105 protein-coding genes, 6 rRNA genes and 3 pseudogenes (2 of these 114 cut by a window edge) are annotated in these 115,343 nt (G+C 48.1%); 72 read left to right on the forward strand and 42 right to left on the reverse strand.

Features of this window, described 5'->3' with window-relative positions; all coding sequences use genetic code 11:
- The 7 genes and pseudogenes from CWC22_RS01490 to CWC22_RS01520 all read left to right on the forward strand — a co-directional run.
- Positions 1-1,034, forward strand: a 23S ribosomal RNA gene (locus tag CWC22_RS01490); it begins 1,846 nt to the left of the window's first position.
- Between the two features lie 116 nt (positions 1,035-1,150).
- Positions 1,151-1,265 (forward strand): 5S ribosomal RNA (gene rrf / locus CWC22_RS01495).
- Between the two features lie 435 nt (positions 1,266-1,700).
- The gene (gene lexA / locus CWC22_RS01500; protein WP_125564615.1) at positions 1,701-2,309 is read left to right on the forward strand and encodes a transcriptional repressor LexA; all 609 of its coding nucleotides are present in this window, start codon (positions 1,701-1,703) and stop codon (positions 2,307-2,309) included.
- 331 nt (positions 2,310-2,640) lie between these two features.
- Positions 2,641-3,753 carry a cytochrome c oxidase subunit II gene (gene coxB, locus CWC22_RS01505; RefSeq protein ID WP_228553517.1) on the forward strand — a complete coding sequence of 371 codons (1,113 nt, stop codon included), beginning with the start codon at positions 2,641-2,643 and terminating at the stop codon, positions 3,751-3,753.
- Complete coding sequence (ctaD, locus tag CWC22_RS01510) at positions 3,750-5,342, forward strand: cytochrome c oxidase subunit I (RefSeq protein WP_049865969.1); 1,593 nt, start codon at positions 3,750-3,752, stop codon at positions 5,340-5,342. The genes coxB and ctaD overlap by 4 nt, the downstream gene beginning before the upstream one ends.
- Positions 5,339-5,866 (forward strand): annotated as a pseudogene (locus CWC22_RS01515) (cytochrome c oxidase assembly protein); the annotation flags it as partial. The gene ctaD and the pseudogene CWC22_RS01515, both read left to right, overlap by 4 nt.
- 115 nt (positions 5,867-5,981) lie before the next feature.
- The gene (locus CWC22_RS01520; protein ID WP_138539566.1) at positions 5,982-6,845 is read left to right on the forward strand and encodes a cytochrome c oxidase subunit 3; all 864 of its coding nucleotides are present in this window, start codon (positions 5,982-5,984) and stop codon (positions 6,843-6,845) included.
- Here the strand turns inward: CWC22_RS01520 and CWC22_RS01525 are convergent.
- On the reverse strand, positions 6,840-7,052 hold the full coding sequence (locus tag CWC22_RS01525; RefSeq protein ID WP_138539565.1) for a DUF2909 domain-containing protein: 213 nt from the start codon (positions 7,050-7,052) through the stop codon (positions 6,840-6,842). The two genes, CWC22_RS01520 and CWC22_RS01525, sit on opposite strands and share 6 nt — an antisense overlap.
- 62 nt (positions 7,053-7,114) lie before the next feature.
- Between CWC22_RS01525 and CWC22_RS01530 the strand changes: the two genes are divergently transcribed.
- The 5 genes from CWC22_RS01530 to CWC22_RS01550 are packed head-to-tail and all read left to right on the forward strand — an operon-like array spanning position 7,115 to position 10,779.
- On the forward strand, positions 7,115-7,789 hold the full coding sequence (locus CWC22_RS01530; RefSeq protein ID WP_171045144.1) for an SURF1 family protein: 675 nt from the start codon (positions 7,115-7,117) through the stop codon (positions 7,787-7,789).
- On the forward strand, positions 7,782-8,279 hold the full coding sequence (locus tag CWC22_RS01535; protein WP_138539563.1) for a transmembrane cytochrome oxidase associated protein: 498 nt from the start codon (positions 7,782-7,784) through the stop codon (positions 8,277-8,279). The genes CWC22_RS01530 and CWC22_RS01535 overlap by 8 nt, the downstream gene beginning before the upstream one ends.
- On the forward strand, positions 8,276-9,268 hold the full coding sequence (locus CWC22_RS01540) for a COX15/CtaA family protein (protein WP_125564598.1): 993 nt from the start codon (positions 8,276-8,278) through the stop codon (positions 9,266-9,268). Before CWC22_RS01535 ends, CWC22_RS01540 begins: the two co-directional genes overlap by 4 nt.
- Positions 9,269-9,271: 3 nt before the next feature.
- Entirely contained in the window at positions 9,272-10,177 is a 906-nt protein-coding gene (cyoE, locus tag CWC22_RS01545) for a heme o synthase (protein ID WP_138539562.1), read from the forward strand.
- Positions 10,174-10,779, forward strand: coding sequence for an SCO family protein (locus CWC22_RS01550; RefSeq protein WP_138539561.1), 606 nt, complete (start codon positions 10,174-10,176; stop codon positions 10,777-10,779). Before cyoE ends, CWC22_RS01550 begins: the two co-directional genes overlap by 4 nt.
- 134 nt (positions 10,780-10,913) lie before the next feature.
- Here CWC22_RS01550 and CWC22_RS01555 read toward each other — a convergent pair whose 3' ends face one another.
- Positions 10,914-11,231 (reverse strand): hypothetical protein, encoded by a 318-nt coding sequence (locus CWC22_RS01555; protein ID WP_138539560.1) that lies wholly within the window; start codon positions 11,229-11,231, stop codon positions 10,914-10,916.
- Positions 11,232-11,559: 328 nt separating this feature from the next.
- Here CWC22_RS01555 and CWC22_RS01560 point away from each other — a divergent pair, with 328 nt between their 5' ends.
- From CWC22_RS01560 to CWC22_RS01595, 8 genes are all read left to right on the forward strand, one after another.
- On the forward strand, positions 11,560-11,832 hold the full coding sequence (locus CWC22_RS01560; RefSeq protein ID WP_138539559.1) for an STAS domain-containing protein: 273 nt from the start codon (positions 11,560-11,562) through the stop codon (positions 11,830-11,832).
- Positions 11,833-11,841: 9 nt separating this feature from the next.
- On the forward strand, positions 11,842-12,204 hold the full coding sequence (locus CWC22_RS01565) for a response regulator (protein ID WP_010387164.1): 363 nt from the start codon (positions 11,842-11,844) through the stop codon (positions 12,202-12,204).
- Positions 12,205-12,222: 18 nt separating this feature from the next.
- Positions 12,223-14,334, forward strand: a complete 2,112-nt coding sequence (locus CWC22_RS01570; RefSeq protein ID WP_138539558.1) for a chemotaxis protein CheA — start codon at positions 12,223-12,225, stop codon at positions 14,332-14,334.
- Complete coding sequence (locus tag CWC22_RS01575) at positions 14,331-14,846, forward strand: chemotaxis protein CheW (protein WP_138539557.1); 516 nt, start codon at positions 14,331-14,333, stop codon at positions 14,844-14,846. Before CWC22_RS01570 ends, CWC22_RS01575 begins: the two co-directional genes overlap by 4 nt.
- Before the next feature lies 1 nt (position 14,847).
- The gene (locus CWC22_RS01580) at positions 14,848-17,538 is read left to right on the forward strand and encodes a methyl-accepting chemotaxis protein (protein WP_138539556.1); all 2,691 of its coding nucleotides are present in this window, start codon (positions 14,848-14,850) and stop codon (positions 17,536-17,538) included.
- Positions 17,539-17,698: 160 nt separating this feature from the next.
- Positions 17,699-18,520, forward strand: a complete 822-nt coding sequence (locus CWC22_RS01585) for a CheR family methyltransferase (protein ID WP_138539555.1) — start codon at positions 17,699-17,701, stop codon at positions 18,518-18,520.
- Positions 18,517-19,131, forward strand: coding sequence for a chemoreceptor glutamine deamidase CheD (gene cheD, locus CWC22_RS01590; RefSeq protein ID WP_125564582.1), 615 nt, complete (start codon positions 18,517-18,519; stop codon positions 19,129-19,131). Before CWC22_RS01585 ends, cheD begins: the two co-directional genes overlap by 4 nt.
- 9 nt (positions 19,132-19,140) lie before the next feature.
- Entirely contained in the window at positions 19,141-20,172 is a 1,032-nt protein-coding gene (locus CWC22_RS01595; protein WP_138539554.1) for a protein-glutamate methylesterase/protein-glutamine glutaminase, read from the forward strand.
- Here the strand turns inward: CWC22_RS01595 and CWC22_RS01600 are convergent.
- Entirely contained in the window at positions 20,159-21,196 is a 1,038-nt protein-coding gene (locus CWC22_RS01600) for a polysaccharide deacetylase family protein (RefSeq protein ID WP_138539553.1), read from the reverse strand. The two genes, CWC22_RS01595 and CWC22_RS01600, sit on opposite strands and share 14 nt — an antisense overlap.
- A gap of 39 nt (positions 21,197-21,235) precedes the next feature.
- Here CWC22_RS01600 and CWC22_RS01605 point away from each other — a divergent pair, with 39 nt between their 5' ends.
- Positions 21,236-22,504, forward strand: coding sequence for an MATE family efflux transporter (locus CWC22_RS01605; protein WP_230090643.1), 1,269 nt, complete (start codon positions 21,236-21,238; stop codon positions 22,502-22,504).
- A 45-nt stretch (positions 22,505-22,549) separates the two neighbouring features.
- Here CWC22_RS01605 and CWC22_RS01610 read toward each other — a convergent pair whose 3' ends face one another.
- Together CWC22_RS01610 and nfuA are read right to left on the reverse strand one after the other, a co-directional pair.
- Positions 22,550-22,828 (reverse strand): hypothetical protein, encoded by a 279-nt coding sequence (locus CWC22_RS01610; RefSeq protein WP_138539552.1) that lies wholly within the window; start codon positions 22,826-22,828, stop codon positions 22,550-22,552.
- Between the two features lie 6 nt (positions 22,829-22,834).
- On the reverse strand, positions 22,835-23,410 hold the full coding sequence (gene nfuA / locus CWC22_RS01615) for a Fe-S biogenesis protein NfuA (protein WP_138539551.1): 576 nt from the start codon (positions 23,408-23,410) through the stop codon (positions 22,835-22,837).
- Between the two features lie 155 nt (positions 23,411-23,565).
- Between nfuA and CWC22_RS01620 the strand changes: the two genes are divergently transcribed.
- Positions 23,566-26,097 carry a M14 metallopeptidase family protein gene (locus tag CWC22_RS01620; protein WP_138539550.1) on the forward strand — a complete coding sequence of 844 codons (2,532 nt, stop codon included), beginning with the start codon at positions 23,566-23,568 and terminating at the stop codon, positions 26,095-26,097.
- On the opposite strand, the gene CWC22_RS01625 is transcribed toward CWC22_RS01620, so the two are convergent.
- On the reverse strand, positions 26,094-26,768 hold the full coding sequence (locus CWC22_RS01625; RefSeq protein ID WP_171045143.1) for a ComF family protein: 675 nt from the start codon (positions 26,766-26,768) through the stop codon (positions 26,094-26,096). The genes CWC22_RS01620 and CWC22_RS01625 overlap by 4 nt on opposite strands.
- 57 nt (positions 26,769-26,825) lie before the next feature.
- Between CWC22_RS01625 and bioH the strand changes: the two genes are divergently transcribed.
- The 3 genes from bioH (at position 26,826) to CWC22_RS01640 (ending at position 28,880) form a co-directional block, all read left to right on the forward strand.
- Positions 26,826-27,563, forward strand: a complete 738-nt coding sequence (gene bioH, locus CWC22_RS01630; protein WP_125564569.1) for a pimeloyl-ACP methyl ester esterase BioH — start codon at positions 26,826-26,828, stop codon at positions 27,561-27,563.
- 103 nt (positions 27,564-27,666) lie between these two features.
- Positions 27,667-27,975: a hypothetical protein gene (locus CWC22_RS01635; protein ID WP_138539548.1), complete on the forward strand. Its 309-nt coding sequence runs from the start codon at positions 27,667-27,669 to the stop codon at positions 27,973-27,975.
- Positions 27,975-28,880 carry a putative metalloprotease CJM1_0395 family protein gene (locus CWC22_RS01640; RefSeq protein WP_125564567.1) on the forward strand — a complete coding sequence of 302 codons (906 nt, stop codon included), beginning with the start codon at positions 27,975-27,977 and terminating at the stop codon, positions 28,878-28,880. The genes CWC22_RS01635 and CWC22_RS01640 overlap by 1 nt, the downstream gene beginning before the upstream one ends.
- 80 nt (positions 28,881-28,960) lie before the next feature.
- On the opposite strand, the gene CWC22_RS01645 is transcribed toward CWC22_RS01640, so the two are convergent.
- Both CWC22_RS01645 and greB read right to left on the reverse strand, forming a co-directional pair.
- Positions 28,961-31,297, reverse strand: coding sequence for a Tex family protein (locus tag CWC22_RS01645; protein ID WP_138539547.1), 2,337 nt, complete (start codon positions 31,295-31,297; stop codon positions 28,961-28,963).
- Positions 31,298-31,382: 85 nt separating this feature from the next.
- Positions 31,383-31,856, reverse strand: a complete 474-nt coding sequence (greB, locus tag CWC22_RS01650) for a transcription elongation factor GreB (protein WP_125564563.1) — start codon at positions 31,854-31,856, stop codon at positions 31,383-31,385.
- 220 nt (positions 31,857-32,076) lie between these two features.
- On the opposite strand from greB, the gene ompR reads away from it, so the two are divergent.
- The 3 genes from ompR to CWC22_RS01665 are packed head-to-tail and all read left to right on the forward strand — an operon-like array spanning position 32,077 to position 34,843.
- Positions 32,077-32,796 (forward strand): two-component system response regulator OmpR, encoded by a 720-nt coding sequence (gene ompR / locus CWC22_RS01655; protein WP_010387140.1) that lies wholly within the window; start codon positions 32,077-32,079, stop codon positions 32,794-32,796.
- Positions 32,797-34,146 carry a two-component system sensor histidine kinase EnvZ gene (gene envZ, locus CWC22_RS01660; RefSeq protein WP_125564561.1) on the forward strand — a complete coding sequence of 450 codons (1,350 nt, stop codon included), beginning with the start codon at positions 32,797-32,799 and terminating at the stop codon, positions 34,144-34,146.
- Positions 34,139-34,843: a hypothetical protein gene (locus tag CWC22_RS01665; RefSeq protein WP_230090611.1), complete on the forward strand. Its 705-nt coding sequence runs from the start codon at positions 34,139-34,141 to the stop codon at positions 34,841-34,843. Before envZ ends, CWC22_RS01665 begins: the two co-directional genes overlap by 8 nt.
- Positions 34,844-35,167: 324 nt before the next feature.
- Here CWC22_RS01665 and CWC22_RS01670 read toward each other — a convergent pair whose 3' ends face one another.
- From CWC22_RS01670 to hslR, 3 genes are all read right to left on the reverse strand, one after another.
- Positions 35,168-36,706, reverse strand: coding sequence for a phosphoenolpyruvate carboxykinase (locus CWC22_RS01670; RefSeq protein ID WP_125721725.1), 1,539 nt, complete (start codon positions 36,704-36,706; stop codon positions 35,168-35,170).
- A gap of 259 nt (positions 36,707-36,965) precedes the next feature.
- A complete protein-coding gene (hslO, locus tag CWC22_RS01675) occupies positions 36,966-37,811 on the reverse strand; it encodes an Hsp33 family molecular chaperone HslO (protein WP_125564557.1) in 846 nt (281 codons plus the stop codon).
- An 11-nt stretch (positions 37,812-37,822) separates the two neighbouring features.
- Entirely contained in the window at positions 37,823-38,233 is a 411-nt protein-coding gene (gene hslR, locus CWC22_RS01680) for a ribosome-associated heat shock protein Hsp15 (protein WP_125564555.1), read from the reverse strand.
- 241 nt (positions 38,234-38,474) lie between these two features.
- On the opposite strand from hslR, the gene gspC reads away from it, so the two are divergent.
- The 13 genes from gspC (at position 38,475) to CWC22_RS01745 (ending at position 50,470) form a co-directional block, all read left to right on the forward strand.
- Positions 38,475-39,365 (forward strand): type II secretion system protein GspC, encoded by an 891-nt coding sequence (gene gspC, locus CWC22_RS01685; RefSeq protein ID WP_138539546.1) that lies wholly within the window; start codon positions 38,475-38,477, stop codon positions 39,363-39,365.
- 28 nt (positions 39,366-39,393) lie between these two features.
- Positions 39,394-41,454, forward strand: coding sequence for a type II secretion system secretin GspD (gene gspD, locus CWC22_RS01690; RefSeq protein WP_138539545.1), 2,061 nt, complete (start codon positions 39,394-39,396; stop codon positions 41,452-41,454).
- 58 nt (positions 41,455-41,512) lie between these two features.
- Positions 41,513-43,000 carry a type II secretion system ATPase GspE gene (gspE, locus tag CWC22_RS01695; protein WP_171045146.1) on the forward strand — a complete coding sequence of 496 codons (1,488 nt, stop codon included), beginning with the start codon at positions 41,513-41,515 and terminating at the stop codon, positions 42,998-43,000.
- Positions 43,000-44,226 carry a type II secretion system inner membrane protein GspF gene (gspF, locus tag CWC22_RS01700; RefSeq protein WP_125564547.1) on the forward strand — a complete coding sequence of 409 codons (1,227 nt, stop codon included), beginning with the start codon at positions 43,000-43,002 and terminating at the stop codon, positions 44,224-44,226. The genes gspE and gspF overlap by 1 nt, the downstream gene beginning before the upstream one ends.
- A gap of 72 nt (positions 44,227-44,298) precedes the next feature.
- On the forward strand, positions 44,299-44,724 hold the full coding sequence (gene gspG / locus CWC22_RS01705) for a type II secretion system major pseudopilin GspG (protein ID WP_125564545.1): 426 nt from the start codon (positions 44,299-44,301) through the stop codon (positions 44,722-44,724).
- Positions 44,725-44,729: 5 nt separating this feature from the next.
- The gene (locus CWC22_RS01710) at positions 44,730-45,350 is read left to right on the forward strand and encodes a prepilin-type N-terminal cleavage/methylation domain-containing protein (protein WP_138539543.1); all 621 of its coding nucleotides are present in this window, start codon (positions 44,730-44,732) and stop codon (positions 45,348-45,350) included.
- Positions 45,350-45,745, forward strand: coding sequence for a type II secretion system minor pseudopilin GspI (gene gspI, locus CWC22_RS01715; protein ID WP_125564541.1), 396 nt, complete (start codon positions 45,350-45,352; stop codon positions 45,743-45,745). Before CWC22_RS01710 ends, gspI begins: the two co-directional genes overlap by 1 nt.
- On the forward strand, positions 45,745-46,470 hold the full coding sequence (gspJ, locus tag CWC22_RS01720) for a type II secretion system minor pseudopilin GspJ (RefSeq protein WP_138539542.1): 726 nt from the start codon (positions 45,745-45,747) through the stop codon (positions 46,468-46,470). Before gspI ends, gspJ begins: the two co-directional genes overlap by 1 nt.
- On the forward strand, positions 46,451-47,449 hold the full coding sequence (gene gspK, locus CWC22_RS01725; RefSeq protein ID WP_125564617.1) for a type II secretion system minor pseudopilin GspK: 999 nt from the start codon (positions 46,451-46,453) through the stop codon (positions 47,447-47,449). The genes gspJ and gspK overlap by 20 nt, the downstream gene beginning before the upstream one ends.
- The gene (gene gspL / locus CWC22_RS01730) at positions 47,449-48,657 is read left to right on the forward strand and encodes a type II secretion system protein GspL (RefSeq protein WP_138539541.1); all 1,209 of its coding nucleotides are present in this window, start codon (positions 47,449-47,451) and stop codon (positions 48,655-48,657) included. Before gspK ends, gspL begins: the two co-directional genes overlap by 1 nt.
- A complete protein-coding gene (gene gspM, locus CWC22_RS01735; RefSeq protein ID WP_125564536.1) occupies positions 48,654-49,130 on the forward strand; it encodes a type II secretion system protein GspM in 477 nt (158 codons plus the stop codon). The genes gspL and gspM overlap by 4 nt, the downstream gene beginning before the upstream one ends.
- Before the next feature lie 2 nt (positions 49,131-49,132).
- Complete coding sequence (locus CWC22_RS01740) at positions 49,133-49,891, forward strand: type II secretion system protein N (RefSeq protein ID WP_138539540.1); 759 nt, start codon at positions 49,133-49,135, stop codon at positions 49,889-49,891.
- A 3-nt stretch (positions 49,892-49,894) separates the two neighbouring features.
- The gene (locus CWC22_RS01745) at positions 49,895-50,470 is read left to right on the forward strand and encodes a UPF0149 family protein (protein ID WP_125564532.1); all 576 of its coding nucleotides are present in this window, start codon (positions 49,895-49,897) and stop codon (positions 50,468-50,470) included.
- 5 nt (positions 50,471-50,475) lie between these two features.
- Here the strand turns inward: CWC22_RS01745 and CWC22_RS01750 are convergent, their stop codons facing one another.
- Together CWC22_RS01750 and CWC22_RS01755 are read right to left on the reverse strand one after the other, a co-directional pair.
- Positions 50,476-50,679, reverse strand: a complete 204-nt coding sequence (locus CWC22_RS01750) for a hypothetical protein (RefSeq protein ID WP_125564530.1) — start codon at positions 50,677-50,679, stop codon at positions 50,476-50,478.
- Complete coding sequence (locus tag CWC22_RS01755; protein WP_138539539.1) at positions 50,679-51,035, reverse strand: hypothetical protein; 357 nt, start codon at positions 51,033-51,035, stop codon at positions 50,679-50,681. Before CWC22_RS01755 ends, CWC22_RS01750 begins: the two co-directional genes overlap by 1 nt.
- Before the next feature lie 233 nt (positions 51,036-51,268).
- Between CWC22_RS01755 and ccoG the strand changes: the two genes are divergently transcribed.
- The 4 genes from ccoG (at position 51,269) to CWC22_RS01775 (ending at position 55,078) form a co-directional block, all read left to right on the forward strand.
- Entirely contained in the window at positions 51,269-52,696 is a 1,428-nt protein-coding gene (gene ccoG / locus CWC22_RS01760) for a cytochrome c oxidase accessory protein CcoG (RefSeq protein ID WP_138539538.1), read from the forward strand.
- A 116-nt stretch (positions 52,697-52,812) separates the two neighbouring features.
- Complete coding sequence (locus CWC22_RS01765; protein ID WP_138539537.1) at positions 52,813-53,787, forward strand: serine/threonine protein kinase; 975 nt, start codon at positions 52,813-52,815, stop codon at positions 53,785-53,787.
- A 19-nt stretch (positions 53,788-53,806) separates the two neighbouring features.
- Positions 53,807-54,430 carry a thiol:disulfide interchange protein DsbA/DsbL gene (locus tag CWC22_RS01770; RefSeq protein WP_010387105.1) on the forward strand — a complete coding sequence of 208 codons (624 nt, stop codon included), beginning with the start codon at positions 53,807-53,809 and terminating at the stop codon, positions 54,428-54,430.
- Positions 54,431-54,442: 12 nt separating this feature from the next.
- Positions 54,443-55,078: a thiol:disulfide interchange protein DsbA/DsbL gene (locus tag CWC22_RS01775; RefSeq protein ID WP_125564523.1), complete on the forward strand. Its 636-nt coding sequence runs from the start codon at positions 54,443-54,445 to the stop codon at positions 55,076-55,078.
- 59 nt (positions 55,079-55,137) lie between these two features.
- Here CWC22_RS01775 and trmA read toward each other — a convergent pair whose 3' ends face one another.
- Positions 55,138-56,235, reverse strand: coding sequence for a tRNA (uridine(54)-C5)-methyltransferase TrmA (gene trmA, locus CWC22_RS01780; RefSeq protein WP_010387103.1), 1,098 nt, complete (start codon positions 56,233-56,235; stop codon positions 55,138-55,140).
- A 159-nt stretch (positions 56,236-56,394) separates the two neighbouring features.
- On the opposite strand from trmA, the gene CWC22_RS01785 reads away from it, so the two are divergent.
- Together CWC22_RS01785 and murI are read left to right on the forward strand one after the other, a co-directional pair.
- A complete protein-coding gene (locus tag CWC22_RS01785) occupies positions 56,395-57,507 on the forward strand; it encodes a DUF5610 domain-containing protein (protein WP_138539536.1) in 1,113 nt (370 codons plus the stop codon).
- 97 nt (positions 57,508-57,604) lie between these two features.
- The gene (gene murI, locus CWC22_RS01790) at positions 57,605-58,405 is read left to right on the forward strand and encodes a glutamate racemase (RefSeq protein ID WP_138539535.1); all 801 of its coding nucleotides are present in this window, start codon (positions 57,605-57,607) and stop codon (positions 58,403-58,405) included.
- Positions 58,406-58,545: 140 nt separating this feature from the next.
- On the opposite strand, the pseudogene CWC22_RS24390 reads toward murI, so the two are convergent.
- The 3 genes and pseudogenes from CWC22_RS24390 to CWC22_RS01800 form a co-directional block, all read right to left on the reverse strand.
- Positions 58,546-58,629 (reverse strand): annotated as a pseudogene (locus tag CWC22_RS24390) (RNA-binding protein); the annotation flags it as partial.
- A gap of 131 nt (positions 58,630-58,760) precedes the next feature.
- Positions 58,761-58,874: pseudogene (locus CWC22_RS01795) on the reverse strand (RNA-binding protein); the annotation flags it as partial.
- A 132-nt stretch (positions 58,875-59,006) separates the two neighbouring features.
- Entirely contained in the window at positions 59,007-59,483 is a 477-nt protein-coding gene (locus CWC22_RS01800) for an RNA recognition motif domain-containing protein (protein ID WP_138539534.1), read from the reverse strand.
- A 607-nt stretch (positions 59,484-60,090) separates the two neighbouring features.
- Between CWC22_RS01800 and CWC22_RS01805 the strand changes: the two genes are divergently transcribed.
- The 6 genes from CWC22_RS01805 (at position 60,091) to CWC22_RS01830 (ending at position 67,796) form a co-directional block, all read left to right on the forward strand.
- Positions 60,091-61,623: ribosomal RNA gene (locus tag CWC22_RS01805) — 16S ribosomal RNA — on the forward strand.
- A 271-nt stretch (positions 61,624-61,894) separates the two neighbouring features.
- A 23S ribosomal RNA gene (locus CWC22_RS01810) occupies positions 61,895-64,774 on the forward strand.
- Positions 64,775-64,890: 116 nt separating this feature from the next.
- Positions 64,891-65,005 (forward strand): 5S ribosomal RNA (rrf, locus tag CWC22_RS01815).
- Between the two features lie 43 nt (positions 65,006-65,048).
- Positions 65,049-65,163 (forward strand): 5S ribosomal RNA (gene rrf, locus CWC22_RS01820).
- Together the 16S, 23S and 5S rRNA genes form the textbook arrangement of a ribosomal RNA operon.
- A 483-nt stretch (positions 65,164-65,646) precedes the next feature.
- Positions 65,647-66,261: a trimeric intracellular cation channel family protein gene (locus CWC22_RS01825; RefSeq protein WP_138538365.1), complete on the forward strand. Its 615-nt coding sequence runs from the start codon at positions 65,647-65,649 to the stop codon at positions 66,259-66,261.
- A gap of 14 nt (positions 66,262-66,275) precedes the next feature.
- Positions 66,276-67,796 carry a YifB family Mg chelatase-like AAA ATPase gene (locus CWC22_RS01830; RefSeq protein ID WP_138538364.1) on the forward strand — a complete coding sequence of 507 codons (1,521 nt, stop codon included), beginning with the start codon at positions 66,276-66,278 and terminating at the stop codon, positions 67,794-67,796.
- A gap of 8 nt (positions 67,797-67,804) precedes the next feature.
- Here the strand turns inward: CWC22_RS01830 and CWC22_RS01835 are convergent, their stop codons facing one another.
- From CWC22_RS01835 to CWC22_RS01845, 3 genes are all read right to left on the reverse strand, one after another.
- Positions 67,805-68,509 carry a response regulator transcription factor gene (locus CWC22_RS01835; protein WP_010386686.1) on the reverse strand — a complete coding sequence of 235 codons (705 nt, stop codon included), beginning with the start codon at positions 68,507-68,509 and terminating at the stop codon, positions 67,805-67,807.
- Between the two features lie 210 nt (positions 68,510-68,719).
- Positions 68,720-71,173, reverse strand: a complete 2,454-nt coding sequence (locus CWC22_RS01840; RefSeq protein ID WP_138538363.1) for an alpha/beta hydrolase family protein — start codon at positions 71,171-71,173, stop codon at positions 68,720-68,722.
- Positions 71,174-71,262: 89 nt separating this feature from the next.
- Positions 71,263-72,471, reverse strand: coding sequence for an EAL domain-containing protein (locus CWC22_RS01845; RefSeq protein ID WP_138538362.1), 1,209 nt, complete (start codon positions 72,469-72,471; stop codon positions 71,263-71,265).
- Between the two features lie 186 nt (positions 72,472-72,657).
- On the opposite strand from CWC22_RS01845, the gene CWC22_RS01850 reads away from it, so the two are divergent.
- A complete protein-coding gene (locus CWC22_RS01850; protein WP_138538361.1) occupies positions 72,658-73,671 on the forward strand; it encodes a site-2 protease family protein in 1,014 nt (337 codons plus the stop codon).
- A gap of 40 nt (positions 73,672-73,711) precedes the next feature.
- Here CWC22_RS01850 and CWC22_RS01855 read toward each other — a convergent pair whose 3' ends face one another.
- Positions 73,712-75,025 (reverse strand): short-chain fatty acid transporter, encoded by a 1,314-nt coding sequence (locus CWC22_RS01855; RefSeq protein WP_125558597.1) that lies wholly within the window; start codon positions 75,023-75,025, stop codon positions 73,712-73,714.
- A 239-nt stretch (positions 75,026-75,264) separates the two neighbouring features.
- Here CWC22_RS01855 and CWC22_RS01860 point away from each other — a divergent pair, with 239 nt between their 5' ends.
- Positions 75,265-75,489 (forward strand): hypothetical protein, encoded by a 225-nt coding sequence (locus CWC22_RS01860; RefSeq protein ID WP_010386680.1) that lies wholly within the window; start codon positions 75,265-75,267, stop codon positions 75,487-75,489.
- On the opposite strand, the gene CWC22_RS01865 is transcribed toward CWC22_RS01860, so the two are convergent.
- Positions 75,481-76,386, reverse strand: coding sequence for an AEC family transporter (locus tag CWC22_RS01865; protein WP_138538360.1), 906 nt, complete (start codon positions 76,384-76,386; stop codon positions 75,481-75,483). The two genes, CWC22_RS01860 and CWC22_RS01865, sit on opposite strands and share 9 nt — an antisense overlap.
- Before the next feature lie 35 nt (positions 76,387-76,421).
- Between CWC22_RS01865 and CWC22_RS01870 the strand changes: the two genes are divergently transcribed.
- On the forward strand, positions 76,422-76,895 hold the full coding sequence (locus CWC22_RS01870) for a YacL family protein (protein ID WP_230090612.1): 474 nt from the start codon (positions 76,422-76,424) through the stop codon (positions 76,893-76,895).
- Here CWC22_RS01870 and CWC22_RS01875 read toward each other — a convergent pair.
- On the reverse strand, positions 76,892-77,608 hold the full coding sequence (locus tag CWC22_RS01875) for a 2OG-Fe(II) oxygenase (protein ID WP_125558593.1): 717 nt from the start codon (positions 77,606-77,608) through the stop codon (positions 76,892-76,894). The genes CWC22_RS01870 and CWC22_RS01875 overlap by 4 nt on opposite strands.
- Positions 77,609-77,637: 29 nt before the next feature.
- Between CWC22_RS01875 and CWC22_RS01880 the strand changes: the two genes are divergently transcribed.
- Positions 77,638-78,027: an acyl-CoA thioesterase gene (locus tag CWC22_RS01880; RefSeq protein WP_138538359.1), complete on the forward strand. Its 390-nt coding sequence runs from the start codon at positions 77,638-77,640 to the stop codon at positions 78,025-78,027.
- Positions 78,028-78,048: 21 nt separating this feature from the next.
- On the opposite strand, the gene CWC22_RS01885 is transcribed toward CWC22_RS01880, so the two are convergent.
- A complete protein-coding gene (locus tag CWC22_RS01885) occupies positions 78,049-79,119 on the reverse strand; it encodes a hypothetical protein (RefSeq protein ID WP_138538358.1) in 1,071 nt (356 codons plus the stop codon).
- Positions 79,120-79,183: 64 nt separating this feature from the next.
- Positions 79,184-82,003 (reverse strand): excinuclease ABC subunit UvrA, encoded by a 2,820-nt coding sequence (uvrA, locus tag CWC22_RS01890; protein WP_138538357.1) that lies wholly within the window; start codon positions 82,001-82,003, stop codon positions 79,184-79,186.
- Positions 82,004-82,127: 124 nt separating this feature from the next.
- Here uvrA and CWC22_RS01895 point away from each other — a divergent pair, with 124 nt between their 5' ends.
- From CWC22_RS01895 to ssb, 3 genes are all read left to right on the forward strand, one after another.
- The gene (locus tag CWC22_RS01895) at positions 82,128-82,880 is read left to right on the forward strand and encodes a substrate-binding periplasmic protein (RefSeq protein ID WP_125558583.1); all 753 of its coding nucleotides are present in this window, start codon (positions 82,128-82,130) and stop codon (positions 82,878-82,880) included.
- A 97-nt stretch (positions 82,881-82,977) separates the two neighbouring features.
- Entirely contained in the window at positions 82,978-84,345 is a 1,368-nt protein-coding gene (locus CWC22_RS01900) for an MFS transporter (protein WP_125558581.1), read from the forward strand.
- Between the two features lie 27 nt (positions 84,346-84,372).
- Positions 84,373-85,080, forward strand: coding sequence for a single-stranded DNA-binding protein (gene ssb, locus CWC22_RS01905; RefSeq protein WP_138538356.1), 708 nt, complete (start codon positions 84,373-84,375; stop codon positions 85,078-85,080).
- Between the two features lie 101 nt (positions 85,081-85,181).
- On the opposite strand, the gene CWC22_RS01910 is transcribed toward ssb, so the two are convergent.
- The 3 genes from CWC22_RS01910 to CWC22_RS01920 are packed head-to-tail and all read right to left on the reverse strand — an operon-like array spanning position 85,182 to position 87,524.
- A complete protein-coding gene (locus CWC22_RS01910; RefSeq protein WP_138538355.1) occupies positions 85,182-86,420 on the reverse strand; it encodes a serine hydrolase domain-containing protein in 1,239 nt (412 codons plus the stop codon).
- A 22-nt stretch (positions 86,421-86,442) separates the two neighbouring features.
- Positions 86,443-87,177, reverse strand: a complete 735-nt coding sequence (locus tag CWC22_RS01915; RefSeq protein ID WP_125558575.1) for a hypothetical protein — start codon at positions 87,175-87,177, stop codon at positions 86,443-86,445.
- A 2-nt stretch (positions 87,178-87,179) separates the two neighbouring features.
- Positions 87,180-87,524 (reverse strand): PadR family transcriptional regulator, encoded by a 345-nt coding sequence (locus CWC22_RS01920; protein ID WP_138538354.1) that lies wholly within the window; start codon positions 87,522-87,524, stop codon positions 87,180-87,182.
- Positions 87,525-87,861: 337 nt separating this feature from the next.
- On the opposite strand from CWC22_RS01920, the gene CWC22_RS01925 reads away from it, so the two are divergent.
- A complete protein-coding gene (locus CWC22_RS01925; RefSeq protein WP_138538353.1) occupies positions 87,862-89,499 on the forward strand; it encodes an EAL domain-containing protein in 1,638 nt (545 codons plus the stop codon).
- A 22-nt stretch (positions 89,500-89,521) separates the two neighbouring features.
- Here the strand turns inward: CWC22_RS01925 and CWC22_RS01930 are convergent, their stop codons facing one another.
- Positions 89,522-90,424: a 1-aminocyclopropane-1-carboxylate deaminase/D-cysteine desulfhydrase gene (locus CWC22_RS01930; RefSeq protein ID WP_138538352.1), complete on the reverse strand. Its 903-nt coding sequence runs from the start codon at positions 90,422-90,424 to the stop codon at positions 89,522-89,524.
- 211 nt (positions 90,425-90,635) lie between these two features.
- Here CWC22_RS01930 and CWC22_RS01935 point away from each other — a divergent pair, with 211 nt between their 5' ends.
- The 9 genes from CWC22_RS01935 (at position 90,636) to tldD (ending at position 103,488) form a co-directional block, all read left to right on the forward strand.
- The gene (locus CWC22_RS01935; RefSeq protein WP_138538351.1) at positions 90,636-92,666 is read left to right on the forward strand and encodes an SUMF1/EgtB/PvdO family nonheme iron enzyme; all 2,031 of its coding nucleotides are present in this window, start codon (positions 90,636-90,638) and stop codon (positions 92,664-92,666) included.
- A gap of 140 nt (positions 92,667-92,806) precedes the next feature.
- Entirely contained in the window at positions 92,807-93,850 is a 1,044-nt protein-coding gene (locus CWC22_RS01940) for a rod shape-determining protein (RefSeq protein WP_010386656.1), read from the forward strand.
- Positions 93,850-94,689, forward strand: a complete 840-nt coding sequence (mreC, locus tag CWC22_RS01945) for a rod shape-determining protein MreC (protein ID WP_010386655.1) — start codon at positions 93,850-93,852, stop codon at positions 94,687-94,689. The genes CWC22_RS01940 and mreC overlap by 1 nt, the downstream gene beginning before the upstream one ends.
- Positions 94,686-95,162 carry a rod shape-determining protein MreD gene (mreD, locus tag CWC22_RS01950; RefSeq protein ID WP_125558565.1) on the forward strand — a complete coding sequence of 159 codons (477 nt, stop codon included), beginning with the start codon at positions 94,686-94,688 and terminating at the stop codon, positions 95,160-95,162. The genes mreC and mreD overlap by 4 nt, the downstream gene beginning before the upstream one ends.
- On the forward strand, positions 95,162-95,740 hold the full coding sequence (locus CWC22_RS01955) for a Maf family protein (RefSeq protein WP_125558563.1): 579 nt from the start codon (positions 95,162-95,164) through the stop codon (positions 95,738-95,740). Before mreD ends, CWC22_RS01955 begins: the two co-directional genes overlap by 1 nt.
- On the forward strand, positions 95,733-97,205 hold the full coding sequence (gene rng, locus CWC22_RS01960; protein WP_010386650.1) for a ribonuclease G: 1,473 nt from the start codon (positions 95,733-95,735) through the stop codon (positions 97,203-97,205). The genes CWC22_RS01955 and rng overlap by 8 nt, the downstream gene beginning before the upstream one ends.
- 46 nt (positions 97,206-97,251) lie before the next feature.
- Entirely contained in the window at positions 97,252-101,220 is a 3,969-nt protein-coding gene (locus CWC22_RS01965) for a YhdP family protein (protein WP_171045067.1), read from the forward strand.
- Positions 101,217-102,041 (forward strand): carbon-nitrogen hydrolase family protein, encoded by an 825-nt coding sequence (locus CWC22_RS01970; RefSeq protein WP_138538349.1) that lies wholly within the window; start codon positions 101,217-101,219, stop codon positions 102,039-102,041. Before CWC22_RS01965 ends, CWC22_RS01970 begins: the two co-directional genes overlap by 4 nt.
- Complete coding sequence (tldD, locus tag CWC22_RS01975) at positions 102,034-103,488, forward strand: metalloprotease TldD (protein ID WP_138538348.1); 1,455 nt, start codon at positions 102,034-102,036, stop codon at positions 103,486-103,488. Before CWC22_RS01970 ends, tldD begins: the two co-directional genes overlap by 8 nt.
- A 61-nt stretch (positions 103,489-103,549) precedes the next feature.
- On the opposite strand, the gene yjgA is transcribed toward tldD, so the two are convergent.
- A complete protein-coding gene (gene yjgA / locus CWC22_RS01980; protein WP_138538347.1) occupies positions 103,550-104,071 on the reverse strand; it encodes a ribosome biogenesis factor YjgA in 522 nt (173 codons plus the stop codon).
- A gap of 181 nt (positions 104,072-104,252) precedes the next feature.
- Here yjgA and pmbA point away from each other — a divergent pair, with 181 nt between their 5' ends.
- A complete protein-coding gene (gene pmbA / locus CWC22_RS01985; RefSeq protein ID WP_138538346.1) occupies positions 104,253-105,599 on the forward strand; it encodes a metalloprotease PmbA in 1,347 nt (448 codons plus the stop codon).
- 25 nt (positions 105,600-105,624) lie between these two features.
- Here the strand turns inward: pmbA and mgtE are convergent, their stop codons facing one another.
- The 12 genes from mgtE to CWC22_RS02045 all read right to left on the reverse strand — a co-directional run bounded on the left by mgtE (position 105,625) and on the right by CWC22_RS02045 (position 114,913).
- On the reverse strand, positions 105,625-106,983 hold the full coding sequence (mgtE, locus tag CWC22_RS01990) for a magnesium transporter (protein WP_010386636.1): 1,359 nt from the start codon (positions 106,981-106,983) through the stop codon (positions 105,625-105,627).
- 178 nt (positions 106,984-107,161) lie between these two features.
- Positions 107,162-107,440 carry an HPr family phosphocarrier protein gene (locus CWC22_RS01995; protein ID WP_125558551.1) on the reverse strand — a complete coding sequence of 93 codons (279 nt, stop codon included), beginning with the start codon at positions 107,438-107,440 and terminating at the stop codon, positions 107,162-107,164.
- Entirely contained in the window at positions 107,437-108,282 is an 846-nt protein-coding gene (rapZ, locus tag CWC22_RS02000) for an RNase adapter RapZ (protein WP_138538345.1), read from the reverse strand. Before rapZ ends, CWC22_RS01995 begins: the two co-directional genes overlap by 4 nt.
- A gap of 12 nt (positions 108,283-108,294) precedes the next feature.
- Entirely contained in the window at positions 108,295-108,750 is a 456-nt protein-coding gene (locus CWC22_RS02005) for a PTS sugar transporter subunit IIA (RefSeq protein ID WP_125558547.1), read from the reverse strand.
- Positions 108,751-108,752: 2 nt separating this feature from the next.
- The gene (hpf, locus tag CWC22_RS02010) at positions 108,753-109,040 is read right to left on the reverse strand and encodes a ribosome hibernation promoting factor (protein WP_010386630.1); all 288 of its coding nucleotides are present in this window, start codon (positions 109,038-109,040) and stop codon (positions 108,753-108,755) included.
- A gap of 25 nt (positions 109,041-109,065) precedes the next feature.
- Positions 109,066-110,574 carry an RNA polymerase factor sigma-54 gene (locus tag CWC22_RS02015; protein ID WP_125558545.1) on the reverse strand — a complete coding sequence of 503 codons (1,509 nt, stop codon included), beginning with the start codon at positions 110,572-110,574 and terminating at the stop codon, positions 109,066-109,068.
- Positions 110,575-110,618: 44 nt separating this feature from the next.
- The gene (gene lptB / locus CWC22_RS02020; RefSeq protein ID WP_010386628.1) at positions 110,619-111,344 is read right to left on the reverse strand and encodes an LPS export ABC transporter ATP-binding protein; all 726 of its coding nucleotides are present in this window, start codon (positions 111,342-111,344) and stop codon (positions 110,619-110,621) included.
- Positions 111,341-111,880: a lipopolysaccharide transport periplasmic protein LptA gene (gene lptA, locus CWC22_RS02025; RefSeq protein WP_125558543.1), complete on the reverse strand. Its 540-nt coding sequence runs from the start codon at positions 111,878-111,880 to the stop codon at positions 111,341-111,343. Before lptA ends, lptB begins: the two co-directional genes overlap by 4 nt.
- Positions 111,870-112,424, reverse strand: coding sequence for an LPS export ABC transporter periplasmic protein LptC (lptC, locus tag CWC22_RS02030; RefSeq protein WP_125558541.1), 555 nt, complete (start codon positions 112,422-112,424; stop codon positions 111,870-111,872). Before lptC ends, lptA begins: the two co-directional genes overlap by 11 nt.
- A complete protein-coding gene (kdsC, locus tag CWC22_RS02035; RefSeq protein WP_125558539.1) occupies positions 112,421-112,972 on the reverse strand; it encodes a 3-deoxy-manno-octulosonate-8-phosphatase KdsC in 552 nt (183 codons plus the stop codon). The genes lptC and kdsC overlap by 4 nt, the downstream gene beginning before the upstream one ends.
- The gene (locus CWC22_RS02040) at positions 112,973-113,944 is read right to left on the reverse strand and encodes a KpsF/GutQ family sugar-phosphate isomerase (RefSeq protein WP_138538344.1); all 972 of its coding nucleotides are present in this window, start codon (positions 113,942-113,944) and stop codon (positions 112,973-112,975) included.
- A gap of 9 nt (positions 113,945-113,953) precedes the next feature.
- Complete coding sequence (locus CWC22_RS02045) at positions 113,954-114,913, reverse strand: calcium/sodium antiporter (protein ID WP_138538343.1); 960 nt, start codon at positions 114,911-114,913, stop codon at positions 113,954-113,956.
- Between the two features lie 229 nt (positions 114,914-115,142).
- On the opposite strand from CWC22_RS02045, the gene CWC22_RS02050 reads away from it, so the two are divergent.
- Positions 115,143-115,343, forward strand: the start of a protein-coding gene (locus tag CWC22_RS02050) for an ATP-binding cassette domain-containing protein (protein WP_081694300.1). 606 nt of this gene lie beyond the right edge of the window; only the first 201 of its 807 coding nucleotides appear in the window; it begins with the start codon at positions 115,143-115,145; its stop codon lies beyond the right edge, outside the window.

Here is a 115,343-nt window from a genome sequence, read left to right on the forward strand (position 1 = left end):
AGGCGAAGCTCTTGATCGAAGCCCCGGTAAACGGCGGCCGTAACTATAACGGTCCTAAGGTAGCGAAATTCCTTGTCGGGTAAGTTCCGACCTGCACGAATGGTGTAACCATGGCCACGCTGTCTCCACCCGAGACTCAGTGAAATTGAAATCGCAGTGAAGATGCTGTGTACCCGCGGCTAGACGGAAAGACCCCGTGAACCTTTACTACAGCTTGGCACTGAACATTGACCCTACATGTGTAGGATAGGTGGGAGGCTTTGAAGCGCAGTCGCTAGATTGCGTGGAGCCGTCCTTGAAATACCACCCTTGTAGTGTTGATGTTCTAACTTAGGCCCCTAATCGGGGTTGAGGACAGTGCCTGGTGGGTAGTTTGACTGGGGCGGTCTCCTCCCAAAGAGTAACGGAGGAGCACGAAGGTTGGCTAAGTACGGTCGGACATCGTACGGTTAGTGTAATGGTAGAAGCCAGCTTAACTGCGAGACAGACACGTCGAGCAGGTACGAAAGTAGGTCATAGTGATCCGGTGGTTCTGAATGGAAGGGCCATCGCTCAACGGATAAAAGGTACTCCGGGGATAACAGGCTGATACCGCCCAAGAGTTCATATCGACGGCGGTGTTTGGCACCTCGATGTCGGCTCATCACATCCTGGGGCTGAAGTCGGTCCCAAGGGTATGGCTGTTCGCCATTTAAAGTGGTACGCGAGCTGGGTTTAGAACGTCGTGAGACAGTTCGGTCCCTATCTGCCGTGGGCGTTTGAGAATTGAGAGGGGCTGCTCCTAGTACGAGAGGACCGGAGTGGACGAACCGCTGGTGTTCGGGTTGTCATGCCAATGGCATTGCCCGGTAGCTACGTTCGGAATCGATAACCGCTGAAAGCATCTAAGCGGGAAGCGAGCCTCGAGATGAGTTCTCACTTTGACTTTAAGTCAACTGAAGGGCCGTTGAAGACTACAACGTTGATAGGCGAGATGTGGAAGTGGTGTGAGCCATTGAGCTAACTCGTACTAATTACCCGTGAGGCTTAACCATACAACGCCAAAGTGGTTTTGTTCGTTAGAAGTTAAGAAATAAAGTAGACGATAAGAATTTAATACGCTTTTCCAGATTTTAGTGAGATGTTGATAAACATCTTGCACACAGAATTTCCTGGTGAACATAGCATTTTGGAACCACCTGACCCCATGCCGAACTCAGTAGTGAAACGAAATAGCGCCGATGATAGTGTGGGGTTTCCCATGTGAAAGTAGGACATCGCCAGGGCCTAATAAAAGAAACCCGTTGCAGCAATGCAGCGGGTTTTTTGCTTTGTGCGATTTAAAAAGCTGTAAATAGAGTAGCATCGCCTATTCATCCATGAAGCTGGTATCTAGCAGTCTTTGGGGGCACTTCCCTGTGGAGGGCTCCTTTTTGCGCTGTGAATAGGTCTGCATTCTCTACAATAGCTCATTTCACCTTGCGCAAAGTAAATGTACTCGCGTTGCTCGCTGTCATTGTACTTTGCACTTGATTGTCGCGTCGATCGGTAAGTACTGTTTCATATAGATGTTAGTCACTTTATGCGTGGAGCCTCAAGATATAGTGAGCTATCAGGGTAGGCAATAGAATGCGAGTTTAAGGTTCACGCAGAATAACCGTTGCGAAAAAATGATAACTGTATATACTCACAGTAAATGCACTGTATGGAAAACCAGTTATATGCGACCACTCACCAAACGACAAGAACAAGTTTTTGAACTCATAAAAGTCTTCATCAAAGATACCGGCATGCCTCCGACTCGGGCAGAGATTGCTGAGTCGCTTGGGTTTCGGAGTGCGAATGCTGCAGAAGAGCACTTAAAAGCGTTAGCGAAAAAGGGTGTTATAGAAATGGTACCAGGTGCAAGCAGGGGTATTCGGCTAGTAGAAAATGAACCTGAACAACTAGGGTTACCCTTAGTTGGTCGAGTTGCTGCTGGAGAGCCTATTCTTGCTCAGGAGCATATTGAGAGTCACTGTTCAGTAGACCCAGCAATGTTCCACCCCGCGGCCGATTATTTGTTGCGCGTTAATGGCATGAGTATGAAAAACATCGGCATTATGGATGGAGACCTACTTGCAGTGCACCGCACTCAGGTTGTGAATAATGGCCAGGTTGTGGTTGCACGTGTAGAAGAAGACGTCACGGTTAAGCGCTTCGAAAAGTTAGGGAAGAAAGTCTATCTACATGCTGAAAACGAGGACTTCTCGCCCATTGAAGTTGATTTAGAACAACAGAGCTTTTCGGTAGAAGGCCTGGCGGTCGGTGTTATCCGAGGTGATATTTAATTAATTCCCGTGCGCAGCCTGGTTTGCCTTTTCCGGGCTGTTTTTACTTCTTGTATACACTTTTAAGTGACCATATCAATTGCGTTTGTGTATAAGTGACTCCTAACAAACAGCTATTTTTCAATTATTTCCCTGCCTGAAAAACAAAATCTACACGAGACAAAAACTTGCTAAACGGTCAAATTTTGACTAGTTGTTAAATGGTCGTGCAGTACTCATGGGATAACCCAAGTGAAATGACAGTCATCCGATAATAAGAACCGTTGCTTCTCACGCTCGAAGCAATTGAGGGAGACGTCTAATGAAAATAGCCAAACTCATCACGATTGCGATGTGTTTATGTGTCAGTATGCTCACGCTCGCAAGCGACTACAACATGCGTACAGGCGTAACTGACATCAGTAATCAGGTTTATCAGTTACACATGACCATCTTCTGGATCTGTTGTGTAATAGGGCTGATTGTCTTTTCGGTCATGTTTTGGGCACTGATCCATCATCGGCGTTCTAAAGGCGCGGAGCCCGCGCAGTTTCATGAAAGCACTAAAGTTGAAATCCTCTGGACTGCTATCCCATTTTTAATTTTGGTTGCTATGGCTGTGCCTGCGACAAAAACACTGATCGCAATGGAAGACACTGATAAGGCAGATCTGACGATTAAAGTTACCGGATCGCAGTGGAAGTGGCATTACGAATATTTGGGTCATGATGTCGATTTTTATTCCTTAATGTCTACGCCAAGAGCTCAGATAGACAATATGGAAAGCAAGACTGAAAACTATCTGTTGGAGGTCGATAAGCCGCTGGTGATCCCGACGGGTAAGAAAGTGAGGTTTTTACTGACTTCTGATGATGTGATCCATTCCTGGTGGGTACCTGACTTTGCGGTAAAAAAAGATGCTAATCCAGGGTTCATTAACGAAGCTTGGACAAATGTCAATGAGCCCGGCACCTATCGAGGTCAATGTGCAGAGCTGTGCGGCAAAGATCATGGTTTTATGCCAGTTGTCGTCGAAGCCAAGCCCGAGGCGGAATTTCAGGCATGGCTTGCCAACGAGAAAGCGCAAAGAGAGCTTGCCGCGCAGCAAGAGGCCGCGCTTTTGGACCAAACACTCAGCAAAGATGAGTTAATGGCGACGGGAGAGCGTGTTTACATGGCCTACTGTGCAGCATGTCATCAACCCACAGGGCTCGGTCTGCAAGGGGTGTTTCCTGCCTTAAAGGGGAGCGCTATGGTCACCGGCGATCTGCAAGCACACATTGAAATTATTATGGACGGACGCCCTGGCACTGCGATGCAGGCTTTTGCGAAGCAGTTGTCATTAAAGGAAGTGGCCGGAGTTATCACTTATAAAAGAAATAGCTGGGGAAATGATACCGGGGAAGTTATTCAACCTAGCCAAATACAAGCTTACCTTGACGGCAAACAGGAGGAAGCCAAATGACTTCGAGTACACAGCAGGCTGCTCATGAACAAGAGCATGAACATCATGGCCCGGCAACTGGTATCAAGCGTTGGCTTTTTACGACAAATCATAAAGACATAGGATCTTTGTATTTGTTGTTTTCTTTGTTGATGTTCCTGATTGGCGGCGGTATGGCAATGGTTATTCGGGCAGAATTATTCCAGCCAGGCCTTCAGCTCGTTGACCCACACTTTTTTAATCAAATGACCACAGTGCATGGGTTGATTATGGTATTTGGTGCTGTGATGCCTGCCTTTACAGGCCTGGCAAACTGGATGGTACCTATGATGATCGGTGCGCCTGATATGGCACTGCCACGGATGAATAACTGGAGCTTTTGGATTCTGCCTTTCGCTTTTCTCATATTGCTTGCCTCATTGTTTATGGAAGGTGGTGGTCCGGCCTTTGGCTGGACCTTCTATGCACCGCTCTCCACAACTTATAGTAACGACAATACAGCATTATTTGTGTTCGCAGTGCATATCATGGGGGTCAGCTCCATTATGGGCGCTATCAATGTGATCGTGACGATAGTGAACATGCGTGCGCCCGGTATGACATGGATGAAGCTTCCATTGTTTGTGTGGACTTGGTTAATTACGGCATTTTTATTAATTGCTGTGATGCCCGTGTTAGCGGGTGCCGTTACCATGGTTTTAACAGACAAGTATTTTGGCACAAGTTTCTTCGATGCTGCAGGCGGAGGTGACCCTGTGATGTTCCAGCATATTTTCTGGTTTTTTGGTCACCCGGAAGTATACATTATGATTTTGCCGGCTTTTGGCGTGATCTCTACCATAGTGCCTACGTTCTCAAGAAAGAAGCTTTTTGGATATGCTTCTATGGTATATGCGACTTCCTCCATCGCACTGTTATCCTTCATCGTGTGGGCACACCATATGTTTACTACAGGTATGCCATTGGCCGGTGAGCTTTTCTTTATGTATGCGACCATGCTGATCTCTGTGCCGACGGGTGTGAAGGTGTTCAACTGGGTGGCCACAATGTGGCGAGGTTCTATCAGTTTTGAAGTCCCAATGCTGTTTGCTATCGCCTTTATTGTGTTGTTTACACTCGGTGGCTTTTCCGGTTTGATGTTGGCCATCACCCCTGCTGATTTCCAATATCACGACACTTATTTTGTGGTCGCACATTTTCACTACGTCTTGGTTACGGGGGCCGTCTTCTCTATCATGGCGGCTGCCTACTATTGGCTACCTAAGTGGACTGGTTACATGTATAGCGAGACATTGGCCAAGTGGCATTTTTGGTTGTCTCTGGTTAGTGTGAATATCCTATTTTTTCCAATGCATTTTGTGGGGCTTGCGGGAATGCCACGACGTATCCCGGATTATGCGCTGCAGTTTGCAGACTTCAATGCTCTGATCAGTATCGGTGGCTTTGCATTTGGCTTATCGCAGTTACTATTTGTGGCTGTGGTATTTAAATGCATCGCAGGTGGTCAGCGAGCGCCTGCTAAAGTATGGGATGGTGCTGAAGGGTTAGAGTGGGATGTTGCCTCACCAGCTCCTTATCATACTTTCAGTACTCCACCTGAGGTGAAGTGATGCATACCCCGTTACTGAAAAAACTCGTGTTATTGGTCTTTGGTATGTTTGCATTCGCATTTGCACTTGTACCACTGTACGACGTGTTTTGTGACATAACAGGCTTGAATGGCAAAGTTGATTTGACTGCAGCTGAGGCTAGTGAAAAGCAAGATTTGGCGCGGCAAGTCGATGTGAGTTTCACAACCCACACACAAGGGCAGGCACCGTTCAAAGTAAAAGCTGCGACGTATCAGGTGACGGTGACACCCGGTACATTAACAGAAGTGAGCTTTACGGCAGAAAACCTGAGTGGAGATGCTCGGGTTATGCAGGCCATTCCATCTGTATCGCCTGGGATGGCGGCTAAATATTTACATAAGCTCGCTTGCTTTTGCTTTGATCAGCAAAGTATGCAGGCGCGTCAGAAAATGTCATTTACGCTGCGCTTTTATGTAGACACAGAACTGCCAATTGACATCGCTGAGCTGACACTTGCCTATACGTTATATGACATTACAGATAGAGCGGCGACGGTTCAAAGTACGCTGTTGCACTCAGAAACAGAGCGATTCGGTGAGCTCAGGCGTGGCACAGCCGGGGACTATTATGTTCGCAGCATACAAGCCACGGTGTATCAACAAATACGAGGATTAAGTCATGGCTAGTGGTTATGAAAAATACTATGTACCAGAGCAAAGTCCGTGGCCCATAGTTGGGGCTGTTGCTATGTTTGGTGTAGCCGTAGGAGGTGGGTTAACGGTGATGAAGAGTCCCGGTGGCCAATTTATTTTGTATGCGGGAATCGGTTTACTGCTGTTTATGTTGGCAGGGTGGTTTCGACATGTTATTCGGGAGTCTCAGGGAGGGCTTTATTCGGAGCAAATGGATCGCTCATTTAGACAGGGAATGGCTTGGTTTATTTTTTCTGAAGTGATGTTTTTTGCCGCGTTTTTTGGTGCCTTGCTTTATGCTCGCGTGTTTGCGGTTCCCTGGCTTGGCGGGGCTAGTAATAATGCCATGACGCATGAGTTATTGTGGCCTAGCTTCGAAGCAGTGTGGCCGTTACTTAACACCCCGGGGGGAGACACAACGCAAGCCATGGGTTGGCAAGGTCTCCCTTTGATAAACACCGTTATCTTGTTGATTTCTTCAGTGACACTTCATTTTGCGCACACTGCGATTGAGCAAGGGCAGAGAAACAAAGTGAAGGTGTTCCTGGGATTAACCATTTTGTTGGGTTTTGCATTTTTGGTCTTGCAGGTAGAAGAGTATGTTTATGCCTACCAGGATTTAGGGTTGACTCTGGAATCAGGTATCTACGGTAATACATTCTTTATGCTCACTGGCTTTCACGGTATGCATGTGACGCTTGGCGCGATTATCCTGACGGTTGTTTGGTTACGAGTAATGAAAGGTCACTTTAGCGAACATAACCATTTTGCATTTCAGGCTGGTGCCTGGTATTGGCATTTTGTCGATGTGGTTTGGTTGTGCCTGTTTGTATTTGTTTATGTGCTATAAGCCCGGGGCTGGATTGAATTGGAGCCAGCCCAACCCTTTTGCAATGAGAATAAGTAATAACACACTCGCTGAAAAAAATACTCTTTTACCCAGTAATCGGGACATTGACTCACCAGAGTGAGTGCCTTTGAGCATAATGAACAAAGCTCGAAACAAGTTGTAGATGATGCTGAAAAGCAAAACAATAATAATGAATTTGAGTAGCATAGCATATGACGCAGATAAGTATAAGTAGATCAAAGGTTAGCGCATATTGCACAGTTTTGGCAGTGAGCCTTGTGGTATGTACATGCCTGGCCCTTTCTGTTTGGCAGTGGCAACGAGCTGCCCTAAAGGCACATTTGCTCGAAAAACGGCAAAGTGGTCCGGTTATCGCCGATTTCAATGCGAGCACCGATCTGCAAAATCAACGGGCATTGGAAGGGCAGCAGTTTCGGCTACATGGTCATTTTGATGATTCGCGCTATTGGTTACTCGATAATCAGATAGTCAACGGGACGCCCGGTTATGATGTGATTAGCCTGTTTCGTCCTGTCTATAGCGAAGAATGGTTGGTTGTGAACCTTGGCTTTATTCCCGCGACACACAGCCGGACTGTGTTACCCCAGGTAGCGCTTCCCAGCTCGTTACAAACCGTGAATGTGGAATTCAAAATAGGCAAGTGGGCTGGCTTCACGTTAGCTACCCAACCAGACTTGAACGCGGCGCAGCCTGAGCTGATCCAATATCTTGACCATGCCTATTTTGTGGCACAAACACAACGTCCTGTTGCCGCGTCCTTAGCTTATGCGTCAGACCCAATCACAAACGATATTCAGCCTCACTATGAAGCCGTTGTGATGGGGCCTGATAAGCACCGGGCTTATGCATTGCAATGGTTTTTGCTAGCTGTGGCAGCAATGGTCGTCCCCTACTTAGCTTACAAAAGGAAAAATGATGAATAAGGTGCCTGGATTATTTTTAGCGTGTTGCATTTTACCTTTGATTGTCGCGTGGGGCGTACTTTGGTCTGGGTGGCAACCAGACAGTACAACTAACAAGGGGAGCTTTTTAACGCAGGAGGTTGTACTGAATGTGCCTGATCAGCAGCACAAGTCATGGTTCATTGCGTTAAATCAGCCTGACAGTTGTACTGAGTTATGTCTGGGTCAGCTGGCCTTAATGGAACAGCTTACCGTGGCATTGGGCAAGCACCGTCAGCAAGTCGGTTTGCTCCTATTGGGTCAAGGGCAAAGTGACAAGGCCAGCGTGTTACCTGAGGTACCGTCTTTATCACCGGGGGCATTCTATTTGGTCGATAAACATGGCTTGGTGGTGCTTGAGTATTTACCACAGCGAGACCAAACCGCAAACCGAGTATTGCTCAAAGGGTTATTGAAGGATTTAAAAAAGCTGCTGTCTTATGAGCGAAGTAGTTCAGGAGGTAAGTCATGACACAAAGTTTTAGAAAATTGGTGCTCATGTCGGCACTGCTAGCAGCGCTGGTTGTGTCCTTGGGTGCTTATACCAGACTAAGCAATGCAGGTTTGGGGTGCCCGGACTGGCCAGGGTGCTATGGGTTTTTGACGGTGCCGAATGAAGCGCATGAGTTGGTGTCAGCGCAACAGCAATTTCCCGGCAGCGAAGTACACCAAGAGAAAGCCTGGATCGAGATGATCCACAGATATTTTGCCGGCAGCTTAGGTTTGGTTGTTGCTGCAATTTTCTTTATGGCATTGCGCCAACCTAACTGCGGCACAAGTATCAAAGGGTTGTCTGCATTACTGGCTGTGCTAATCGTGTTTCAGGCGCTGCTGGGCATGTGGACCGTGACGATGAACTTACAACCTCTGATAGTGATGGGCCATCTGTTGGGTGGGTTCACCATATTGAGTTTATTAACTTTGCTTTGGCTCAAAGCCAGTCAGTCGGCTACTGTCGCCATTCCTCATGTTGCAGGCCTAAAAGTGATGACGCTGGTTGTGCTCATGGTCTTGATTGTACAAATTGCATTAGGTGGGTGGCTTGCCGCGAATTACGCTGCACCACACTGTCGTGGATTGCCATTGTGTGAGAATGGGGAGTTGTTCTCACTGAGCAGTTTATTTCAGTTACCTCAGTCTTCTGCCAGCTATGAATTTGGTGTTTTACCGTTTGAAACTCGCCTGTCTATTCACTTGGTTCATCGGCTTTGGGCTATGGTGACACTGTTCGCCATATTGATACTGTGCTGGCGTTTGTATGTGCGAATTCCTGACGCACGTGTACGACCCGTCATTTTGCTTCCGGCAATGCTAGTGCTTTGCCAGGTGTTATTAGGCGGCGCGATAGTGCACTGGCAGTTCCCATTATTGCTGACGCTGTTTCACAATGTCATGGCTGCGCTGCTATTACTGAGCATGGTGCGAGTGTGCTATCTGCTGTTTTATCAATCTAGGGGGTAAGTTATGGCCATTAGTGTGCAGCAACTCGGATCTGTAATCCCTGATTTTTACGCGGGCATTAAGCCTTATTTGGCGATCACCAAAGCTAAGGTGGTCATGATGCTGGTGCTTACTGCCTGGGTGGGTGTTGCGCTGGCCCCGGATGTAGGGCGAAGCATAGGTCATCAACTGATGAGCTTAGTGTCAATCGGGCTAATTTCTGCCTCGGCTGCGGCAATTAATCATGTTGTTGACCGTAATCGGGATCGAAAAATGGCGCGGACACGCCATCGTCCCCTGGCTATGCAGCAACTCTCTGTGTCAAAAGCACTCATTTTTGCCGTTAGCCTGGCTGCTGCCGGAACCCTTGGCCTATTGTTGTTCAGTAATTGGTTGTGTACGGTTTTGACGCTACTAGCTTTGCTTGGCTATGCCGTTGTTTACACTATGTTCCTTAAGCACATGACACCACAAAATATTGTTATTGGCGGATTGGCAGGCGCTTTACCTCCTCTGCTTGGGTGGGTCAGTGAAACGGGCGCTTTGGCAGCGGAGCCCTGGCTGCTCGTTATGATTATTTTCGCCTGGACGCCGCCGCATTTCTGGGCTTTGGCGATAGCCCGAGAAGCGGACTATGCCAGGGCTGGGATCCCGATGCTGCCTGTCACACACGGGATCAAGTTCACCAAATTGTGTATGGTCGTGTATACCTTGTTATTGGCAGTAACATGCGTTCTGCCCTATTTGATAGGTATGGTTGGGCATGCATATCTGGTTGCTGCAAGCATTCTTAATGGACTATTTATTTACCTGATTGTGCGACTGTATATGAATCATACAGTGCAACAAGCGATGGGGGTTTTTCGTTTTTCTATCTGGTATTTATTGTTACTCTTTGTCTCTCTATTTGTCGACAGAGCATTGGTATGAAACTCATTTTTCCTCTTTTTATAATATTCGTGCTACTTACTGGATGTCAGCCTGCTCCCCAAGTATCTGAGTTCGCTGTACATTATGAACAACCTCGTACGCTCAAGCCTTTTGCTTTGGAAGACCAAGATGGGGCGCAAGTTACGACTGAGCAGTTAAAAGGGCAATGGAGTTTGTTGTTTTTGGGGTACACTCATTGCCCCGATATATGCCCAATGACCTTGGCAAAACTCACTAATATTGCCGCGCAGTTAAAGTCCCACCAGGCTGTCAACGTGTGGTTTGTAGCGGTAGACCCGCAGCGGGACACGCAAGCAAAGCGAAAACAATATATTGATTACTTCAACCCGGATTTTGTCGCAGCGTCTGCGCCTCATAAAGTATTGTTTCCTTTTGTACGCGACATTGGCTTGATCTACGCGATCAACAACAGTGATCAACCCGAGTATTATGTTGATCATAGTGCTTCGATTGCATTGGTTAACCCACAGGCACAATTGGAAGCCATATTTAAACCGGAGTTTAAGGCCGGGGAGGTACCTGTTATCAATGAAGCCCAATTGATAGCGGACTTTAAGGTGATCGTGCCCAAAAGCGAGTAGGTGGTGAGGTCGGGATAGGTTCGGATTTATGCCAGGGCAATGAAATTACTGAAGTCATAGGCAGGCTTAAGGTGGGAAAAGGCCATACAAAATGGCAATCGTCAGCCCGCTCATAGCCTTTCCTTATAACTCTGTTATTGTGGGTCCTGGATGGACAATATCGTAATTTCGTTGGTAGCGAGTGTGTAGCGAACCCAGACATTTGTTTGCGACAGCTTGGCTGCTAACGCCATTGAAAATCTGGCATCTGCTTTAGGCTCGCCTGCTTGGCCTAAAATTACAAAATGTCCGATTCCACTTACTTTGATTCTAATTTGGCCCGAGTCATTAATGTAAACTCTCTCGACCAGGTTGTTATAATGGTCAGCATAACGGCTGTCATTTGTAGCACTGCTAGCATTACTATTTAGAAATAGTAAGAAAGCGCCTAATGCAAAAATAAGCTTTTTCAAGTGGTCCCTCAATAGTTTTTTCAATAGCTGAAATCTGTTTTGTATTCTAATTAGAAACATTACATTGAGTCAATTCCTTAACTTCAAAGTAAGTCAGGTATTGTAGTTGAATGAACAGGTAGCAGTCAGTATAAGATGCCTACTTCCCCTCTGGTAACGTTCAGCCAAGCTTTAGCGTTAGTTAGTCGCTTTGCTGGTGAGTTCGCCGATTTCTAAAGTCACTGAATCTAATAATCAATTACTTCTTTTCTGTTATAAATGTGGTAATTTCACAGTCACGGTCTAATCTATTCATATCAATAAGATTTGCAAGGAATGTGCAAGGCACATGATTAAACTTCCCCCGGAGCTGGCCATAAACCAGGTTGAAGAATTACATCAACAGTTGCTGCTCGAGCTTGATGCTGGCCATGCTATTTCATTAGACATTAGTGAAATCCAGCGTGCCGATACCGCATCGATCCAATTGTTGTGCGCGTTGCAAAAGTATTTACTGGATATTGGGCAACATATTTCCTGGGTGGGTGAAAGTGCAGCATTATCTTCATCTGTTGAAAAATTAGGGTTAACCGAACTTTTATCTATCAGTAGTACGAATTAAGAGGTCATTATGAAAAAGATTTTAGCTGTGGATGATTCTGCTTCGATGCGTCAAATGGTTGGCTTTACACTAAAAAAAGCGGGTTTTGATGTTGTAGAGGCAAAGGATGGCAGTGAAGCACTCAATCTGGCTAAGCAGCAAGGGTTTGATGCCGTGATCTCGGACGTGAATATGCCTGTTATGGATGGCATTACCTTGATTCGAGAGCTGAGAAGTTTACCTGATTATAAATTTACACCGCTTTTGATGCTCACAACAGAATCTGGTCTGGATAAGAAAAGTGAAGGTAAAGCTGCAGGCGCAACGGGCTGGATTGTTAAACCATTTAACCCGGAACAATTACTGGCTGTGCTGAAAAAAGTCATCCGTTAATCCCCGCGAGGTGCTGCCATGAGTATCGATTTAAGTCAGTTTTTCGATGTTTTTTTTGAAGAAAGCTTTGAAGGGCTCGATGCGATGGAGTCTGAGCTGCTTAACCTCGAGCCAGGCAAAGAAGATCAGGAAACCATAAATACGATTTTCCGGGCTGCACATTCGATTAAAGGAGGCAGTGGCACTTTTGGTTTTACGGCGGTTTCTGATTTCACTCACGTATTAGAAACCTTGCTCGACCAGATCCGCAATGGGCAACGGCAGCTCGTTGCTGAGCATGTCAATTTGTTGCTCAAAGCAGTCGATTGCTTACGCGCTATGCTAACGGCACTGCAAGCCCAAGAAGAACCAGAGCGACAAGAAGCCAATGAATTAAAACAACGCTTCGAAGCGATTTTAAATGGCGAAAACAGCACCGATGCCCCGGAGCAGGCGATCAGCGAACCTGAAGAGCAAGCCGACCTCCCCATCACTTTTCAGATCGATTTTAAGCCACTGCCGTATTTATTCAAAACCGGTAATGAGCCGCTCTATATGATTGCGGAGCTGTCAGAGCTTGGGGAGCTTGAAACCCAGGCATTGCACGATGAAGTGCCCAAATTAAAGCAGCTCAATGCCGAAGATTGCTACCTTTATTGGCGGTTTTTCCTGACCACAACGCGTGGTGAAAGTGCTATCAGAGAGATTTTCGAGTGGGTCGAAGATGACGCGGAAATCACCATAGTGCAATGTGGAGGCTTGTTTGAGGAGCCAGTTGAGCAAGTCGAGCCATCTGATACCCCGCAGAGTGTTCCGGCGGAAGCTGAGGTACCGGTACAGACCCCTGCGTCTTCTAAAACGGTTCAGGAAAATAAGAAAGAGACTGTGCCCGCCAAAGATGCTCGAAAAAATACAGATCCTAGTACAACCTCCATCCGGGTTGGTATAGATAAAGTGGATTCGCTAATAAACATGGTAGGTGAGCTGGTTATTACACAGGCTATGTTGAGCCAGATTGGCGAGCAGGAAATTACTGAATCTAGCATTGCCGCACTCCAGGAAGGTTTGGCACAGCTGGCACATAACACGCGTGATTTGCAGGAAAACGTGATGCGTATCCGCATGCTGCCCATCAGTTTTGTTTTTAGCCGATTTCCCAGGCTGGTACGGGATATCTCTCAAAAACTCAATAAACAAGTTGAGCTCAAGTTGATTGGGGAGCAAACCGAGCTTGATAAAACCGTTATGGAAAAGCTGTCTGATCCTATGGTGCATTTAGTGCGCAACTCCCTGGATCATGGCCTGGAGACACCCGAGGAACGCATCGCCCAGGGCAAGGACCCCGTTGGTACTGTTACTCTAAATGCGTTTCACCAGGGGGGGAATATCGTCATCGAGATTATGGATGACGGAAAAGGGCTGGATACCGAGAAAATTCGCAACAAAGCCATTCAGAATGGGCTTATTCAGGAGCAGGATGAGCTTACCGTTGATGAGATTAATGAACTGATTTTTATGCCGGGGTTTTCAACTGCTGACAATGTCAGTGAAATATCTGGTCGCGGTGTCGGGATGGATGTCGTGCGTAAGAATATTCAGGCATTAAATGGCTCTGTCGAGGTCAGTTCGGAAGCGGGAGTGGGATCGACTTTTACGATTCGCTTGCCACTGACACTGGCGATTTTGGATGGTCAGCTAGTTCAGGTCGCTGATCATACTTATATCATTCCTCTGATCTCTATCGTTGAATCGCTGCAAATTGATATTGCTAAAGTCAGTAATGTCGGTAAAGGTTTGCAGGTTCTGCGTTTGCGTGATGAGTATATTCCGATCCTGAGACTGTATGACATTTTTAATCATAAGGGTGCACGAGAAGAACTGGATAAGACCTTGCTGGTGGTGGTTGAAAACGACAATTACAAAGTCGGCATTTTGGTAGATGACCTGCTGGCGCAACAGCAGGTCGTGATCAAAAGCTTGGAAGCCAATTATCAACGTGTTGATGGCATATCAGGTGCCACTATTTTAGGCGATGGTACTGTGTCTTTGATCATCGACATCAGCGGGTTAATAAAACTGAGCGGCTTGAGGCGGCCAGGGTCCTCTGAGCTGCTCGTGGACCTAAAAGCGGATGAGGGTATCCCTGCATGACAGAACGCATAAATTTAAATCAGCAGTTGGTATTGGATACCGAGACGGACGAAAAGCAGTTTCTGACTTTTATGATGGATGAAGAAGAGTATGGGATTGATATTTTAGCGGTCCAGGAAATTCGTGGCTGGGAGCCCGTAACGGTGATCCCCAATTCCCCACCATTTGTGAAAGGGGCGATGAACCTGCGCGGCACGATTGTACCAATCATCGACCTGAGGCAGCGATTTGGTATTACTCACATCGGCTATGGTCCACTCACTGTGGTGATAGTGGTATCAGTGACACTGAAAGAGCAAACCAAGTTGATGGGCATTGTTGTGGATGCGGTGTCCGATGTGTACAGCATTTCTGAGGAAAAGGCGAAGGATGTCCCTGACTTTCAGGACTCTGACAATGCCCAATTTGTTCATGGGTTGGTTAATGTTGGGGAAAAAATGGTGGTGTTATTAAATTTGAAAAAGGTGCTCGATTTACACGACAAGAGTTGTGCTAAGAGCAACGGGGGCTGAGATGAGTAGTAGTCAGAGTATCCAAAGTAGTTTAAACAATAAAATCATAATTGCGGGTGTGATACTGGTTATCAGCATCGTACTGGGCATTCAGCTTGGAGCATCGGGCTCTGAACACATGCAGCTGATGGCTGTGGCGCTGCCTTTATTCGGGGTGGTTGTCGCGCTGGGTTACCTCAAAATGGCTCTGTCAGCGGTGAGTGCCCAACTGGGTTGTGTATATCGTGTGTTGCCACATGTGACTGTGGCAGATCAGGAACAATTACAAAGCCTGGACCTGACGGATTTTCCTGAGCTATTTCAAGCGCTAAAAGCTGCGCATGATGAGGATGATCAAACGGACCTGACGCAAAGTCTGATGCTGGCTTTGAAAGGCTGTCAGGCAAATATCATGGTGGCAGATGTTGATCTAAATATTGTGTATCTGAACGACTCGGTTAAATCAATGTTGAGGGCCAATGAGCAGCAATTACAGCTTGATTTGCCAGGCTTTAGTGTTGCTGGCTTGATAGGCACAAACATTGATGTCTTTCACAAAAATCCAAGCCATCAGCGTAACATTTTGGCCAATTTGCGCGAAACATATCAGACTAGAATCGCTGTTGCCGGGCTGACTTTTGATTTGATAGCGACGCCGGTATTTGATGAAGGGCATCGCATCGCAACCTTGGTGGAATGGAAAGATCAAACAGAGTGGCTTGCCGCAGAAGAAAAGCACAAGAACTTGGCAGAGAAAAATGCACGTATTTCTCGCGCGCTGGATGTGTGCCAGGCGAATGTCATGTTGGCAGATGAGAGCCTGAACATTGTGTATGTGAATGAGTCTGTATTGACTATGCTCAGGCGCAATCAGGCACAGCTGCGTACCGCACTGCCGAACTTTGATGTTGATACCCTGGTTGGTACCAATATTGATGTATTCCACGAAAACCCTCAACACCAGAGGGGCTTATTGAATACACTTTCGAATGTGTACAACACGGATATTAAGGTAGCTGGTTTTAATTTTGGCCTGATCGCAACACCTGTGTTTGATCAGACCGGGAACCGGATTGGTACTGTCGTTGAGTGGGAAGACAAAACAGAGCGTTTGGCTGCTGAGCAACACGCTAAACAGACTGCTGGTGAAAACCTCCGCGTGCGTCGCGCTCTGGATAACGTGCAAACCAATACGATGATTGCGGACTCAGACAATACGATTGTGTATATGAATCAGGCGGTACTCGAGATGATGAGAAACGCTGAGTCAGATATTCGTAAAGATTTACCTAACTTCGATAGCAGTCAACTGATTGGTCAGAACATAGACGTATTCCATCGCAACCCAGCCCATCAAAGACGCTTGCTGGAAACCTTGTCTCAACCTTACAAGACCGAAATAAAAGTCGGAGGGCGCACCTTTGGTCTGGTTGCTAACCCAATCGTGACTGACACAGGCGAACGAGCTGGTACTGTGGTTGAATGGGAAGACAGAACCGGTGAGGTAGCAATTGAGCAGGAAGTTAACACGGTCGTCGAGTCTGCTCGCTCTGGTAATTTGTCTGTGCGGTTGGAAGAAGGTGATAAGCAGGGTTTTTACTTGCGCTTGACTCAAGGGTTAAATGGTTTGTTGGAGAGTGTAGACAGTGCAGTGGCAGACACCGGGAATATGCTTGATGCACTTGCCCGGGGAGATCTGACACAACGCATTGAGGCTGATTATCAAGGGGCGTTTGACAAGCTAAAACAGGATGCGAACAGCACCGCGGATAAACTGACTAATGTATTAGAGCGGATCAGCACCTCAGCATCCCTAGTCGCCAGTGGTGCTGAGGAAATATCGCAAGGTAATGCCGATCTGAGTCAGCGTACGGAAGAACAGGCGTCTTCACTGGAGGAAACTGCTTCGAGCATGGAGCAAATGACCAGTACAGTTCGACAGAATGCAGATAATGCCAAAGTTGCCAATGAATTGGCTGAAGATACCAGTGAGAAAGCAACCCGAGGCGGGGAAGTGGTAAATCGCGCAGTAGAAAGCATGTCAGCTATCAACGATGCCAGTAAGAAGATAGCGGATATCATTAGCGTGATTGATGAAATCGCCTTTCAAACTAACTTGCTGGCATTGAACGCAGCGGTAGAAGCTGCACGTGCAGGAGAGCAGGGGCGTGGTTTTGCAGTAGTCGCGGGCGAAGTACGTAATTTGGCGCAGCGTTCGGCCGGAGCGGCAAAAGAAATCAAAGATTTGATCCGTGACAGTGTGAGTAAAGTTGAGGATGGTACTTTATTAGTTAATGAGTCTGGTGAAACGCTCAAAGAAATTGTGGCGGCGGTGCGACGTGTTACCAATATGATTTCAGATATTGCAGATGCATCGGTAGAGCAAAGCTCTGGGATTGAGCAGGTGAATAAAGCTGTCACACAGATGGACGAAATGACGCAGCAAAATGCGGCGTTGGTAGAACAAGCATCCGCAGCAGGTGAGTCAATGGCCGAGCAGGCCAATGATATGCGTAATATGCTGAACTTCTTTAAGGTCGCAGAGGCGCCGGCCAGCCGAGAGGCCATTGCAGAAAAACCAACTGTCACGAATGGTCAGGCGCGTACGTCCGCGATTGGTTTATCGGCGCCGGAAAGTCGCAGTACGCGACAGCCCCTGGAGACAGCAGCTAATCGCTTTGCGGACGACTCTGAGGAGTGGGAAGAGTTTTAACAGTTCTGGTTTGTTTGTACCCTGGTTGAGCTGTACGCCATCTTTGGTGTCGGCTCAGCCTTAGTGACACACCTGACTCACCGGGATTACCACATAATGAATGCATAAGACGGCGCAGATAACACGTAGTCGGGATCGCAGCGCATAGGTGAGGAGGGATATGAAAGAGTTTTTGATGACGGATGAGGATTTCAGCAGTATCTCTCAGCGTGTATATGAGACTTGCGGCATCGTGCTTGGACCCCATAAACGCGATATGGTTTACTCACGGCTTGCCCGCAGAGTGAGGGCTAACGGTCTCACGTCTTTTGCCGAATATCTGGCTCTGTTAAATGAAGAGCCAAATACCGAGTTTAGCCATTTTATTAATGCGATTACGACTAATCTCACGTCATTTTTTCGCGAATCACATCATTTTGACTTTTTACACCAACAAGTGATCCCAGAACTGAAGATCAAACATAGAACAGATAAACGCATACGAATTTGGTCTGCTGGCTGCTCCACTGGTGAGGAGGCGTACAGTATTGCGATGACCATCGCGAATGCCTTTCCAGCAGACTGGGACGTGAAAGTATTAGCTACTGATTTGGACTCAAACGTATTGCACAAAGGCCAAGAGGGTGTTTATAACAGCGCGTCGGTCACAGGTCTCGACAGTGAGCACCTGAAAAAATGGTTTATGTGTAGTTCGGATGGCACCCAGTACAAAGCAAAAGATGTATTACGGTCCAGGGTGTTTTTTAAACGCCTTAATTTGCTTGAACCCTGGCCTATGAAAGGTCCTTTTGATGTTATTTTTTGTCGTAATGTACTGATTTATTTTGATAAAGAAACCAAAGATAGATTGTTTGATAATTATCATCAGCTATTGGCAGAGCAAGGTTATCTGTTTATTGGTCATTCAGAGACAATGGGGAAAGAGCATTTGGGCTTTAAAAACCTGGGGAAAACTATGTACCAAAAGGTAGCGCAGATATGAATCAGTTTCAGCCCGTACTGCATGGTTTTGAGCACGTAAAGCGGTTTTGGGACTCAGGTCGTGGCGCTGTGGTAGCAAAAGTGCTCCCAGGGGAGTTTTATGTGTCAAAAAGTGACGAGCTAATCTCTACCGTTCTGGGCTCCTGCATTGCGGCCTGTATTTATGATGAGCAGCAGGGCGTAGGAGGGATGAATCACTTTATGCTGCCTGGTGTGAAGGGTGCTTCAGCGATTCATGCCGATGATCTGAATTGCCGCTATGGCAACTGGGCAATGGAATATCTGATTAATGAAGTGATTAAAAATGGCGCCCGACGGGAGCATCTGAAGATAAAGCTGTTTGGCGGAGGGAAAATCATCAGTTCTATGACCGACATCGGCGTTGGTAATATTCGATTTGCCGAAGCGTATGTTGAGGAAGAGCAGCTTACTCTGGTATCCCACGATGTAGGTGGGCCCTGGCCGCGCAAGGTGGTGTTTCATCCACAAACGGGTAAAGCTCAGGTGAAGAAGTTGCGTCAGATGCACAACGACACTATTGAAAAACGTGAGGTTAAGTACCTTCATGATATTGAAGAGCAAGGTAAACAAACAGACATTGAGCTGTTCTAGAGAGTTTGCATGATTAAGGTATTGATAGTTGATGATTCCCCTTCACTCAGAGCGATTCTGACTGAGGTGCTGGAGTTGGCTCCTGATATTAGGGTCGTGGGGGCAGCAGAGGACCCCTATGAAGCGCGCGAGATGATTAAAAAGCTCAATCCAGATGTGCTGACGCTGGATATTGAAATGCCAAAAATGAATGGGCTGAGCTTTCTAAAAAATTTGATGCGCTTACGTCCTATGTCTGTGGTCATGCTATCTACCCTAACGCAACAAGGCTCTCCCGCCACGTTAGAAGCGCTAGAGCTGGGGGCAATTGACTTCATTGCCAAGCCAACCACAAATGTGGCCGCTAAATTAAATGCCTATGCTGAGACCCTGCATCAGAAAATCCGTATCGCCCGTCAGGCCAATCTTTACGCTTTTCGCGCTGACAAAGGCGAAAAACAGGCGCCAATTTCACAGAATACCCAGTTTAAAAACAGCGCGGTGCTGGCTCTGGGCGCGTCTACCGGTGGCACAGAAGCGCTGCGTGAGGTCTTGGTTCGTTTGCCTAAACACTGCCCACCGGTGGTAATTGCGCAGCATATTCCACCAGTATTCAGTACTTCATTTGCACTGCGTATGGACCGTTGTTGTGATGTGCATGTCAAAGAAGCAGAAGAGGGTGACGTGCTTGTGCCAGGGCATGTGTTTATCGCACCAGGAGACATGCACCTTAAAGTGGTGCAAAAAGGCGGACGACTGCAATGTCACCTGAGTCAGAGCGAGAAAGTTAACCGACACCGCCCTTCGGTAGATGTGCTGTTTGATTCCTTGCTGCCCTGGGCTAAACAAATCAGCGCCGGGCTACTGACTGGTATGGGCAGTGATGGGGCAGCAGCCTTGCTGCGCCTCAGAGAAGCTGGCGCAAAAACACTGGCTCAGGATGAGGCCACTTCGGTGGTTTGGGGTATGCCCCGGGCCGCCGTTGAGATGGCAGCGGCCGAGCGGGTTGTGCCCCTGTCTAAAGTGACGATGGAGTTACTTAATGCGGTTAAGCGCGCGTAATCACCCAGGGCTGAGAGTACCAGTAAAATTGACCACTGAATTGTTTTGATGGAGCTGTGCAGTTGTATCGAGAACGCCCTGTAGGTAAGCCCTCAGGTGTTGTAATTGTCACGGTTTTCTCTCCCTCCCAGGTGAGCTCCGCTCTGCCTACGCCTGATACAAAGCAGGCAAATTGATTCTGATAAAAATCCATTTCTTTGAAGGTCAAAGTAATCGATGGGGTCGGGTCATCCGTTACCGAGTCCTGGTATTGGGCTTGTGCCAGTGAAAAGGGCAATGAGTGAAGTTTGGTTTTCAACGTCTTCAGGTTGGCATAGATGCCGGACGCGGGAAAGCGGGGTAAGCGCGTGAAGTCTGAATCGGGCCCCACGGCGCCGGAATGCTGACCAATACCTACTAAGCCGAGCTCAGCGACTAACTCCTGTAGCGGGCGATCAAATTCGCCGTAGGGGTAAGCGATATAAGGAAAGTCATGGCCCGTCTCTGCTTTGATTCGAGCTTGTGACCAAACTAAATCCTGACGGATCCGGCTGTGCCACTGAGCCTGCGTTTCTCCAGCTTGCTTGTGATGCAAATAGTCGTGCTGAGCACTGTGATTCGCAATGATTGCGCCGCGTTTTGCCAGCTGGCGTAGTTGTTCCCAGCTCATCACGTACCCTTTCTTTTCATCAATGAGCTTAGGGTTTACAAAAATAGTGTAAGGATAACCAAACTGCTCAAGTAGTGGCGCTGCGGCTTCCATGTTATTCAGATAGCCATCGTCAAAGGTGATTGCGACGGTTTTTGGTGGCAGAGCTTTGCCAGCTTGCAAGTGCTCAATGAGCTTATCTAATGCAATGACTTTGAATTGTTCTGTTTTGAGGAAGTTCAGGTGCGCAAGAAAGGTGGCTTCGCTGACACTGGTCACGGCCGGCAGTTTTTCACTGACATGATGATACTGTAGAATGACCGCGGCCAGGCCTGCCCGGGTGTTGAACAAAACGAGTATAAGAACTAAAACATGAAACCACTTAATCGCGCGCATACTTCTCACCATATTCAATTGCTTGCTATTGCTGCTCCGATGATTTTATCAAATATCTCAGTGCCCCTGTTAGGATTAGTTGATACGGCGGTCATAGGTCACTTGAGCGAAGCTTATTATCTTGCCGGGATAGCCTTGGGATCCGGGAGCATTGCCTTGTTGTTCTGGCTCGCCAGTTTCCTGCGCATGAGCACCACCGGTGAAATCGCCCAGGCAAATGGTCAGCAAGACAGTGTTCGGGCGTTACAATCGCTGTCGGCCAGCATGAGTTTTGCGGTGTTGTTTGCTCTGTTACTGATAGTGTGCACACCCTGGTTGTTAGAGCTGATCGCAGTATTGTCCGGGGCTACGCCCGAGGTATTTGAACAAGCGAGTGTCTATTTTTCTATTCGTATCTTTAGCGCACCGGCGGCCATGCTGAATCTGGTGATGCTTGGATTTATGCTGGGGATGCAATACGGACGTGGGCCTTTTTATGTCGTGCTGTTTACTAATTGTGTCAACATAGTGCTTGATGTCTTGTTTGTGGTGGTGCTGGATTTCGCTGTTGCAGGCGCGGCCTGGGCATCGGTGATCGCCGATTATTCAGCACTGCTGTTGTCTTGCTATCTGCTGCGTGGCGTACTAAATCGCGCAGGTTGGCAGTGGCAGCTTAAAGTCCCCCACAAAGAAGAAATACAGCGATTATTACACCTTAATCGCGATATCTTTATTCGCTCACTCATGCTGCAGCTGTGTTTTAGCTTTATGACGTTTTATGGTGCGAGGCTGGGTGAGGACATTTTGGCAGCCAATGCGGTGCTATTGAACTTCCTGATGCTGGTGAGTTTTGCAATGGACGGCATTGCTTATGCGGTGGAAGCAAAAGTTGGGCAGGCCAAAGGGGCGCGTGATGTGTCGATGCTCAGGCGGTGGGTGCAAATAAGTTGTTTTTGGGCTGGGTGTTTTGCGCTTATTTATAGTGGGGTATTTGTTTTATTTGGCCAGGCAGTAATAGGGTTACTAACCGATATTCCAGCTGTGATAGACACCGCACTGGTGTATTTACCCTGGCTGGTGGTCCTGCCTTTGATTGCAACAAGCTGCTTTTTGTTTGATGGGGTATTCGTTGGCCTGACTCGGGCCAGGGAGATGCGCAACAGTATGTTGTTGTCTGCTCTGTTAGGGTTCTTTGTGCCTTTTTGGCTGGCGCAGCAGTGGGGGAACCATGGGTTATGGTTTGCCATGAGTTGCTTTATGGGTTTAAGAGGGCTGACGCTGGTCATTAAGTATCGACAGCTGAGTGTCAGGCAACAGCTGCTGGAATAAGGAATAGTATGGGATATTGTCACCGACGTGCGCGCCGTGTATGGCCTATTTTAAATCCTCAAAGGCTTTTTTGGCAGTCGCTTTGGCTGAGTCACGTGCTGACAGCACCTGAGAAAAACGGTTAGCGAAAATCCCCAGGTAACCATATCCTGCGACACCTAGCGCAATAGCAAGAATGATCAGGCCGGGCAGCTGAAGCCAGGCTTGATAGACATAGCCCAGTGCAATGAGCACCACACTGAGTGCAAACAGAGCGAGTCCGTAGAGAAAAAATCGCAAGCTTCGCTTAGGGTGAGACCCTAAGCGATAGATAATACGGCGCATACGCAATTAATAGTATGAGTGATCGCCTCGTGAGTGTTCCGTAATATCACGTACACCAGTGATTGCTTCGAACTTTGCGATCATTTCTTTCTCGATGCCCTCTTTCAGTGTGACATCAATCATAGAGCAGCCGTTACAGCCACCACCGAATTGTAATACTGCAACGCCTTCAGCTGTAATTTCTACCAGGCTGACCTGACCTCCATGGTTGGCCAGTTGCGGATTCACTTCAGTCACCAGCATGTGCTCAACTTGCTCTTCCAAAGAGGCATTCGAGCTGAGCTTTTTGGCTTTCGCATTTGGCGCCTTTAGGGTCAGCTGGCTGCCCATTTTGTCGGTGACAAAGTCAATTTCAGCCTCTTCCAGGAAAGGGGCACTTTCGGCGTCGACGACGGCATCAAAGCCATTAAAAGGAAGGCGAATATCGTTGTCTTCAACAGCATCGGCAGGGCAGTAAGATACACCGCACTCAGCTTGAGCAGTACCTGGGTTGACGACGAATACGCGAATGTTAGTGCCATCGGCTTGATCGGCCAATAGTTTGGCAAAATGTGACTGAGCTGTCTCTGAAATTGTGATCATAATCTACGCTATACTTGACTAAATTACTCGGTTAATCCCTATGATACTCCCCTCATCTTGTTGTAGCTAGTGTTGGGCGTAAAAATTTGCAGCAACTTAAGTCGCATTGATAGCGTACTGGCTGGTCAAAAATTGCCGGAATAAATGGAGTCTTTATGTATCGCCTGTTAGTTGTGCTGTGTTTGCTGAGTTTGCAGCTAAGTGCCAAGCCATTGAATTTTTATTTTGATGACACAAGCCAGTTTGATCCTGCAATTCCAAAACCGCATGAGGTGCTCGGTTACGAAGTGGGTGAGTGGCATGTTCGTCCAGAGCAATTGGTGCAGTACTTACATACACTGGCACAAGCCAGCCCCAGAGTTGAAATAACCACCATTGGCTACAGCCATGAACGCAGGCCGCTCATCCTGCTGACGATCACAGAGGCTGCGCGACTGAAGAATATCGAAGCTGCGAAGCGCGCGCACATCGCTGCACTTGCGCAGCCTAAGCAACGCACAGAGGCGCCAGCGGTTGCCTGGCTGGGTTACAGTGTACATGGTAATGAACCATCCGGGAGTAATACCGCCATGTTGGTGGCTTATTATCTGGCTGCTGCACAGGGCGAAAAGATCGAAGCTTTGTTGCGCGACACCGTGATCCTGCTCGATCCGTCTTTGAACCCTGATGGACTAGCGCGTTTTGCTAACTGGGCAAACAGCCATCGGGGCCAGGTATTATCAAGTGATCCCCAACACCGAGAACATGTTGAACGATGGCCTTCTGGCAGAACCAATCATTACTGGTTTGATTTAAACCGGGACTGGCTATTGTTACAGCATCCGGAATCTCGCGCCCGAATTGCGGCATTTCATGACTGGAAACCCAATGTGCTGGCCGATTTTCACGAGATGGGTCCTAATTCGAGCTATTTTTTCCAGCCAGGGATCCCGTCACGTACGCACCCTTTGACGCCCGAGCGCAACCAGAGTTTAACGGCGGCCATTGGCCAGTTTCATGCCGATGCGCTGGACCAGTCTGGCCAACTATATTTTACTCAGGAGAGTTTTGACGATTTTTACTATGGCAAAGGCTCAACGTACCCGGATATTAATGGCGCAGTGGGGATATTGTTCGAGCAGGCAAGCAGCCGTGGTCATGCACAAGAAACCATTAATGGCTTGTTAACCTTTCCACACACCATCAAAAATCAGCTCATTACTTCACTCTCTACGTTACGGGGCACAGCCGCTAACCGTCAGGCTTTACTCGACTATCAGCAGCACTTTTATCAAAGCGCGCAAAAAGAAGCCAAGCAGCAAGATTTTCTTGGGTATGTGGTATCAGCAGGACAGGACCCATATCGATTCAGCCAGTTTTCCGAGCTGCTTAGCCAGCATCAGGTACAAGTGCAGCAGCTGGAAAAGGCATTGAAAATTAAAGATCAACAATTTAAGGCCGGCGATCTGTATATTCCTCTGGCACAGCTGCAAGTCCGTTTGGTCAAGGCTATGTTCAGTGAACAAACCCAGTTTAAAGACAATACCTTTTATGATGTTTCAGGGTGGACGTTACCTTATGCCTATGATCTGGATTTTGCCAAGGTAACCAGTAGCTGGGGATTGAAAGTCACTGAATCAAAAGTACAAAACGATGGTATCGTCGCAGAGACGCCCCTGACAGAGGCATATGCCTACGCTTTCTCCTGGCAGCATTATCTGGCACCTAAGTTACTTAACCAGCTGCTGACAGAGGGCCTGGAGGCACGAGTGGCACTGCAACCCTTTACTGCTAAGCTGACTCAGAGCGAACAGCAGTTTGATGCTGGTACTGTAGTGATCCCGGCGGGGTTGCAAAATCAGGAGAACTGGCGGCGTATCCTGTCAGAGCAAGCCAGTGCGCTCGGTATTGAGGTCATGGCGATTCGCTCAGGCCTGACGCCGCAGGGCATTGATTTAGGCTCGCGACGGATGATGCCACTGCATAAACCCGAAGTGTTGTTGGTTGGTGGGCTAGGCACCAGTCAGTACGAAGTCGGTGAGCTTTGGTATCACCTTGACAGGCATGTCGGAATTGCCCCCAGTGTGATAGAAATAGACCGCCTTGGACGCGCAGACTTAAGTCGTTATAGCCATATTGTGCTGGCGGATGGCCGTTACTCAGCAATGAGCAAGAAAGCGCAGGCCGCGATTATCAGTTGGGTCCACAAAGGTGGGGTGATCTGGGGTCATAAGCGCGGCGCACAATGGTTGATTGAGCATCAGTTGCTGAATGCTGAGATCATCAGCAACAAAGATTTGCGAGCGTCTTTTGATACTCAGGGGATGCGTTTTAAAGACAAAGAGCAACTGGCCGCACAGCAAAGGATCGCAGGGGCTATTTTTGGCACGCAGCTGGATCTTTCACATCCACTGGCATTTGGATTTGAGAATAGTACCTTACCTGTTTTTAAAAACAGTGCCTGGGTGCTTCAGGCCAGTGAAGAACCGTTTTTGGATGTGGCCGTGTATCAGCAACAGCCTCTACTGGCAGGCTATGCTGATGAACGAAATGTATCGCAGATCGCGCAGTCGGCGGCATTGGTGGCTGATACTTATGGCCAGGGCGTGGCTGTCGCAATGACGGATAACCCGGTATTTCGCGGATTCTGGTATGGCAGCAGTCGGCTGTTTAGTAATGCGTTATTTTTCTCGCAGGCGATTCATTAATAAGGTGTGAGGCAAGTAGCACAAGCCCAGATCTGAGCGGCGCCAGCGCGTCGGCAGAGCTGGGCAGCGGCATTCATGGTGGCCCCTGTGGTGATCACATCATCAACCAGTAAAATTCGCTGACCTGCTAGGGTTCCCTCTAGTCTAAAAGCCTGAGTCTGGTTTTTTAAGCGGGCCCCACGCGTTAATGACTGTTGGCTACGTGTCATACGTTTCGATAAGACGGGCAGGGTGGTAAGCTGGGCTTCGAGCACGCGGCCCCAGGTTTGCATTACCTGATTAAAGCCGCGATTGATCAATCTGTGTCTGGGTAAGGGAATGAGAATAGCCGCATCCACATCGATTATTTGTTCGGCACAGTAGCGCTGCCATTGATGGCTAATGACCTGACGTAATAAGTAAGCAGCATGACTTCGATGACGTAGCTTGAGTTCACATAACCAGCGTTTTAGCATGCCCTTATACCAGCCACAGGCAATCAGGCCATCGCAGCAGGGCAAATTAAACTGCGTCTGAATATCTGCACGCAATAGTAGGTTGCCCTGGTCCGGGGAAAACAGTGGCAGTGCACTCAGACAGGGAGCACATATCCCTTGAGTGTCAACTGTGCTGTGGCAACAGGGGCAGTAGCAGGGAAACAGCGTGTGTGTGAGTGCGCGGGCTAATGACATTGCTTTCCATCCTTGAATCGCTATCATAGCCACAAGTTTGGTTGAGGAAGTGAATGAATGCAAAGCGAGATTGTCTTATTGCACGGTTGGGGTATGAATAAACAGGTATGGCAACTGAGCATTGAGCAGCTTCAGCAAGTACAGCCTTTACCCGTGCGGGCGATAAATTTAGCGGGGTTTGGCGGAGCGGCATTTCCTGAACACTGCAAATCTCTCGACGACCTTGCAGATGAGATTGCGACAGAGCTTGTCGATGATTCGGTGTTGATTGGCTGGTCGCTGGGCGGGCTAGTGGCGCTTAATCTGGCGCATCGATATCCCGCTAAGGTAGCCAAAGTGGTGATGGTCGCTTCCAATCCATGCTTTGTAGAGCAGCCAGACTGGCCGGGGATCAAGCCTAAAGTGCTGGCAGGGTTTAAGCAGGCGCTGGCCGACGATAGCGCTAAAACCATAGAACGTTTTTTGGCTATTCAGGCGATGGGTAGTGAGCATGCCCGTGATGATATTAAACAATTACGCCAGTTATTGGCGCAATTGCCAGCGCCACATCCAGAGGCATTAAGTTTGGGTCTTGATGCGTTGAACCGGTGTGACTACCGCGCTTATTTTCGTGAGCTTACGCAGCCAGTGTTTGGCCTCTTCGGCCGACTCGATGCGCTGGTGCCCGGTGATGTGATTGAACGTATGAGTGCGCTCAATCCACATTTCAAGGCGTTTGTTTTACCCAAAGCATCGCATGCCCCATTTATCTCGCATAAAGATGAGTTTGTTACTCATTTAAAATCAATTCTTTAGTTTCCCACAATGAAAAAAGCGGCAATTTTTTGCCGCCCAGACTTTATTTCGTTTATAAATTGAGCAATAATTAGGTTGAGATTTTCTAACTGTGGGGCGATATATGGCAGTCAGTGACATCCTAAATGCAGGTGTTCAGGGGTTTGAGCTTGCCCGCCAAAGTGCCGAGCAGGCAGCAGCCGACATCAACAAGGCGACACTGGACCAGCAAAACGAGCAACAGGTCGCACAGCAACGACAACTTCAGGGCGCATCCAGCAATGAAGGCGTGACTGCACCTGTGGGTCAACCACCAAGGTTGGACGAGGCGGTCGTAGACCTCAAAGTGGCAGAATTTAATGCCAAAGCAAATGCGCAGACGATCCGCACAGCTGACGAAGTCCTGGGTACCTTAATTGATATTAAAGCGTAATGAACATAGTAACGCCACCCCCGGCGATGAACTTAAACACGGCGAACGTCTATACTGAGACGGCGCAACGTGACAATCAGCTCCGCGAGGTTATTCCAAAGCCCGCGCCGGTCTCCCCTGCGTTTACTGAAAACAAACCCCTCTCAGACGGTGACAAACAAAAACCTTTGTCTGCGGATGATTCCGGCTTGTATGACAGCACTGGTCAGCTTAAAGATGGCAAAACCATTGAGGAGCGTGAGGAAGGCGGACAAAGCAGTCAGGGGGAACAACAGGATCAACAAGACTCGCAAGAACTGAGTGACCGCGAACAGGCAGAGCTGGAAGCTGAGCAGGCACAGATTCAGGAACTGAAAGACAGAGATCGCGAAGTACGTCTGCATGAAGAAGCGCACGCCAGAGTAGGGGGGCAGTACGCAGGATCACCAACTTACGATTATCAGCGGGGGCCGGACGGCAATAATTATGCGGTTGGTGGTCAGGTGATGATAGACGTGGCACCCACAGGGGATCCACGCGAAACCATAGATAAAATGCAAACAGTGCGTGCTGCCGCATTGGCACCGGCAGAACCGTCGGGTGCTGACAGAGCCATCGCAGCAGATGCGACAGCCAAAATAGCTCAGGCTCAGGCGGATCTTGCCAAGCAATCTATTAGTGGCGATGAAGATGAGGACGACAGCAGCAATCGTGTTGTGGGTTATCAAACCCGTCGTCTTAACGAAGATGAGATCAGTGAGCAACAACCTGAGTCTGCCCGGTTAGAAGAAGAAGTGGACCCATTTGCTGTGGCATTGCCTATCGAGCGGGATCCGGAAATTGCTTCACGCGCACTGAGAATTGAAGGATTTTATGGAGACGTAGCCAGGCCCAAAGGAGCGTCGCAGTTATCCGTGGTGATTTAACCTCTCGAATCGATAAAACTACTTTGTGTTAAACGACAGAGGCCCGCAATTGCGGGCCTCTGTCGTTGTGGTATCAGCCGTTACTTTTTCAGCTTTGCAAAGGCCTCTGCAAAGGCATTGCCCATAGCTGCGTTGCTGTTGTCACGTCGATTATCACGGCGAGGCTCTTTACGTTGTGCCGGTCGCTGAGACTTGCCGCCAGGTTTTTGCGAAGCAGGTTTACTCTGCTTCTGCCCGGTACTTGCTGGGATCTCATCGTTTAGTCGCATGGTAAAACTGATCCGTTTACGGGCAACGTCCACTTCGATGACTTTTACTTTAACAATGTCACCAGCCTTAACCACTTCACGTGGATCGGAAATGAACTTGTCCGTGAGTGCAGAAATATGCACCAGACCATCCTGATGTACGCCAACATCGACAAAGGCACCGAAGTTCGCAACGTTTGAGACGACACCCTCAAGGGTCATGCCGACTTTCAGGTCAGCAATGGTCTCGACGCCCGCTTTAAATTGGGCCGTTTTAAACTCGGGACGCGGGTCTCGGCCCGGTTTGTCCAGCTCACCCAGAATATCCGTGATGGTCGGTACGCCAAACTTATCGTCGACATACTCGGCAGGATCCAGTTTACTCAGCACATCGCTGTTGCCGATCAGTGCAGTGACATCAAGTGCCTTGCTGCCACAGATCTTTTTCACAACCGGGTAAGCTTCCGGGTGAACCGCTGAGGCATCCAGCGGATCGTCACCATTAGCAATACGCAAGAATCCAGCGGCCTGCTCAAAGGCCTTAGGGCCCAGGCGCTCAACTTGTTTTAGCTGTTTGCGGCTGCTGAATGAGCCATTGCTATCACGGAACTTAACGATGTTGGTGGCCAGGGTTTTATTTAGGCCAGACACGCGTGTCAATAAAGGTACAGACGCGGTGTTAACATCGACACCCACTGAGTTTACACAGTCTTCCACCACAGTCGTCAGTGTCTGACCCAGCTGGCTTTGTGACACATCGTGCTGATATTGGCCTACACCAATGGATTTCGGCTCGATTTTAACCAGCTCAGCCAGCGGATCTTGCAGTCGGCGGGCAATGGAGACGGCACCACGCAATGATACGTCGAGATCCGGGAACTCGTTGGCGGCAAACTCAGAAGCGGAGTAGACCGAGGCACCGGCTTCACTGACCATCACTTTGGTCAGTTTTAGCTCACTGGCTGCTTTGAGCAGTTCAGCTGCCAGTTTATCGGTTTCGCGAGACGCCGTACCATTACCGATCGCAATCAGTTCAACCTTGTGCTGACGACATTGCTGTTCCAGCGTGCGCAGTGACTTATCCCAATGATTTTGCGGTGCATGAGGGTAAATGGTGGTGGTTGCCAGTAACTTACCGGTCTTATCGACAATGGCGACCTTACAGCCAGTTCTCAATCCCGGGTCGATCCCCATGGTCACGCGTGGGCCTGCCGGGGCAGCCATCAGCAGATCTTTGAGGTTTTTGGCAAAGACATCTATGGCGCCTTGCTCGGCAAATTCTCGAGTAGCACCCAACATTTCGTTTTCAAGATGGGTGGCGAGTTTGATTTTCCACGCCCACTGTACCACGGTCATTAGCCAATTGCTGGCCGCTCGCCCCGAGACCTCCAGACCATAATGGTCTGCTATCATTTGCGCACAATACTGCTGTGGGTCTTCCGCTTGAGGCTCTGGGTTGATAGATAGCTGCAAAATGCCTTCATTGCGGGCTCTGAGCATTGCCAGGGCACGGTGAGAAGGGACGCTGGCGAGCTTTTCGTCGTGCTCAAAATAATCGCGGTACTTACTACCTGCATCTTCCTGCCCTGGCACAACACGGCTTTCTAGATAACCATGCTGTTTCAGCTGATTTCTGAATTTACTGAGGAGTTTGGCATCCTCGGCAAAGCGCTCCATCAGAATAAACTTGGCGCCATCCAGTGCGGCTTTGCTATCTGCAATGCCGTGATCGGCATTGATATAGGTTTCGGCAGCTTGTTCTGGTGTCTGATCTGGATCGCGGAACAGCAGGTCGGCCAGCGGCTCAAGCCCGGCTTCTATGGCTATTTGGCCTTTGGTGCGACGTTTGGGTTTGTAGGGGAGGTATAAATCTTCCAGTTCGGTTTTACTCTGCACCTGGTTTAGCTCTGAGGCTAATTGGTCAGTGAGCTTGCCCTGCTCATCAATGGTTTTGATGATAAAAGCCCGGCGTTCTTCCAGCTCCCGCAGATAACCGAGGCGTTGTTCGAGCAATCGTAGCTGAGTATCGTCCAGACCGCCTGTGACTTCTTTACGGTAACGGGCAATAAACGGAACAGTCGCACCTTCATCGAGGAGTGCGGTGGCAGCATCCACTTGCTGTTGTGATGCGTTTAGCTCAGCAGCTAAACGGGCTGAGATATTGCTCATGCAAAATCCTTATATAGTTCAATTGGCTAGGCCTCTTTCTCGGCCTGCGTTTGCGGTCATCATATCATATCTGAAACGGAAGTGTTCAGGCCGTGTAGTCGATCTTATTGACATACCAAAGCATTTCACCTTGCGGGGTTTTTACACTGTATTCTTCGTCGACGGCTTTCCCGAGTAACGCGCGCGCCATGGGGGAATCGATGGAGATATAATCATTCCGTTCATAGATTTCATCGGGCCCGACGATGCGAAAGCGTTTTACTTCGCCGTCATCATTTTCAATTTCGACCCAGGCACCAAAATAGACTTTGCCCTGCTGTTGTGGAGAATACTCAACAATTTTTAAGTCGGGCATGCGTTTACGCAAGTAGCGTACTCGGCGATCTATTTGTCGTAACAGGCGCTTGTTAAAAGTATAGTCGGCGTTTTCTGAGCGATCGCCCAAACTTGCTGCCCAGTTAACGATTTTGGTCACTTCCGGGCGTTTTTCAAACCACAGATGATCGTGTTCCTGCTGTAGCTTGCGATAGCCTTCAGGTGTAATTAGGTTGGTTTTCATTTTGTTGCTTACTTTGGCAGAACAACTACATGTGTCTAGTGTAATTCGGATCCGGTCCGATACCAATCTTACCTGCTTCACCTGGGGCCTGGTAAGGTAAAGCCACATCAGGCGACACTTGTAACGTTCGGTAACAATCTTATTCATTGTTAATGGTGTCTAAGCGTTTTAATTTCAATTATATTTAGGGTCAACTAAAGAAAAAATAAGAAGAATGCCAATGGGGAATGAAACCACCAAAGTGTTAGTCGTTGACGATGATATGCGTTTGCGCAGCCTGCTGGAGCGATATCTGGTCGAGCAGGGGTTTATCGTTCGTAGTGCTGCCAATTCTGAGCAAATGGACAGATTGCTGGAGCGTGAAAACTTTCATCTGATGGTATTGGATTTGATGTTACCTGGTGAAGATGGTTTGTCTATCTGTCGTCGTCTCAGGCAAAAAGAAAACGAAATACCCATTGTGATGTTAACGGCCAAAGGGGATGAAGTTGACCGGATCATCGGATTAGAGCTGGGCGCGGATGATTACCTGCCTAAACCATTTAATCCGCGTGAGTTGCTTGCCCGTATCAAAGCCGTGCTGCGCCGTCGTGCCAAAGAAGTCCCTGGGGCTCCGGCAGTGGAAGAAAATGAAGTCGAATTTGGCGCCTTTAAGCTCAACCTGGCAACCCGGGAAATGCAAAAAGATGATCAAACCATTGCGCTGACCAGCGGTGAATTTGCGGTATTGAAGGCGTTGGTGAGTCACCCCAGAGAGCCATTGAGCCGTGACAAACTAATGAATCTGGCCCGCGGCAGGGATTACAGCGCACTGGAGCGCAGTATTGATGTGCAGGTCTCTCGGTTGCGCAGAATGATAGAAGAGGATGCCTCTAATCCACGCTATATCCAGACCGTTTGGGGTCTGGGTTATGTTTTTGTGCCAGATGGCGAAAAGTAAATGAGTATCCTGCCACGCAGCGCGTTTGGACAAACGGTGTTTTTTGTCGGTGCGCTGCTACTGATCAACCAGATCGTCTCCTACATCACAGTCACGCTGTACGTGTTCAAGCCTACTTTTGAGCAGGTCAACCTGATGCTTGCCAAGCAGGTTAAAACCGTTTTTATTGACTGGGAAGAAGGGGTTGAGATTGACTCCGCTTTATCGAAAAAGTTTTTTGAGATCACGGGCATTGAAGTGATGAGCCAGCGTGAGGCCTATCGCAATGGCCTCGGAGAGGCAAAAGAATACACTTTGTTGTCGCGTAGTATGTCTGAGCAGCTCAATGGCTCCGCGCGGGTAAGGATCAGTCAGGGCGATCCTGTGGTCTACTGGGTAGAAGCGCCCCAGGCACCGGGTTATTGGGTTCGGGTACCACTCACCGGGTTCTCTGAGACTAAAATGGAGTTTTTGGTGTTTTATCTCTCCAGTATCGGCTTTTTAAGCGTACTGGGCGGTTGGCTGTTTGCGAGACACCTGAATCGGCCTCTCAAGGCTTTGCAGATTGCAGCCAGCCGGGTTGGGGTGGGGGACTTTTCTACTCGTCTGGTTGAGCATGGCTCTACGGAGGTCATCGAAGTGACCAGAGCTTTTAATAAAATGTCCAAGGGGATCGCTGAGCTGGAGAACGATCGGCGTCTATTGATGGCTGGGGTATCTCACGATTTAAGGACACCTTTGACCCGGATCCGACTGGCAACAGAAATGATGTCGGACGAAGAAGCCTACCTGAAAGACGGCATTATTGATGATATTGAAGATATGAATGCCATTATCGATCAGTTTATTGAGTACCTCAGGCACCATAACAGTGGAGAAATGGTGCTGGACGATGTCAATGCTGTCGTTGAGGAAGTAGTGCATGCTGAGCAACAGCATCAGCGCGAAATTGTATTGACGACAGCGGCAAATGTTCCCGCGGTGATGATGAACCATGTGGCGCTAAAACGGGTGGTTACGAACATGATAGAGAATGCTATCCGTTATTCAGACGACCAGATTGAGGTTGTGACAGAGTTTAGTGCTCGCCACAAGGCGGTGTTTATTAAAGTTAAAGACAGAGGGCCAGGGATCCCTGAAGAGGAGCTGGAAACGTTATTTGAACCCTTTAAACAGGGTGATCTGGCGCGTGGCAGTGAGGGCAGTGGGCTGGGCCTTGCGATCATCAAACGTATCGTTTCTACCCATGGCGGTAAAGTACGTTTACGTAACCGCGAGAAAGGGGGGTTGAGCGCGGAGGTGATGTTGCCAGTTGCGAAAAAATTTACTCCCCTGACAGCCGCACCTGAGCCGTCAAAGCCCAGTGAATAAGCGCGACTTATCGTACGAGGCTGGTTGCCTGAGCTCAGCAGACAGAGCTCAGCTGTTGTCTATTATTGGCTTGTGCTTTGAGGGGATCGACCCTGAAGCATATTTTGCTTATTACTTTGAGCAAAGCGGGCCCACGCACCGCCGGCTGAGACTTTATTATTCGGATTCAGCAGAGCTCATTGGTTATTGTTTGCTGACCTTTGACGATAGCCATAAGGCATTGAGTGTTATCGGGGCGTCGGCCGGTTTTTTACCGCAGTTCCGGGGTAAGAATAATACCTTTACATTCTCTATTTTCGAAGTGACCAAGGCTTATCTGCGCCGGCCCTGGCGCACTTTGTTATACGCAGATACTATGCTCAGTCCGGCCATGTTCCGGGCGATGGCGAAGAACATTGCCACTGTATATCCAACAGCGACAGGATCTCCGGTTGAGTCCCGGCTTTATGGAGAGTTAAACCCGACTGGATTAGTATCTGAGGTGAATGGTTTGCCGTGTCTTAAAGTGGTGGGGCGAAAAACGCGTTATTCGGCGCTGGAAGTAGCCCAGTTTAAAGCCAGCAAGAAACCCGAAATTGCCCATTACTGCGCGCTGAATCCCAATTTCGATAAGGGGGTGGCGTTGCTCACGGTGATCCCGGTCACACTGGGTCAGTTGCTTTCAACAGCCTGGAAACAGCTCAAGCACTCCCGCTAAATTTATACCAATTTCACTTAGTACCTGCTCTATTTGAAGGTGCAAATATGACGCTAACGGTGTTAAAACCTTCTCATTTAGAACCTTTACCTATGGTATAAATTCGCAAATTTTCGCCTCGTCTATATGGACCTAGATGCCTCTGCGATAGCAGAACGCGGGAGCGGTGTTATCGACCCTGTTTTCTCGCCTCAAAATAGAACACTTAGTTAAGCAAATTGGTATTACTCTAAGCGGCAGCGTGCCAGAGAAGGGTGACTATTGGGCATAAAAAAACGCCCAACGAGGGGCGCTTTTGATAAAGGAATCTGATCCTAAATTAGCTTAGCCGCGAGGACCTGCTGATTTGATGGCTTCAGAGACATCGTATTTTGCGAAGTTCGCTTCGAAGTCCGCAGCCAGCTTAGATGCATACTCAGCATATTTTGCTTTGTCTTCCCAAGTGTTGATTGGGTTAAGCAGTTTGCTGTCTACGCCTGGTACAGCAACTGGTACGTCCAGGTTTAGGGCGTCAATGTGTTGTGTTTCTACGCCTTCCAGGGTGTCGTTAACGATTGCGTCAATCACAGCACGTGTGGTTGGGATATCGAAACGTTTACCAATACCGTAAGGGCCGCCAGTCCAGCCAGTGTTAACCAGATAAACTTTTGAGTTGAACTCACGTACACGCTTCATAAGAAGTTCTGCGTAAACGCCAGCCGGACGCGGGAAGAAAGGTGCGCCGAAACAAGTAGAGAAAGTTGACTCGATGTCTGAAGTAGAGCCAATTTCTGTAGAGCCCACTTTTGCAGTGTAACCGCTCAGGAAGTGATAAGCCGCAGCCTCTTCTGACAGAATAGACACAGGTGGTAGTACACCGCTCACGTCACAAGTCAGGAAAACCACTGCGCGAGGTTCGCCAGCACGGTTTTCTACTTTACGCTTTTCAACGTGCTCAAGCGGGTAAGCTGCACGGGTGTTTTGCGTCAGGCTAGTGTCATTGAAATCAGGTACGCGTGCTTCGTCCAGTACCACATTTTCAAGGATGGTGCCGAACTTGATTGCGTTCCAGATGACCGGCTCGTTCTTTTGCGACAGGTCGATACATTTAGCGTAACAACCGCCTTCGATGTTGAATACACTGCCAGGTGCCCAGCCGTGCTCATCGTCACCGATCAGGAAGCGTTTAGGATCTGCCGACAGGGTTGTTTTACCTGTGCCAGACAAACCAAAGAATAAGGTAGTGTCGCCTGCTTCGCCTACGTTTGCACTACAGTGCATTGGCAGTACGCCCTTCGCTGGTAACAGGAAGTTTTGTACTGAGAACATAGACTTTTTCATTTCACCGGCATAATGCATACCTGCGATAAGCACTTTGCGCTCTGCAAAGTTGATAATCACTGTACCGTCACTGTTCGTGCCATCACGCTCTGGATCGCAAACGAAAGAAGGTACATTCATTACCTGCCATTGGGGTAAATCAGCTGCATTGTATTTTTCAGGCTCGATAAACATGTTTTTGGCAAAAATGTGGTGCCAAGCTGTTTCTGTTGTTACAACAACGGGTAAATAGTGCTCAGGATCTGAACCCACTTCAAGGTGAGAGACAAAGTGGTCGTTGCTGTTCACGTGTGCTTCTACACGGGCCCACAGCGCGTTGAATTTGTCAGCATCGAATGGGCGGTTAACGTTACCCCATTGGATGTCGTTTTCTGTGCTTGGCTCTTTAACGATAAAACGGTCGTTAGGTGAACGCCCTGTGCGGCGGCCTGTTTTTGCTACAAAAGCTCCATTTGCGGCCAAAGTCCCTTCACCACGGCGGATGGCGTGTTCGACAAGTTCAGCTGCAGTTAAATCGACAAAACGAGTAGCGCTTGAAGTCATGTTTATACCTAAATGTGAGAATTGAACGGGATAGCTCTGGAGAAGTTTCACCAAAAGCTGAAATTATAGTAACAGATGAAATTCAGATATTCGAGCCCTGAAACCGGGTAAAACGCCATAAATTTGTCAAAAAAATCGAATAATTTCAATGATACCGGTGTCATAAAATATGACCTTTAAATGACACCGGTATCAATTTTAAGCGACAAAAAAGCCGCCAAAATGGCGGCTTGTCTTCAATGTGATTAAAATATCCCAGCTAATTAAAAATAGCCTTGATATCTTGTTCTTCAAATCGGTAATTTTTTAGGCAGTAGTGACAGCTGATATTGATCTCACCTTGCTTCTGAATATCCTCCAGCAGCGCCTCTTGGCCGATGTTGGCTAATGCACTGATGGTTTTGTCACGGCTGCAACCGCAAACAAAATTAATCTCCTGGGGTTCGAACAGCTGTGGGTTATCTTCATGATATAAGCGTGTCAGGACTGTTTGTGCGTCCAGCGTAAGCAATTCCTCATCTTTAATAGTATTGCTCAGTGCTTCTAGATGCGCAAAATCCTCTTCCGACTTAGTTTTGTCAACAGGCAGTACCTGTAAAAACAATCCGGCCGCTTTGGCACGCTCACCGTTTACATCGGTGGCAAACCACAAGCGGGTCTTGAGTTGTTCAGACTGGATAAAATAATCTTCCAGACAAGCCGCCAGAGTCTCACCGCCTAGCGGAACGACCCCTTGATAGCGCTCACCCTTATTGGGTGTAATGGTGATCACCATATAGCCTTTACCCATCAAATCCTGAATACTGCTACCTGTGATCTCACCTTGTAGACGGGCAATACCGCGCATATTCTGCTTGTGATCGCCATTGATAGCTGCGTACTTAACTGGGCCATCCCCCTGCAACTGTACAGTGATGTCGCCTTCAAATTTTAAAGTAGCAGTCAGCAGGCTGGACGCAAGCAGCAGTTCACCCAATAAAGTTTGTACTTCCTTCGGGTAGTCATGACCACTGATAATGTCATTAAAGGTCTGTTCAATTTGTACGAGTTCACCACGTACATCGAGTTGATCGAAAATATATCGATGAAGTAAATCTTGTTGCATCAATTCGGATCCTAGCTAGATTTCAGTTTGAGCAGTTCGCGACGCTGCTTTTTATCTGGTTTATGCTCAGGGCGCGGTGCAAAAAAGCTATTGTTTTTGCGCGCAATGGCATTTTGTGCCCGTTTTTCAAGGCTGGCAGCTGACTCTTCGTAGAGGGTCTGGGCAATGGGCGCACTCTGACGCTTTTCCATAATGTGCAGCACGGTGACTTCCTTTTCATCGAAACCCTGTGCCAGTTTGATCACAGCACCAACCTCAACCATTCGGCTGGGTTTACAGCGTTGGCCATTGTAGTGTACCTTGCCACCCTGGATCATCTCGCGGGCAATGGTACGGGTTTTATAAAAGCGTGCCGCCCAGAGCCACTTGTCCAGGCGTACTTTCACTTCGCTTAGGTTGTTTTCTTGATTGACTTTTGTCACAATTCGTTAACTAATGCCCAAAGCTAATTTAATCGGTGAAATTTAACACATTTGATGAGGCAAAAAAAGCATCTGAACACGCTCTGATGTGGTTACATCTCAGCCACAGGCACTGTTAATGCTGTGTTCAGTTAGGTATTCTAAGTTGTACCTATTTACTTTAAAGTTTCATATACGCGTGCTTGTTGAATCGAATTCGAGGCGGTACACTGAGGCGCTCAACAGAATAAGAATATGACATATGGAATTACAGCTACAACAGTTGCAAAAATTACTACATAACTTACCCCATGCGAAACTTAGCCGCCTGGTGGTGTATTTGGCTGTTGTGTATATCGCATTTCTTTTTGCTAAGTTATTTTGGCTGCTTTGGCCAGTACCGCAGACACAGCCTTTACCTACTCAGTCTCAAGTTTATGCGCAGAATTCGGCCGCGGTTAGCAGTCGCTCTATTCTCGGTCACAACATATTTGGCAAGGCCAATGAAAAACCTGTGGTTGAAGCGCCTAAGCCGGTGATATCTGATGCCCCCGAAACGCAGCTAAATGTGCGCCTAACTGGTATTGTAGCAGTTAGCCAGAATGATGCTGCCGGGCTGGCGATTATTGAGTCCCAGGGGCGCCAGGAAACCTACGTGGTCCAGGATGCCGTTAAGGGTACCCGCGCCAAACTGGCTCAAGTTCTGCCTGATAGGGTGATCCTGGATGTGAGTGGCCGGTTTGAAACTTTGATGTTGGATGGCATTGAGTTCAGCCGCCAGGTTGCTTCACCGGTACAGCCGCGTCGTACTAGCGCAAAGCCAAACAGAGTCAGTAATCAAACCCGTGAAGAGCTTAAGCAGCGCCGAGACGAATTGCTGGCTGAGCCGGGTAAATTGTTTGACTACATTCGTATTTCACCTGAAAGGCGCAATGGCCAACTGGTTGGTTATCGTTTGCGTCCAGGTAAAGACCCTGAACTGTTTAAGAAAATGGGGCTTAAAAATAACGATCTCGCCATTGCTATTAATGGCTTCCAACTCACGGATATGAAACAGGCTATGTCAGCAATGAACGAGCTGAGAAATAGCACTGATGCCAATATCACGATTGAACGTGACGGCCAGACTGTCGATGTGCAATTTAGCCTGTAAAGACAATAATTTTGGAGTTATAAAAATCATGGGTAGAAAGCTACACCTCACAAAAATCAAAAAAGGGTTAGCTAAGTATGCAGCTCTGTTATTTGCGGCTGGATTGTCCTTGTCTGTTTCTGCGGTTGAGTATGCGGCCAACTTTAAAGGCACTGATATTAACGAGTTCATTAATATCATCAGTAAAAATCTCAACAAAACCATCATTATTGACCCAAATGTACGGGGCAACATTAATGTTCGCAGCTATGAGCTGATGGATGAGGCCCTTTATTATCAGTTTTTCCTTAACGTTCTAGAAGTTTACGGCTATGCCGTCGTTGAAATGGAAACTGGGGTTCTGAAAGTTGTACGCAGCTCGGATGGTAAGAAGGCCAATGTTCCATTGGTCGGCGATGGTAACGACAATAACGGGGATGTGATGATCACCCGAGTTGTAGAAGTTAAAAACGTCAGTGTACAGGAACTGGGACCATTGATCCGTCAGTTCAGTGACCAAAAAGATGGTGGTCACGTGACTAACTTCAACTCAGCTAACGTGATGATGTTGACGGGTCATGCTGCGTCGGTGAATCGCTTGGTTAATATCATTAAGTCGGTTGACCAGGCAGGTGATCAGCGCGTTGACATTGTACGTCTGCAACATGCGACAGCTGACGATGTTGTTCAGGTAGTTGAGAAAATCTATAAAGATGGCGGTAAAAACCAGGTTCCAGAGTTTCTGATCCCTAAAATTGTCTCGGATAACCGAACTAATAGTGTGGTTGTTAGTGGTGAAGTACAAGCGCGTACGCGTGCCATTGAATTGATCAAGCGTCTGGATGAAGAACTGGAGAACCAGGGCAATACGCAGGTGTTTTACCTGGATTATGCCAAGGCAGAAGAGCTGGTTAAAGTGCTTCAAGGGGTGAGCAAAACGCTACAAGAAGAAGCGCAGGGAGGCAGTAAGACCCGCACCCGGAGCAGCCAGAACGAAACCAGTATTGAGGCCCACGAAGATTCAAACTCACTGGTTATTACTGCGCAGCCGGATACCATGCGCTCGTTGGCCAGCGTTATCGAAAAGCTTGATGTTCGTCGAGCTCAGGTATTGGTTGAAGCCATTGTAGTTGAAGTACAGGAAGGTGACGGTATTAACTTTGGTCTGCAATGGATCACTGAAAAAGGCGGTATGCTGCAGTTCAACAATGGTACAACGGTACCAGTTGGTGCATTGGCCGTGGCAGCTGAGCAGGCGCGCGACAAGACGGTCGTTCGTACTCAGGCTGGTACAGAAGATCCGACTAAGATCACTGAATACAACGAAACCGTTGAGGGTGATTTAGGTGCACTGGGTTCTTTGCTGGGCGGTATCAATGGTCTGGCAATGGGCGTAGTGAAAAACGACTGGGGTGCGATCATCCAGGCTGTATCAACCGATACCAACTCAAATATTCTGGCTACGCCATCGATCACTACCATGGACAACGAAGAAGCGTCTATGATTGTCGGTCAGGAAGTCCCTATCATCACAGGCTCAACGGCCAGTGAAAATAACTCTAACCCGTTCCAGACCGTAGACCGTCAGGAAGTGGGTGTTAAATTGAAGGTCACGCCACAAATTAATGATGGTACCGCGGTACAGCTAACCATTGAGCAGGAAGTTTCCAGTGTCAGCGGCGCAACCGCGGTTGATATCTCGGTGAATAAACGTGCTATTAACACAACCGTAATTGCTGATGACGGCGGCATGGTTATCCTGGGTGGTCTGATTGACGAAGATGTTCAGGAAAGTGTATCTAAAGTGCCTCTGTTGGGTGATATTCCATTCTTAGGGCACTTATTTAAGTCAACAAACACAACTAAGCGCAAGCGTAACCTGTTGGTGTTTATTCGTCCGACGATTGTCCGTGACAGCCGCAGTATGAACGAGCTGAGCCATGCTAAATACAAGTTTATCCGTGGTGAGCAGACTAAGCAGCGTGAAGACGGTATTGATCTGATGCCACTGCAGGATGCGCCAATTCTGCCTCAGTGGGATGATGCTATGGTATTACCACCGACGTATGAAGAGTTTCTGAGCGAGCAAAACGAGAAGAACAATGACTGAAGCAATACAGGAACTCATTGACGGTCATGATGAAACAGCGTTGGCGCTGGATGAATCAATGGATGCAGAGGCCGGGTCGCATGTGCGCTTGCCCTTTGCTTATGCAAGACGCCAGAGTTTGCTGTTAAGTCAGCAATCAGAAGGTCTGAAAGTTTATTATAAAGGCCAACCTTCGCTGGATGCGTTGCTTGAAGTACGTCGTATTGCTCAGGCTGGATTTACCCTTGAGCAGCTGGATGACGACAAGTTTGAGTTGCTGCTGGAAGCCTCGTATCAGCGAGACAGCTCTGAAACACAGCAGATGATGGAAGACATAGGTAACGAAGTTGACCTATTCTCGCTCGCCGAAGAAATGCCGCAGACTGAAGATCTGCTTGCTGCTGATGACGATGCGCCAATCATCAAACTAATTAACGCCATGCTCAGTGAAGCGATCAAAGAAGGGGCCTCGGATATTCACATCGAGACCTTTGAGCAGGAATTAGTGATCCGTTTCCGGGTCGATGGTGTGCTGAAAGAAGTGCTTAAGCCTAACCGCAAGCTGTCTTCATTGCTGGTATCCCGGATCAAGGTTATGGCTAAACTCGACATCGCTGAAAAGCGGGTCCCACAGGACGGCCGGATTAGTTTACGTATCGCTGGTCGTGCCGTTGATGTGCGGGTTTCGACTATGCCATCCAGTTTTGGTGAGCGTGTAGTACTGCGTCTGTTAGATAAAAACAATGCGCGTCTGAACCTGGAAGATCTGGGTATGACGGAGCGCAACCGTGAACTGTTTGCTGAGATCATTGCCAAACCACACGGTATTATTCTGGTTACCGGTCCGACCGGTTCTGGTAAGAGTACCACCTTGTATGCTGGTATGACGCAGATTAACTCCAAAGATCGCAACATACTGACCGTAGAAGACCCTATTGAATATGAGATCCCCGGAATTGGTCAGACTCAGGTGAACCCCAAAGTGGATATGACCTTTGCCCGTGGTCTGCGCGCGATACTGCGTCAGGATCCAGATGTGGTGATGGTTGGTGAGATCCGGGATCTGGAAACCGCCCAGATAGGCGTTCAGGCGTCACTGACAGGTCACTTGGTGATGTCAACACTACACACCAATACCGCTTCGGGTGCGATTACCCGTATGGAAGACATGGGCGTTGAACCTTTCCTACTATCTTCATCTTTATTGGGTGTCTTGTCACAGCGACTGGTACGAACTTTATGCCCTAACTGTAAAGAAGCACATCTTGCGGATGACCGTGAATGTGAGCTGTTGGGTGTTGAGAAAGGCTCTCAAACCACAATTTATCGTGCTGTGGGTTGTGAAGAGTGTAACTTCAACGGCTATAAAGGTCGAACCGGTATCCATGAACTGTTAATTGTGGACGAGCACATTCGTGAGTTGATCCATAACGGTAAAGGTGAGCAGTCGGTTGAGAAGTACATACGAACGTTCAGCCCCAGCATTCGTCAGGATGGCTGTGCCCGTGTGCTGAAAGGTCAGACGACGCTGGAAGAGGTGATGCGGGTCACCCGTGAGGAAGGCTAATGGCTGCGTTTGAGTATCGTGCTTTAGACGGCAAAGGAAAAGAGAAAAAAGGCATACTGGAGGCAGATACTGCCAAGCAGGTTCGCCAGATGCTGCGCGAAAAAGCCATGATGCCACTTGAGGTGGCGCCTGCAGCGGAAAAAGAAAAGTCTGCCAGCTCTGGTGGTTTTAGTCTAAGACCTAGCTATAAACCTTCGGTTTCCGATATTGCCCTGATCACCCGCCAGCTAGCGACGTTGATCCAATCCTCTTTGCCAGTAGAAGCTGCCGTAATGGCAGTGGCAGAACAGTGCGAGAAGCCACGTCTCAAACGCATGCTGATGGCCGTTCGTTCTAAAGTTGTTGAAGGTTACACGCTGGCTGATGGTATGTCAGAGTTTCCGCATGTATTTGATAATTTATATCGGGCTATGGTGGCGGCCGGTGAAAAGTCGGGCCATTTGGATCAAGTATTAAATCGCCTGGCAGATTACACCGAACAGCGTCAGCATATGCGCAGCCAGATCACTCAGGCAATGGTTTATCCAACCATTTTGGTGATATTTGCTATTGCTATCGTGTCAGTTCTGCTGGGCACTGTGGTACCAAAAATTCTAAAAACGTTTGAGAAATCTAAACAGGTTCTGCCGTGGACAACAGAATGGGTTATGGCAGCCAGTAATTTTGTGCAGGCCTACTGGATGGTGTCTCTTATCGCTATTTTTGGCAGCGTCTTTTTAATCAAGCAAGCGCTGAAACGGCCCAAGGTGCGTTTTTGGTACGATGCCAAGCTATTACAGCTGCCCGGCATTGGTAAAATCAGTCGCGGCATCAATACCGCGCGCTTTGCCCGTACTCTGAGTATTTTGTCTTCCAGTTCCGTACCTTTGCTGGAAGGGATGAAAATCTCCGGTCAGGTACTGGAAAACGAGAAGATAAAAGCGGCCGTGACAGAAGCGGCAACCCATGTGAGTGAAGGTGCAAGCCTGCGAGCTGCATTGGCACAAACAAAGTTATTTCCGCCCATGATGCTTCATATGATTGCAAGTGGTGAAAAGTCCGGGGAACTGGAGCAGATGCTAGAGCGTGCTGCTAACAACCAGGACAGGGAATTCGAAAGTATGGTCAGCGTTTCGTTAAAACTGCTCGAACCCGCCATGATTGCAAGCATGGCCGTGATCGTGCTGTTTATCGTAATGGCGATCCTACAGCCAATCATGGCGATGAACAAAGCAATTGGTCTGTAGTCAAATTAATTGCATATACAACATCAGCGTGTCGGTTTGATATCGCACGCAAACAGCATTGAGGTAATCAACGTGAAAAAACAATCTGGATTTTCATTATTAGAAGTAATGGTGGTTTTGGTCATCATTGGAATGATCATGTCTATCGTGGCGCCTAACATCATGGGTCAACAAGAAGAAGCTGCAAAAGAAAAAGCGATGCTGGACATTCGTCAGATTGAAGACGCAATGAAAATGTACAAGCTTAAGAATAAAAAGTACCCAACCACAGAGCAAGGTTTGGAAGCCCTGGTAACACAAACCTCCATTGACCCTGTACCAAAGCGTTTCCCTGAAGGCGGCTTTATTTCAAAGCTACCTGAAGATCCTTGGGGTAATCCGTATCAGCTGGTTAGCCCGGGCGAAATGGGTAAGATCGACATCTTTTCAATGGGGCCTGACGGTGAAGTTGGCACAGAAGATGACCTAGGTAACTGGGACAACGAAGAAGACCGTTAATTCTTATGCACACAGCAGTAAACCTTCAATCAGGTGCGCATCAGGCGCACCTACCGAAATCTGGTCGCCAGGCCGGGTTCAGCCTTATCGAAATCCTGATGGTGCTGGTGATTATTGGCTTTTCAGTCAATCTGGTCACGTATACGCTGTCTGACGATATGGAGGAAGAATTGGAGCGTGAAGCGCTCCGACTGCATAGTGTGATCAATATGGCCTCTGAATTTGCCATTCTCAATCAAATTGAGCTGGGCTTTCATCTGGATAAGAAAAAGCTCGAGTTTCTGGTTTTTGATGGTGAAAAATGGACGACTTTTGAGGCCGAAGAACTCTACCAGGCGGTAGAGTATTCCGATGAGTATAAAATTGTACTCACTACGGAAGATTTAGCCTGGACACAAGACAATATGCTAGAGCAGGCCAATTGGCGTGAGTTGATGGGAAGCGGCGATGAAGAGAGTCTGTTGGAACTGAAAAAACTGAAAATTCCTCAGGTCTTGCTATTGTCGTCAGGTGAAGTCAGTGCGTTTCAACTCAGCCTTGAGCTCGAGGAAAACAGTGAGCCCGTGTATTTTGTTGAAGGTGAGTTTATGGCGCCGGTGAATTTACGTAAGGAGCCGGAAGACTAATGAATGGCCTGATAGCAAGGACAAAACAAGCTGGCTTTACACTTCTTGAGGTGATGGTTGCACTTAGTATCTGTGCCGTCGCGGGGATTGCTGCGATGCAGGCAACGGGTGAGCATATTAATCATATTAGCACTTTGGAGCAGCAAGCTTATGCTTCTTGGGTGGCCGAAAACCGCCTTGTTATGATGCGCGCTGGCGCCAAAGAAGGCGCGGTGCGCAATGGCCTTAAAGGCGATGAGGAAATGGGCGGAGTAACCTGGTATTGGTCACAGTCTACCCTCGCAACGGCCGATCCCACTTTTGTGAAGGTCACAATAGAAGTGTTTTCCGATGAAAAACGTGAACACTCAGTGTACGACCTGACCACCTTTATTTATAAAAAAGGGAAGCGATAATGCGCGCGCATATTTCCTCCCGACAGGGTGGCTTTACCCTGATTGAGGTTTTACTGGCCTTGGCTATTTTGGCCATGGTGGTCACTGCCACCCATCAAATCCTGGATACCACACTCAGAGCCAAAGAAGCATCTGAAGAAACGGTGGCAGAGCTGGAATCATTGCAAACTATGTTTCGTTTGATGGATCAGGACTTCAACCAGATGACCAAACGGGAAGTACGTAATGAGGCGGGGGATTTTAGCCCAACATATATCATTCATGGTCGCTACAATCTGAGCAGTCAGTACGATGGGATTGCTTTTGTACGTGATGGCTGGACCAACCCAATTAGTCTGCTGCCTCGTTCTGAATTACAGGCAGTGGGTTATCGTGTCGTAGACGACAATCTGGAACGTATTTACCGAATTTATGTTGACCAGCTTGATGGCACTGAACCTCGCAGCCAGGTGATCCTGGAAAACGTTGAAGAGCTTAAGTTTGAGTTCCTAGACGATAAGCAGAAGTGGCAGAATAGCTGGGACATTAAAGCCCTGCCTTTGGCGGTTGCTGTGACTATCCAGCAACAAGAGGCTGAGCCAATTCGACGCATTTTTTTGACGCCGGGCGATGGCAAAGTGAAACAAGCCAGCAGCGGTGACGATAATCGCAATGGTAATAACGACAATAACAACAATAACAACAATAACGGCCAAAATGACAATGATGGACAAAGGAGGGGCTAGCGTGAAATCTCAACGTGGTGCAGCGTTAGTCATTGTTTTGTTCATCGTGGCTCTGGCCGCGACTATCGCAACAGAAATGACCATGAGTCTGATGGTACAGGTGCAAAAAGCCACCAACCTGCAGACCCATCAGCAAGCTAAATGGTATAGCTATGGGGCGGAAGAGTTGGTCAAAAAGGTCCTGCTCGATAGCCGTAAAGACGAGCCTGATAAAGTTCATTTGGGACAACCCTGGGCATTGTCAGAGGTACCCTATCCGGTGGATCATGGCACTTTGAGTGGTGAGATCACGGATTTGCAAGCCTGTTTAAACCTCAATGCGTTGCGCAATAAACCGCAAAACAGCGGCAACCGGAATGACACAAACCCAGCACACAAAGCGTTGCTTGAGCTGTTAAAGAACATCGAAGACCTGCCCAGTGAAGAAAGCGAAGAGGCCATGGCAGACAGCGTGTATGACTGGTTGGATGATGACAGTATTACGTTCCGCTCGGGCGCCGAAGAAGATGAATATATGTCACTCAGAACCCCTTATCTGACAGCAAATAACCTGTTTGCCTCGGTCAGTGAACTGAGGATAATCAAAGGGTTTAACCCTCTGGTAATGGAAAAGTTACTGCCTTATGTATGCGTTATCCCGGGCAGCACTGAGTTGGCTATTAATGTCAATACCATTCAGCCCGAACAGGCGTTGTTGCTGAGCGCGTTGATGGAGGGGCTGAGCGAATCTGGCGCAGAGGCAATTATTTCGGCCCGTCCGGAAAAAGGCTTTGACTCAATACAGGAATTTTATTCGGAAGCGGCAAACCAGGGCGCTTCCGACAAACAAAAGAACGATAAAATTTTTACTATTTCAAGCAATTATTTTAAGTTACGAGCAAAGGCTCAGTTCGATGAGCGTTTGTTTCGCCTGACCTCAATAATCGAAATAAAAGATGGTCGGGCGAGCATCCTAGCGCGTAAATTTGGAGGCGTTTAGTGTCAGAAAATTTGATGATCCGTGTGGGTCACTCACAACAAGAGCCGGTTCACTGGTTAGTCTGGTCGGCGCAAGATGCGCAGATCATTGCCAGCGGTGAGCTGGAGCATGCCGGACTGCTCGGTGAGCTTAGTGAAAAAGCACAGAGCCGTTCGGTTGTCGTGCTGCTGCCAGCCTCTAGCGTGCAGTTAAAAACGATTGATTTACCGGCCAAGTGGAATCGCAAACTGGAGCAGGCCCTGCCTTTCATGCTGGAAGAGCAAATTGCCTGCGATATTGATTCGGCCTTTATCGCAGTAGGTAAAGCCGGTCAGCGGGACGAGCAGTACACCATAGATGTGGCCTTATGTGATAAAGCCTGGTTAGCAGCCTGGATGGCCTTATTCGATGATTTTGACATCAGTGTTCAGCGTTTGCTACCTGATGCATTATTATTGCCTGCGCCGCCAGAAAACACTATCAGTGCTATAGAGCTGGGCACGCAGTGGTTGTTCCGCTCAGCAGACTGGCAGGTCAGTGGTGTTGAATCTGACTGGCTCGCAGGTTTCTTAAACTTGCTACCTGAGGAGCGTATTCAACATTTCAGTCCGGGTGAAGCACTGGCATCGAACAAAACGCTCGATGCGATGGAAAGCGAGTATGACTTACCATTGGCGTTGTTTGCTAAACAACTTGAGCAGCAAAGCTTTAACTTACGTCAGGGTAAATTTGCTGCCAAGAAAAAGCAGCCTCAGTGGTGGCGTGATTGGCAAGCTGGCCTAATTGCCGCGTCAATCGCATTGGTCTGCTTTATCGGAATAAAGTCAACGCAGCTGGTCTTGTTGCAGAATCAGGCTGATGAGCTAAGCGCGCAGGCTGTTGCCAGTTATAAACAAGCTTTTCCGAATAAAGTGGTGCGCCCACACTTGCTGAAGAAACAGATCCAGAATGAGCTAAACAGTTTATCAGGCGAGCAGCAAGGCGGCTTCCTTGAGTTGACCAATCACTTTGTGACTGTATTCGATGAAGTGAAGGACTTTGAACCCGAAACACTGCGTTATGATCAACGTCGTAACGAACTGCGGATCCGGGCAAAAGCCAACGGCTTCCAGGTCTTTGGTCAGGTAAAAAGCATCCTGGAGCAGCGCGGCATGTCAGTGCAGCAAGGTGCACTTAATAATGATGGCGACTACGTGATCGGTGAGATCCGCATTCGAGGTGCAGCATGAAACAGCAAGTGATTAATTATTGGCAATCTCTTAAAGAGCAGGAGCAAAAGCTGCTGATCCTTGGCGGAGTTGTGTTTTGTGTGTTTGTGCTGGTGATGGGGATCATCCGTCCACTCAATACCGCTGTTGAAAAAGCAGAAAAAGAAGTCGATAAACAGCAGGCCCTGGTTTCCTGGGTAGGCAAAAGTGTGACCCAGCTGAAGAGCCAGGGTGTTGGCCGTGCCTCTGCGGCCAATGTTAACCTGACTCAATTGGTGAACCGTACGCGTGGCAAATATAAAATTGTCATCAGTAAAATGCAGCCAAATGATAATGCGCTGCGTGTCAATATCGACAATGTGGAGTTTAACCAGTTGATTGCCTGGCTGGACGAGCTGACCAATCAGCATGGTGTTAAAGTGGCTAACCTGGATCTGGGGAAGGAAGATGCGCCCGGGTATGTTCGAGTTAGCCGTCTGGTATTAGAGAATTAAGTATGAAGAAGATCATCAGTTTAGTGCTGGTTTTTTTACTGGCCTTTGGTGTTTTTGCTGCCATTAGCATGCCAGCCAGTATTGTTTTGCAGCTTTCGCAGGGCTCTTTACCTCGTGCGTTAGCCATTGGAGCCGTATCGGGCTCGGTGTGGGAAGGGCGGATCAGTGAGGTCCGTTACGAAAATGTGCAACTGAATGACGTCACCTGGCAGCTAAATGGCTGGGGACTGTTAACGGGTCAGTTACAGGGTAAAGTACGTTTTGGTTCACCCAGAGCACTGGATGAAATTTCTGGTAATAGTAATTTCTCTGTGTCTTTACTGGATCAGGCTGCGCGGCTGGATGATGCCACCTTGCGTTTTAGCGTCGAGCAGGCGATGCAGCAGGTAACCCTGCCGCTGCCAGTGGATGCCAAGGGTCGCGTGATCCTGAGTATTGATGAATACCATACTGGCCAGCCATACTGTGATGCCCTCACCGGTGAGATCAGCAGTCCCAATATTGATATCAAAGGGCTCAGTGGCTGGTTCAGTATCGGTGATATGAGTGGTGTATTAAGCTGTAAATCTGGCGATATTGCCGTCACAGTGGATCCGGAGAACCGTTTAGGGCTGCGTGCTGACGCCACGCTGGCTGCCAATATGCAGTTCCGGGTTGCAGGCAATATCAAACCTGAAGCCTCTTTACCAAAAGAAGTTCATGATGCCGTTAAATTCTTAGGCCGTCCTGATAGCGAAGGGCGTTACCCGGTGAACTTATAAATCATGATGACGTTTAACTACGACGCGCAGCATCAGACTGCGCTGACTAATTATCTTGAGCAGCGGCCAGGTGCATTGAGCCTACGCGCTGTTGAAGGCTATTTGTTTGGGTTGATTTGTAGCCCGGACGGGATAGAGCCTGAGCAATGGCTAAGCGAGCTGAGCCTGAACGATGAGGCGCTGGAAGAACACACCGTGTTTGCTTTTTTAGCACTGCATCATCATATCAGCGAGCAGGTTTTCTCTGAGCAATTTGCTCTGCCCGCACAGGCACACTCTCCCTGGTCGGAAAAGCAACAGTGGAGCCAGGGCTTTTTACTGGCCAGCCAACCCTACTATGAGCGTTTAGCAACCGCTTCTGAGGTGCCACAAGAATTGGTTGAGGCGTTACAAATGGCGACGGAGCAATTGGCATTTTTCAGTTTGCAAGAGCAGCAAGTAGCACAGTTTTGTCAACAGTCGGGGCAAGAGATGTCGGCCTTTTGTGCTCAACAATTGAGCTTAGCTAATGACTTTGCGCAAGGCTATGCAGCCTTGATTGAGCAGGTCGCTCTGGCGAGCGGCCTGTACAACGAGTAATTCAGTTACATCAAATCCAGTTCAATGTGAGTGCAGCCTTTCGCACAATGTGCACTCCCTTTAGCTCCCTTTGCAGCGGTCAGGTCGAGTTGGATTGGCTGCTCACAGTGCTGACACAGCACCGTCTGGCCTTTACTCAGTTTCTTCAGCAGGGCTTTTTGTTCATTGAAAGACTTAGCACTGGCTTTGTTCAGTTGAGAAAAGTCCATTACAGCCCCGCCTCGCGCAAAGAGCCGGCCGCGATTTCACACACATCCAGTAGCTTGGGGCCATAAAAGTACATATTCAGCTCATTGCCTTCACAAAACTTGAGGTGAAACACTTTCATTTTTTCATTAGTCGACAGGGCAGACATAATATAGTCGTGCTCTGACTCGGTTAAGGTTAGCTCTTTTTTGATTTGCTGGCGTGCGAGCTTGGCTGCCAGACTATACTGGGCTTTGCTAGTATCACCAAGCAGATCAACACCGTACTGTATAATCTTCTCACGCGGCTCTTTGACACTTGGGTGGTCAATGGTAAACAGAGCCAGGATTGCCACGACTAAAATTAAGTACTTTTTCATAACTGCAACAACTTTGATCTAAACAGCTAAAAGATGTCGCCAGTGTAATAAAATGACGGAATTAAAAGCAAGTTTAGCGCTCAGAATTTTTTATTACCCGAAATGAACGCGATGCTGTTTTATGTCGGGTTTTCCCTTTAAAATGAGCGAGATCTGATCCAGATTGATATACTACATATATAAAATAGAGGTCACTGTAGCAAGTACCTGTCCCAGGCGCGTAAGGAGCTGTGATGGACAAGCAAATTAAGATCAAAAATATTCCCGTCGACGTCAAAATCCACAAACCCGACGATTTACAACCAGACAGGTTTAACCCTCGCAATCGTATTTATGTCAGGGCTGTTACCGGGTTGCACCAGAAACTCAGAAAGCAGATAGGCTTTATCGGCATGCTGGCGTTCATGCTGTTGCCCTGGATTAACTTCAATGGTGAGCAAGCGGTGCTGTTCGATATCTTTGAGCAAAAATTTAATATTTTTGGTCTGACTCTGTGGCCTCAGGACCTCACTATTCTGGCCTTTATTTTGATGATAGCGGCCTTTGCCTTGTTTTTGGTAACGACTTTCTATGGTCGGGTGTGGTGTGGTTACACTTGCCCGCAGACGGTCTGGACGTTCATTTTTATCTGGTTTGAAGAAAAGCTGGAAGGTACCGCCAATCAGCGTAAGAAGCTTGATCAGCGGCCCATGGATTTTGATAAGTTCTGGCGTAAATCAGCCAAACATCTCAGTTGGGTGCTGTTTTCTCTGTATACCGCCATTTCGTTTGTCGGTTATTTCACGCCCATCCGTGAATTACTCCCCGACCTGCTGATGTTTTCAGCTTCAGGGTATGCGGCGTTAAGTGTGGTGATCTTTACTCTGTGTACTTATGGTAATGCCGGCTGGATGCGTGAGATCATGTGTCTGCATATTTGCCCCTATTCACGTTTTCAGTCTGCGATGTTCGATAAAGACACTTTCACTGTGAGCTATGATACCGCACGTGGCGAAAATCGCGGACCTCGTGGTCGTAAGGAGGATCCTAAAGCGCTGGATCTGGGTGACTGTATCGACTGTAAACTATGTGTGCAGGTTTGTCCGACCGGTATCGACATCCGTAATGGGCTGCAATACGAGTGCATCAATTGTGGTGCCTGTATCGATGCGTGTGATGGTGTAATGGATAAAATGAACTATCCCAGGGGATTGATCTCCTACACAACAGAACGCAATCTCGAAAGCAGCAGTGAAAAAACCAAAGCCGTACGGGGCAAGTTGGTCGGTTACCTATTGATCCTAATTGTCTTAACTGGGGCTCTGGTTGCTAATGTTGCGATGCGCAAAACACTTGACCTGGATATTATCAGAGACAGAAACCAGCTGTATCGGGTCAATGTAGAAGGGTTGGTTGAAAATACTTATACACTGAAGATGATCAACAAAGCACAGGTGCCTCAAACTTTCCTTATCAGTATTCGCGGTTTGTCTGATTTCACTATTCTGGGCAAGCAGGAGATCCACATTGCAGCTGGCTCTACGGTGGATCAGCCGTTGTCGGTCGTCATTGACCCTTACGATCTGACGTTACCAGTTACCGAGTTTGAGTTCGTCATCACAGTTAAAGATGCGCCCTCGGAGTCAATCGCACAGCCGACAAACTTTTTTAAAGGTCGTTAGCCGAGATAGGGTACAATGGGGTAACTCAGATAGACATCACAAAAGCGGGGTAGCCCGCTTTTTTGTTACTTTGTCCTGGGCCAGACTTTGGAACAGGGCAGTGAAAGGTAAACACTATGACAGATTTCAGCTTTCAAAATTTAACGCCCGATCTGATCCTGGATGCCATTGAAAGCGTCGGGGTTTATCCTGAATCGGGGTTGTTGCCCCTCAATAGTTATGAGAATCGGGTTTATCAGTTTCGTGCCGACGATAACCGTCGCTATGTGGCGAAGTTTTATCGCCCTGAACGCTGGCAGTCCGAGCAAATTCAGGAAGAACACGACTTCACGCTGGCCCTGCAGCAAGCTGAAGTACCGGTTGTTGCCCCTCTGCGTGTTGACGGGCGCAGCTTGTTTGAGCATCAGGGCTATCGATTCTGTCTGTTTCCAAGTGTCGGAGGCCGCCAATTCGAGGTGGACAACCTGGATCATCTGGAAATGCTTGGCCGCTATATTGGGCGCTTGCACAGCGTTGCGAAGCAGGATGACTTTGCGCACCGACCGGCGATTGATGTGACCAGCTATCTGCATCAGCCGCGTGTTGATATTTTGGCTTCTGAGTGTTTGCCTGATACATTACGGCTTGCATTTACCACGGTGCTTGATCAGGTCATTAACAAAGCAGAAGAAAAATTCACATCAATCCAGCCGATCCGTTTGCATGGTGATTGCCATGCTGGCAATATTCTATGGTCTCAGGAACAGTTAATGATAGTGGACCTTGATGATTGTCGTCAGGGACCCGCGGTTCAGGATCTCTGGATGATGTTAAGTGGTGACAGGCAGAATCAGGTGATGCAACTTGATACCCTGTTATCTGGCTATGAAGAGTTTGCATCGTTCGATGCGCGCGAACTTGCCTTAATTGAGCCGCTGAGGGCCATGCGTATGGTGCATTACATGGGATGGCTCGCTAAGCGTTGGCATGATCCGGCATTTCCCCGGAACTTTTCGTGGTTTGCAACAGACAAATACTGGGAACAGCAGATCCTGGCATTAAAAGAACAACTTGCCGCTCTGGATGAAGCGGCGATCAGTCTTTATCCATAAAAATTTAGAGAGAATAGTAATGTTAAAATCGATCAAGGTTGCGCTAATTGCGTTGTGTATGCCAGTGTTGGCAATGGCAGCCGACTTCACGGATGGTAAGCACTATCAGACGCTAACGACAACAAAAAGTGAATCGGCCAAAGTCACCGAGTTCTTTTCTTTTTATTGCCCGCATTGCTTCCAGTTCGAACCGGTTGCCAAAGCGTTGGAGAAAAGCCTGCCACAAGGTGCTGTGTTTGAAAAAAGCCACGTTAATTTCCTGGGTGGTCTGGCACCAGAAGTACAGAGCAACCTGAGTTATGCCTACATCATTGCAAAACATCATGGTAAAGCACAGCAGGTGAGCGATCAGATCTTCAACACCATTCATGTGCAGCAAGTGCAACTAAAAGACTTGAAAGATGTCAAAAAGCTACTAGAAGCGAATGGGATCAGTGCTGAGCAGTTCGATGCTGCTATGGCAAGCATGCCAGTGATCAGTGCTGAGAAAGCGATGGTTGAGAAGCAAGATGCATTTAGTAAAGCAGGTGCCTTAACGGGCGTCCCCACTTTTGTTGTGAACGACAAATATAAGATTAACCTGAGAGAACTGAGCAGCCAGGCTGAACTTGATGCTCTGGTTAAACACCTATTAGAAAAATAAGGGAAGCAGACTATGTTTAAATCCATTTGCGCCGCTGCACTGGCGCTGTTCCTACCTTTAATGGCCAATGCTGCTAACTTCCAGGAAGGCAAGCATTATGAAGTGGTTGCGGAGCGCGGTACAAAGAAACCTGAAGTGACAGAGTACTTCTCTTTTTATTGCCCTGCCTGTAATAACTTTGAATCATTGATCGGTGAATTTAAGCCAAAACTGGATCAGGACGTGAAGTTCAAAAAGAGTCATGTCGACTTTGTTGGCGTCAGAGACCCTGAAATTCAGCAAATGATGAGCACGGCATTGGCGACAGCCTCAGTGTTGCCACAAAAAGATAAGATTGTATCGGCCATGTTTGCACATTTGCACGGCAAGCGCGGTAAGTTCAATGAAGTTGCGGACATCAAAGATCTGTTTGTTGCACAGGGCGTGTCTGGTGAAAAATTTGATAAGCTGTATAAGAGTTTCTCAGTTCGCACAAAAGCGAAGAAAATGAAACGTGCGCAAGAGCAAATGCAGGACAAAGGTGCATTGAGTGGTGTACCAACGTTTATCGTCAATGGTAAATACAAGCTGATCTTGTCGCGAGAGTCTGGTGTAACTTCACCGGATGATATTGCCGCACTGATTAATTATCTGGCGAAAAAGTCTTAATTTGCCAGAATGAAAAAACCCGCGATGTACGCGGGTTTTTTTATGTCTTAGATTCGCATTTACTTTCTGGTCAGAAAGACACCCGATTCAACATGGTGGGTGTAAGGGAACTGATCGAAGATAGCGATACGCGACACCTGATGCGTTTCACACAGTAACTCCAAATCACGTTCCAGCGTATCCGGGTTGCAGGAAATATAGATGATGTTGTCGTATTGGCTGACCAGTTTACAGGTTAATTCATCCATGCCAGCACGTGGTGGATCTACCAGAATGGTCTGGCAGTTGTAACTGTGTAGATCTATCCCTTTGAGGCGAGAGAACTGTTTTTCGCCCTTCATCGCTGCCGTAAATTCCTCACTCGACATACGAATGATATCAAGGTTATCTACTTTATTGGCTGCGATATTGTACTGTGCTGAGTGTACAGAAGATTTAGAAATTTCTGTGGCCAATACCCGGTTAAATTGACCCGCCAGAGCGATGGAAAAGTTGCCATTGCCACAATACAGTTCAAGTAAATCGTTTTGCAGTGGTGCGCACAGGTCTTGTGCCCAGGCCAGCATCTTTTCGTTCACTGCAGCATTGGGTTGAGTAAAGCTGTTTTCGACTTGTTGGTAGGTGTACTGCTTGTCATTAACAGTCAGCCGCTCAGTCACAAAGTCATCACCAAATACCACTTTTTGTTTTCTGGCTCGGCCGATAAAGTCAACTTTATAACTCTGCTGTAGCTCGTGACGTAGCGTTTGCATAGCTTCTTGCCAGGCATCATCCAGTGCTTTGTGGTAAAGCAGGCTGATCAGTACTTCTCCACTGAGTGTGGTGAGATAGTCAATCTGGAACAGTTTACGGCGCAGGATCTCGTTGTGACGTAGTTTATCCATCATCACCTGCATCATTTCATTGACCAGAGGCGCACCTGGATCAAACTGATCCACCCGGATCTTCTCTTTGGTTTGCTGATCGAACATGATGTGGAACAGATCGTCACCGTCATGCCAGACTCTGAATTCACAACGCTGACGATAGTGGCTTTTGGGGGAGTCGTACACTTCCAGCTGTGGCGCATCGAAGCGGGCAAATTGCGCACTGATCCGCTGTTGTTTTTCTTTCAACTGTTGCTCGTAGGTCGAAGTGTCAATCGTGATCACCGCCATATTAAAACCACCATAGTTAATGCAAAGAGGCGCTATTTTAGGATGCACTTTCGATTTGTCCAGCACAGAGCAAAACTTTTTGCTCTTTTATTGTACAATAGACTTAAGCTTATGGCGTTTTGGCCGATAACCAACTATCAAGTAAAGTGGAGAGCAGACATGAAAATCGGACAGTTGAATCAGCTGTTGAATCCGGCGATGCAGCATAACGCGGGTAAAGCTAAATCGCTTATCCCTAATATGTCAATTAATACGGATAGTTACCACGGAAACAAATCTCAGGCAGCGGCAAAAATGCTCGATGATAAACTGGCGCAGGCGCTGGGCATTGAGAAAAAAGAAGAAAAAGACAAGCCGCTGTTTGATTTTGAGGAAATTGTCAAAAATGTACTGGGGTTTGTACAGGGGGCTGTGAAGAAAGCCAAAGCCGCAGGGGAAGATGACGACACACTCAAGAGTATGCTTGATCAAGCACGCAAGGGCGTGCAGATGGGGATTGATGAAGCGTCTGAAGAGTTAAAAGGCACCGGTTTATTCAATGATGAAATTGAAGGTGGGATAGAAAAGTCCAGAGAAGGCATTTTTAACGGCCTGGACGAATTTGAAAAAGAGTTGTTTGATCCTAAGCCCCAGCAAGTGTCTGTTAGTGCCGCTCAGTTTGCCAGCTTATCGAATCAGGCTGAATACGCCTTTACTACAGCAGAAGGCGATGAGGTAGTGATTTCATTCAGTGATGCGATGAGTCAATCTCAGGCTGCCAGTTATGCACGCAACGGTGACAGTGAAGGATTTGCTTATGGTGAGCAGAGCAGTCGTGAACTTAACTTTTCTATCAGTGTGAATGGCGATCTGAATGAAGATGAGCAGGCAGCCATCAACGATATGATGAAAGATATCCGTGATGTCAGTGACACTTTTTTTGCCGGTGATTACGACGATGCCTTTGCCAAAGTGCAGGAGCTGGGTATTAACAGCGAACAAATCGTCAACTTCACCATGGACTTGCGCCAGACTAAAACCTCGGCAGCGATTGCTCAGTATCAGCAAAGTAATCCGATGAAAGATTTGGAAAAAGCATTACAGCCATTGGATCAGCGTTTAGAAGGGATCCATGATGAGGCGAAAGGACTGGGTATAGAAGCTCAGTTACCGGATATTATGGCGTGGATCAACGAGGGCCAGGCACGTCTGAATGAGTTTCTGGATTATGCTGAAGGCTTCTTCAGCGCCCTGGAATCACGTCAAGCTGAGAAGCAAGACCAGCAGGTATAATAGAGCGTCTGAACCCACTCGGCTTGAGTTGACACAAGTATTTATTTTAAACCCTGACCGTGGCACACTGCGCGCGAACTGTAAATAAGGAGCGCATGTGCCACACATTCTCGTTTTTGATTCTGGTATCGGCGGAACCAGCGTGCTTGAGCACATTCGTGCAGTACTGCCTCATGCCGATTATAGCTATGTGATGGACAACGTGCTGCTGCCTTATGGCCTACAGTCCCAGCAGACTATTCAGCAGCGTTTGGCCGCCCTGATAAAGTGGCTCGATCGTGATTTGCATCCGGTCGATATCATAGTGATTGCATGCAACACCGCCTCAACTTATGCATTGGGATCCACTCGTCAGTTAACCTCTATCCCGATTGTCGGAGTTGTGCCTGCCATTAAGCCCGCAGCCATCGCCAGTCGTAGTCGACATATTGGCTTACTGGCGACGCCTGCAACGTCCGGAAATACATACACCCAACAACTCATTACGCAATTCGCGAACGAATGCCAGGTTGATTTGTATCAGTCGACTAAATTGGTTGAGCTGGCTGAGCAGTTTTATTGGTCCGGTGAGATTGACCGTGAGCAGCTTGCCGCTGAGATCAAACAACTTGAACTCGCCGCAGGGCTGGATCACTTAGTCCTGGGATGTACGCACTTTCCTATTATTGCGAAACCTTTGAGTGAGGCCATCTCTGAGTCGGTGACCCTGATTGATTCAGGCGCGGCAATTGCCAGGCGTGTTATGTCTTTATTGGCGCAAGGGCGTATCACTGAAGAACCAGGGTTGCCAGTTCAGTGCAATGGCGTTGAGTCAGGAATAACGAATTGGTACGCGACGGCAACCCAGGCGCATAACATTGATAGACCAGACGTCAGATTGTTCAGCCTTGACCGATAATATTTAGTGATGAATACATGTGCCTGAACAGGTGGGAAATAAAAAGGGGTGGTAACCAAATTGGCCCCGCCCCTGTTAGTGTGTACAACGAGCTTATAAGATGAAAGAGATCAGTCGTGATCGTTAGTGGTCAGTGACTCTTATTGTTGTTTCGCCTCTCTGACTTTTAACGTACGTTGCTGAAACTCAGATCCATTGAGTTCGTTGATGGCTTTCAGAGCATCGGGGCATGGTGGGGGCATTTCGATATAGCTTAATACAAGTGCGAAAATACTACAGGAATAAAAAAGGGGTGGTAACCAAATTGGCTCCACACCTGTTAGTGTGTACAACGAGCTTTATAAGATGAAAGAGATCAGTCTTGATCGTTAGTGGTCAGTGACTCTTGTTTTTGTTTCGCTTCTCTGACTTTTAACGTACGTTGCTGAAACTCAGATCCATTGAGTTCGTTAATGGCTTTCAGAGCATCGGGGCATGGTGGGGGCATTTCGATATAGCTTTATACAAGTGCGAAAATACATGTAGGGATAAAAAAGGGGTGGTAACCAAATTGGCTCCACCCCTGTTAGTGTGTACAACGAGCTTTATAAGATGAAAGAGATCAGTCTTGATCGTTAGTGGTCAGTGACTCTTGTTTTTGTTTCGCTTCTCTGACTTTTAACGTACGTTGCTGAAACTCTGATTCATTGAGTTCGTTGATGGCTTTGAGAGCATCAGGTTGCGGCATTTCGACAAAACCAAATCCTCGGCGTTTACCTGTGTTCTTATCTTTAAGCAAACGAACCGAAAAAACTCGTCCCTTTTCTTCGAACAAATCGCGGACAACTTGTTCATTTGCTCTGTAGGGTAAATTACCGACATAGAGTGTGGTTGTTTCTACCGAACCACTGATGCTACTACTACCAGTATTTCCTGTTGAGGAAGCAAATGCTGAAGCAATACCTCCAATTATGATGCCTAGCGCCAATAATAGGGCGGGATCTACTTGACTATTTAGCAGTACAAAATGCCCGAGCGCATAGCTCAGTATTGCCAGGAGAAGCACAGTAAATAGTGTCTTACGATCGAGAATATTCATAAGGATCTACCAAAAAACGTTGAATACACATTAATTTAACAAGAAAGGTTGCTATATTAACGACTTAATCAAATATCGCAATAATTAAATATAGAACTTGTTGAAAAGATTGCATCTTATCTGCGGAATTAGTGCCAGTATTGAGGGTTTAAAGATAAATGATCAAAAAGATCAAAAAAGGGGTTGCAATGGTTTTCGATTTCCCTATAATGCGCATCCACCGACACGGAGCACAACGCTGAAAAGCAACGAGTTAAGTGAAGGAAAAGCCAAACGGAAAGCTTAATTAAGAAAAATTAAATTTTCTAGTTGACTTTAAAAGTGAAGCGGTTAATATGGCGCTCCACTTCGCAGCGAGGCTGCGGTAACTAACGAAGTTTAGTTACATAGTTCTTTAAAAATATGAAGCAATCATCTGTGTGGGCACTCGTACAGATTGAGTTCTAACAGCGAATTTCAGTTTACTGAATGACGCACAAAAATTTAGAGTCTCAACTGAACTGAGTGACCAACAGAATAAACATAGTTTATTCAGCACAGTCAATTCGATTCGAAAGAATCAAAATCAGAATTCATTGAGCATGAATCTTCGGATTCAAAAAACTTTTAATTGAAGAGTTTGATCATGGCTCAGATTGAACGCTGGCGGCAGGCCTAACACATGCAAGTCGAGCGGTAACATTTCTAGCTTGCTAGAAGATGACGAGCGGCGGACGGGTGAGTAATGCTTGGGAACATGCCTTGAGGTGGGGGACAACCATTGGAAACGATGGCTAATACCGCATAATGTCTACGGACCAAAGGGGGCTTCGGCTCTCGCCTTTAGATTGGCCCAAGTGGGATTAGCTAGTTGGTGAGGTAACGGCTCACCAAGGCGACGATCCCTAGCTGGTTTGAGAGGATGATCAGCCACACTGGAACTGAGACACGGTCCAGACTCCTACGGGAGGCAGCAGTGGGGAATATTGCACAATGGGCGCAAGCCTGATGCAGCCATGCCGCGTGTGTGAAGAAGGCCTTCGGGTTGTAAAGCACTTTCAGTCAGGAGGAAAGGTTAGTAGTTAATACCTGCTAGCTGTGACGTTACTGACAGAAGAAGCACCGGCTAACTCCGTGCCAGCAGCCGCGGTAATACGGAGGGTGCGAGCGTTAATCGGAATTACTGGGCGTAAAGCGTACGCAGGCGGTTTGTTAAGCGAGATGTGAAAGCCCCGGGCTTAACCTGGGAACTGCATTTCGAACTGGCAAACTAGAGTGTGATAGAGGGTGGTAGAATTTCAGGTGTAGCGGTGAAATGCGTAGAGATCTGAAGGAATACCGATGGCGAAGGCAGCCACCTGGGTCAACACTGACGCTCATGTACGAAAGCGTGGGGAGCAAACAGGATTAGATACCCTGGTAGTCCACGCCGTAAACGATGTCTACTAGGAGCTGGGGTCTTCGGACAACTTTTCCAAAGCTAACGCATTAAGTAGACCGCCTGGGGAGTACGGCCGCAAGGTTAAAACTCAAATGAATTGACGGGGGCCCGCACAAGCGGTGGAGCATGTGGTTTAATTCGATGCAACGCGAAGAACCTTACCTACACTTGACATACAGAGAACTTACCAGAGATGGTTTGGTGCCTTCGGGAACTCTGATACAGGTGCTGCATGGCTGTCGTCAGCTCGTGTTGTGAGATGTTGGGTTAAGTCCCGCAACGAGCGCAACCCTTATCCTTAGTTGCCAGCGATTCGGTCGGGAACTCTAAGGAGACTGCCGGTGATAAACCGGAGGAAGGTGGGGACGACGTCAAGTCATCATGGCCCTTACGTGTAGGGCTACACACGTGCTACAATGGCATATACAGAGTGCTGCGAACTAGCGATAGTAAGCGAATCACTTAAAGTATGTCGTAGTCCGGATTGGAGTCTGCAACTCGACTCCATGAAGTCGGAATCGCTAGTAATCGCGGATCAGAATGCCGCGGTGAATACGTTCCCGGGCCTTGTACACACCGCCCGTCACACCATGGGAGTGGGTTGCTCCAGAAGTGGATAGCTTAACCTTCGGGAGGGCGTTCACCACGGAGTGATTCATGACTGGGGTGAAGTCGTAACAAGGTAGCCCTAGGGGAACCTGGGGCTGGATCACCTCCTTATCGACTTAGAACTAATTTGTTCGAAGTGTCCACACAGATGATTGTTGCTTGGTAAGGTAACTTACTGAGTGATATTGCTCTTTAAAAATTTGGAAAGCTGATATTAAATTCTCGGAATGACAATGAAAATTGTTGTTCTATAGAGTTTTCGAAAGAAAAATGCCGATTAATCATTTAGTTGATTAATTAGCGTCTACTTTAGTATTACTTAACTTCTGGCGAAGTTAAAACTGTCTTTAGCAGTACAATTCAAAACTATTTTGGGTTGTATGGTTAAGTGACTAAGCGTACACGGTGGATGCCTTGGCAGTTGGAGGCGATGAAGGACGTACTAACTTGCGATAAGCCTAGTTGAGCCAGTAAGAGGCACTTGAGACTAGGATTTCCGAATGGGGAAACCCGGCCCTTTGGGTCATCATGCAGTGAATACATAGCTGTATGAAGCGAACGCGGAGAACTGAAACATCTAAGTACCCGTAGGAAAAGAAATCAACCGAGATTCCGAAAGTAGCGGCGAGCGAAATCGGATTAGCCCTTAAGCTTTAATGTAGTTAGTGGAACATTCTGGAAAGTATGACGATACAGGGTGACAGTCCCGTACACGACAACTTATTTAAAGTGAAATCGAGTAGGTCGGAGCACGTGAAACTTTGACTGAATATGGGGGGACCATCCTCCAAGGCTAAATACTCCCAACTGACCGATAGTGAACCAGTACCGTGAGGGAAAGGCGAAAAGAACCCCTGTGAGGGGAGTGAAATAGAACCTGAAACCGTGTACGTACAAGCAGTAGGAGCCCCTCGAGGGTGACTGCGTACCTTTTGTATAATGGGTCAGCGACTTATATTCTGTAGCAAGGTTAACCATTTAGGGGAGCCGTAGCGAAAGCGAGTCTTAACTGGGCGCTTAAGTTGCAGGGTATAGACCCGAAACCCGGTGATCTAGCCATGGGCAGGTTGAAGGTCAGGTAACACTGACTGGAGGACCGAACCCACTAACGTTGAAAAGTTAGGGGATGACCTGTGGCTAGGAGTGAAAGGCTAATCAAACCGGGAGATAGCTGGTTCTCCCCGAAATCTATTTAGGTAGAGCCTCGGACGAATACTTACGGGGGTAGAGCACTGTTAAGGCTAGGGGGTCATCCCGACTTACCAACCCTTTGCAAACTCCGAATACCGTAAAGTACTATCCGGGAGACACACGGTGGGTGCTAACGTCCATCGTGGAGAGGGAAACAACCCAGACCGTCAGCTAAGGTCCCAAAGTGTATGTTAAGTGGGAAACGATGTGGGAAGGCTAAAACAGCTAGGAGGTTGGCTTAGAAGCAGCCATCCTTTAAAGAAAGCGTAATAGCTCACTAGTCGAGTCGGCCTGCGCGGAAGATGTAACGGGGCTAAACATACCACCGAAGCTACGGCTGCGAACTTTGTTCGCGGGGTAGGGGAGCGTTCTGTAAGTGGCTGAAGGTGTGCCGGGAGGCATGCTGGACATATCAGAAGTGCGAATGCTGACATGAGTAACGATAATGCGGGTGAAAAACCCGCACGCCGGAAGACCAAGGGTTCCTATCCCATGTTAATCAGGGTAGGGTGAGTCGACCCCTAAGGCGAGGCTGAAGAGCGTAGTCGATGGGAAACGGGTTAATATTCCCGTACTTGGTATAAATGCGATGGGGGGACGGAGCAGGCTAGGCAAGCATGGCGTTGGTTGTCCATGTGAAAGGCTGTAGGCTGGTGACTTAGGAAAATCCGGGTCGCTAAGGCTGAGAGTCGAGACGAGCCACTACGGTGGTGAAGTTGTTGATGCCCTACTTCCAGGAAAAGCCTCTAAGCTTCAGTTTATATCGAATCGTACCCTAAACCGACACAGGTGGTCAGGTAGAGAATACTAAGGCGCTTGAGAGAACTCGGGTGAAGGAACTAGGCAAAATTGTACCGTAACTTCGGGAGAAGGTACGCTCTTACTTGTGAAGACTTCGCGTCGTAAGCAGGCGAGAGCCGCAGTGACCAGGTGGCTGGGACTGTTTATTAAAAACACAGCACTGTGCAAAATCGTAAGATGACGTATACGGTGTGACACCTGCCCGGTGCCGGAAGGTTAATTGATGGGGTTAGCTTAGGCGAAGCTCTTGATCGAAGCCCCGGTAAACGGCGGCCGTAACTATAACGGTCCTAAGGTAGCGAAATTCCTTGTCGGGTAAGTTCCGACCTGCACGAATGGTGTAACCATGGCCACGCTGTCTCCACCCGAGACTCAGTGAAATTGAAATCGCAGTGAAGATGCTGTGTACCCGCGGCTAGACGGAAAGACCCCGTGAACCTTTACTACAGCTTGGCACTGAACATTGACCCTACATGTGTAGGATAGGTGGGAGGCTTTGAAGCGCAGTCGCTAGATTGCGTGGAGCCGTCCTTGAAATACCACCCTTGTAGTGTTGATGTTCTAACTTAGGCCCCTAATCGGGGTTGAGGACAGTGCCTGGTGGGTAGTTTGACTGGGGCGGTCTCCTCCCAAAGAGTAACGGAGGAGCACGAAGGTTGGCTAAGTACGGTCGGACATCGTACGGTTAGTGTAATGGTAGAAGCCAGCTTAACTGCGAGACAGACACGTCGAGCAGGTACGAAAGTAGGTCATAGTGATCCGGTGGTTCTGAATGGAAGGGCCATCGCTCAACGGATAAAAGGTACTCCGGGGATAACAGGCTGATACCGCCCAAGAGTTCATATCGACGGCGGTGTTTGGCACCTCGATGTCGGCTCATCACATCCTGGGGCTGAAGTCGGTCCCAAGGGTATGGCTGTTCGCCATTTAAAGTGGTACGCGAGCTGGGTTTAGAACGTCGTGAGACAGTTCGGTCCCTATCTGCCGTGGGCGTTTGAGAATTGAGAGGGGCTGCTCCTAGTACGAGAGGACCGGAGTGGACGAACCGCTGGTGTTCGGGTTGTCATGCCAATGGCATTGCCCGGTAGCTACGTTCGGAATCGATAACCGCTGAAAGCATCTAAGCGGGAAGCGAGCCTCGAGATGAGTTCTCACTTTGACTTTAAGTCAACTGAAGGGCCGTTGAAGACTACAACGTTGATAGGCGAGATGTGGAAGTGGTGTGAGCCATTGAGCTAACTCGTACTAATTACCCGTGAGGCTTAACCATACAACTCCAAAGTGGTTTTGTTTGTTAGAAGTTAAGAAATAAAGTAGACGATAGAATTTAATACGCTTTTCCAGATTTTAGTGAGATGTTGATAAACATCTTGCACACAGAATTTGCTTGGTAACCATAGCATTTTGGAACCACCTGACCCCATGCCGAACTCAGTAGTGAAACGAAATAGCGCCGATGATAGTGTGGGGTTTCCCATGTGAAAGTAGGACATTGCCAAGCTCCTAATTTTAAAAAGAACTAAAACAAAAATTGAAAAGATTTTCCTGGTGAAAATAGCGTTTTGGAACCACCTGACCCCATGCCGAACTCAGTAGTGAAACGAAACAGCGCCGATGATAGTGTGGGGTTTCCCATGTGAAAGTAGGTCATCGCCAGGGCCCAATTAGATTAACCCGTTGCAGCAATGCAGCGGGTTTTTTGCTATGTGTAATTTAAAAAGCTGTAGACAGAGCAGTGTTCTCTATTCCTCCATGAAGCTGGTATCTAGCAGTCTTTGGGGACACTTTCCTGTGGAGGGGTCTTTTTTGCGCTGTGAATAGGTCTGCGTTCTCTACGATAGTTCATTTCACCTTACGCAAAGTAAATGTACTCGCATTGCTCGCTGTCATTGTACTTTGCACTTAATTCATCCACGAAGCTGCGTTCTATCGCGCATTTCGATAATTGTATGCTACTTCCCCACATCTATGTGGCTCTTTGCGCTCATCTCTTCGAACTACGAAGTGTTCTTCGGCTTTTCATCACTCTTGTTTAAAGGCGTGTTAAAGCACGATTCTCGCTATATTTCAGATTGTTTTGAGCTACTTAATTGGTTAAAACTGAGCTAGTATCCAAGCATGTTACTCATTTTCTAGAAAATAATGTCTGAGCTTTATCACTGGTTTGATTTGTTAGGTGTAATGGTGTTTGCCATATCAGGTACCTTAATTGCTTATAGTAAGCATATGGATGGATTTGGTGTGGTTGTGTTGGCAACTGTTACCGGTATAGGGGGCGGGACTATAAGAGATGTGATCCTCGATGTTCCGGTCTTTTGGTTGCATGATTCAAGCTATTTTATCGCTATCTTTTCAGCGATAGCAGTTAGTATCTGGACGCTGAACCGGCAAAAGAAGATCCCCACATTGTATCTGCAAGTTGCTGATGCATTTGGGTTGGCTTTCTTTGCTGTTATGGGGGTCCAAAAAGCGCTGGATATTGGTATGCCAGATACAACTGCTGTGATTATGGGCGTTTTGACAGGGTGCTTTGGTGGTGTGATCCGGGATGTGCTGGCCAGAGAAATTCCGCTTTTACTTAAGGGCGAGTTATACGCTATCACCTGTATTTTGGGCGGGATAGTTTATACTCAACTCATAAACTTTAATTTATCAACAGAAGTTGTCATGTTGCTGGCGATGGCCACCACGTTGTTTGCCCGACTGGCAGCTATGCGTTGGGGCATTGTGTTGCACGTCTTTAATTACAAAGATTAACCATAGGACAAGGAATGTCATTAGCAAGAATACTCACACGTGCTCAGGTAGGTATTGAGTCTCCTGTTGTCACGGTCGAAGTTCATCTGAGTAACGGCTTACCTAGCTTTAACATAGTGGGCCTGCCGGAAACATCGGTCAAAGAATCTAAAGAGCGTGTGCGCTCAGCACTGCATAACTCGAATTTTATCTTTCCAGAACAACGCATCACAGTGAATTTAGCACCGGCTGATCTGCCTAAGCAAGGCGGTCGCTATGACCTGGCAATAGCAGTAGGCATCCTGGTTGCATCAGGGCAGCTCAATGAACAGGCAACACAAGGGTGTGAATTTTATGGTGAGCTTGCCCTCAATGGGGAGATAAGAGCTGTGACGGCCATCATCCCGGTTGTCATGGCTGCCAAGCGTGAACACCACACCTGTTATATCCCGGAAGAAAACTTGGGTATGGCGCAACTGGTTGAGTATCAGCAGTGCATTGCTGCGAATACACTGCATGCTCTGTGGTTGGATCTGAGTGGTCAATCATCGTTGCCTTTTAAAGAGGAACGTATACCTATTTCTTCCGCTAATACGCTCAGTAGCACGCAGATGGATATGAGTGATGTTAAAGGGCAACCTATGGCTAAGCGTGCACTCGAAATTGCCGCAGCAGGAGGTCATAATATTTTGTTTCTTGGTCCTCCGGGCACAGGTAAATCTATGCTGGCACAGCGTATGCCGGGAATTATGCCAAATATGAGCATAGAACAAGCGTTGCAGACGGCTGCCGTGTATTCTTTAACGGGGAAGCAGCTTAGCCTGGAAAATTGGCGTAGCAGGCCATTCCGTGCACCTCACCATACCTGTTCTGCGGTTGCCCTGGTGGGCGGCTCGTCTAATCCCCGGCCTGGTGAGATATCTTTGGCGCACAATGGGGTACTCTTCTTAGACGAATTGCCTGAATATGAACGTAAGGTGCTGGATTCTCTCAGAGAGCCGATGGAAACGGGACAGGTGACCATTTCGCGTGCTGCACAGCAAGTTGATTTTCCCGCCTGTTTTCAGCTCATCGCTGCACTTAATCCGAGCCCTACCGGCTGCCATACTGATAAACGTGCTTCGCCAGAGCAGGTATTGAGGTACTTAAGTAAAATATCAGGCCCTTTTGTCGACCGGATAGACTTACAGATAGAATTACCCAGACTCAGCACGCAGGAATTGCAATCATCTAAACCGGAAGTGACCAGTGAGCAGATACGTAGCAGAGTCGAGGCGGCGTTTAGCACTGCGTTGAGCCGCCAGGGTAAAGCAAACGCCAGGTTGACGACCCGGGAAATTGAGCTGTATTGTACGCTGTCCCCCGATGTTGCTCAGCTGCTTGCCCGAGCAACAGAGAAGCTGAACCTCTCGCCACGCTCTTATCATCGCATCATCAAGGTAGCCAGAACGATAGCTGACTTGTCACATCGTACGGAAATAACGGTTCCCGACCTGAAAGAAGCACTCAGTTATCGGGCATTTGAGCGTTTATTGGGACAGCTGACATACAGCTAAGTGCGTGATTAGGTGGATAGCATATAGCCTTTGCCACGAACCGTCACAATGCGCTTCTGCTCTTTCTCATCGCCGAGTTTTTTTCGCAGTCTGCCGATAAGTACATCAACAGTTCGGTCGCTGGGGCTCCAGTCTGGCTGGCCTATTTCTTCTGAAATTTTGGCTCTGGAAGTGGCTTTACCGGCGTTCGCAATCAGGCAAATAAGCACCTTGTGCTCCGCTTCTGTGAGCCTGGCTTCGTCGCCATGCGGATTAATAAGCGTCCGGTTATCCGGATGAAGTTTAAAATCTGCATATTCGATAAATTCTTCAGATTCGTCTTCCCCTTTGCTGCCAGCGATACGTTTATACAGGGCACGCATTCGAAGTTCCAGCTCAAGCAGGTCAACGGGTTTACAGACGTAGTCATCCGCGCCCTGAGCTAAACCAGCAATGCGATCTGCTTGTGTGTCGCGACTGGAGAGCATGATCACGCCGATATCGGTAAGCGTATTGAGTTCTTTGGCAAGATTGAGACCATCCGTTGCGGGTAATACAACATCTACAATGGCCATGTCGAAGGGGTTGCCTTCATTGATTTGATTATGAACGAGTTGCAATGCTTGTGCACCGGTGTTATCCAGCGTGAGCTGAAATTCAGTATTTGCAAAATGGTTTGCGATCCTTTTTGCTAGTAGATCGTCATCTTCCACCAGAAGCACGTTAATGTTCATAGCACCGTAACTTTATCAATAAATCACTTATATATTAGCACTGAGAAAACTGGGCTGAGAAGGGTAAGTTGATTATTTTCAAATAAAAAACAATGCAAATAAAACTTTAGTATGAACCTGAGAAGTGAATAAAAATGTGCTAATTCTGAAATATCATACAGTTGAATGGCTTTTTTTAAAAAAGGCAGCACCTAAGTGCTGCCCATGATTTTATTTACCATATAGGTGTTGCCACCATTGAGGTTGATCTTTCAGGTGTTTGTCAAAATAAGCGAGCATAGTGTCCCACCACTGAAAACGTCGGTCGCGAGCAAATATCTGATGATCCGCGCCCTTAATTTCAATCAGTTCAACATCCTGGCCAAGTAGCTTCAGTGCGGTATACATAGTGTGGCTCTCTCCGACTGGTACATTGACATCGGCATCGCCGTGTAACAGCAGCAGTGGTGTTGTTACTTTATCGGCATTAAAGACAGGGCTATGCTGCGAGTACAATTTGGCGTTATTCCAGGGGAAGCTGTGCTTTGACGCTTCACCCGAATAGAGGTAACCCCACCACCCTTGTCCCCAGTATGACGTAATATTAGAGATACCAGCATGCGAAATCGATGCACTGAACATATCTGTTTTCGTTGTCAGTAACATGGTCATGAAGCCGCCATAAGAAGCGCCCAGGTTACCCAAACGATTTTTATCAACATAGGGATATTCGGTCAGGAAGGCTTGGGTGCCTTTGATAATGTCATCGGCAGTTTGCTCACCCCAGGCATTGACATGCTGAGCCGAGAAGCGTTGACCAAAACCAGTCGCCCCTGTTGGTTGCAAGACATAAACCACATAGCCGTTTGCAGCCCACAGATTAAATGGGTAACGTCCTGTAAAGGCCCTGGAAACTGGTGAAGTGCCGCCGTAATAGTAAATTAAGGCTGGATACTGTTTAGATTTATCCAGGTTGTGGGGTAGGTATACCCGGCCTTTGATTTCTGTGCCCTGACTATTAGTGAAGTTAAATTCTTCCAGTTTAGCAATCTCGCTGTTGCTATAAGCAAGTGGGGCTGAGTCCCACAAAGTGCGAGCGCGATTCTTATAGATGTTAACCTGTTTGAGTTGTTGTGGTACTGAAGCTTGTGTACCGGCGACGAGTAGTGCTGGTTTACGGTTATCAGCAATACTGAAGCGCTCAACCACGTCTAAGCCAGTTTTCAAACGCGTGTAGCGATCTTTGCTGACATCGTAGAGATACAGTTGCTGACGATCTTCATCCGTCACCTTCGCAATGACATCGCCGTTACTGAGTACGTTTATACTGCCGATCGCGGGGTTAAAGGCTTTACTTAGCGCTTTTGCCTGGGCGCCTTGCTGATCTAACCAGTATAACTGGCCATCGTAGTTATTGGTGAGCTGATCTTTTTCAACCGCTCTGCCGAGGCCATTTTTGAAATCTGGACCAGCCACAGCATAGATCCCCTTCGCTCCATATTTGGCTTCATTGAATGTGCGGTACTGACCGAGCACAGTTTCAGTGCCCTGTGTCAGGTTGAATTCAACCAGCTCGGTTAACATGTGGGGGGGAGCTGCATAATCCTGTACTGCACGGCTGGTAAGAATACGATTGCTTTTGGCATCGTGATCTTCGAGCGTATGGCTTTGTTTGCCTTCAGTGAGTGCCTGGATCATGCCGGTTTTAATATCCAGCAAATAAATTTGTGTGTTGGTACGCGCATAGGACCAGCGATCTTCCAGGCCCTGATAATGCTTCACCAAAGATGTGTCTTTAGCAGGCGATTTAGACCAGCTAAATATCAGGCTGGTATCATTAAAATAAGCAAACTCACTGGCGCCTTTAAGATCCTCTGCGATCACCCGGGATGTCAGGGTCGTGAGATCCAGCGTTTTCAGTTGGCCGTGCTGGCTGTAAACCAGCTGTTCGCCATCCTGACGCCAGGCCAAAGAACTGGCGTTAACCCCTTCAAGCGTGAATATGACTTTATCATCGTCATTGAATACCGTGGTTTGAGTCAGTGCCTGATTACCGCGATTCGCCTGATAGTGCTTTTGTGTCGTGACATAATGCTCAGCATCCGGTGAGACGGAAACAGCACTGACGACTGGGGCATCGAATAACTGTTTGGCAGACAGCGCTTTGGTTGTTTTGTCAGTAAACAACAGTTGATCGTGGTCTGTTTTGCCATTGAATGCCACAGAGACTTTTTTCCAGTCAGCGACTTGCTCAGCTACAATGATGACCTGATGATCGCCGGTGGGTAAATTGAGTGTTGAGGACATCTTGTCAGAATGGCGTTCACCATTGACGAAAATATGTGCCTTTTCTATGCCATCCAGCACCAGTTCACCCTGCACGAAACGGTTGACTGAAAACTCCATTTTCATTGCCTGTAGCCCGCCCATAGTCAGTGCATTTAACTGAGACAGTGGCTGCCACTTGGCGTCAACACCCAGCATAGACACGGTTTTCTCTGAACCCGACAAGCTCGGGACCAGGTTAGCGATTATGGTTTGTTGATGTGCCGTATTATAGGGCTTAATTGTGCTGGCCTGACCCAGAGGGCCAATAAATTGAATATCCTGCTTGTTGATTGGAGCAGCACTGAGTGATGTGCTCAATGCAGACAACAGCAGCACAGCGACCGATTTTAACTTCATAGTTTGCGCCTATTGTGGGTAAATTAGACGTATACTATAACATATACTGTACGCTTCTCATCCGCACCTGAGACTAACTCACAATCTCCCTATGGGTTTGAATTTATCATTCTCTGCCATGAGTGGATCCAGCGAATAAACTCGGGTAAGGCTTTAGGCCGACTGATCAGATAGCCTTGCATCAGCAAGCTGTATTTATATTTCTCCAAATATTGCAATTCTTCAATGCGCTCGATGCCTTCAGCAACAATGTCCATTTGTTGATTTTGTGCAATATCAATCAGGCTGTCGACCAGCACCTGAGAAAAACGGTCGCACTCTATATAGGTGATGAGCGAGCGATCCAGTTTAATTTCAGTAAAGGGCAAGTTTTTTAATTGCTGCAGGTTAGTAAACCCGGTTCCGAAGTCATCTAGTGAGAGGTCGAAACCTCTTAACCTTAACCTGTTGATGGTTTCAAGTTGCAAGCTACTGACAATAGGCTGGTTTTCGGTGATCTCTATAATCACTTCCTTGGGTTCCAGACGGTTGAGTTCGAGGATCAGAGCCAGCTTGTCAGGACAGCCACTGTCATTGAGTTGCACAGGTGACAAGTTAAAAGCGAGCTTAAAGGGGTAATTGAGTTCGGCTCTGAGCTTTTGAAACTCTTTAGTGGCTTTTTCAAACAGCTGAAAAGTAACCAGATTAATCAAGTCCAGATCCTGAGCCACCCCGATAAATCTATGGGGGAGTAGGGTTTCACCATACTGCTGAGAAACAATGCGCGCTAATACCTCGACACTTTTGATCTTCTTGCTGCCACGGTGGACTTTGGGCTGATAAAAGGGCGTGATTTCGTTATTACTGATCGCATACAGCAGTTGATCCTCTGTAACACAAGACTCTTCTGACTCATCGTTGCCAATAAAACTATCCAGCTTCTTCAGGAGCCTGTCTACGTCATTGAGTTGTACAGGTTTAGAGATATTGCCTATCAGGTGGGTGTTATGTTGTCTGGCCAGGTTTGCAGCCAGATCCATCACCCGGGTTTCCATCTCTGAGATAATGACAATCCCGCCGGGATATCTCAGTTCGCCGAGCTTGCGGATCAGCTCCATACCGTCCATGTCAGGCATGTTGAGATCGGTAAAAACCGCATCATAGTGCAAAGGGGTTTGCCGAACCAGCTCCAGCGCTTGAGGTGCACTGTCTACGGTGGTTACATAGTCTACTTCCAGCTCTGCCAGTATGGCTTTCATGACTATCAATATCGCCTGTGAATCGTCAACGACAAGAATGTGTTTAGCCTGATGTTGCATGACGCTATCCTTAGTTTGGAACCTAATTGTCAGTTTAGTACATGGGGTATAGAACGCACATGACAGAGGTGTGGCTTGGAAAAAATAATTGCGGTGTTGGAGGCCTGCGTATGTTCACAGGGCTAGGTACTTGTCGATAAAAAGTGCGTATAATGGGCACACTTTATGTTTTAACGACGAGTCAACATGACCCGCATTGAGTTTCCCTTAGCAGGCTATCAGATGTCTGTACTAGTGAATCGCCAGGAGATCCTGCAGGTATACCAGGATCAGCAACGACTGGCACATGAACCCATCGACGCACAATTGGTCCAGGTCAATGTTGCCGGACACAAACTTCAACTGGATCGCAGCCGACTAGCCGAGGGGTTGCTGGCGGTGGCAGTCAACGACGAACCCTGGCAGTGGCTCGAGGTGCCAATCCAGCATAATGACAATAAAGGAAGCTGGCTTGGGCTGGCGGCTTTGGGGTTTAAGCTGCTAAAGAGTGCCAATGTGGTTAAAGCGGCACTGGCAGGGGCCTCTTTGGCCGGGTATGCCTGGCTGTTTTCCTGGCAGTTTTCGGTGATGTTGTTAGCGTGTTTGGTGATCCACGAGTACGGCCATATTCGGGCAATGCGCTACTTTGGATTGAAAACCAAAGGGATTTACCTTATCCCATTTGTAGGAGGTTTGGCTGTAAGTGAAGATAAACTAACTACCCGTTGGCAAAATGTCATTATTTCCTTGATGGGGCCCGCTTTTGGCTTACTTGCCTCGCTGCTAGCGGTGGTTCTGTATTATGTGACTGAGCTGGAGATATTCGCTGGTGTAGCTGTGCTGAGTGCATTGCTTAATCTCTTTAATATGTTGCCCATTTTGCCGCTCGATGGGGGGCATGTACTGAAAAGTATCAGCTTTTCTATGCGTTCCTGGGTTGGTCTGCTGATCTGTCTGGCTGGGATTTTGCTGGGTGCGGTGATCAGTTATACCTTTGGTTTGATGCTGCTGGTATTCTTCCTGGTGATAGGCACAATCGATATTTTGCTGGAGTGGCGGGGCCGTCATCAGGCTCATCTCATCCCGCTAGATCGCTATGGTCAGATCGTCTCAACGGCGCTATATGTTGTTGTCTGCGTCGGCTTAATTGGCGTGATGTGGCACTTTGCTGACGCGGATAGTGTATTGCTGAGTCTGCCCATTAAAGTACTATCCAATTAATTTTTAACCGGTCAGGTTGCTGACCGGCAAGCATTACGGGCTAGGCCAGGGTCAGTAAAAGAGCGATCACCACGCCACTGACCAACAATTGAATCAAACAAAATCCCATAATATCTTTGGCTTTCAAGCCGGCGATGGCCAGTACCGGCAGAGCCCAGAAGGGTTGAATAAGGTTGGTCCAGGCATCGCCCCAGGCAACCGCCATAGCAACACGAGCAATGTCGGTCCCAAGCGCTTGTGCAGCGGGGATCACAATGGGCGCCTGCACAGCCCATTGCCCACCTCCTGAAGGAACAAAAATGTTCACCAGTCCGGCACTGAGAAAGCTCCATAAGGGCAGTGTTGTGCTGGTACTGATCTCTACAAAGCCACCCGAGATCTGCTGTGCGAGCCCTGTTTTGACCATCACAGCCATGATCCCTGCATAGAAAGGAAACTGGATCACAATACCCGCACCTCCCCTAATCGCCTCTTGTAAGCTGTTTAGCAGGTTCGCAGGTGTGCGATGTAACAAGATGGCCAGAAACAGGAACAATGCAATGACACTATTGAGGTTGAGCGTACCACCGGCGGCCAAAAAATAATAAAACAAGTAGCCACACCCGAGCAGGCCTATAGTCGTTCCGATTAAAGTGCTGTGTTCAATGCGCTCTGCCGGAGTCATTGAGGCGGGTGGGCTGGGTGGTTCCGGTTGAGCCAGTTTGCTGGGGTCGACCACGACCTGAGACTGAGCCGGCGGGAGCATAAAGCGATTAAGCAGGGGCATGATCACCAATAATACACCCAGGATTAGCAGGTTGAATGGGGCGAACAGCGTTTGGCTGGTGCCCAAAACCCCTATCTGAGCTTCGGCAAAATGGCCGGGTGTGGCAATGGTCAGTGGCACGGAGCCTGCTAATCCACCATGCCAGACGATAAATCCGGAGTAGGCACTGGCCACCAATAAGCGATAATCCACAGCAATCTGGCGAGCTAGGGCTTTAGCAAATAAAGCACCTACCACCAGGCCAAAACCCCAGTTTAACCAGCTTGCCAGCATTGCAACTAAGGTGACCAGCATAATAGCCTGTGCAGGCGAGCGAGCGAACGTGGCCAGTTTGTTCAGCGCTATGATACAGGGTTGTGTACTGGCTAACATGTATCCGCACACTAAAATGAGCAGCATCTGCATGGCAAATTGAAGCAGGTTCCAAAACCCTTGTCCCCAGATGGTGATGGCCTCCAGTGGGGTCGTGGGTGTAAACACGCTGGCAAGGGCGAGCACCAGCAGGGTCAACAGGCAAACGAAGATATAGGGGTCGGGTAAATATCGTTCAACCAGTCGGCTGAGTGGTTGTGTGATATGGTTTAGCATGACAGATTCCCATTGAGTGTGCGCAACAAACAGCGTTCATGTAAAAAGTGACTTAATTCACTAAAAGTTAGTCAATTAAGCTATGCTAATAGCTGTGAACGTCGCGTTATTTTTTTATTTTATTGATTTTTAAGTGTTTATAATTTTGGCACAAAACATGTAATAGTTAAATCATACGATTGAATTGTCTGCGCGTCACCATACAAATGCGCAGTTAAAACTAAAAAAGAGAGGTCTTTATGGCAGGACAGGGTTCAGGAGGCAATGTAATTGCCGCAATATGTAATGTCTTTTTTCCAGGCTTAGGACAATTAGTGCAGGGACGTTTACTTGCAGCGCTTATCTTCGCAGTCGTCTGTGTTGGTGGATATGCACTATGGTGGTTAGTAGTGCCTGCGGTAGTGGCCGCCATTTTTCACTTGTGGTCGATCATTGATGCGGCCAAGTATCGCTCATCAGATTGATAAAACAGCCAGCCACAGGCTGAGTGAGATCACACTTAGCAGGGTAGATAGCACAACGCCGCCAGCACTGTTTGCTTGCTGAACGGATAGCTGGCGGGCAACCAGGTAGGCGTTGACACCCAGTGGCGCGGCACTCATGAGCGTGACGACCTGGCGTTGTAATGGCTCTAGTGCCAGTAGTGTTGCTGTCAGATAAACGCACAAAGGCAGTATCAGCAGTTTGATGATGCTGATCATAAGTGCCGGATACCACACGGTGCGAAACCCGTACTGAACCAGACTGGCACCTAGCACAAACAGTGCACCTGCAATGGCTGGTTGGGCAAACCAGTCCATTCCTGACAAGAGCAAAGCCGGGATAGTCACTGGCAGCAAATTGGCGAGCAGTCCGAGACTGATACTCAGTACAACGGGGTTCAAAAACAGTGGCTTGAGCCAGTCAATGCCACCTTTCCCTTTTCCGGCCAAAATGAAAGTAAGAGAAAATAACACCGCACTGTGCAGTGGGATGATCATAAATACCATGGCCGCTGCCTGTTCACCCAGTGCTGCCAGAATGACAGGCAGACCAACCACCACTGTATTCGAGTAGGTACCGTTTAGCGCGCTTAATGCGGCTTCTTCGGTTGCGAGTTTAAAGCGTCGCCGCATCACGAGTAGCACCAGGCAGTACAGCGCAATGACGGGCAGATAAAATGCCAGCAGTAACGTTACAGAGGCAACCTGTGACAGGTCAGCGCGATACATACTTAAAAAAAGCAGCATAGGGATGGCGAGATTAAAAATATAGACGCGGATCCCATCCAATTGTGCGGCCGAGATAAATCGGATCCGCGCGGCCACAAACCCACAGGTGACGACGAAAATCAATGGAAACAGGATATCAATGAAAGTCACGGCTTACTCGTTGGTTGTGAAGGGCGTTATTGGCAATGCAGGCAGTATTATACGGGTTTATCGGCACTAAACAATGCAGCGTCGTGAGGTTCAGGTATACTAACAGAGTTGTATTAAATAACCTTGAAGTGACTATGGAGTATCAGTTTATTCGCGATCCGATAGCCGGATTTCGTGTCAAAATGTCAGCGGAACATGAGCTGGTAGGACGTTGGTTAAATGATGAACTTGCGCACGACGCATTGCCAGCTTTGCTGGCTCGCCTGAAAGAAATCAAAACAACCCGGGATGAGTTTTGTCTGGAAGGACGTGAGGTACGCCTGATAGTTTCCCATCAGGAAGCGCTGTTTGAAGCCCATGACTTATATCACGATCAAACCGATGCTTTGTCTGCGTTCAGTGATGATGCGCTCGCTATGGAAGAGCATGGCTTGAGCGCAGGGTGTGGCTTCGAGGATTTCGAAGCCCTACTGCAGGACTGGCAGGAATTTATTCGTCGCCGCCGTTAGCTCGTGGCTTGCTGGGGTGGTGCACCGTATAGTTGCTCCGCCCGATTAAATAAGACCCAGGATGTGAGAATATATTTGTCATTGGAACGCGGCATGTTGCCCCGGTGTGTATGTGTGAAGTAGGCTGGCGCAATCACCATTGAGCCCTGTTTTGGCTTGATGCATTTGTCCTGATAATGAAACTCAGTTTCTCCGCCTTCTTCTACGTCATTGAGATAAAACATAAATAACAATACCCGGTGGAGTGCTTCGTTGTGCTGTAATTGAGGATAAACTTCACTGTGCCAGTAAGGGTAACCGCCTTTATTCGTCGGATAGCGCTGTGCCTGGATAGACCCTAAACGAAATAATTGTTGAGTCAATATGGGGAGCTGAGGTTTACCCACTTCCTCAAAGTTATCAACGGTTAAATTAACAGGCTGGCCAGTTTTTGGATGATAAACGCTAAGCCCGAAAGCCCCAATCATCATGAAAAAGTGCTCTTCAATATAATCGAACAGGTATTTCGACGTGGTTTGTTGAATATGTGTTAATTGCTGAGCATAATCCGGGTATTGATTTAAATACAGATCCTGACTGATTTTCTTACTGAGGTCGACGCCTCCTGAGGTGGTCCCCTGTGCCAGATGAGGGCTGTTATCAAAGGTCTGAATAAACTGCTGGCAAAACTCAGGACTCAGTGCATTCTCATAAATGCGAATAAAATCAGTCATGTTGATATCCAAAATTGGTTAGAATTATTATGTTGTCAGAAACTATTATGCCGCGTTTCAGTGAAACGGATGTCCTCGGACATATCAACAATACCGTACTCCCGGTATGGTTTGAAGCGGCGCGCATGCCTATTTTCAAAATTTTTACACCGGATCTTAATCCACATCAATGGAAGCTAATTGTTGCCAAGGTAGAAGTAACCTTTAAAGGTGAGCTGTTTTACGGCCAGCCTGTCGAAATCAAAACGGCGATTGAAAAGGTTGGTAACAGCTCCTTCGTGATCTTACAGCAGGCCTGGCAGCATGACGAATGCTGTGCCGAAGGGCGCACTGTGATGGTGCGTTATGACTTTGCGGGTAAAACATCTCAGTCACTCAGTGAAGAAGAGCAGGCTGCGCTAAGCAAGTATGCGTTATAGCGCGCCCGGCCGGATATTCACTTAGCGGTTTCGGAACTGATGGCCGATGGCCGCTGAGATGCAGGGTTTAACAACAAATTCATAGCGGGCAGGATCGCCCTCAAGTTTAGTAATTTCCAGCAGTTCGTAGTCGTTTAACTCGATGATCCGCGTGCCTGGTGCAATTTCACACCGGGAACGGCTGTCCGATTCATACTCGTAGATAAAGTAAGTCAGCGCGTTTTGCAGATGGCGTTCATACTTATCAGCATTCTTTTCAAATGCTGATAACTGGACTTTGAGTTCGTTTAGCTCAGCCTGTTGTTCTGCCAGTTTCGCTTGCTCTGTGTCATTGACTGCTGAGCCTGCTATGGCGTCGATTGTGGTGTGTGTAAGCGTATTGTCGGCGTCATCTTGCATCGTAATATTGAGTTGGATCGACTGACCGGTAAAGCCTTCTACGATATGGCGTAAAAAGCTATTGACACCTCGGGACATGCCCGTTGAGGAAATAAACACCGCCATTTGGTAGAGCAAAAATAACCCAAAGAAAAAGCGCACGAGTCCGGTGGTAACAGGGTACTGGTAGTCTGGACTATGCCACCATTTATGGAGCCCAAATGGGCGCAGCAACATCAGTACGAATAAATAAACTGGCTGAATAAGTTGCAGCAGGATCAACAGTAAAATGCTGGTGGTCACAAACCAGGTCGGAACAGATAACAGCATGCTAAAGTTGTGCGAGTAGGGCAGGTGATCTGCATTCACACCCGTGATGTCATTTACCATTCCTGCTGCTTGGGCAAGCGCATAGTTGGCAATAAACGCGTAAAACAGCAAAATCACGGCTTTGCCTGGCAGGCTTTCCCAAAGGTGGATAAACCTCGGCCAGAATTCTCTGGTCATGGCTATCAGTGCGAGGACCGACGCCCCCAGATAAAGCGAGCTGTCTTCAGGCAGTTCATTGAAGATGGCAAGCAAACACAGCATGGTTGCTGAAAAGTAGCAGCGTTGTGCCACATTCAGGGTGTGCCAGAATACCAGCCATTTTTTTTGCAGTGTTGAAAAAGGGCCTACAACAGGTTGTATTGCGCTGGGAAGTGCCAGTTTCATTGTTATTATTCCATTCCCTGACCGTGAAAGTGAGTGGGGAGCATGACTCCCCTTGCTCGCTCCGTTATAGCATAGGCTTGAGGTATCGACCAGTGTGAGAAGCTGCACACTCAGCAACCTCTTCCGGGGTGCCAGCAACTAGGATCTGACCACCGCCAGCACCGCCTTCCGGGCCAAGATCGACTATCCAGTCGGCAGTTTTAATGACATCCAGGTTGTGTTCTATCACCACTACGGTATTACCATGGTCACGTAATCGGTGCAGTACAACCAGCAGCTGCTGAATATCATGGAAATGCAGACCTGTGGTTGGCTCATCAAGGATATACAGGGTTTTACCAGTGTCTCGTTTAGATAATTCACGGGCAAGTTTGACCCGTTGCGCTTCACCACCAGACAACGTTGTTGCTGCCTGGCCGAGTCGAATGTAGGACAGCCCCACATCCATCAATGTTTGTAATTTGCGTTTGATGGCTGGGATCTTATCAAAGAACTCACGGGCATCTTCCACTGTCATTTCCAACACTTCATGGATGTTCTTGCCTTTATACAGGACTTCTAAAGTTTCCCGGTTGTAGCGTTTGCCTGTACAGACATCACAGGGCACATAGACATCGGGTAAAAAGTGCATTTCGACTTTGATCACACCGTCGCCCTGACAGGCTTCACAGCGACCGCCTTTCACATTGAAACTAAAGCGGCCAACCTTGTAACCCCGCGAGCGCGCTTCCTGGGTACCTGCGAATAACTCCCGGATCGCTGTAAAGATCCCGGTATAGGTGGCCGGGTTTGAGCGTGGTGTGCGTCCGATTGGACTTTGATCTATGTCGATCACCTTGTCAAAATGCTCCAGGCCTTCGATGGACTGGTAAGGTGAAGGCTCAGCAACCGTTGCTCCGTTAAGTTCTCTGTGTGCCAGTTTGAATAGGGTGTCGTTGATCAGAGTTGACTTGCCAGAACCAGACACGCCGGTGACGCAGGTCATCAAGCCAAATGGGATCTTGAGATTCACGTTTTTAAGGTTGTTTCCACTGGCGCCATTCAGTGCCAGCCATTGCTCACCAGTTTGATGACGCTCAGCAGGTACGGCTATGGCTTGCTGCCCACTGAGATATTGGCCAGTCAGTGATTTTGGGTTTGCCATGATGTCTTCGCGGCTGCCTTCTGCGACCACATAACCACCGTGCACACCGGCACCAGGGCCGATATCTATAATGTGGTCGGCTGCACGAATAGCATCTTCATCATGTTCAACCACGATAACGGTATTGCCCAGATCACGCAGGTGGGTGAGGGTGCTCAGTAATCGATCATTGTCTCTTTGGTGTAGCCCGATCGACGGTTCGTCAAGTACGTACATGACGCCCACCAGGCCCGCACCTATCTGGCTTGCTAGTCGGATCCTTTGGGCTTCACCACCTGAGAGCGTATCGGCACTACGTTCCAGTGATAGGTAGTTCAGACCGACATTGATCAAAAAGGACAAACGGTCACGGATTTCTTTGAGTACCTTTTCTGCGATCTTGGCCTTTTGACCGCTGAGGGTCAGTGCATCAAAAAAGTCACAGGCTTCCCCAATACTCATGGTCGTGACCGTCGGTAGATTGGTGGCACCAATAAAGACGTGACGAGCTTCTTCTCTCAATCGGGAGCCATTACATTTAGGGCAGGCTTGACTGGTTTGGTATTTAGCCAGCTCTTCGCGGACTGAGGCCGATTCCGTTTCTCGGTAACGGCGGTTCATATTGTTTAATACGCCTTCAAACTCATGGTTTCGGGTGATTAAGTCTCCGCGGTCATTGCGATAGTTGAAGGCTATCTTGGTTCGCCCCGAGCCTTCCAGCACCACCTTTTGTGCGTCGTTTGATAAGTTCTGAAACGGTGTTTCGAGGTCAAAGTCATAGTGTTCAGCGACTGAGCTGAGCATCTGATAATAGTAAAAGCTGCGTTTATCCCAGCCTTTAATGGCGCCACCGGACAGACTCAGCTCGGGGTTTTGTACTACCCGGCTGGGGTCAAAGAACTGTCTGACACCCAGTCCGTCACAGCTTTGACAGGCTCCGGCAGGGTTATTGAACGAGAACAAACGAGGCTCCAGCTCGGTCATGGCATAGCCACACGTCGGGCAGGCAAAGTTAGCGGAAAACACCAGTTCTTCATCCAGGCTGTCGTCCATGGCAGCCACCACGGCAATGCCATCCGCCAGCTCCAGCGCCGTTTCAAAGGATTCGGCCAACCTTTGCTCCAGTCCCTCTTTGACCTTGAAGCGGTCAACGACCACCTCGATGGTGTGCTTTTTGTGTAGTTCCAGGGTCGGCGGATCGGATAAGTCGCATACTTCACCATCAATGCGGGCACGAATAAAGCCCTGGCTGGCAAGTTGTTCAAGGAGTTTAACATGCTCCCCTTTACGATTTTTGACCACCGGGGCCAGCAGCATTAATTTGCTGCCTTCAGGGTGACCCAGTACGGTATCGACCATTTGACTGATGGTCTGCGCTTTCAGTGGCAAATCATGAGTTGGGCAGCGAGGTTCACCAACACGTGCGAACAACAAGCGCAGGTAATCGTAAATTTCCGTGATGGTACCTACTGTTGAACGAGGATTGTGAGAAGTAGACTTCTGCTCAATAGAAATGGCCGGCGAAAGTCCTTCGATGTGATCGACATCGGGTTTTTCCATCAGTGACAAGAACTGTCTGGCGTAAGCAGACAGGGATTCGACATAACGGCGTTGCCCTTCAGCATACAAGGTATCGAATGCCAATGATGATTTGCCAGACCCCGACAGGCCTGTGATCACGATGAGCTTGTCGCGCGGTATTGTAAGAGAGATGTCTTTGAGGTTGTGCGTGCGTGCACCTCTAACTTCTATTTTATCCATGGTGGCCTTATTTGCTGTACAAACTTACAGTGTTTTTCTCAGAGTCCAAGAGTACCCTATCCAGCCTGTAAAATTAAGCTATCTTGGCTAAACTTACGATAAACCTTGAAGCCGGGGATCACATTTGTACTGGTTCGCTCTAATCTGGGTGCTGTTTACGCCGTTCGTGGTTGGGTGTGAGCTGATTGTCCGGTTTGAAAATTACGCTGCACAATCGCGTTTAGACACTAAGTTGAAGTGGCATGGTCTGGATGTGGATTTTGCCAAGGCACTGCTTGATGAGGCTGGCTGCGGTTATCAGTTTATTAATGTGCCCTGGGGTCGGGCGCTGAAAATGCTGGCTGAGGGCGAGCTTGATATGGTGCTCAGTGTCAGTCGTACACCAGAGCGGGAGCAGTTTGCCTACTTTATTGGCCCGCAAAGAATGGAAACCATAGTGTTTGCAATGAATCAGTTGCGCCCTTATCCAGTGCAAACGCTGTCTGATCTGTTTAAGCTCCCGGTGCCCGTAGCCATTCAGAAGGGGGCATTTTATGGTCATGTATTTAACGAGTTACTGTTACGAGAGCAGACAAAAGACGAGTCGCAACGCTTTATTTATGTGGCCGATAATCAACGCAAACTCAGCTTACTTAAACATGGCAGGATCGCAGGCTTTTTGGAAGAAAAATTCAACGTGCTGTATCAGTCGCAACATAATCCTGACTTTGCTCATATCACGATGAGTTCGCTGGTGGTAAACCGCGAGCCAGTCTACTATGCGCTGAGTAGGCAGTCGGTCTCGGCTCAGGACTTACGGCAGCTTGTAAGCGCATTTGAACGATTACAACATTCAGGTCGATTAACGCGGATCCTGGCAAAGTATGGATTGGACTAAACGTCGGCTTTTCTCACTAAAATCTGATCTGGTCGTCAACACTTGGTTACTTTTTTGCTAGACTAGCGCCTGTTTTTGTCTTAGCCAAATAAGTGTCATGTCGAAACAATCACTTAACTCTCTTGAAAAACGTGCAGCCATTTCACTGGCAAGTGTCTTTGCCTTTAGGATGCTGGGGCTGTTTATGTTGATGCCTGTGTTGGCTATCTACGGTCAGTCGCTCACTGATGTGTCGCCATTGTGGATTGGTCTGGCAATTGGTGCTTACGGGCTGACGCAGGCGTTGCTGCAAATACCTATGGGCTGGCTGTCCGATAAGTTTGGTCGTAAGCCTATTATTGTTGCCGGTTTAATTATGTTTGCCATCGGATCTGTGATAGCGGCACTGGCTGAGTCAATTTACTGGGTAACGGCAGGCCGTGCTCTTCAGGGGATGGGTGCCATTGCAAGTGCCTTGCTGGCCTTGGCGTCTGATCTGAGTCGCGATGAGCAAAGACCAAAAGTCATGGCTGTGATTGGCATGTGTATCGGCATGAGCTTTGCTGTGGCAATGCTTTTAGGCCCAATGGTTGCCGCGGCGTTTGGCATTGCGGGGATCTTCTGGCTGACCGCCGCGTTGGCATTATTGGGGATCGGGATCGTGTTGTTTATTGTGCCTGGCGCTGTAAATCGCGCGCCAAAAGGAGATACCGTCGCCAGCATGGCGGATATTCGTAAACTGGTGCGCCATCCACAGCTGGTCAGACTGGACCTTGGGGTGTTGCTGCTACACTTAACATTGACCACCTTGTTTGTTGCGCTTCCGGGCCAGCTGATTGCCGACGGCTTAGTCGCGCAAGATCACTGGCAATTGTATATTCCGGTTTTATTACTTGCGTTTGTTTTGATGGCCCCACTGATGATAGTGGCGATCCGCAAACAAAAAGAGAAGCAGGTATTTTTAGCGTCGATTGCGCTGCTCGTGGTGAGCACGCTGGCGTTGATCCCGGCGGCAAACTCGTTGATCGGCATTGCAGTAGCAATGACAGTATATTTTATTGCTTTTAACTTTCTGGAAGCAACGATGCCTGCGTTGGTATCGCGCATTGCACCTGCCACTCAAAAAGGCTCGGCGATGGGGGTCTTTTCCTCCTCGCAGTTTTTTGGCGCATTTGCAGGTGGTGTGATGGGCGGCTACCTGGCCCAGCATTTTAATCCTCAAACTGTGTTTGCTGCGGCTGCGGCAATTGGGGTAATATGGCTATTTATTGCGTGGCGTATGCAAATCCCGGTGCGAAGTAAAACACTTAGTTTTGTTACTGAGGTTGATGAGCCTGAAAAAGCCGATGCTTTGGCGGATCAGCTGGTCGCATTACCCGGGGTCATCGAAGCGACCGTTGTCAGTGAAGAAAATCGTACTTACTTGAAAGTAAACGATAAAGAATTTGATTTAAACCAAGCAAAGCAAGCCCTGGGCTTGCGCTAGCTTGCAATAGTGTGAGGAGAGGGTGCCATGGCACGCGGTGTAAACAAAGTTATTTTGGTTGGTAATTTAGGCCAAGATCCTGAAGTACGTTATATGCCTAACGGAAACGGCGTAGCGAACATCAGTATTGCAACGACCGATAGTTGGAAAGACAAAAACACAGGTCAGATGCAAGAGCGCACTGAATGGCATCGTGTTGTGCTATTCGGTAAGCTGGCAGAGGTAGCAGGCGAGTACCTGCGTAAAGGCTCACAAGTCTATATTGAAGGTCGCTTACAGACGCGTAAGTGGACAGATCAAGGTGGTCAGGAACGTTACACCACAGAGATCGTTGTTGATATGGGTGGCCAGATGCAAATGCTGGGCGGCCGCGGTGAACAAGGTGGCGGTCAGTACCAGGGTGGTCAACAGGGCGGCCAAAACTATGGTCAGTCCAACTATGGCAATAATGCGAATCAGGGCGGTCAGTCTCAGTACGGACAACAGCAACAAGGTGGATTCGCGCCTCAGCAGTCTCAACAGCCTCAGCATAACCAACAGCAAGGCGGTGGTTTTGGCGGAGGCCAGTCAATGGGACAGCAACCGCAGCATAATGCGCCTGCCCAAGGTGGGTTTGCTCCTCAGCAAGGCAATGCAGGTGGTAACGCAGGTGGCAATGCCAGCAGCAATGCAAGTGGCAGCGCCAGCAACCCAATGGAACCGCCCATTGACTTTGATGACGATATTCCATTCTAATCAAAGACTGAAATATCAGTGTTGAAAAACAATCAAAAAAAGCCGCTAGTAAGCGGCTTTTTTTAGTTTATTGGACAATGAATGATCTGGTATCTGTGACGCTAATCGATAAAGGCTGGCAAAATCTGCTCAGCGACAATTTGTTGTGTGGCATGGTCCACATGATGCGCCGTTATGGCAATAATTAGGTCTAATTCTTCTATTAGAATGATGTATATGCCACCCCCGCCTTGTGCTGAAACACTCGAATATTTTTTATCTTTGTATTGAAGGTCTGAACTCCACCAATAATAGCCATAACCCTGGTTAGAGACGTCTTTGCCATCTCCGAAAATCTCATCATCTCCCGTGGTGATAAGTTTACTGGTGGATCTGGTCATAAAATCACGATTAATTATTTGCTTGCCTTTCCATTTGCCCTTATTTGCGGCGAGTATGCCCATTTTTATCATGTCTCTTGATGTTAAGCTCGACCGCCATATTGACTCAGGTAAGCCGCTCGGTGCAGTTTTCCAGGCAAAATTTGTGATGTTTAATTGCCCCAATAATTCTGTCTTAATGAATGTTTCAATATTGCCGGGGACTACAGCCGCAAGTACCTGCATAATCAGTTGAGGACCAATATCGTAATAAAAGCCTTTTGACTCGGGCGTTATGGGTGCGCTGTGTTCGAAAAGAAATTGAATTTCCTTCTGACCTGGGACTAATTCAGGACGTTCCAGCAAAGACTTACGGGTTGCATCGCTGATCCTAAGACCTGTTGTCATTGTTAAAGCCTGGTGTAATGTAATATGACTTGCACCATCAACAAATTTTGCAGCGTCCAGTTTGTTCAGAAAGCCAGCCACGGGTTTGTCTAAATCTTCCATGCTGAGGTAACCCAGTTGCATGGCACGACCAAGCAACATGCCTGTGTAAGCTTTAGTAACGGATGATTGGGGGTGAGATAAATCTACGCGCCCTCTGAGGTAATACGACTCAAATACCAGCTTGCCTTTGTGGTGAATTAAGAGGCTGTCAAAATTACCGTGTTGTCCTTTGGCAAGCTCATCAGCCAGTGCAAGAATAGTGGCTTTTTTACCTCCATCAATGCCCAGCTCACCAACGGCTAAGCCATCGTTTCTGGGGGCAGGCTTAACATCAATGAACGCCTGTGGCAGTACCGAGATATCCCAAAACTCACGATTTATGTCAGGTTGTCTCCAGTGTTGTATGATTGCTTCCTCAGCGCTGGCTGTGGGTGCCATTTTATTTATTGACTCTAAATGTACTTCATTACTTATGCTTGCAAAGCTACAGACAATCAAAGGCAGTAGTAGTGTGTATTTCACGCGAGCCATAACTTCTTCCTATAGTCCTATTTTATTGATTAAATTCAAGATTTTCTGCTTGTAACTGCTTTAGTTTGCGATGGATAATGTAGCTTACTGGGGGCAGCAGATATAAAAGGCAAAGCACACCTGTCGCAACAATGGGTCCTATTTGGTTTGCTTCAAAGTGATAATTTGCGATGTGTATGATGCCCCATATGTAAGGAATGAAAGCAAGTGAATAACCACTTACGGCGAGTTTTATGATGGAAGCTTGTTGTTCTTTATATAAATGGAGGAGCAGTGCGATACTGAAGAATGAGATGATGAAAGACTCGAAATGTATAAACATTCCCCATTCTGCCAGCGCTAAAATGTCCCAAAAATTGTGCCAAAAGTGTGTACTAAATAGTGCCATATGAATTTTCCCTTGTAACAGTTCATCCCAAAACGTGTCAGAAATAGAAGTGGGGTCGCTCAATATGGACAGCAAAACAATTAAACCTGCAGTTGTAATGAACATGATAAGTGGTAAGTAAAAGTTCAATCGCCCTAACATTTCAACAGAAGCTAATTTCTTTTTTAGATAAATCATGCTTGTTTCAAGAGTCTGTTGCCAATACCACTGATTGGCACGTTTAAGATTCTGCTTTGCCAGTATATTAAACTCTTCTTCAAGATCACCCAGAACGCTTTCTAGCAGTCGATTAGGAAGCAACATAGAGAGGACTTTATTTGCCAGTACTGGCGGTTTGGCATCTGGTTCTTTGTCAGAGTAGAGGCTCATAGCTAATCCTCCTGGCTTAAAGAATGTCGAACAGAGAGTCCTTGCCATAAAGTGTCCATGGCCTGTCTGGCACGTTTAAGTGCACTGTGGCCTTGTGCTGTTACTTTGAAATAGCGTTTTGCTCGTCCACCTCGCTGCGCTGTGGCTTCACCCAGCCGTGATTCCACCATACCTTTACGCTCTAATCGCTCTAGTGTTGAATAAAGTGCGCCAATGGCGACATTACGATTCACTTGCTCTGCCAATAGTTGTCTAATCGCTGCACCATACGCTTCATTGTCAAGTTGCAGTAATGCAAGCATCGTCATTTGTTCGAATTCACCCAAGAATTTATCTTTGTCAGACATAACAGGAAGTCCTTAAAATTTACTTTCCTTATTTTTACTACAAAATAGTAATTTCCTGCAAGGTATTATTACTACAATGTAGTTTTATTTTGGAACACACGGTCACTGAAGTGTAACTGAGGTGTGTTAGGAGCAAAGATATAGCACGGAGAGGGGGAGTAAGAGCGAGTTAGCAGAAGTAGGGCCTTGAAACGCAGGTTTATGGATTAAGACATTATTGCTATAACGCGGGCCTGGCAGTGTTTATTCGCCCACGGAGGAATCTGCTCCAGGCAACTTGAGTTTTAGCCTGTCTTGAACAAAACTTGATACAGGGTTTACTGGCTTGTGTAGCAGCATGCGTCGATTATTAAAAGCTGACAAAGAAGTCTTTACCGGGTGGGGTGCACGCGCGGTGATTGTGGTTGTCTGGTTACTCGTCAATGGCGCGCTTTGGCAATTCACCCATGCACAGGTAGTTCAGCAAGCGGGCCAGCTACAAAGCCACTTCGCGCAATTAGACGCCTCAGTGAGTGGAAGTCGGGTCGGTGAGTTTTCTACGCTGGTGCATCATTATGGGTTTGCAGCCGAAACACAGACTGCGAGTATCTGGCTTTGGGCCATAGAAAGCGTCAAGTTTCAGTTTGCTGACACAGAACTGTACCTCTCTCCCGCACCCATTGTGCAAGATTGTTTACCTGTTGTCTTGTTTATGAACTGTTTGATGTTGGTGGCAGGCTATTTACTCTCCAGGTGGATGGGCAGTCTTTCGCGCGCAGAGCTGTCAGCCACGCAAGCACGGGCTATTACCTCTGAGTTATCTCCTGATATACAGGCTAACGCAGTAGAAGCGAGCCGAAAGGTATCTGTGTTCGCGATGTTGAAGTGGCGTCAAACATTGCCAGAAGAGCTGGATCCGCAAAGTCATTTTAGTGTGACGCTGGCTCGCTGTTTCTCAAAGTACGAGCGTTGTTCGTGTAAGTACTTATCTTCTGGTGCATTGGTGATGACGTTAGCGCCCGTTGATAAAGTAGATGTTGATGCTCTGGCGAGGCGGATCCATGAAGTGGTGTATCAGGCCTTACTTACATTCAGACCTGATCTGTCACGCAGTGCGGTGAAGTGTGGCGTGTGCTTTTATACAAAGGGTGCTGATCAGGCGATGGTATATCAGGTTGTACGTTCGGCACTGAGCATTGCGCAAAGCAATGTCTGGCAGCATGTCCATGTTATGCCGTTGAATCACACCCTGAGCACCAGTTTACGACGAGCAGAAAGCGAGATTATGGATGACATAAAAGCCGGGCGATTTATGTTGTTCTTTCAGCCGTTATTTGGCTTTGCGCAACAAGATGTGATCCAAAGCGAAGCGCTGCTGCGGGTGCGCCACCGATCATTGGGATTGATGTCCGCTGGGCAATTTATTCATAAAATTCATCGGGCAGAGCATCTGATGCTGCTGGATAAGACCATTTTACGCCATGCTCTCAACGCGCTTGTTAAAGAACCTGCCGGTTTTTCTGTGAGTGTTAACTTGCATGTCCTCAACTGGAGTAACGTGGAGTTCATTGACTGGCTGCGTGAGCAGGTGATGACGTCTGGTCGGACAAGCGACATTGCTTTTGAGCTGGCACTCCAGGACTTCTATCAGCATGAAGAGTATTGTTGTCAGGTGCTGACGGGCGTGTCTGAAGCTGGGTGCCGATTTGTCCTGGACCATGTCAATGCGCCGTTAAAGCTCGAAGCCCTACGCAGGTTTGGCCAAGTAACAGCGCTTAAATTGGCATTTGAGCTGATTCACGAAGTGCACCATTCTGCAAAGCGACGCAGTGTTGTTCGCCAAATTGTCGCTCAGGCTAAAGAACTCGGCGTACCGGTATATGCTGTGGGTGTGGAAACCAAAGAAGAATTTGAATGCATTACAAAACTGGGTGTGGATGGCGCGCAGGGCTATTACTTTAGCGCGCCATTGTTACAGCTGGAGCAAAGCCTGTAACATCAGCCCTGTGAGTAAGGAGCTAGATGAGATTACGGTAGCGCAGGCCGTCTAAGCCTTGCAGCCCACCACTGTGGATAGCAATGATGCGACTGCCACGCGGAAAATACCCTTGCTCAATGAGTTGCCACAAGGCATATATCAGTTTACCTGTGTAAATCGGCTCCAGCGGTAGTGCATGTTGTTGGCGCATACGTAGGCAAAATTGCCACAACGAGGCTGAAAATTTACCGTAACCGCCATCATGATAGTCATGTAGTATTTGCCAGTTGGTGCGCTGTGCTGCATGCGGGTTTAGCCTCTGCACTTCATCATCCAGGTATTGAGCTCCCTTTAACACACTGATCCCCAGTAACTGGCTGTCGTCACTTAGCCCATCAAGCATTCCTGCTAATGTGCCGCCGCTTCCGACCGCGCAGCATACAAAATGACTTTCAGGCAGGCTTTGAGCCAGTTCCTGACAACCTTGCAGGGCATATTGATTGCTGCCCCCTTCGGGAACGATAAAAGTATCTGGAAATCGGTGTTGCAACTGTGTCAGATAATCGGGGTCATTACGTAATCTATATTCCTGGCGAGAAACGGCATGCAGCGTTATGCCACAGGCTTTGGCGAAGCGGATGGTCGGGTTGTTCTGATCCAGTTGTGAGCCCCGGATAATGGCACTTCCCTGAATCCCAAACTGCTTACAGGCCATGGCTGTGGCATAAAGGTGATTGGAGAAGGGACCGGCAAAAGTGAGTAAGGCTGATTGTCGTGCTTGCTTCATTGCCTTGAGGTTATATTTGAGCTTACGCCACTTGTTTCCCTGAATTGTTGGATGGAGTAGATCATCGCGTTTGACGTGCAGTGAAACACCCGCAGCGTCGAGCTCTGGTGCGTGGATCAGTTGTAATGGCGATTCAGGAAAATCAAGCTTGTCCATCTGAGGTTCAGTCTGTGTCGTTTCGTATCGAATAGCCGCTATTATTTCATGAAAATCTTGGTAGAACACTGGTAAGGAAGTGGCTAATAGTTGTAAACTCAGATATTAATTGTGCTAGGCTTGTGTTTTACTTCTTAAGTACATAGCATTAAGCGCTAAATTATAAAAAATAACAAAGACCAAACAACTGCCGCTGTTGGGAATGGAATTTATGCAAATTGCTCCTTTATCTCTTTTTGTCTCTGCGACCCTTTTATCTTTAAGTGTGTCGGCGCAAGATACTGCAACTGTGACTGCCATTGAATCTGAGCGCACTGAAAAGCAAGCTGAATTAGATAACTATACTCAGGTACTCGAAAAGCATCTGAGCGAAGAAACGCGTTTACAAGCACAGCTTGACCTGTTGCGACAGCGTTCGGCGGAGCTGGATAAAGAAAAGAATCAGGCACTTGATGCGATGAACGACATTTATCGACGTCTGATTGATGACCCTTCATTGGATATCTCAGCGGCACAGAGCAGATATCAGCAAGCAGTTGCAGAACACAAACAAAATAAAGAAGACATAGTGATGCAGTTGGCGGCGATTGCATCACATCGCAAAGACATAGAGCAAATCCGCGTTACCAAGCATACGCTCGTGAACACCATTGCCGGCTTGAATGATCAACTGAGTACCGCCCGGATTGAACGTTTACGCAACGAGTTCAGCCGTGAAGGCACGCTTGAAGTGGATCACACCATTAACTGTAAACGCACCGAAACCTTAGCGGCATGCGAACAACGTGGTCAGCAATTGGGTCTGCAAAAAGCAACCAAGCACTTTATCGATCAAATCTTTGCAAATTTGACCGAGCAGCGAGTAGTGGAACCAAAGCGACATCTGGCGGGTGCTCAGGTGCAGGTAGTGAGCAGCCATGTGGTTGGCAGTGCATTCAGTGGTCAGGGTAATTATAGTGTTAATCTGAGTGTGACGATGCGCGGAGACGTCAATAATAGTCGTCTGTGTAGCTTGCTCAACCTGGATAATCGCTATTGCAGCGAATACGGTTCGCCGTTGGCGCTGGGTTATCAGGCCAGCTATCCGACCACGTACAGCGATGAACAGCTGACATTTTCAAATGAGTTATCAAAAAGTACGCCTGTGGTCAGTGTTGCAACACTGCCAGCGTCCCCGGATATCACGGCGGATATCGCCCCTCAACCACCCAAAAATCGTGAAGTAGAACTGACCTTACGCTCTAATGTGTATGACGATGAAGTCTTTATTAACGGTGTCAGCTATGGCTCCACTAAACTTGTGGTGAATCTGCCAGCGGGTATGCATGACATTGAGGTGCGCAAGCTGGGATACGAACCCTATAAGGCTAACCTAAATTTGCGACGAGCCCGGACCCTAAATGCCCGGCTGGTAAAAAAGCCTGAGTCGATTGCTGCACCGACACCAAAAAGCGAGCAAACTCAACCAGCACAACAAGTCGCGATAGCACAACCTCAACCCGTTACAGTTGTGAACCCAGACAGGATCATCAATGAAACCGTGATCATTCCTGCTGGTAGCTTCAAAATGGGCGACTTGACAGGTAATGGCTTGGCGAATGAGCGCCCTGTGGTAGAAAAAGTGCTCAGTCATTCATATGTGATGCAGAGCAAAGAAGTTACAGTTGCTGAGTTCCGACGTTTTATTGATAGCTCTCAGTATGTTACTGAAGCTGAGAAAGGCAAAGGTTGTGCGCATTATAAAAATGGTGAACCTGTCTGGGAAATTGACTTTAGCTGGCGTTCGCCTGGCTATGAGCAAGCGGATGACTTTCCGGTCGTGTGTGTCTCATATGAAGATGCCAAAGCTTATGCAAACTGGTTATCTGGCGACCAAGGGATGCAATACCGTTTGCCAAATGAAGTTGAATGGGAATATGCCGCGCGCGGTGATACTACCTCGGAATACCCCTGGGGTAATGAAATAGGCCGCAATCAGGCTAACTGTGGTTGGTGTGGCAGTGAATGGTCAAACAAAAGTCCTGCGCCGGTCGGTCAGTTTTCTGCCAATGCCTATGGGCTCTATGATACCGTGGGTAATGTCTGGGAGTGGACGCAAAAGCGCGCTTCGCAGGACGACGTAACGGTACGTGGTGGCGCCTGGAACTTTGCGCCAAGCCTTGCTCGTGTTTCTACACGTTTGGCCCTGGCTCCGGATTTTCGGGCCAACTACATTGGATTTAGATTAGTTAGAGAACGCTAAGGCTGTTTAATGATGCCAATGAGGCGGCGTTATCCATGCCTGTGCAGCTGTGTTACAGACACAGAGTGAAATATTTCAACGCAGTGGCCTGAGCCACTGTATGGTTTGCAAAAAGAATTCTTTAAAGGTTACCCAGCCTCATGTTTAAAAAACTACGTGGACTATTTTCAAACGACCTGTCGATCGACTTAGGTACTGCCAATACCCTGATTTATGTGAAAGAAGAAGGGATCGTGCTAAACGAGCCTTCTGTTGTGGCGATCCGTCAGGAGCGTGCTGGTGGACCAAAGAGCGTTGCCTCTGTGGGCACAGCAGCAAAGCAAATGTTGGGACGGACACCAGGCAATATTAAAGCCATCAGGCCAATGAAAGACGGCGTGATAGCTGACTTTTACGTCACCGAAAAAATGCTTCAGCATTTCATCAAACAGGTGCACAACAATAACTTTATGCGACCCAGCCCGCGCGTTTTAATTTGTGTGCCTTGTGGTGCAACTCAAGTTGAAAAGCGCGCCATTCGTGAATCTGCAATGGGGGCAGGCGCAAGAGAAGTGTATCTGATTGAAGAACCGATGGCCGCAGCAATTGGTGCTGGTTTACCAGTGTCTGAGGCAACAGGTTCTATGGTTGTCGATATCGGTGGTGGTACCACCGAAGTGGCAATTATCTCTTTGAACGGTGTGGTTTATTCATCGTCTGTTCGTATTGGCGGTGACAAATTTGACGAAGCCATCATCAACTATGTTCGTCGTAACTTTGGTAGCCTGATTGGTGAAGCGACCGCAGAGCATATCAAACACGAAATTGGTTCTGCGTTTAAGAGTGAGGTGCCAGTTGAGATTGAAGTGCGTGGCCGTAACCTGGCTGAAGGTGTACCGCGTTCTTTTACATTAAACTCACACGAAATTCTGGAAGCGCTGCAAGAGCCTCTCATGGGCATTGTCAGTGCCGTGATGGTTGCGCTGGAGCAATCTCCGCCAGAGCTGGCTTCTGACATCTCAGCGCATGGTATGGTGCTGACAGGTGGTGGTGCGTTGCTGAAAGACCTTGATCGTCTGTTGATGGAAGAAACTGGGATCCCGGTAGTTGTTGCAGAAGATCCCTTGACCTGTGTTGCCCGAGGTGGTGGTAAAGCTCTGGAAATGATAGATATGCACGGTGGTGACGTATTTAGTTACGACTGATGAACCTGTTATTTGGACGGACCATTTCTTTACAACTGCGACTTACTGTCGCAGTTGTGCTTAGCGTACTGTTGATCCTTGGTGATAGATACACCTCAGGCGGTACCTTGGTTCGGACTAGTCTTAATACGCTGGTAAGTCCGCTGCTCTACGTGGCGAACGTGCCCTATGAAGTATTTTCACTGGGCGCGAAAAGTCTGGATACCCGTGACCGGTTGTTTCAGGAAAATGAAGCCTTACGAAAAAAGCAGCTGTTACAAAGCGAGCAGCTTCAGCAGTATCAATTCTTGCTACGTGAGAACCAGCAATTGCGTGCGTTACTGGGGGCGTCTTCCCGCCAGCAAAGAGAGCGTCTGATTGCAGAAGTTTTGTCGGTCCGGTCGAGTCGATACAGCCATCAGGTGGTGGTGAATCGAGGTGCCATAGATGGGGTGCTGGAAGGGCAGCCTGTGATTGATGAAATGGGCATTGTCGGGCAACTGACCCAAGTGGGTAGTACCACATCTCGCGTTTTACTCATGACCGACACGACTCATGCGACGCCCGTACGCATTCTGCGCAATGACGTGCGTACTGTGGTTGAAGGCACAGGCAAGATCAATCTGGTGCAGTTACAGCATGTGCCACATAGTTTGGATATTCGTCTGGGAGATATTTTGGTCACATCGGGGTTAGGCGGTACCTTTCCAGAGGGGTATCCCGTTGCTGTGGTTACAGAAATTGATCGTGATGAAGGTCTGCCTTTCTCTAAAGTGTATGCTGAGCCCGTGGCACAACTGGATCGTATTCGTTTGCTCGTGATTTTGGGCAAGATGGCCAAAGAGGAGCCTGAGGCATGAACCGAAGTTACGCCCTGGTCGCCCTAAGTCTGTTTATTGCTCTAATCATGGCACTGATGCCGCTGCCGTTTTCCATTGAACCATTCCGTCCTGACTGGGTCTTACTGGTGTTGATGTATTGGTCCATTGCTTTGCCGCATCGCGTGAACATAGGCTGGGCGTGGTGCACCGGGTTGATAATGGATCTGGCGACGGGGTCGCCGTTGGGCGTGAATTCACTGACCTACTCTATCTGTTTGTATATTACGACAAGTAACTTTCAGAAGATCAGAAACTTCTCAATTTGGCAGCAGGCGGTACTTATTGGTTTGTTCTTAGCCTTGTATCATCTACTGCAGTTTTGGCTGAATCACTTCCTGTTAGACATTTATTTTAATCCCAGATATTTATGGCCTGCTTTGGTAGGTATGCTGTGCTGGCCCTGGGTTTTCCTGTTATTACGAAAGTATCGCAGGCATTTTAGGATCCGTTAATGACACCAACACTTTATCTGGCATCAGCATCGCCACGCAGGCGTGAATTGTTGACTCAGCTTGGTTATACCTTTTCACAATTTGCGGTAGATGCAGATGAAAGCCGATTGCCCGGTGAAGCGCCACTGACGTATGTTGAACGCCTTGCGCGTCTCAAAGCCACCAGTGGTGTGGCGATGGGTTATCAGGATGCGCCAGTACTGGGTAGCGATACAATCGTAGTACTTGAGCAACAGGCGCTGGGCAAACCCACAGATCAAAACGACTTTATTGCTATGATGCAGGCGTTATCCGGACAAACGCATCAGGTGATGACGGCGATTGCCGTGGCAGATACAAAACGTGTACTGAGCCAGACTGTGATAACAGATGTTACATTTAAACCCTTGAGTGATCAGGAAATTGAGCAATACTGGCACAGTGGCGAGCCGCAAGATAAGGCGGGGGGCTATGGCATTCAAGGACTGGGAGGACGATTTGTTACTCAGTTATCTGGTAGCTATTTTGCCGTTGTCGGCTTACCTTTATATGAAACGGATGAACTGATTAAAGCATTTATGGCGGGTGTAGATGAGTAGTGAGTTATTGATCAATGTGACCCCGAGCGAAAGCCGGGTTGCACTCATTGAAAACGGTGTACTGCAAGAAGTGCAGGTTGAGCGGGTAGGTAATCTGGGGATTGTCGGCAATATATACCTGGGCAAAATTAGCCGGGTTCTGCCTGGTATGCAGGCTGCGTTTGTTGATATTGGCCTGGAGAAAGCCGCATTTTTGCATGCTTCAGACATTGTAAACAGTGCATCGATTGAAGAAGGCGTCGATGATCAGCCGATCAAGAAAGTTCAGGATATCCGGGAGCTGGTAAAACAAGGCCAGTTTATTATGGTGCAGGTGGTGAAAGATCCAATCGGTACTAAAGGTGCCCGACTGACCACAGACATCACCATCCCTTCGCGTTATCTGGTATTTATGCCGGATGCCACTCATGTGGGCGTCAGTCAGCGTATTGAAACTGAAGAAGAACGCAGTCGTCTGAAAAAAATTGTTGCTCAGTACAATGATGAAAATGGTGGCTTTATTGTCCGTACCGCGGCTGAAGGTGCCGCAGAAGCGGAACTACAACACGATGCTGAATTCCTCAAAAAACTGTGGCAAAAGATCATCAAGCGCCGACAGAAAACCAGTAAAGCTAGCATCCTCCATGAAGACCTCACTCTGGCGTTTCGTACACTCAGAGATTATGTCGGTGAAGACATGGAGCGTATCCGGGTCGATTCCAAATTGACCTACCAGCAACTAAAAGACTTTACTGAGGAGTTTGTGCCTCAGTTGTCACAAACGCTGGAATACTACCCCGGGGAACGGCCAATCTTTGACCTGTTTGATGTCGAAATTGAAATTCAAAAAGCATTACATCGTAAGGTTGAATTGAAATCAGGCGGTTATTTGATTTTTGATCAGACTGAAGCCATGACTACGGTGGATGTGAATACAGGCGCGTTCGTCGGTCACCGTAACCTGGAAGAAACGATTTTTAATACCAATGTTGAAGCCACATCGGCCATCGCCAGACAACTGAGGTTACGTAATCTGGGCGGAATTATCATTATCGACTTTATCGATATGATTTCTGATGAGCACAAGCGCCGGGTGTTGCATTCACTCGAAACAGCCCTGGCGAAAGACCGTGCTAAGGCCAATATTAATGGTTTGTCTGCCCTTGGGCTGGTCGAGATGACCCGTAAACGCACCCGTGAGAGTCTGGAACATATTTTGTGTGATGTGTGCCCAGCTTGCTCTGGCCGAGGTTCTCTCAAGACAGTTGAAACCGTCTGCTACGAGATTTTACGCGAAATTGTCCGCGTAAATCGTGCTTATGATGCCGATAAGTTCATGGTTTATGCGTCACCAGCGGTCAGTGAAGCGCTGGTCAATGACGAATACCATAATCTGGCCGAGTTGGAACTGTTTATTGGTAAGCAGGTCAGTATTCAGACTGAGAGCCTGTACAGCCAGGAGCAGTTTGATGTCGTCATGATGTAGTGACACGATGCAGGTTAAGGCGGTTTGTTTTTTTTGTGTACGAAAAATGTGGCAAGTGTTTGCTGTCACATTGGTACTGCTTGCCGTCTTGGTTTCGGTGGTCAAATACAGCCTGCCTTACGCTAATGAATATAAACATGATATTGAGTCGCTGGTTACCCAGCAGCTCGGAGTTGAATTAAACATTGGCAGCATAAGTGCCAGCTGGCAGGGCAATGGTCCGGCGCTGGTGCTGCGTGATGTCAGTTTTGAAGACAACGCCCGTTCCCCTATCTCTTTGCATATCGCACAGACCAGCTTGCAGCTAAATCTGGTCGAGTCAGTCCGGCAGTGGCGACTGGTATCTAACTATTTTGTGCTGGATGGCTTTGACGCCACCGTTGATATTCAGGCCATGGCGCAAAGCATGGAAGGTGGTAGTGGTGAGTTTGAACAACAGGCGCTGATTGAAGAGCTGTTTTTGGGCGATACGGGCCATTTTGCAGTTCAAAATAGCCAGGTGACTTTGCTGGTTGCGGACGATAAATCTCACACTCTACTGGTGCCGGATCTGATCTGGCAAAACAGTGCTGATGTACATAATGGTGAGGGGCAGATCTCCTTCCCAGGTCTTGCCAAAGGTCAGCTAAACGCGCGTTTTCGTTTTCATGGTCAGCAGCTTAGTGCAATGGCCGGTGATATTTTCATTGATGCACAGCAAGTTGAGCTGATGAGTTGGTTGCAGGCGTATCTTGACCCGCAATACCAAACGGCCAGTTCGAGCGTGAATATGCAACTCTGGGCGCGACTGGAACAAGGCAAGTTCAACGATATTCTGGTCAACTGGTTACCGAGTAGCATTAGCTGGCAACAAGGGCAAACCCACAGACAATTGGCTGTACAAGGTGGGGCTTTGCATTTGCAACCAGCGCAAAATGGCTGGGCATTAAGTAGCTCTGAGTTGCAGCTATCTCAAAATGAACAAAGCCCCACAGCGCTTAGTATAGAGGGATATTTTAGCAATAGTGAACGTACGCTGTGGATGCAGGGCCTGGACCTGGCGTATGTCACTCAGTTGCTGTCACTCACACACTTCGACTGGGCGAAGCAAGTAGAAGCTTTGTCTCCTGCTGGCCTGATAACCGCCGCCAGAGTGTCAATGGGAAGTGATTCACCCGTGTCGTTGTGGCTCGCTTTAGAGGAAGCCGGTTGGCGACAACTCGGTGGGATTCCGGGGTTTTCAGGGCTCAATGCCGAGCTAATGCTCACGCCAGAGCGTGGTGTGCTTAGTCTCAGTGCACAAGATCAGGCTCTGTTGGTAGAAGAGCAGTTTATAGCCCCAATCGCCGTCAAAGAACTCAACGGAGACATTCACTTTTACCGGGATGACGGACATAAATGGCATGTGCAGTCGGATAACCTGTGGCTCAGCAATGAGGATTTAAGTGTTGCGTTGGAAATGCACTTACGCTTGCTTGAAGAACCTGTGCTGGATTTATATGCCGATGTATTTGGCGGTGATGCCAGTATCGCGGGCCGTTATTTCCCGCTACAGCTGATGAATGAAAACCTGGTCAGTTATCTTAACAACGGGATCCAGGGCGGGCGACTCAGACACACTCAAGTATTGTTGTCAGGGCCGCTGACACAATTTCCGTACCGCGGACATCATGGTCGCTTTGAAGTCCTGGCTCGGATTGATCAGGCTAAGTTTGCCTTTGCGCCGGATTGGGCTGCCCTGCATAATGGTGATGTGACATTGCATTTTGCCGATGAGCGAATGGATATTACGGTTAATAGCGGTGAGCTGTTGAACCAGACATTGAGCAGTGGGGTTGTGGTTAGTCTGGCTGATCTTGAACAAACCAATTTGCTGACAGTCAACATCGTACACACGACGGAAGCCAGCACGCTGGCACCATTTTTCAACGCCACACCAATCGCCGACCCGTTAGCTGATATTCTTCAGGTCGCGCAGGTTGAGGGTGATGTTACAGGTAATGTCGATCTGCTGATCGATTTGGTGTCGCTGGATGTCAATGTTCTGGGGGCGGTTGAATTCAAGGACAATGCGCTCTATCTAGAGCAACCGGGCATGGCGCTTGATAAGCTAAGTGGCACACTGAAATTTATTGATGACAACATTGAACTGGAAAATACCCGGGCGCTGTGGCGAGGGATGCCGTTACTTTTCAGCTTGTCAGGGCAAGGTGACAGTGCCCGCTATCAGCTCGGCATTGAGACGCGTTTGAGTGCAGCCAGCGACAAGTTGCTGCCGCTCACACAAGGCTTGATGGACGATTTTATTACCGGTAATGCCTTATTGGCAGGACAGGTAATGTTGGACTTCACCGAACAAGGCTTCAGTTATCAGGCAGATTTTAAATCCGACTTACAAGGTGCCAATATTGAATTACCTGCACCGGTTGGCAAGTCGGCAGATGAGCGTATGCAGTTAACGGCGCAGGTACGTGGTGACGATATTTCTAATTTGATTAGCGTCACACTTGGTGAACAGCTTTACTTCGATGGCATTTTAGACAATAACAGTGGTTTGATTGAACGTGCTCAGCTTGTCTTTGCTGAGACTAATCGTGCATTAAGTCAGCCTGGATTCAATGTGGCTATTACTCAACCTCAGCTCACACTGGCACCCTGGCTGCCATTCATTGACCGCATTATTGAACAGGTAGAACAGCCGTCGGAGCAGCCGGGCATATTACCCGCTTTTGATACGCTGCGCGCGCAGATAGGCCAGTTAAATGTCTTTGAACTCGGTGTTAATGACTTTGAGTTAAGCCTTCGCCCACAATCCAGTGGGCTGCTGGCACGATTGAATGCCAGAGAGTTAAGAGCACAGGTACAGTTTCCAAATGATAATGTGGCACAACCAATCCAGATACAAGCGGACTATTTGCGGCTTAACCCGCTTGAGCCGACAGATGCGGGTACCACGACTGAAACGGCTTCTCTCGATGATTCACAAGCTGCGCCTGAGGCATCATTGCAGTGGTTAACGAACATTCCGGCTATAGAATTTAACTGCGATGATTGTCGTATAACCCAGTATCAGCTGGATAAGGTGGACCTGGCTTTGCAGGGCAATGGCGAAGCGCTACAGATCACACGTTTGCAGGTGGATAAAGGGGATCATGTGCTGCAAGGTACGGGTGGTTGGCATAATGGTCGCTCACACTTTAATGGCACGCTGACCAGCAGCGATTTTGGTCAGTTAATGGAAGAGTTTGATATCACTTCCAGCGTTCAGGATTCCAGTGCTGACATTGAATTTGCCCTGAGCTGGGCAGACGCGCCTTATGAATTTGATGTTGCCACGCTTGACGGTTCAGTAAAATGGCAACTGGGTGAAGGGCATCTGGCTGAGATCAGCGATCAGGGCACACGGGTGTTTTCTTTGCTGAGTCTGGATTCACTGGTCCGTAAACTCAAACTGGATTTTCGTGATGTGTTTGCCAAAGGTTTTTTCTACAACCGCATTGACGGCACTTTCCAGCTCGACAAAGGGGTTGTATATACTGGGGATACCCAACTGGATGGGGTGCCAGCTGACCTGTCGGTCAGGGGGTATGCCGATCTTAATAGCAAAGCCATTGACTACGAGCTGTCAGTCGCTCCGCAGGTTACGTCGAGTTTACCAGTGATTGTGGGGTGGATGGTGAATCCGGTCACGGGTCTTGCGGCACTGGCCCTTGATAAAGTGATCCATTCGGCACGGGTGATCTCAGAGATTAAATTTAAAGTGACCGGCACTATGGCAGAGCCTGTGGTGACCGAACTGGATCGTAAGAGCCGTGAGGTCGAGTTACCTAAGCCTCCGGGTTCACAGCCTGAGAAACCTGCGCAGCCCGTTGTCCCTCAAGGTGAGGAAACCCCAGACACACAAGTTGATATACCCAGGTTAGGCGAACAGACGCCACAGCAAGATGCATCAGATACACAGACGGACAAGTCTGTGGAGGCAGGGGAGGGTCCCGGCAGTCTGAGCTCAGAGACAGGTCAAGAGGAACAACCATGAAAAGCGGCCATATCTATGTTGTACAGATGTGTTCAGGGGTGCACCCTGAGGAGAATCTTGAGCAGTTAAAGGCTTTACTCAGCCAGCAAACACTGATGCAACCTGCGTTGGTGTGTTTACCCGAATCCTGGCTGGCATTTTGTCAGACCCCTCAGCAAACGCTTGGACAAGCCCAAAATAATGCCTACTGGATCACACAAATTCAGCAGCTTTGCCGGGACTTTAATATCTGGCTAGCTGCGGGTACCATCGCCCTCACAGATGGCCTGGGTCGTTATTATGCAGCCAGTCTGCTGTTTAACAATGAAGGGGTCGAAGTTGCACGCTATAATAAGATCCATCTGTTTGATGCGGATGTCGCTGACAGCGCCGGGCAATATAGGGAGTCAACTCTGACTCGTCCCGGTGATGACATTGTCACCGTGGATAGCCCCTTTGGCCGTCTGGGATTGAGCGTTTGCTATGATTTACGCTTTCCGGGTTTATATCAGGCGATGCGTGAACAGGGCGCGGAGATACTGCTGGTACCCAGTGCTTTCACAACCGTCACCGGGGCTGCACACTGGCAGCCTTTGTTACAGGCGCGGGCGATAGAAACACAATGCTATGTGGTGGCAGCCGCGCAGGTTGGGGAGCATGAGAATGGTCGGCAAACCTATGGTCATAGCCTGGTGGTTTCCCCTTGGGGCGTGTGCCTTGGCGAAGCGCAAACTCAGGTAGGTGTGATTCATGCCCAGCTTGATCTGAGTGACCTGCATGCCATCCGACAGAAAATGCCTGTAGCGGCACATAACCGATTTAAGAGCGATTTTTATGAGTAATTTTGGTAGCGAGCACGTCGAACAACATTTACTGACGGACAGTGACTTAACGCGGGAACAATTGCAACAAACATTGGCATACATTCATCAGCACAAAGTGGACTATGCCGATCTGTATTTCCAGTCCAGTTATCATGAAACCTGGGTGCTGGAAGATGGCTCCGTTAAAGAGGGCAGTTATAATATTGAGCGGGGAGTTGGGGTTCGCGCTGTAAGTGGCGAGAAAACGGGGTTTAGTTACTCAGATGCCATTAATATGGAAGCATTGAACCAGGCTGCAATGGCCGCCAGAAGTATTGCCCAGCAAGGAGAGAATAAACAGGTTCAGGTGTTCAGTGATGTTAAAGCAGCGACCCAATTTGAGGCAACTCAGCCGCTGTTGAGCATGAGCGATACCGATAAAGTTTCGTTATTGCGAGAGGTTGAAGCGGCGATCCGTGACTTAGCCCCTGAAGCGGAGCAAGTCGTCAGCTCCATGTCTGCGGTATATGAAGAAGTGTTGATCGCAGCCAGTGATGGTACTTTTGCAACAGATATTCGTCCTTTGGTGCGCTTAAATTGCTCTGTATTATTAGCGAAAAATGGCCGTCGTGAGCGTGGCAGTGCCGGTGGGGGAGCCCGTCTGGATTACAATTACTTCAGAGAACTGGTCGATGGCAAGCCGCGTTGGCAGCATTATGTCACCAAAGCGGTTCACCAGGCCCGGGTAAATCTGGAAGCGGTTGATGCACCTGCTGGGGCTATGCCAGTTGTACTGGGGGCTGGCTGGCCGGGAGTATTACTCCATGAAGCGGTGGGACATGGTCTTGAAGGGGACTTTAACCGCAAAGGCGCGTCTGCATTTAGCGGGCGAGTCGGCGAACAAGTGGCTTCCAGCCTCTGTACTGTGGTTGATGACGGTACCTTGGATAACCGTCGTGGTTCACTGAATATTGACGATGAAGGCACCCCGGCAGGCTACAATGTGCTAATCGAAAAGGGTGTGCTGAAAGGCTATATGCAGGATAAGCTCAATGCCCGATTGATGGGCGTGACACCCACTGGCAATGCCAGACGTGAATCTTATGCACATCTGCCGATGCCAAGAATGACCAATACATATATGCTGCCGGGTGAGCATAGTCAAAATGACATCATTGCTTCGGTAAAGAAAGGGATCTTTGCGCCTAACTTTGGTGGCGGCCAGGTTGATATTACGTCGGGTAAATTTGTATTTTCAGCTTCAGAAGCTTACCTGATAGAAGATGGCAAAGTGACGCAGCCTATCAAAGGTGCCACCTTAATCGGCAATGGCCCGGATGTTATGCAGAAGGTATCTATGGTTGGTAACGATCTGGAACTGGATACAGGTATCGGGGTGTGTGGTAAAAATGGTCAGAGTGTGCCTGTTGGCGTTGGTCAGCCCAGTCTGAAAATTGACGAACTCACTGTGGGTGGTACAGCCTAAAAAACTATCCGCAGTATTTTAGCTAAGTTGTATTATACTGCGGAACGCTTTATCACTTTGCTTATGGCAGGATCAGTTCTTTAAGTAACTGAAATAACTCCTTAGAGCTTTTTCCTGGCTTTTCCGCCTGATGCTCTTTTTTCGCCTGGCGAACCAGTTGTCTGAGCTTCTGGCGCTCCAGCGTTGGATGTGCTTCAAGCAGGGTATTGATCTTTTCATCCCCCTTGGCTATCAGTTCATCTCTGAGCTGTTCTACCTGATTAAGCAGGACATCTGCCTGGTTGTTTCTGTTGAGTAACAGATCCAGACCTTGCTGTAATTCTTCTACATTAATGGTGGTACGCAGTTGCTTGGCAATAAAATTTAGATGACGGCGGTAGGCATCGTGCTTACCGCGCAGCTTGTCTGCCAGTTCCATCGCTGCGACCAGCTCAGGGGAGAGTGGCAGCTTTTCTCTTTGCTTTTTCCCTAATTGCGCGATATCAACGCCAAGTTGATGGTATTGCTGTGCATCACGCTTTAATTCGCTCTTTGAGACGTAAATGATCTCTTCTTCTGGCTCTTGGGTAGGTTTTTTGGCCATTTTACCGCACTTACTTCAGTTATTGATGATCAGATTATATCAGAAGTCAGAAAAAGCAGTAATGCATACATGAATGCGCAAATTGCCTAAGGATGTCATACAGAATCTTTACTTGAGTCACAGCGCATCGGCGCAGGCTGTGTTAGGATTATAGAAGTACTATGATTTGTGGAATAAAAACATGAGCCAGCAACACGATCCCATTTGGACGCAAATTGATGAAGTAAAACAAGCCGTGTCTGATGTTTTGGACTATGCAAAGCAACTGGGGGCGACATCTGCTGAGGCATCGATGAGTCGTACTTCAGGTTTATCAGTTAGTACCCGAATGGGAGAAGTTGAAACGATTGAATTTAACCAGGATGGTGGCCTGGGACTGAGTGTTTACGTTGGTCAGCATAAAGGGTCTGCTTCGACGGCCGATCTCGGTCCCAAAGCTTTGCGTTCCGTAGTTGAAAAAGCGGTCGAAATTGCCAAATTCACATCGGATGATCCCTGTAATGGTGTGGCTGATGCTGAGTTAATGCCTGAGGTGGTGCCTGATTTAGATCTTTTCCATCCCTGGTCACTGACACCTGAGGAAGGTGTGAAGCGCTGTCTTGAAGCGGAGCAGGCGGCATTGAATTACGACGAGCGTATTGTTAACTCTGATGGGGCCAGCGTAGCCAGTCATCAGGGCCTGCGCGTTTACGGCAACAGCCATGGTTTTCTGGCCGGGTTTCCGCGTACCCGACACACCTTAAGCACTATGGTGATCGGTGAAGAAAATGGGGTGATGCAACGAGATAATGCTTACTCCATCACACGTGTGCATTCGCAGTTGAGAGATGCCAAAGAGGTAGGCATAGAGGCAGCAGAGTCGACGCTGGCTAAGCTAAACAGTCGTAAGCTGGAAACCATGCGGGTACCGGTTGTATTCCGGGCTGACATTGCCAATAGCCTGTTTGGACATCTGGTTTCCGCCATTGGCGGTGGTGCTTTGTATCGAAAGTCGAGCTTCTTGCTGGATAGTTTGGGTACTGACGTCTTTTCGTCTTGTGTGTCGATCAAAGAGCAGCCACACTTGTTGCAGGCACTCGCATCGAGCCCGTTTGACGCTGAAGGTGTGCAGACAACCGAGCGCGATATCATCAAAGGAGGCGTACTCGAGACCTATTTGTTGCCAAGCTACGCAGCCAGACGCCTGGGTATGCGTAGTACGGGCCATGCGGGTGGGATCCACAACTGGCTGGTACAGGCCACTGAGCCGGACCTGGCCGCGTTGCTGCGGACCATGGGGCGTGGCTTATTAGTGACTGAACTTATGGGGCAGGGGGTTAATACGGTAACTGGTGACTACTCACGCGGTGCTGCCGGTTTCTGGGTAGAAAATGGGGAGATCCAATATCCAGTCAGTGAGATCACCATTGCAGGTAACCTCAAGGATATGTTTAAGTCAATTCAGGCAATTGGGGGAGACATTGAAACGCGTGGCGCTGTTCAAACCGGCTCGGTGCTGATAGAAAATATGCAAGTTGCGGGTCAGTAACCGGTAGTTGTATGCGTTTGGCTGCTTAGACAAGCAGCCAGGTCGCCGTGCCGAGGAAGGCAAAAATGCCTACGATGTCGGTGACTGTGGTCAGTACAACACTGCCCGCCAGTGCTGGGTCTATATTCATTCTTTTTAGGATCAGAGGTATGCTGGCGCCTGCAATGCCCGCAGCAACCAGATTCATAAACATTGCAAAGGCAATCACGCCCCCGAGTACAAAATCCCATTGCCACAGGGCAATCACACCTGCAATCAGCAAAGACCAGAGTAACCCATTCAAGGCGCCAATGGCGAGCTCTTTACCCAGTAAGAAGCGCTGGTTAGTGGCGTTAACGTGCCCCAGAGCAATACCACGGATCACCAAAGTCAGGGTTTGACTGCCGGCCACACCACCCATGCTGGGGACTATGCCATTCAATACTGCGAGGATCGGTAAAATATCTAAGGTGCCTTCGAAAAAGCTGGCAACGAAAGCGGCCATCAGTGCAGTAAGCAGGTTGATCCCCAGCCAGATTGAACGGCGACGGCTACTTTTCCAGACCGGCGCAAAGGTATCTTCTTCATCGTCGAGACCAGCCATACTCATGAGGCTGTGTTCGGCGTCCTCTCGAATAACATCAACGATGTCATCGATGGTGATACGCCCCAGCAAATGTGCGTTGTCGTCTACTACTGGTGCTGAGATCCAATTATGACGTTCAAACAGCTGGGCGACATCGCTTTCGTCCATTGAAATGGGAATAGTTTCACGTTCTTCATTCATTAACTCATTAACCAGTTTGTCAGGCTGGCTGGTTAAAAGCACACTGATCGGCAGGGAGCCCAAAAAGCAATTGTCTTTGTCTACTACGTACAGGTCATCGGTGCCATCAGGGAGTTCCCCTTTGAGGCGCAGATAACGTAACACGACATCCAGTGACACATCCGGGCGGATCGTCACCGTATCTGTGTTCATCAATGCGCCTGCGGAGTGCTCGACATAAGACAGTGCCTGGGTTGCTCGGGCTCTGTCTTGCGAGTCCATGGCACCGATAACGTCCTGATAGACGGGATCTGGCAAGCTCCTCAGGACTTCACCGAGATCATCATCATCCATGTCTTCTGTCGCCGCAGCGATCAGCTCTGGCTCCATTTTGGCAATGATGCTGAGTCTCACATCTTCAGACAGCTCTTCAAGCACGTCACCCTGTATATCCGGGTCAACCAATTGCCAAAGCAGAGTTCTGATTTTATGTGGGGAGGACTCCAGCAATAGCGCGGTGTCGCAGGGGGGAATTTCGGCTAAGGTTCGCCTGACTTGAACAAACTGACCACTGTTAAGGGCATTCGTAACTTGCTGCAATAGCTCCAGTGTGTAGTCTTGTTCAAAAGCTTCAGGCATAGGCATCCCAGGTTGGATAGTCGACAAGTAGGCTTGTCAACGAGTATATAGCGCATTGATTATAGGCTTATGATAATTATAGCTGTTTTAATATCAATTGGTATATCTAAAAAAGCGAAGAAAGCCGTCATGAAGCGGCAGTTTTGTGTCTGTCTGATCGGAGAAAAGCGAAGAGGAGTTACTCTGATTCGTTAAATTTATCTGCAATGAGATTGCCAATGGCATGTAAAGCGCGTTCGGCATCTGGTCCTTCGCAGACGACTTTGACTTCTTTGCCCTGACTACTTTCCAGTAGCAATAAAGCCAGTACACTGTCACCCTCTGCTTCTTTACTGCCCTGAAACAGCGTGATGTTGGCATCAAACTGTGTGGAGAGTTCTGCCAGCACACTGGCTGCACGAGCGTGTAGCCCCAGCTTATTCTGGATCAGAAAGGTATCTTCAAAGCGTTGTGTCATTTTTCTTGTTCGCGGTGATGGATCTTCACATTGTTGTGGTTGCGGGCAAAACGCTCACCTAACGTTTGGGCAAGATACACGGAACGGTGTTGTCCACCAGTACAGCCAATTGAAATGGTCAGGTAGCTGCGGTTATTGCGTTCCAGATGGGGCAACCAGGTTTGCACAAAGGTCTGGATCTGCCAGGTAAATTTTTGCACTAAGCTGTGGCTAGACAGGTAATCAATAACAGGTTTATCTAAACCGGTTAACGGTTTAAGGTCTGGTTCCCAGTGTGGGTTTGGTAAAAAGCGGGCATCAAACACGTAGTCGGCTTCTTTCGGAATACCATGCTTAAAGCCAAAGGACTCAAAGGTGATGATTAATTGTTTGTCCTTTTTACCGAGGATCTTTTCCCGGATACGCTCTGCCAGCTGGTGGATACTCATGTCCGTGGTATCAATGGTGATATTGGCGCGGCGGATAAGCGGGTCAAGCAGCTCTTTTTCTTTTTTAATTGCTTTGTCCAGCGACAGATCAGCCAATGACAGCGGGTGCAGGCGGCGTGTTTCTGAAAAGCGACGGATCAAGATCTGATCTTCACTGTCCAAATAGAATATGTTGGGTTCTGCAAATCCGGGGAGGTATTCCAAAATATCGTCGAGTTCTTGCTGATCTTTTGGCAGGTTACGTACGTCAACGCTCACGGCAATTTTATCATAGCTGTCTGACACACTGCGCACCAATGCAGGCAGCAAGTTGACTGGGATATTATCGGCGCAGTAATAACCCAAGTCTTCCAGCACGCGAAGGGCGACCGATTTTCCTGAGCCAGAACGACCACTGACAATAATTAACTGCACAGAAACTCTCCGTTAGTTGTCAAACTCTTCAATTATCGCGAATAACTCCTGATCATTGTGAGCTTGTCTGATACGTTTACAAAACACCTTGTTTTTAAGTTTATCAGCGATCGTTGCCAAGGTCTGCAAATGTTGTTGATTTTCTCCCTCGGGTACGATGAGTGCCACAAAAATGTCGACGGGTTGATTGTCAATGGCATCAAAGGCAATGCCTTGCTGATTAACAAGCAGCATAGCCACCACTTTATCTATGCCTGCCATACGGCCATGGGGCAGGGCTATCCCTTTTCCTATCCCCGTACTACCGAGTTTTTCGCGGCTCAATAGTGCATCAAGGATATCATGGGCATTACTGTCTGGAAGCTGGCTTTGAGCCAACTCACTGATGTACTCTAAAATACGTTTCTTACTATTAAAAAGGACCGCAGCTTTGCTGCAGTCCTGTGAAATCAATGAGCTTAGTTTCATGATTAATGTCGAGTTAGCTTCTCTTTGTGCTTGATCACCTGGCGGTCAAGCTTATCGATAAGTCCGTCTATTGCGGCATACATATCCCGGTGTTCGGTTGAGGCAAAGATTTCTCCCCCGTTCACATGTAATGTGGCTTCTGCTTTTTGGATGAGCTTTTCGACATCTAGGATAACATGCACATTATTGATGTGATCAAAGTGCCTTTCTAGCTTCGCAAACTTGTTTGTTACATAGTCTCTTAACGAATCGGTGATTTCTACATGTCGACCAGTTAAATTTAGTTGCATAAGCATTTTCCTTCTGTAGTTACGTCTAAATCAGGCTTTTACGCTGATTGGACGGTGGGATAGCCAAAGACTCTCGGTATTTGGCAATTGTACGTCTAGCCACTTTGATCCCTTGATCTGCCAATACGTCCGCAATCTTGCTGTCACTCAAAGGTTTAGCTGTATTTTCTGCGGCAATTAGCTTTTTGATCAATGCTCTGATTGCAGTCGAAGAGCATTCTCCTCCGTTTTCAGTGCTGACATGGCTTGAGAAGAAATACTTCAACTCATAGATACCGCGTGGCGTGTGCATATACTTTTGAGTTGTTACACGTGAAATCGTGGACTCATGCATGTCGACCATTTCGGCCACATCATTCAGTACCATCGGCTTCATTGCCTCGGGGCCATGTTCAAAGAATGCCTGTTGTTGCTGCACAATGCAATTAGTAACTTTTAATAAAGTTTCATTGCGGCTTTCTAGGCTCTTGATGAACCATTTTGCCTCTTGCAAGTGTGAACGAATAAACTGACTATCTGTGCTGGACTTGACTGAACGGGACATCGCAGCGTAGTGGTCATTCACTCTAATTTTTGGCATTGAATCGGGGTTGAGTTCAACAACCCAGCGACCTTTCACTTTTTTAACCGACACATCCGGGATCACATAGTCTGCTTCTTCTTGCACTATGCTGGCGGCAGGTTTCGGGTTTAGGCCGTGGATCAGGGTCATTACTTCTTTCAGATCCGCTTCTTTGAGTTTGGTTTTTTTCATCAAAGTGCGGTAATCCCGGCTGGCTAACAGATCTATGTGCTCAGTCAGAATTTCTTTGGTCTGTGCAAGCCAGGGGGTATTTGGGTCAAACTGGTTGAGCTGAATGCACAGGCATTCTTGCAGGCTGCGTGCAGCAATCCCAACGGGGTCAAATAGTTGGATCCGTTTCAGTACGGCCTCTACTTCATCCTGCTCGATCAGCTCGTCATCGTTGTCCTGATTCATGCTTTCGACGATGTCTTCGCAGCTGATGGTCAACAGGCCTGCGTCATCAACCGCTTCTACAATTGCAAGGGCGATGGCTCTGTCTGTTGGACTAAAAGGCGTCAGTTCCAACTGCCACATCAGGTATTCTTGCAATGTCTCAGTCGTTTTACCCTGGTAAATGGTTTCGTCTTCCGGCATTGGGCCTGAACTGCTTGCCGGTGCGGCACTGATGTACTCATCCCAGGTTACGTCCATTGCCAAATCGTCGCTGACGGTGTCTTTGTTTAGAGCAGCATCGCTGTCTTGTTCGTAGTCGCTGACAGCCGCCTCTTCATAGCTGTCGTTGTCACTCGTTGTAGGTTGTTCCAAATCGGAATCCGACTTGGACTGAGTTTCATTATCTTGTGATTCAGACTCACCTTCTTCCACTTCCAACAAAGGGTTGCTATCAAGCGCTTCTTGGATTTCTTGTTGGAGATCTAGCGTACTCAACTGTAACAGACGAATAGCCTGTTGCAGTTGTGGTGTCATTGTCAGTTGCTGCCCCATGCGCAGCTGTAGCGATTGCCTCATGTATCTCTAACAATCCTTTTTGTTATTTACTTCTAATTTTATAACTATAGCCTGAATTGCTCACCTAGGTAGACATCCCGCACGGTTTGATCGGCCAGAACATGCTCCGGGGTGCCTGCTGCTATCAGTTCACCATGTGACACTATATAAGCTTTCTCACAGACGTCCAGCGTTTCACGCACGTTGTGGTCAGTGATCAGTACGCCTATCCCACGGTTTTTCAGGTGTTCTATAATTTTCTTTATATCTAACACTGAAATAGGATCAACGCCAGCGAAAGGCTCATCTAATAAGATAAATTTTGGATCTGCCGCAAGGGCGCGGGCAATTTCTACCCGGCGTCGTTCACCGCCCGATAGTGCCATACCCTGGCTATCGCGAATATGCTGGATATTAAACTCATCTAACAGCTCATTGAGGATGACTTCTCGTTGTTCTTTATTCAATTCTTTGCGGGTTTCTAAAATGGCCATCAGGTTCTGATAGACGGTCAGCTTGCGAAAAATAGAGGACTCTTGTGGCAGGTAACCAATACCAAGTCTTGCTCGGCTATGCATTGGCAATAAGGTAATGTCTTGTTCGTCAATATGTATGCTGCCCTTATCACTGGGCACCAGGCCGACAATCATATAAAAAGTGGTGGTTTTACCTGCGCCATTTGGGCCAAGGAGGCCAACAATACTGCCAGCTTCAACGCTTAACTCAACGTTTTTAACAACCTGTCTGCCCTTATAGCTTTTGGCCAGTGCGGTGGCGGTTAATTTACTCACGGATTACCCTTCTCTTTTGGTTGCTGGGGGTTCTCTTTTTCAGGTAACAGAATGGTTCTCACACGATTTTGTTCTTGCTCCCCGCGCTGTGCGCTGATCAGCTTCTTTTCCATATCATAAACGATGGTTTGCGCGCTAATTTTTTGCCCTGCCTGACTGATCTCTGCACCGCCTTTTATGGTGAGCATGCGGTTTGCGACGTCATAGCGCACTTCTTTGGCGGTTGCCTTGAGTAAAGAGCCATCCGTCTGACGCTCTTGAAATACGGCTGGGCTGCCTGTTGCAACCAGCAGCTGCTTGTTTTTACCCAGTTCTTCCCGACGGTGCACCTCGAGACGATCGGCCAGAATTTTCCGGTCACCGTGAATGATTTCGACGTTTTCCTCGAATACGCCAATATTGGTTTGCAACTGGGCCAGCTGAGTGCCAGAACTGATAATCACCTGATCAGCAGCTGTATTTTCTGCATAAGCTGCAGGATGAAAGGCACTCAAAGTGCACAGTAAGATCAAGGAACAGGTTAATTTATTGCTCATAATAAATTGTTTCAGTGTGGTTGATGAGTTCAATGATTTCGGTATTGAGATCGGCCACTAAGCCTTTACCTGAAATCGTTAAGTTTGGCCCGGTAATTTCTACTGGGTGCTCAGAGCGCATGTGCTTTTCATTAATATCGACTTGCACATGATCGGCGTTGATGTGCTTTATCATGGCATCAGCCGTCAGATTTGTTGCCTGCACTTCACCTTCCAAAATCAGCGTATTGTTGCCATATAAGGTGGCTTCATTGGCCTTGAGTTGCCAGTTTTGCTGGTCGTTGTGCAATGTAAAAATTGGCGCGGTAAAGTGGCTAAACCCTAGCTCCTGATAGAGTTCCATTCTATCTGCCGTAATTTGATAGCTGAGCTGCCCATTTTCTGCGTAATTGGTTTGCTTCAGATCGATGGCGACATAATCGGGTTTAGCCAACACTTCTTCTGATCGCGGTGCGACCTGTCCCGATTGCGTTAAATAGGGATACCACAGCCATAACATGGTGAGGCTGAATACAACGAGCAATAAGGCGCGAAGTACGGTCATACGCTACTGCCTTCATAACCCAATGATTTGCCCTGACAGAGCAGCAGTAAGTCAGTCAGCTCCCGAACCGCACCAAACCCGCCGGGTAACAAAGTTCTGTAATCAGCTGCACGAACCACCATAGGGTGAGCATCTTGCACGGCCACAGACAGACCGACTTTGAGCATCACAGGTAAGTCAGGTGCATCATCGCCGATATAGGCAATCTCGTGATCTGCCAGCTGCAATTTGTCTTTCAACTCAGCGTAGCCTTGCAACTTGTCTTCCATACCCTGATAGATGTACTTAACGTTGAGGCTAGTCATGCGCTGCTGAACAATGTGTGAATGACGCCCCGTGATTACTGCCACTTCAACTCCGCCATTGATCAGGGCTTTTATGCCGAAACCATCTTTGGTATTAAATGCTTTTAACTCTTCGCCCTGATTGCCCAGATATATGCGGCCATCAGAGAATACCCCATCGATGTCGCAGATCAGCAGTTTAATCGCCTGCGCTTTTTGTACAACAGTATCATCGATGGGTTGATATAGGTCGGAAAACAGCATTTATAATACTCCTGCTCGCAGCAAATCTTGCATATTTAACGCGCCGATTGGACAATTTTGCTCATCAATGACAATCAGGCCATTGATGCGTTTTTTCTCCATGATATGTAATGCTTCAGCAGCCAACATATCCTGTGTCACTGTGGTACATTGCTTGGTCATGACTGAGTCTATCGGGGTACTGTGTAAATCCAGTCTTTGCTCAATAATACGGCGTAAATCGCCATCTGTGAACAAGCCTTGGAGCTGCCCCTTTGCATCGACAATGGTGGTCATGCCGAGACCTTTGCCTGACATCTCAAACAGGGCATCGGTCACCGTGCAGCCTTGCGATACAACGGGTACCGCTTTGCCCGAATGCATTACATTCGCCAGTGTTAACAGCAGACGCTTACCCAGGCTGCCTCCAGGGTGAGACAAGGCAAAGTCATCTGCCGTGAAGCCGCGGGCTTCGAGCAGTGCCACCGCTAAGGCGTCTCCCATGACCAGAGTAGCTGTGGTGCTGGCCGTTGGTGCGAGCCCTAATGGGCAGGCTTCTTTGGAGACTTTAATGCACAAATGGATATCTGCCAGCTTTGCCATGTTCGACTCGGGGTTACCCGTCATGCTGATGATTTGCGCGCCAATGCGTTTGATTACCGGCACGATGGCCAATACTTCGTGCGTCTCACCTGAGTTAGAGATCAGTAATACCACATCATCAGCCGTGATCATGCCTAAATCACCATGGCTAGCCTCACCCGGGTGAACAAAAAATGCTGGCGTGCCCGTGCTGGCCAGTGTCGCCGCGATTTTATTGCCAATATGACCTGACTTACCCATGCCGATCACTATGATTCGACCACGGCATAGCAACATGAGTTCACAGGCAGCAGTAAATCGTGCATCAACATACTGGGCGATCTCGATAATCGCTTGTTGTTCGATTTCTAGTACCTGTTTGGCAGAACCAATAAAATTGTGCGTGCTCATGCTGAATCCTTAAATAATAAAGTACATATAACCACAGAATGCACCAAGGAGTAGCCCGCCTTCAACACGGTTAATTTGTCGGCGCCCTTTGAGGCTAACACTCATCAGCACTAATGCGGCTGTTGCGCCGAGCATGACATAGATGTCCCTGTTTGCAATATTGCTGTCCAGTGTTGCCGGATTCAGGATCCCCGCAATGGACAACACTGCCAGAATATTAAAGATGTTTGAGCCGATGATATTACCCAGTACCAGGTCGTCTTCATTTTTGAGCACGCCGGCCACACAGGCGGCCAATTCAGGTAAACTGGTTCCGATAGCGATAATAGTCAGACCGATCAGCAGGTCGCTCATGCCAAAGTATTTTGCAATGTCGACGGCTGCGTCGACCAGGTAGTCGGCACTCACCGGCAATAAAATCATCCCCACAACCAGCCAAAATATGGCTTTGCTCATTGGGACATCACTTGGAACTTCATCACAGGCTTCGGAAATAAGCGGATCGTCCTGGTCGGTTTTGCCTGTTTTTGAGATATAGATTAGGCCACCGATAAACACAAAAAAGCCAATTAACAGCAGCCAACCTTCCAGCGCGCTAAACTGGTTATCACTGATGATCAGCCACGCGGCCAGTGACACGATCACCAACAGCGGCATTTCACGCTTTAAAATGCCAGAGCCAACCGCCAGTGGACGCAATAATGCGGTGATGCCAAGTACCATGAGGATATTGGCGATGTTGGAGCCAACAGCATTACCAACAGCGGTGTCAGTTTTGTCAACCAGCGCAGCTTGCGCAGCGACCATCATTTCTGGTGCTGAGGAGCCCATTGCAACGATAGTCAAACCCACAATTAACGTTGGTACCCCGAGGTTTTTGGCCAGCGCCGCAGCGCCATATACGAAGCGATCGGCACTCCATACCAGGGCAATGAATCCAAGAATGAGTATGACAAACGATAAAACCATGAAGTCTAAGCCAAGTTACTAAATTCAATGGCGCAGATAGTATCAAATCGCTCATCAAATGTATAAATAAAGTCATCGCTTTTGCGAGCGGACAAAACCCTGAAAGGTGCCTATTTCGCACAACAAATATGGCGAATCAATTACAAAATTTTACCATTAAGAGTTTTCCATCTCACAGCAAAACAACGTATTATTCCACAATTGAAAAAAGTATGATGTGGAGAGCGACTTGACGCAGTCAATAGTTGAAGTCAGGGATTTGACCTTTTCTCGTGGTGAAAGGACAATCTACAAAAATATGAGTTTCTCCGTCCCCAAAGGGAAAATTACGGCCATTATGGGGCCCAGTGGTATTGGTAAAACCACTATGCTAAGACTGATCGGTGGTCAGCTTAAGCCCGATAGCGGGGAAATCCTCTTCTCAGGTGAC

The sequence above is a fragment of the Pseudoalteromonas rubra genome, from assembly GCF_005886805.2.
Lineage (GTDB): Bacteria > Pseudomonadota > Gammaproteobacteria > Enterobacterales > Alteromonadaceae > Pseudoalteromonas > Pseudoalteromonas rubra_D.

What these genes read in the sequence shown, in the direction of transcription:
- lexA (WP_125564615.1), top strand. Translation starts at nt 1,701, where the DNA reads ATGCGACCACTCACCAAACGACAAGAACAAGTTTTTGAACTCATAAAA.
- coxB (WP_228553517.1), top strand. Translation starts at nt 2,641, where the DNA reads ATGTGTTTATGTGTCAGTATGCTCACGCTCGCAAGCGACTACAACATG.
- ctaD (WP_049865969.1), top strand. Translation starts at nt 3,750, where the DNA reads ATGACTTCGAGTACACAGCAGGCTGCTCATGAACAAGAGCATGAACAT.
- CWC22_RS01520 (WP_138539566.1), top strand. Translation starts at nt 5,982, where the DNA reads ATGGCTAGTGGTTATGAAAAATACTATGTACCAGAGCAAAGTCCGTGG.
- CWC22_RS01525 (WP_138539565.1), bottom strand. Translation starts at nt 7,052, where the DNA reads ATGCTACTCAAATTCATTATTATTGTTTTGCTTTTCAGCATCATCTAC.
- CWC22_RS01535 (WP_138539563.1), top strand. Translation starts at nt 7,782, where the DNA reads ATGAATAAGGTGCCTGGATTATTTTTAGCGTGTTGCATTTTACCTTTG.
- CWC22_RS01540 (WP_125564598.1), top strand. Translation starts at nt 8,276, where the DNA reads ATGACACAAAGTTTTAGAAAATTGGTGCTCATGTCGGCACTGCTAGCA.
- cyoE (WP_138539562.1), top strand. Translation starts at nt 9,272, where the DNA reads ATGGCCATTAGTGTGCAGCAACTCGGATCTGTAATCCCTGATTTTTAC.
- CWC22_RS01550 (WP_138539561.1), top strand. Translation starts at nt 10,174, where the DNA reads ATGAAACTCATTTTTCCTCTTTTTATAATATTCGTGCTACTTACTGGA.
- CWC22_RS01560 (WP_138539559.1), top strand. Translation starts at nt 11,560, where the DNA reads ATGATTAAACTTCCCCCGGAGCTGGCCATAAACCAGGTTGAAGAATTA.
- CWC22_RS01565 (WP_010387164.1), top strand. Translation starts at nt 11,842, where the DNA reads ATGAAAAAGATTTTAGCTGTGGATGATTCTGCTTCGATGCGTCAAATG.
- CWC22_RS01570 (WP_138539558.1), top strand. Translation starts at nt 12,223, where the DNA reads ATGAGTATCGATTTAAGTCAGTTTTTCGATGTTTTTTTTGAAGAAAGC.
- CWC22_RS01575 (WP_138539557.1), top strand. Translation starts at nt 14,331, where the DNA reads ATGACAGAACGCATAAATTTAAATCAGCAGTTGGTATTGGATACCGAG.
- CWC22_RS01580 (WP_138539556.1), top strand. Translation starts at nt 14,848, where the DNA reads ATGAGTAGTAGTCAGAGTATCCAAAGTAGTTTAAACAATAAAATCATA.
- CWC22_RS01585 (WP_138539555.1), top strand. Translation starts at nt 17,699, where the DNA reads ATGAAAGAGTTTTTGATGACGGATGAGGATTTCAGCAGTATCTCTCAG.
- cheD (WP_125564582.1), top strand. Translation starts at nt 18,517, where the DNA reads ATGAATCAGTTTCAGCCCGTACTGCATGGTTTTGAGCACGTAAAGCGG.
- CWC22_RS01595 (WP_138539554.1), top strand. Translation starts at nt 19,141, where the DNA reads ATGATTAAGGTATTGATAGTTGATGATTCCCCTTCACTCAGAGCGATT.
- CWC22_RS01600 (WP_138539553.1), bottom strand. Translation starts at nt 21,196, where the DNA reads ATGCGCGCGATTAAGTGGTTTCATGTTTTAGTTCTTATACTCGTTTTG.
- CWC22_RS01605 (WP_230090643.1), top strand. Translation starts at nt 21,236, where the DNA reads ATGATTTTATCAAATATCTCAGTGCCCCTGTTAGGATTAGTTGATACG.
- CWC22_RS01610 (WP_138539552.1), bottom strand. Translation starts at nt 22,828, where the DNA reads ATGCGCCGTATTATCTATCGCTTAGGGTCTCACCCTAAGCGAAGCTTG.
- nfuA (WP_138539551.1), bottom strand. Translation starts at nt 23,410, where the DNA reads ATGATCACAATTTCAGAGACAGCTCAGTCACATTTTGCCAAACTATTG.
- CWC22_RS01620 (WP_138539550.1), top strand. Translation starts at nt 23,566, where the DNA reads ATGTATCGCCTGTTAGTTGTGCTGTGTTTGCTGAGTTTGCAGCTAAGT.
- CWC22_RS01625 (WP_171045143.1), bottom strand. Translation starts at nt 26,768, where the DNA reads ATGTCATTAGCCCGCGCACTCACACACACGCTGTTTCCCTGCTACTGC.
- bioH (WP_125564569.1), top strand. Translation starts at nt 26,826, where the DNA reads ATGCAAAGCGAGATTGTCTTATTGCACGGTTGGGGTATGAATAAACAG.
- CWC22_RS01635 (WP_138539548.1), top strand. Translation starts at nt 27,667, where the DNA reads ATGGCAGTCAGTGACATCCTAAATGCAGGTGTTCAGGGGTTTGAGCTT.
- CWC22_RS01640 (WP_125564567.1), top strand. Translation starts at nt 27,975, where the DNA reads ATGAACATAGTAACGCCACCCCCGGCGATGAACTTAAACACGGCGAAC.
- CWC22_RS01645 (WP_138539547.1), bottom strand. Translation starts at nt 31,297, where the DNA reads ATGAGCAATATCTCAGCCCGTTTAGCTGCTGAGCTAAACGCATCACAA.
- greB (WP_125564563.1), bottom strand. Translation starts at nt 31,856, where the DNA reads ATGAAAACCAACCTAATTACACCTGAAGGCTATCGCAAGCTACAGCAG.
- ompR (WP_010387140.1), top strand. Translation starts at nt 32,077, where the DNA reads ATGGGGAATGAAACCACCAAAGTGTTAGTCGTTGACGATGATATGCGT.
- envZ (WP_125564561.1), top strand. Translation starts at nt 32,797, where the DNA reads ATGAGTATCCTGCCACGCAGCGCGTTTGGACAAACGGTGTTTTTTGTC.
- CWC22_RS01670 (WP_125721725.1), bottom strand. Translation starts at nt 36,706, where the DNA reads ATGACTTCAAGCGCTACTCGTTTTGTCGATTTAACTGCAGCTGAACTT.
- hslO (WP_125564557.1), bottom strand. Translation starts at nt 37,811, where the DNA reads ATGCAACAAGATTTACTTCATCGATATATTTTCGATCAACTCGATGTA.
- gspC (WP_138539546.1), top strand. Translation starts at nt 38,475, where the DNA reads ATGGAATTACAGCTACAACAGTTGCAAAAATTACTACATAACTTACCC.
- gspD (WP_138539545.1), top strand. Translation starts at nt 39,394, where the DNA reads ATGGGTAGAAAGCTACACCTCACAAAAATCAAAAAAGGGTTAGCTAAG.
- gspE (WP_171045146.1), top strand. Translation starts at nt 41,513, where the DNA reads ATGGATGCAGAGGCCGGGTCGCATGTGCGCTTGCCCTTTGCTTATGCA.
- gspF (WP_125564547.1), top strand. Translation starts at nt 43,000, where the DNA reads ATGGCTGCGTTTGAGTATCGTGCTTTAGACGGCAAAGGAAAAGAGAAA.
- CWC22_RS01710 (WP_138539543.1), top strand. Translation starts at nt 44,730, where the DNA reads ATGCACACAGCAGTAAACCTTCAATCAGGTGCGCATCAGGCGCACCTA.
- gspI (WP_125564541.1), top strand. Translation starts at nt 45,350, where the DNA reads ATGAATGGCCTGATAGCAAGGACAAAACAAGCTGGCTTTACACTTCTT.
- gspJ (WP_138539542.1), top strand. Translation starts at nt 45,745, where the DNA reads ATGCGCGCGCATATTTCCTCCCGACAGGGTGGCTTTACCCTGATTGAG.
- gspK (WP_125564617.1), top strand. Translation starts at nt 46,451, where the DNA reads ATGGACAAAGGAGGGGCTAGCGTGAAATCTCAACGTGGTGCAGCGTTA.
- gspM (WP_125564536.1), top strand. Translation starts at nt 48,654, where the DNA reads ATGAAACAGCAAGTGATTAATTATTGGCAATCTCTTAAAGAGCAGGAG.
- CWC22_RS01740 (WP_138539540.1), top strand. Translation starts at nt 49,133, where the DNA reads ATGAAGAAGATCATCAGTTTAGTGCTGGTTTTTTTACTGGCCTTTGGT.
- CWC22_RS01745 (WP_125564532.1), top strand. Translation starts at nt 49,895, where the DNA reads ATGATGACGTTTAACTACGACGCGCAGCATCAGACTGCGCTGACTAAT.
- CWC22_RS01750 (WP_125564530.1), bottom strand. Translation starts at nt 50,679, where the DNA reads ATGGACTTTTCTCAACTGAACAAAGCCAGTGCTAAGTCTTTCAATGAA.
- CWC22_RS01755 (WP_138539539.1), bottom strand. Translation starts at nt 51,035, where the DNA reads ATGAAAAAGTACTTAATTTTAGTCGTGGCAATCCTGGCTCTGTTTACC.
- ccoG (WP_138539538.1), top strand. Translation starts at nt 51,269, where the DNA reads ATGGACAAGCAAATTAAGATCAAAAATATTCCCGTCGACGTCAAAATC.
- CWC22_RS01765 (WP_138539537.1), top strand. Translation starts at nt 52,813, where the DNA reads ATGACAGATTTCAGCTTTCAAAATTTAACGCCCGATCTGATCCTGGAT.
- CWC22_RS01770 (WP_010387105.1), top strand. Translation starts at nt 53,807, where the DNA reads ATGTTAAAATCGATCAAGGTTGCGCTAATTGCGTTGTGTATGCCAGTG.
- CWC22_RS01775 (WP_125564523.1), top strand. Translation starts at nt 54,443, where the DNA reads ATGTTTAAATCCATTTGCGCCGCTGCACTGGCGCTGTTCCTACCTTTA.
- trmA (WP_010387103.1), bottom strand. Translation starts at nt 56,235, where the DNA reads ATGGCGGTGATCACGATTGACACTTCGACCTACGAGCAACAGTTGAAA.
- CWC22_RS01785 (WP_138539536.1), top strand. Translation starts at nt 56,395, where the DNA reads ATGAAAATCGGACAGTTGAATCAGCTGTTGAATCCGGCGATGCAGCAT.
- CWC22_RS01800 (WP_138539534.1), bottom strand. Translation starts at nt 59,483, where the DNA reads ATGAATATTCTCGATCGTAAGACACTATTTACTGTGCTTCTCCTGGCA.
- CWC22_RS01825 (WP_138538365.1), top strand. Translation starts at nt 65,647, where the DNA reads ATGTCTGAGCTTTATCACTGGTTTGATTTGTTAGGTGTAATGGTGTTT.
- CWC22_RS01830 (WP_138538364.1), top strand. Translation starts at nt 66,276, where the DNA reads ATGTCATTAGCAAGAATACTCACACGTGCTCAGGTAGGTATTGAGTCT.
- CWC22_RS01835 (WP_010386686.1), bottom strand. Translation starts at nt 68,509, where the DNA reads ATGAACATTAACGTGCTTCTGGTGGAAGATGACGATCTACTAGCAAAA.
- CWC22_RS01840 (WP_138538363.1), bottom strand. Translation starts at nt 71,173, where the DNA reads ATGAAGTTAAAATCGGTCGCTGTGCTGCTGTTGTCTGCATTGAGCACA.
- CWC22_RS01845 (WP_138538362.1), bottom strand. Translation starts at nt 72,471, where the DNA reads ATGCAACATCAGGCTAAACACATTCTTGTCGTTGACGATTCACAGGCG.
- CWC22_RS01850 (WP_138538361.1), top strand. Translation starts at nt 72,658, where the DNA reads ATGACCCGCATTGAGTTTCCCTTAGCAGGCTATCAGATGTCTGTACTA.
- CWC22_RS01855 (WP_125558597.1), bottom strand. Translation starts at nt 75,025, where the DNA reads ATGCTAAACCATATCACACAACCACTCAGCCGACTGGTTGAACGATAT.
- CWC22_RS01860 (WP_010386680.1), top strand. Translation starts at nt 75,265, where the DNA reads ATGGCAGGACAGGGTTCAGGAGGCAATGTAATTGCCGCAATATGTAAT.
- CWC22_RS01870 (WP_230090612.1), top strand. Translation starts at nt 76,422, where the DNA reads ATGCAGGCAGTATTATACGGGTTTATCGGCACTAAACAATGCAGCGTC.
- CWC22_RS01875 (WP_125558593.1), bottom strand. Translation starts at nt 77,608, where the DNA reads ATGACTGATTTTATTCGCATTTATGAGAATGCACTGAGTCCTGAGTTT.
- CWC22_RS01880 (WP_138538359.1), top strand. Translation starts at nt 77,638, where the DNA reads ATGTTGTCAGAAACTATTATGCCGCGTTTCAGTGAAACGGATGTCCTC.
- CWC22_RS01885 (WP_138538358.1), bottom strand. Translation starts at nt 79,119, where the DNA reads ATGAAACTGGCACTTCCCAGCGCAATACAACCTGTTGTAGGCCCTTTT.
- uvrA (WP_138538357.1), bottom strand. Translation starts at nt 82,003, where the DNA reads ATGGATAAAATAGAAGTTAGAGGTGCACGCACGCACAACCTCAAAGAC.
- CWC22_RS01900 (WP_125558581.1), top strand. Translation starts at nt 82,978, where the DNA reads ATGTCGAAACAATCACTTAACTCTCTTGAAAAACGTGCAGCCATTTCA.
- ssb (WP_138538356.1), top strand. Translation starts at nt 84,373, where the DNA reads ATGGCACGCGGTGTAAACAAAGTTATTTTGGTTGGTAATTTAGGCCAA.
- CWC22_RS01910 (WP_138538355.1), bottom strand. Translation starts at nt 86,420, where the DNA reads ATGGCTCGCGTGAAATACACACTACTACTGCCTTTGATTGTCTGTAGC.
- CWC22_RS01915 (WP_125558575.1), bottom strand. Translation starts at nt 87,177, where the DNA reads ATGAGCCTCTACTCTGACAAAGAACCAGATGCCAAACCGCCAGTACTG.
- CWC22_RS01920 (WP_138538354.1), bottom strand. Translation starts at nt 87,524, where the DNA reads ATGTCTGACAAAGATAAATTCTTGGGTGAATTCGAACAAATGACGATG.
- CWC22_RS01925 (WP_138538353.1), top strand. Translation starts at nt 87,862, where the DNA reads ATGCGTCGATTATTAAAAGCTGACAAAGAAGTCTTTACCGGGTGGGGT.
- CWC22_RS01930 (WP_138538352.1), bottom strand. Translation starts at nt 90,424, where the DNA reads ATGGACAAGCTTGATTTTCCTGAATCGCCATTACAACTGATCCACGCA.
- CWC22_RS01935 (WP_138538351.1), top strand. Translation starts at nt 90,636, where the DNA reads ATGCAAATTGCTCCTTTATCTCTTTTTGTCTCTGCGACCCTTTTATCT.
- CWC22_RS01940 (WP_010386656.1), top strand. Translation starts at nt 92,807, where the DNA reads ATGTTTAAAAAACTACGTGGACTATTTTCAAACGACCTGTCGATCGAC.
- mreC (WP_010386655.1), top strand. Translation starts at nt 93,850, where the DNA reads ATGAACCTGTTATTTGGACGGACCATTTCTTTACAACTGCGACTTACT.
- mreD (WP_125558565.1), top strand. Translation starts at nt 94,686, where the DNA reads ATGAACCGAAGTTACGCCCTGGTCGCCCTAAGTCTGTTTATTGCTCTA.
- CWC22_RS01955 (WP_125558563.1), top strand. Translation starts at nt 95,162, where the DNA reads ATGACACCAACACTTTATCTGGCATCAGCATCGCCACGCAGGCGTGAA.
- rng (WP_010386650.1), top strand. Translation starts at nt 95,733, where the DNA reads ATGAGTAGTGAGTTATTGATCAATGTGACCCCGAGCGAAAGCCGGGTT.
- CWC22_RS01965 (WP_171045067.1), top strand. Translation starts at nt 97,252, where the DNA reads ATGTGGCAAGTGTTTGCTGTCACATTGGTACTGCTTGCCGTCTTGGTT.
- CWC22_RS01970 (WP_138538349.1), top strand. Translation starts at nt 101,217, where the DNA reads ATGAAAAGCGGCCATATCTATGTTGTACAGATGTGTTCAGGGGTGCAC.
- tldD (WP_138538348.1), top strand. Translation starts at nt 102,034, where the DNA reads ATGAGTAATTTTGGTAGCGAGCACGTCGAACAACATTTACTGACGGAC.
- yjgA (WP_138538347.1), bottom strand. Translation starts at nt 104,071, where the DNA reads ATGGCCAAAAAACCTACCCAAGAGCCAGAAGAAGAGATCATTTACGTC.
- pmbA (WP_138538346.1), top strand. Translation starts at nt 104,253, where the DNA reads ATGAGCCAGCAACACGATCCCATTTGGACGCAAATTGATGAAGTAAAA.
- mgtE (WP_010386636.1), bottom strand. Translation starts at nt 106,983, where the DNA reads ATGCCTGAAGCTTTTGAACAAGACTACACACTGGAGCTATTGCAGCAA.
- CWC22_RS01995 (WP_125558551.1), bottom strand. Translation starts at nt 107,440, where the DNA reads ATGACACAACGCTTTGAAGATACCTTTCTGATCCAGAATAAGCTGGGG.
- CWC22_RS02005 (WP_125558547.1), bottom strand. Translation starts at nt 108,750, where the DNA reads ATGAAACTAAGCTCATTGATTTCACAGGACTGCAGCAAAGCTGCGGTC.
- hpf (WP_010386630.1), bottom strand. Translation starts at nt 109,040, where the DNA reads ATGCAACTAAATTTAACTGGTCGACATGTAGAAATCACCGATTCGTTA.
- CWC22_RS02015 (WP_125558545.1), bottom strand. Translation starts at nt 110,574, where the DNA reads ATGAGGCAATCGCTACAGCTGCGCATGGGGCAGCAACTGACAATGACA.
- lptA (WP_125558543.1), bottom strand. Translation starts at nt 111,880, where the DNA reads ATGAGCAATAAATTAACCTGTTCCTTGATCTTACTGTGCACTTTGAGT.
- lptC (WP_125558541.1), bottom strand. Translation starts at nt 112,424, where the DNA reads ATGACCGTACTTCGCGCCTTATTGCTCGTTGTATTCAGCCTCACCATG.
- kdsC (WP_125558539.1), bottom strand. Translation starts at nt 112,972, where the DNA reads ATGCTGTTTTCCGACCTATATCAACCCATCGATGATACTGTTGTACAA.
- CWC22_RS02040 (WP_138538344.1), bottom strand. Translation starts at nt 113,944, where the DNA reads ATGAGCACGCACAATTTTATTGGTTCTGCCAAACAGGTACTAGAAATC.
- CWC22_RS02045 (WP_138538343.1), bottom strand. Translation starts at nt 114,913, where the DNA reads ATGGTTTTATCGTTTGTCATACTCATTCTTGGATTCATTGCCCTGGTA.